Source organism: Sulfuricurvum sp. PD_MW2 (assembly GCF_002633015.1).
In the GTDB taxonomy this organism is placed as follows: domain Bacteria; phylum Campylobacterota; class Campylobacteria; order Campylobacterales; family Sulfurimonadaceae; genus Sulfuricurvum.
In genome coordinates this window covers 1-96,936 of record NZ_NSIU01000004.1, presented here as the reverse complement: position 1 = coordinate 96,936, position 96,936 = coordinate 1, and the positions used below count along the sequence as shown (strand labels likewise).

Annotated in this window: 110 protein-coding genes, 2 tRNA genes and 1 pseudogene; 76 read left to right on the top strand and 37 right to left on the bottom strand. The window is 42.4% G+C overall.

Translation table 11 applies throughout. The features are described from left to right. Window positions 1–149: 149 nt before the first annotated feature. A tRNA-Leu gene (locus CJD30_RS03740) sits at window positions 150–233 on the bottom strand. A gap of 149 nt (window positions 234–382) precedes the next feature. Here CJD30_RS03740 and flgL point away from each other — a divergent pair. The 6 genes from flgL to CJD30_RS03710 all read left to right on the top strand — a co-directional run bounded on the left by flgL (window position 383) and on the right by CJD30_RS03710 (window position 10,206). Continuing rightward, the gene (flgL, locus tag CJD30_RS03735) at window positions 383–2,515 is read left to right on the top strand and encodes a flagellar hook-associated protein FlgL (RefSeq protein WP_294916437.1); all 2,133 of its coding nucleotides are present in this window, start codon (window positions 383–385) and stop codon (window positions 2,513–2,515) included. 100 nt (window positions 2,516–2,615) lie between these two features. Further along, window positions 2,616–4,859: a DNA translocase FtsK gene (locus CJD30_RS03730; protein ID WP_294916441.1), complete on the top strand. Its 2,244-nt coding sequence runs from the start codon at window positions 2,616–2,618 to the stop codon at window positions 4,857–4,859. A 225-nt stretch (window positions 4,860–5,084) separates the two neighbouring features. Further along, window positions 5,085–7,694 (top strand): bifunctional aconitate hydratase 2/2-methylisocitrate dehydratase, encoded by a 2,610-nt coding sequence (gene acnB, locus CJD30_RS03725; RefSeq protein WP_294916435.1) that lies wholly within the window; start codon window positions 5,085–5,087, stop codon window positions 7,692–7,694. An 80-nt stretch (window positions 7,695–7,774) separates the two neighbouring features. Continuing rightward, window positions 7,775–9,127 carry an ATP-dependent RNA helicase DbpA gene (gene dbpA, locus CJD30_RS03720; RefSeq protein ID WP_294916433.1) on the top strand — a complete coding sequence of 451 codons (1,353 nt, stop codon included), beginning with the start codon at window positions 7,775–7,777 and terminating at the stop codon, window positions 9,125–9,127. Between the two features lie 43 nt (window positions 9,128–9,170). Beyond that, window positions 9,171–9,659 (top strand): PAS domain-containing protein, encoded by a 489-nt coding sequence (locus CJD30_RS03715; RefSeq protein ID WP_294916431.1) that lies wholly within the window; start codon window positions 9,171–9,173, stop codon window positions 9,657–9,659. Then, the gene (locus tag CJD30_RS03710) at window positions 9,634–10,206 is read left to right on the top strand and encodes a hypothetical protein (RefSeq protein ID WP_294916430.1); all 573 of its coding nucleotides are present in this window, start codon (window positions 9,634–9,636) and stop codon (window positions 10,204–10,206) included. Before CJD30_RS03715 ends, CJD30_RS03710 begins: the two co-directional genes overlap by 26 nt. Before the next feature lie 415 nt (window positions 10,207–10,621). Here the strand turns inward: CJD30_RS03710 and CJD30_RS03705 are convergent, their stop codons facing one another. The 3 genes from CJD30_RS03705 to CJD30_RS03695 form a co-directional block, all read right to left on the bottom strand. Further along, window positions 10,622–11,089 carry a hypothetical protein gene (locus CJD30_RS03705; RefSeq protein WP_294916428.1) on the bottom strand — a complete coding sequence of 156 codons (468 nt, stop codon included), beginning with the start codon at window positions 11,087–11,089 and terminating at the stop codon, window positions 10,622–10,624. Next, window positions 11,089–11,703 (bottom strand): S24 family peptidase, encoded by a 615-nt coding sequence (locus tag CJD30_RS03700; RefSeq protein WP_294916426.1) that lies wholly within the window; start codon window positions 11,701–11,703, stop codon window positions 11,089–11,091. The genes CJD30_RS03705 and CJD30_RS03700 overlap by 1 nt, the downstream gene beginning before the upstream one ends. Before the next feature lie 403 nt (window positions 11,704–12,106). After that, a complete protein-coding gene (locus CJD30_RS03695; protein ID WP_294916424.1) occupies window positions 12,107–12,763 on the bottom strand; it encodes a hypothetical protein in 657 nt (218 codons plus the stop codon). Window positions 12,764–12,924: 161 nt separating this feature from the next. Between CJD30_RS03695 and CJD30_RS03690 the strand changes: the two genes are divergently transcribed. The 14 genes from CJD30_RS03690 (at window position 12,925) to CJD30_RS03625 (ending at window position 21,153) form a co-directional block, all read left to right on the top strand. Next, a complete protein-coding gene (locus CJD30_RS03690) occupies window positions 12,925–13,296 on the top strand; it encodes a hypothetical protein (protein WP_294916422.1) in 372 nt (123 codons plus the stop codon). Between the two features lie 9 nt (window positions 13,297–13,305). Beyond that, window positions 13,306–15,474: a transposase family protein gene (locus CJD30_RS03685; RefSeq protein WP_294916420.1), complete on the top strand. Its 2,169-nt coding sequence runs from the start codon at window positions 13,306–13,308 to the stop codon at window positions 15,472–15,474. 69 nt (window positions 15,475–15,543) lie between these two features. Continuing rightward, window positions 15,544–16,257, top strand: a complete 714-nt coding sequence (locus CJD30_RS03680) for an AAA family ATPase (RefSeq protein ID WP_294916418.1) — start codon at window positions 15,544–15,546, stop codon at window positions 16,255–16,257. Further along, window positions 16,241–16,831 carry a hypothetical protein gene (locus tag CJD30_RS03675; RefSeq protein ID WP_294916416.1) on the top strand — a complete coding sequence of 197 codons (591 nt, stop codon included), beginning with the start codon at window positions 16,241–16,243 and terminating at the stop codon, window positions 16,829–16,831. Before CJD30_RS03680 ends, CJD30_RS03675 begins: the two co-directional genes overlap by 17 nt. Further along, window positions 16,779–17,102, top strand: a complete 324-nt coding sequence (locus CJD30_RS03670) for a hypothetical protein (protein WP_294916414.1) — start codon at window positions 16,779–16,781, stop codon at window positions 17,100–17,102. The genes CJD30_RS03675 and CJD30_RS03670 overlap by 53 nt, the downstream gene beginning before the upstream one ends. A gap of 112 nt (window positions 17,103–17,214) precedes the next feature. Then, window positions 17,215–17,400, top strand: coding sequence for a hypothetical protein (locus CJD30_RS03665; protein WP_294916412.1), 186 nt, complete (start codon window positions 17,215–17,217; stop codon window positions 17,398–17,400). Further along, window positions 17,363–17,617 carry a hypothetical protein gene (locus tag CJD30_RS03660; protein WP_294916411.1) on the top strand — a complete coding sequence of 85 codons (255 nt, stop codon included), beginning with the start codon at window positions 17,363–17,365 and terminating at the stop codon, window positions 17,615–17,617. Before CJD30_RS03665 ends, CJD30_RS03660 begins: the two co-directional genes overlap by 38 nt. Window positions 17,618–17,757: 140 nt before the next feature. Further along, the gene (locus CJD30_RS03655; RefSeq protein WP_294916409.1) at window positions 17,758–18,480 is read left to right on the top strand and encodes a DUF3164 family protein; all 723 of its coding nucleotides are present in this window, start codon (window positions 17,758–17,760) and stop codon (window positions 18,478–18,480) included. After that, window positions 18,477–18,716, top strand: coding sequence for a Mu transposase C-terminal domain-containing protein (locus CJD30_RS03650; protein ID WP_294916407.1), 240 nt, complete (start codon window positions 18,477–18,479; stop codon window positions 18,714–18,716). The genes CJD30_RS03655 and CJD30_RS03650 overlap by 4 nt, the downstream gene beginning before the upstream one ends. Further along, on the top strand, window positions 18,713–19,243 hold the full coding sequence (locus CJD30_RS03645) for a hypothetical protein (protein WP_294916405.1): 531 nt from the start codon (window positions 18,713–18,715) through the stop codon (window positions 19,241–19,243). Before CJD30_RS03650 ends, CJD30_RS03645 begins: the two co-directional genes overlap by 4 nt. Beyond that, on the top strand, window positions 19,243–19,437 hold the full coding sequence (locus tag CJD30_RS03640; RefSeq protein ID WP_294916402.1) for a hypothetical protein: 195 nt from the start codon (window positions 19,243–19,245) through the stop codon (window positions 19,435–19,437). The genes CJD30_RS03645 and CJD30_RS03640 overlap by 1 nt, the downstream gene beginning before the upstream one ends. An 82-nt stretch (window positions 19,438–19,519) precedes the next feature. Continuing rightward, complete coding sequence (locus CJD30_RS03635; protein WP_294916400.1) at window positions 19,520–20,422, top strand: hypothetical protein; 903 nt, start codon at window positions 19,520–19,522, stop codon at window positions 20,420–20,422. Window positions 20,423–20,563: 141 nt separating this feature from the next. Continuing rightward, on the top strand, window positions 20,564–20,968 hold the full coding sequence (locus tag CJD30_RS03630) for a phage protein GemA/Gp16 family protein (protein ID WP_294916398.1): 405 nt from the start codon (window positions 20,564–20,566) through the stop codon (window positions 20,966–20,968). Beyond that, entirely contained in the window at window positions 20,965–21,153 is a 189-nt protein-coding gene (locus CJD30_RS03625) for a hypothetical protein (RefSeq protein ID WP_294916396.1), read from the top strand. Before CJD30_RS03630 ends, CJD30_RS03625 begins: the two co-directional genes overlap by 4 nt. Here the strand turns inward: CJD30_RS03625 and CJD30_RS03620 are convergent. Next, on the bottom strand, window positions 21,150–21,632 hold the full coding sequence (locus CJD30_RS03620; RefSeq protein WP_294916394.1) for a phage virion morphogenesis protein: 483 nt from the start codon (window positions 21,630–21,632) through the stop codon (window positions 21,150–21,152). The genes CJD30_RS03625 and CJD30_RS03620 overlap by 4 nt on opposite strands. 51 nt (window positions 21,633–21,683) lie before the next feature. Between CJD30_RS03620 and CJD30_RS03615 the strand changes: the two genes are divergently transcribed. Next, a tRNA-OTHER gene (locus CJD30_RS03615) sits at window positions 21,684–21,748 on the top strand. Here CJD30_RS03615 and CJD30_RS03610 read toward each other — a convergent pair. From CJD30_RS03610 to CJD30_RS03595, 4 genes are all read right to left on the bottom strand, one after another. Next, window positions 21,749–23,038, bottom strand: a complete 1,290-nt coding sequence (locus CJD30_RS03610; protein ID WP_294916392.1) for a phage minor head protein — start codon at window positions 23,036–23,038, stop codon at window positions 21,749–21,751. Further along, complete coding sequence (locus CJD30_RS03605) at window positions 23,028–24,452, bottom strand: DUF935 family protein (protein ID WP_294916390.1); 1,425 nt, start codon at window positions 24,450–24,452, stop codon at window positions 23,028–23,030. The genes CJD30_RS03610 and CJD30_RS03605 overlap by 11 nt, the downstream gene beginning before the upstream one ends. After that, on the bottom strand, window positions 24,449–25,978 hold the full coding sequence (gene terL / locus CJD30_RS03600; RefSeq protein ID WP_294916388.1) for a phage terminase large subunit: 1,530 nt from the start codon (window positions 25,976–25,978) through the stop codon (window positions 24,449–24,451). The genes CJD30_RS03605 and terL overlap by 4 nt, the downstream gene beginning before the upstream one ends. A 98-nt stretch (window positions 25,979–26,076) precedes the next feature. Then, complete coding sequence (locus CJD30_RS03595) at window positions 26,077–26,568, bottom strand: DUF1804 family protein (protein ID WP_294916385.1); 492 nt, start codon at window positions 26,566–26,568, stop codon at window positions 26,077–26,079. 139 nt (window positions 26,569–26,707) lie between these two features. Between CJD30_RS03595 and CJD30_RS03590 the strand changes: the two genes are divergently transcribed. From CJD30_RS03590 to CJD30_RS03495, 20 genes are all read left to right on the top strand, one after another. Further along, window positions 26,708–27,460: a phage protease gene (locus tag CJD30_RS03590; protein WP_294916383.1), complete on the top strand. Its 753-nt coding sequence runs from the start codon at window positions 26,708–26,710 to the stop codon at window positions 27,458–27,460. A 2-nt stretch (window positions 27,461–27,462) separates the two neighbouring features. Further along, the gene (locus tag CJD30_RS03585) at window positions 27,463–28,344 is read left to right on the top strand and encodes a Mu-like prophage major head subunit gpT family protein (protein WP_294916381.1); all 882 of its coding nucleotides are present in this window, start codon (window positions 27,463–27,465) and stop codon (window positions 28,342–28,344) included. Between the two features lie 10 nt (window positions 28,345–28,354). Beyond that, complete coding sequence (locus tag CJD30_RS03580; protein ID WP_294916379.1) at window positions 28,355–28,570, top strand: hypothetical protein; 216 nt, start codon at window positions 28,355–28,357, stop codon at window positions 28,568–28,570. Window positions 28,571–28,573: 3 nt separating this feature from the next. Beyond that, window positions 28,574–28,891 carry a hypothetical protein gene (locus CJD30_RS03575; protein WP_294916377.1) on the top strand — a complete coding sequence of 106 codons (318 nt, stop codon included), beginning with the start codon at window positions 28,574–28,576 and terminating at the stop codon, window positions 28,889–28,891. Continuing rightward, a complete protein-coding gene (locus CJD30_RS03570) occupies window positions 28,882–29,232 on the top strand; it encodes a hypothetical protein (protein WP_294916375.1) in 351 nt (116 codons plus the stop codon). Before CJD30_RS03575 ends, CJD30_RS03570 begins: the two co-directional genes overlap by 10 nt. Then, complete coding sequence (locus CJD30_RS03565) at window positions 29,232–29,459, top strand: hypothetical protein (protein ID WP_294916373.1); 228 nt, start codon at window positions 29,232–29,234, stop codon at window positions 29,457–29,459. Before CJD30_RS03570 ends, CJD30_RS03565 begins: the two co-directional genes overlap by 1 nt. After that, window positions 29,449–29,634 (top strand): hypothetical protein, encoded by a 186-nt coding sequence (locus CJD30_RS03560; protein WP_294916371.1) that lies wholly within the window; start codon window positions 29,449–29,451, stop codon window positions 29,632–29,634. Before CJD30_RS03565 ends, CJD30_RS03560 begins: the two co-directional genes overlap by 11 nt. Then, entirely contained in the window at window positions 29,612–30,529 is a 918-nt protein-coding gene (locus CJD30_RS03555; RefSeq protein ID WP_294916369.1) for a hypothetical protein, read from the top strand. Before CJD30_RS03560 ends, CJD30_RS03555 begins: the two co-directional genes overlap by 23 nt. Window positions 30,530–30,542: 13 nt before the next feature. Then, a complete protein-coding gene (locus CJD30_RS03550; RefSeq protein WP_294916367.1) occupies window positions 30,543–30,998 on the top strand; it encodes a hypothetical protein in 456 nt (151 codons plus the stop codon). A gap of 53 nt (window positions 30,999–31,051) precedes the next feature. Then, window positions 31,052–31,300, top strand: a complete 249-nt coding sequence (locus CJD30_RS03545; protein ID WP_294916365.1) for a hypothetical protein — start codon at window positions 31,052–31,054, stop codon at window positions 31,298–31,300. A gap of 78 nt (window positions 31,301–31,378) precedes the next feature. Then, the gene (locus CJD30_RS03540; RefSeq protein ID WP_294916363.1) at window positions 31,379–35,134 is read left to right on the top strand and encodes a hypothetical protein; all 3,756 of its coding nucleotides are present in this window, start codon (window positions 31,379–31,381) and stop codon (window positions 35,132–35,134) included. After that, entirely contained in the window at window positions 35,135–36,049 is a 915-nt protein-coding gene (locus CJD30_RS03535) for a hypothetical protein (protein ID WP_294916361.1), read from the top strand. A 13-nt stretch (window positions 36,050–36,062) separates the two neighbouring features. After that, a complete protein-coding gene (locus tag CJD30_RS03530) occupies window positions 36,063–37,568 on the top strand; it encodes a hypothetical protein (RefSeq protein WP_294916359.1) in 1,506 nt (501 codons plus the stop codon). A 10-nt stretch (window positions 37,569–37,578) separates the two neighbouring features. Further along, entirely contained in the window at window positions 37,579–38,004 is a 426-nt protein-coding gene (locus tag CJD30_RS03525; RefSeq protein WP_294916357.1) for a hypothetical protein, read from the top strand. Beyond that, window positions 38,001–38,264 carry a hypothetical protein gene (locus CJD30_RS03520; RefSeq protein ID WP_294916355.1) on the top strand — a complete coding sequence of 88 codons (264 nt, stop codon included), beginning with the start codon at window positions 38,001–38,003 and terminating at the stop codon, window positions 38,262–38,264. Before CJD30_RS03525 ends, CJD30_RS03520 begins: the two co-directional genes overlap by 4 nt. Before the next feature lie 30 nt (window positions 38,265–38,294). After that, the gene (locus tag CJD30_RS03515) at window positions 38,295–38,726 is read left to right on the top strand and encodes a M15 family metallopeptidase (protein ID WP_294916354.1); all 432 of its coding nucleotides are present in this window, start codon (window positions 38,295–38,297) and stop codon (window positions 38,724–38,726) included. Continuing rightward, window positions 38,723–38,926, top strand: a complete 204-nt coding sequence (locus tag CJD30_RS03510; protein ID WP_294916352.1) for a hypothetical protein — start codon at window positions 38,723–38,725, stop codon at window positions 38,924–38,926. The genes CJD30_RS03515 and CJD30_RS03510 overlap by 4 nt, the downstream gene beginning before the upstream one ends. An 11-nt stretch (window positions 38,927–38,937) precedes the next feature. Beyond that, the gene (locus CJD30_RS03505) at window positions 38,938–39,288 is read left to right on the top strand and encodes a hypothetical protein (protein WP_294916351.1); all 351 of its coding nucleotides are present in this window, start codon (window positions 38,938–38,940) and stop codon (window positions 39,286–39,288) included. Further along, window positions 39,285–39,530, top strand: coding sequence for a hypothetical protein (locus CJD30_RS03500; protein ID WP_294916349.1), 246 nt, complete (start codon window positions 39,285–39,287; stop codon window positions 39,528–39,530). Before CJD30_RS03505 ends, CJD30_RS03500 begins: the two co-directional genes overlap by 4 nt. Before the next feature lie 107 nt (window positions 39,531–39,637). After that, complete coding sequence (locus CJD30_RS03495) at window positions 39,638–40,423, top strand: DNA adenine methylase (protein WP_294916347.1); 786 nt, start codon at window positions 39,638–39,640, stop codon at window positions 40,421–40,423. Between the two features lie 15 nt (window positions 40,424–40,438). Here the strand turns inward: CJD30_RS03495 and CJD30_RS03490 are convergent, their stop codons facing one another. Further along, window positions 40,439–40,639, bottom strand: a complete 201-nt coding sequence (locus CJD30_RS03490) for a hypothetical protein (protein WP_294916345.1) — start codon at window positions 40,637–40,639, stop codon at window positions 40,439–40,441. A 336-nt stretch (window positions 40,640–40,975) separates the two neighbouring features. Between CJD30_RS03490 and CJD30_RS03485 the strand changes: the two are divergent. Beyond that, window positions 40,976–41,395: pseudogene (locus CJD30_RS03485) on the top strand (methyl-accepting chemotaxis protein); the annotation flags it as partial. Window positions 41,396–41,443: 48 nt separating this feature from the next. Further along, window positions 41,444–41,785 (top strand): CZB domain-containing protein, encoded by a 342-nt coding sequence (locus CJD30_RS03480; RefSeq protein WP_294916439.1) that lies wholly within the window; start codon window positions 41,444–41,446, stop codon window positions 41,783–41,785. A gap of 14 nt (window positions 41,786–41,799) precedes the next feature. On the opposite strand, the gene CJD30_RS03475 is transcribed toward CJD30_RS03480, so the two are convergent. From CJD30_RS03475 to CJD30_RS03435, 9 genes are all read right to left on the bottom strand, one after another. Then, a complete protein-coding gene (locus tag CJD30_RS03475; protein WP_294916343.1) occupies window positions 41,800–43,041 on the bottom strand; it encodes a glucose-6-phosphate isomerase in 1,242 nt (413 codons plus the stop codon). Continuing rightward, on the bottom strand, window positions 43,041–44,036 hold the full coding sequence (gap, locus tag CJD30_RS03470; protein WP_294916342.1) for a type I glyceraldehyde-3-phosphate dehydrogenase: 996 nt from the start codon (window positions 44,034–44,036) through the stop codon (window positions 43,041–43,043). The genes CJD30_RS03475 and gap overlap by 1 nt, the downstream gene beginning before the upstream one ends. 106 nt (window positions 44,037–44,142) lie before the next feature. Continuing rightward, window positions 44,143–44,661, bottom strand: coding sequence for a glycine zipper 2TM domain-containing protein (locus CJD30_RS03465; RefSeq protein WP_294916340.1), 519 nt, complete (start codon window positions 44,659–44,661; stop codon window positions 44,143–44,145). Between the two features lie 62 nt (window positions 44,662–44,723). Beyond that, window positions 44,724–45,347 (bottom strand): ATP phosphoribosyltransferase, encoded by a 624-nt coding sequence (hisG, locus tag CJD30_RS03460; RefSeq protein ID WP_294916339.1) that lies wholly within the window; start codon window positions 45,345–45,347, stop codon window positions 44,724–44,726. Continuing rightward, window positions 45,341–45,958 carry a type III pantothenate kinase gene (locus CJD30_RS03455; protein ID WP_294916338.1) on the bottom strand — a complete coding sequence of 206 codons (618 nt, stop codon included), beginning with the start codon at window positions 45,956–45,958 and terminating at the stop codon, window positions 45,341–45,343. The genes hisG and CJD30_RS03455 overlap by 7 nt, the downstream gene beginning before the upstream one ends. A 7-nt stretch (window positions 45,959–45,965) precedes the next feature. Then, window positions 45,966–46,307 (bottom strand): cupin domain-containing protein, encoded by a 342-nt coding sequence (locus CJD30_RS03450; RefSeq protein WP_294916336.1) that lies wholly within the window; start codon window positions 46,305–46,307, stop codon window positions 45,966–45,968. 59 nt (window positions 46,308–46,366) lie between these two features. After that, window positions 46,367–47,191 carry a tyrosine-type recombinase/integrase gene (locus CJD30_RS03445; RefSeq protein ID WP_294916334.1) on the bottom strand — a complete coding sequence of 275 codons (825 nt, stop codon included), beginning with the start codon at window positions 47,189–47,191 and terminating at the stop codon, window positions 46,367–46,369. Next, window positions 47,191–48,189: a hypothetical protein gene (locus tag CJD30_RS03440; protein ID WP_294916332.1), complete on the bottom strand. Its 999-nt coding sequence runs from the start codon at window positions 48,187–48,189 to the stop codon at window positions 47,191–47,193. The genes CJD30_RS03445 and CJD30_RS03440 overlap by 1 nt, the downstream gene beginning before the upstream one ends. Next, the gene (locus CJD30_RS03435; RefSeq protein WP_294916330.1) at window positions 48,186–48,785 is read right to left on the bottom strand and encodes a hypothetical protein; all 600 of its coding nucleotides are present in this window, start codon (window positions 48,783–48,785) and stop codon (window positions 48,186–48,188) included. Before CJD30_RS03435 ends, CJD30_RS03440 begins: the two co-directional genes overlap by 4 nt. A 122-nt stretch (window positions 48,786–48,907) precedes the next feature. Here CJD30_RS03435 and gatC point away from each other — a divergent pair, with 122 nt between their 5' ends. From gatC to CJD30_RS03415, 4 genes are all read left to right on the top strand, one after another. Further along, window positions 48,908–49,198 carry an Asp-tRNA(Asn)/Glu-tRNA(Gln) amidotransferase subunit GatC gene (gatC, locus tag CJD30_RS03430; protein WP_294916329.1) on the top strand — a complete coding sequence of 97 codons (291 nt, stop codon included), beginning with the start codon at window positions 48,908–48,910 and terminating at the stop codon, window positions 49,196–49,198. Between the two features lie 3 nt (window positions 49,199–49,201). Further along, window positions 49,202–49,546 carry an arsenate reductase family protein gene (locus tag CJD30_RS03425; protein WP_294916327.1) on the top strand — a complete coding sequence of 115 codons (345 nt, stop codon included), beginning with the start codon at window positions 49,202–49,204 and terminating at the stop codon, window positions 49,544–49,546. Then, entirely contained in the window at window positions 49,543–50,613 is a 1,071-nt protein-coding gene (locus CJD30_RS03420) for a type IV pilus twitching motility protein PilT (RefSeq protein WP_294916325.1), read from the top strand. Before CJD30_RS03425 ends, CJD30_RS03420 begins: the two co-directional genes overlap by 4 nt. Before the next feature lie 105 nt (window positions 50,614–50,718). Then, the gene (locus CJD30_RS03415; RefSeq protein ID WP_294916323.1) at window positions 50,719–51,123 is read left to right on the top strand and encodes a Fur family transcriptional regulator; all 405 of its coding nucleotides are present in this window, start codon (window positions 50,719–50,721) and stop codon (window positions 51,121–51,123) included. 50 nt (window positions 51,124–51,173) lie between these two features. Here CJD30_RS03415 and CJD30_RS03410 read toward each other — a convergent pair whose 3' ends face one another. Continuing rightward, window positions 51,174–52,520 (bottom strand): class II 3-deoxy-7-phosphoheptulonate synthase, encoded by a 1,347-nt coding sequence (locus CJD30_RS03410; RefSeq protein WP_294916321.1) that lies wholly within the window; start codon window positions 52,518–52,520, stop codon window positions 51,174–51,176. Between the two features lie 198 nt (window positions 52,521–52,718). Here CJD30_RS03410 and CJD30_RS03405 point away from each other — a divergent pair, with 198 nt between their 5' ends. The 18 genes from CJD30_RS03405 (at window position 52,719) to CJD30_RS03320 (ending at window position 68,669) form a co-directional block, all read left to right on the top strand. Further along, window positions 52,719–53,639 (top strand): GGDEF domain-containing protein, encoded by a 921-nt coding sequence (locus CJD30_RS03405; protein ID WP_294916319.1) that lies wholly within the window; start codon window positions 52,719–52,721, stop codon window positions 53,637–53,639. Then, window positions 53,639–54,193 carry a CvpA family protein gene (locus CJD30_RS03400; RefSeq protein ID WP_294916317.1) on the top strand — a complete coding sequence of 185 codons (555 nt, stop codon included), beginning with the start codon at window positions 53,639–53,641 and terminating at the stop codon, window positions 54,191–54,193. The genes CJD30_RS03405 and CJD30_RS03400 overlap by 1 nt, the downstream gene beginning before the upstream one ends. A gap of 4 nt (window positions 54,194–54,197) precedes the next feature. Next, the gene (locus tag CJD30_RS03395) at window positions 54,198–54,677 is read left to right on the top strand and encodes a Fur family transcriptional regulator (protein WP_294916316.1); all 480 of its coding nucleotides are present in this window, start codon (window positions 54,198–54,200) and stop codon (window positions 54,675–54,677) included. A 21-nt stretch (window positions 54,678–54,698) separates the two neighbouring features. Then, entirely contained in the window at window positions 54,699–56,216 is a 1,518-nt protein-coding gene (gene lysS / locus CJD30_RS03390) for a lysine--tRNA ligase (protein WP_294916314.1), read from the top strand. Further along, a complete protein-coding gene (locus tag CJD30_RS03385) occupies window positions 56,213–57,460 on the top strand; it encodes a serine hydroxymethyltransferase (protein ID WP_294916312.1) in 1,248 nt (415 codons plus the stop codon). Before lysS ends, CJD30_RS03385 begins: the two co-directional genes overlap by 4 nt. Window positions 57,461–57,472: 12 nt before the next feature. Further along, window positions 57,473–58,015 (top strand): DUF1882 domain-containing protein, encoded by a 543-nt coding sequence (locus CJD30_RS03380; protein ID WP_294916310.1) that lies wholly within the window; start codon window positions 57,473–57,475, stop codon window positions 58,013–58,015. A 42-nt stretch (window positions 58,016–58,057) separates the two neighbouring features. Beyond that, window positions 58,058–59,005: an SPOR domain-containing protein gene (locus CJD30_RS03375; RefSeq protein ID WP_294916309.1), complete on the top strand. Its 948-nt coding sequence runs from the start codon at window positions 58,058–58,060 to the stop codon at window positions 59,003–59,005. A gap of 10 nt (window positions 59,006–59,015) precedes the next feature. Next, a complete protein-coding gene (locus CJD30_RS03370; RefSeq protein WP_294916307.1) occupies window positions 59,016–60,428 on the top strand; it encodes an anthranilate synthase component I family protein in 1,413 nt (470 codons plus the stop codon). Further along, window positions 60,425–61,216 (top strand): shikimate dehydrogenase, encoded by a 792-nt coding sequence (locus tag CJD30_RS03365; RefSeq protein ID WP_294916305.1) that lies wholly within the window; start codon window positions 60,425–60,427, stop codon window positions 61,214–61,216. Before CJD30_RS03370 ends, CJD30_RS03365 begins: the two co-directional genes overlap by 4 nt. Beyond that, complete coding sequence (locus tag CJD30_RS03360) at window positions 61,216–61,992, top strand: TOBE domain-containing protein (RefSeq protein ID WP_294916303.1); 777 nt, start codon at window positions 61,216–61,218, stop codon at window positions 61,990–61,992. The genes CJD30_RS03365 and CJD30_RS03360 overlap by 1 nt, the downstream gene beginning before the upstream one ends. A 156-nt stretch (window positions 61,993–62,148) precedes the next feature. Further along, complete coding sequence (gene modA / locus CJD30_RS03355) at window positions 62,149–62,904, top strand: molybdate ABC transporter substrate-binding protein (RefSeq protein ID WP_294916301.1); 756 nt, start codon at window positions 62,149–62,151, stop codon at window positions 62,902–62,904. A 70-nt stretch (window positions 62,905–62,974) separates the two neighbouring features. Continuing rightward, on the top strand, window positions 62,975–64,381 hold the full coding sequence (locus tag CJD30_RS03350; RefSeq protein ID WP_294916299.1) for an OprD family outer membrane porin: 1,407 nt from the start codon (window positions 62,975–62,977) through the stop codon (window positions 64,379–64,381). Between the two features lie 125 nt (window positions 64,382–64,506). Continuing rightward, the gene (locus CJD30_RS03345) at window positions 64,507–65,301 is read left to right on the top strand and encodes a class I SAM-dependent methyltransferase (RefSeq protein ID WP_294916298.1); all 795 of its coding nucleotides are present in this window, start codon (window positions 64,507–64,509) and stop codon (window positions 65,299–65,301) included. Beyond that, window positions 65,298–66,146: a ModD protein gene (gene modD / locus CJD30_RS03340; protein WP_294916296.1), complete on the top strand. Its 849-nt coding sequence runs from the start codon at window positions 65,298–65,300 to the stop codon at window positions 66,144–66,146. Before CJD30_RS03345 ends, modD begins: the two co-directional genes overlap by 4 nt. Beyond that, a complete protein-coding gene (locus CJD30_RS03335) occupies window positions 66,143–66,538 on the top strand; it encodes a hypothetical protein (RefSeq protein ID WP_294916295.1) in 396 nt (131 codons plus the stop codon). Before modD ends, CJD30_RS03335 begins: the two co-directional genes overlap by 4 nt. After that, window positions 66,528–67,202, top strand: coding sequence for a molybdate ABC transporter permease subunit (modB, locus tag CJD30_RS03330; protein ID WP_294916293.1), 675 nt, complete (start codon window positions 66,528–66,530; stop codon window positions 67,200–67,202). Before CJD30_RS03335 ends, modB begins: the two co-directional genes overlap by 11 nt. Next, window positions 67,199–68,077, top strand: coding sequence for an ABC transporter ATP-binding protein (locus CJD30_RS03325; RefSeq protein ID WP_294916291.1), 879 nt, complete (start codon window positions 67,199–67,201; stop codon window positions 68,075–68,077). The genes modB and CJD30_RS03325 overlap by 4 nt, the downstream gene beginning before the upstream one ends. Window positions 68,078–68,171: 94 nt before the next feature. Next, window positions 68,172–68,669, top strand: coding sequence for a peptidylprolyl isomerase (locus tag CJD30_RS03320; RefSeq protein ID WP_294916289.1), 498 nt, complete (start codon window positions 68,172–68,174; stop codon window positions 68,667–68,669). Window positions 68,670–68,676: 7 nt separating this feature from the next. Here CJD30_RS03320 and CJD30_RS03315 read toward each other — a convergent pair whose 3' ends face one another. From CJD30_RS03315 to gltB, 10 genes are read right to left on the bottom strand one after another with little or no spacing between them, the layout of a single operon-like run. Then, window positions 68,677–69,528: an alpha/beta hydrolase gene (locus CJD30_RS03315; protein WP_294916288.1), complete on the bottom strand. Its 852-nt coding sequence runs from the start codon at window positions 69,526–69,528 to the stop codon at window positions 68,677–68,679. A gap of 20 nt (window positions 69,529–69,548) precedes the next feature. Beyond that, window positions 69,549–70,538 carry a tRNA dihydrouridine synthase DusB gene (gene dusB / locus CJD30_RS03310; RefSeq protein ID WP_294916286.1) on the bottom strand — a complete coding sequence of 330 codons (990 nt, stop codon included), beginning with the start codon at window positions 70,536–70,538 and terminating at the stop codon, window positions 69,549–69,551. A gap of 45 nt (window positions 70,539–70,583) precedes the next feature. Beyond that, window positions 70,584–71,606, bottom strand: coding sequence for a hypothetical protein (locus CJD30_RS03305; protein ID WP_294916284.1), 1,023 nt, complete (start codon window positions 71,604–71,606; stop codon window positions 70,584–70,586). Window positions 71,607–71,618: 12 nt separating this feature from the next. Continuing rightward, window positions 71,619–71,972, bottom strand: coding sequence for an RNA polymerase-binding protein DksA (dksA, locus tag CJD30_RS03300; protein WP_294916282.1), 354 nt, complete (start codon window positions 71,970–71,972; stop codon window positions 71,619–71,621). Between the two features lie 9 nt (window positions 71,973–71,981). Then, window positions 71,982–72,440 carry a 23S rRNA (pseudouridine(1915)-N(3))-methyltransferase RlmH gene (locus tag CJD30_RS03295; RefSeq protein WP_294916280.1) on the bottom strand — a complete coding sequence of 153 codons (459 nt, stop codon included), beginning with the start codon at window positions 72,438–72,440 and terminating at the stop codon, window positions 71,982–71,984. Next, on the bottom strand, window positions 72,437–72,994 hold the full coding sequence (locus tag CJD30_RS03290; protein WP_294916278.1) for a thiamine phosphate synthase: 558 nt from the start codon (window positions 72,992–72,994) through the stop codon (window positions 72,437–72,439). Before CJD30_RS03290 ends, CJD30_RS03295 begins: the two co-directional genes overlap by 4 nt. A 3-nt stretch (window positions 72,995–72,997) precedes the next feature. Then, the gene (gene accD / locus CJD30_RS03285) at window positions 72,998–73,840 is read right to left on the bottom strand and encodes an acetyl-CoA carboxylase, carboxyltransferase subunit beta (protein ID WP_294916276.1); all 843 of its coding nucleotides are present in this window, start codon (window positions 73,838–73,840) and stop codon (window positions 72,998–73,000) included. After that, window positions 73,837–74,565, bottom strand: a complete 729-nt coding sequence (locus CJD30_RS03280) for an inositol monophosphatase family protein (RefSeq protein WP_294916274.1) — start codon at window positions 74,563–74,565, stop codon at window positions 73,837–73,839. The genes accD and CJD30_RS03280 overlap by 4 nt, the downstream gene beginning before the upstream one ends. Further along, window positions 74,565–75,947, bottom strand: a complete 1,383-nt coding sequence (locus tag CJD30_RS03275) for a glutamate synthase subunit beta (RefSeq protein ID WP_294916272.1) — start codon at window positions 75,945–75,947, stop codon at window positions 74,565–74,567. The genes CJD30_RS03280 and CJD30_RS03275 overlap by 1 nt, the downstream gene beginning before the upstream one ends. A gap of 4 nt (window positions 75,948–75,951) precedes the next feature. Then, window positions 75,952–80,385 carry a glutamate synthase large subunit gene (gene gltB, locus CJD30_RS03270; protein ID WP_294916270.1) on the bottom strand — a complete coding sequence of 1,478 codons (4,434 nt, stop codon included), beginning with the start codon at window positions 80,383–80,385 and terminating at the stop codon, window positions 75,952–75,954. A gap of 181 nt (window positions 80,386–80,566) precedes the next feature. Between gltB and recO the strand changes: the two genes are divergently transcribed. Next, window positions 80,567–81,184 carry a recombination protein RecO gene (gene recO / locus CJD30_RS03265; protein WP_294916268.1) on the top strand — a complete coding sequence of 206 codons (618 nt, stop codon included), beginning with the start codon at window positions 80,567–80,569 and terminating at the stop codon, window positions 81,182–81,184. Here the strand turns inward: recO and CJD30_RS03260 are convergent. Together CJD30_RS03260 and CJD30_RS03255 are read right to left on the bottom strand one after the other, a co-directional pair. Then, on the bottom strand, window positions 81,181–82,020 hold the full coding sequence (locus CJD30_RS03260) for a CheR family methyltransferase (protein ID WP_294916266.1): 840 nt from the start codon (window positions 82,018–82,020) through the stop codon (window positions 81,181–81,183). The genes recO and CJD30_RS03260 overlap by 4 nt on opposite strands. After that, the gene (locus tag CJD30_RS03255; protein ID WP_294916264.1) at window positions 82,013–82,633 is read right to left on the bottom strand and encodes a CheB methylesterase domain-containing protein; all 621 of its coding nucleotides are present in this window, start codon (window positions 82,631–82,633) and stop codon (window positions 82,013–82,015) included. Before CJD30_RS03255 ends, CJD30_RS03260 begins: the two co-directional genes overlap by 8 nt. Before the next feature lie 61 nt (window positions 82,634–82,694). Here CJD30_RS03255 and CJD30_RS03250 point away from each other — a divergent pair, with 61 nt between their 5' ends. Continuing rightward, window positions 82,695–82,949: a hypothetical protein gene (locus tag CJD30_RS03250; protein WP_294916262.1), complete on the top strand. Its 255-nt coding sequence runs from the start codon at window positions 82,695–82,697 to the stop codon at window positions 82,947–82,949. Here the strand turns inward: CJD30_RS03250 and CJD30_RS03245 are convergent. Together CJD30_RS03245 and CJD30_RS03240 are read right to left on the bottom strand one after the other, a co-directional pair. After that, window positions 82,946–83,350: an Rrf2 family transcriptional regulator gene (locus CJD30_RS03245; protein ID WP_294916260.1), complete on the bottom strand. Its 405-nt coding sequence runs from the start codon at window positions 83,348–83,350 to the stop codon at window positions 82,946–82,948. The two genes, CJD30_RS03250 and CJD30_RS03245, sit on opposite strands and share 4 nt — an antisense overlap. After that, window positions 83,350–83,793, bottom strand: coding sequence for a DUF4395 domain-containing protein (locus tag CJD30_RS03240; RefSeq protein ID WP_294916258.1), 444 nt, complete (start codon window positions 83,791–83,793; stop codon window positions 83,350–83,352). Before CJD30_RS03240 ends, CJD30_RS03245 begins: the two co-directional genes overlap by 1 nt. Before the next feature lie 224 nt (window positions 83,794–84,017). Here CJD30_RS03240 and CJD30_RS03235 point away from each other — a divergent pair, with 224 nt between their 5' ends. Then, entirely contained in the window at window positions 84,018–84,530 is a 513-nt protein-coding gene (locus CJD30_RS03235; RefSeq protein ID WP_294916256.1) for a rhodanese-like domain-containing protein, read from the top strand. A 92-nt stretch (window positions 84,531–84,622) separates the two neighbouring features. Next, a complete protein-coding gene (locus CJD30_RS03230; protein ID WP_294916254.1) occupies window positions 84,623–85,768 on the top strand; it encodes an ankyrin repeat domain-containing protein in 1,146 nt (381 codons plus the stop codon). Between the two features lie 11 nt (window positions 85,769–85,779). On the opposite strand, the gene CJD30_RS03225 is transcribed toward CJD30_RS03230, so the two are convergent. The 3 genes from CJD30_RS03225 to fliP are packed head-to-tail and all read right to left on the bottom strand — an operon-like array spanning window position 85,780 to window position 89,017. Then, the gene (locus CJD30_RS03225) at window positions 85,780–87,162 is read right to left on the bottom strand and encodes a hypothetical protein (protein ID WP_294916252.1); all 1,383 of its coding nucleotides are present in this window, start codon (window positions 87,160–87,162) and stop codon (window positions 85,780–85,782) included. Next, window positions 87,159–88,274, bottom strand: coding sequence for a tRNA (uridine(54)-C5)-methyltransferase TrmA (gene trmA / locus CJD30_RS03220; protein ID WP_294916251.1), 1,116 nt, complete (start codon window positions 88,272–88,274; stop codon window positions 87,159–87,161). The genes CJD30_RS03225 and trmA overlap by 4 nt, the downstream gene beginning before the upstream one ends. A gap of 8 nt (window positions 88,275–88,282) precedes the next feature. Beyond that, a complete protein-coding gene (gene fliP, locus CJD30_RS03215) occupies window positions 88,283–89,017 on the bottom strand; it encodes a flagellar type III secretion system pore protein FliP (protein WP_294916249.1) in 735 nt (244 codons plus the stop codon). 99 nt (window positions 89,018–89,116) lie between these two features. Here fliP and glmU point away from each other — a divergent pair, with 99 nt between their 5' ends. The 7 genes from glmU (at window position 89,117) to htpG (ending at window position 96,837) form a co-directional block, all read left to right on the top strand. Further along, window positions 89,117–90,421 (top strand): bifunctional UDP-N-acetylglucosamine diphosphorylase/glucosamine-1-phosphate N-acetyltransferase GlmU, encoded by a 1,305-nt coding sequence (gene glmU, locus CJD30_RS03210; protein WP_294916247.1) that lies wholly within the window; start codon window positions 89,117–89,119, stop codon window positions 90,419–90,421. Then, complete coding sequence (gene coaBC / locus CJD30_RS03205; protein ID WP_294916245.1) at window positions 90,421–91,689, top strand: bifunctional phosphopantothenoylcysteine decarboxylase/phosphopantothenate--cysteine ligase CoaBC; 1,269 nt, start codon at window positions 90,421–90,423, stop codon at window positions 91,687–91,689. Before glmU ends, coaBC begins: the two co-directional genes overlap by 1 nt. Continuing rightward, window positions 91,686–92,366 carry a di-trans,poly-cis-decaprenylcistransferase gene (locus CJD30_RS03200; RefSeq protein WP_294916243.1) on the top strand — a complete coding sequence of 227 codons (681 nt, stop codon included), beginning with the start codon at window positions 91,686–91,688 and terminating at the stop codon, window positions 92,364–92,366. The genes coaBC and CJD30_RS03200 overlap by 4 nt, the downstream gene beginning before the upstream one ends. Continuing rightward, window positions 92,366–93,115, top strand: coding sequence for an A24 family peptidase (locus tag CJD30_RS03195; RefSeq protein WP_294916241.1), 750 nt, complete (start codon window positions 92,366–92,368; stop codon window positions 93,113–93,115). The genes CJD30_RS03200 and CJD30_RS03195 overlap by 1 nt, the downstream gene beginning before the upstream one ends. Beyond that, window positions 93,108–94,130, top strand: a complete 1,023-nt coding sequence (locus CJD30_RS03190; protein ID WP_294916239.1) for an LptF/LptG family permease — start codon at window positions 93,108–93,110, stop codon at window positions 94,128–94,130. The genes CJD30_RS03195 and CJD30_RS03190 overlap by 8 nt, the downstream gene beginning before the upstream one ends. After that, window positions 94,127–94,855: a tRNA pseudouridine(38-40) synthase TruA gene (truA, locus tag CJD30_RS03185; RefSeq protein ID WP_294916237.1), complete on the top strand. Its 729-nt coding sequence runs from the start codon at window positions 94,127–94,129 to the stop codon at window positions 94,853–94,855. The genes CJD30_RS03190 and truA overlap by 4 nt, the downstream gene beginning before the upstream one ends. A gap of 101 nt (window positions 94,856–94,956) precedes the next feature. Further along, window positions 94,957–96,837: a molecular chaperone HtpG gene (htpG, locus tag CJD30_RS03180; protein WP_294916235.1), complete on the top strand. Its 1,881-nt coding sequence runs from the start codon at window positions 94,957–94,959 to the stop codon at window positions 96,835–96,837. Window positions 96,838–96,936: the final 99 nt, after the last annotated feature.

Sequence of the window (96,936 nt, the reverse complement as noted above, 5' to 3'; positions counted from 1 at the left end):
GTTTAAATAAGCGTGTAACTATGTTACAACATGGTGCAATTTTAAAAGGTATAACAAGCAATGGTGTAACATAGGTGTAACAAAAAGCTCGTTGCTTCTTTCAAAAAGCTTCAAAGTTCGTATTTTAGGGGATTTTTTGAATAAAAAAGTGGTACCAGTGGGCGGACTCGAACCGCCACGACTCGCGCCACCGGATTTTGAATCCGGCGTGTCTACCATTTCACCACACTGGCATGTCTTGTGAAGAGGTGGAATTATAGGAACCTTTTGCTTAAAAATACGTAAAACCATTTTTTCTAATCGATTTTTTTGTTTTGTCGATATAGTGTGTATGGAACTTTTATTGCTTAGCATGTTATAAGATCGTGCAAAAGGATTTGTCATGAGGATTACACCATCGTCTTATTACAACAACATTTATGGCGAAAACAATAAATTAAACAAACAACTATTCGATGTAAATAAACAAATTGCCTCGGGTTTAAAAATTCAATACGCACATGAAGACCCTACTGTATTCAGCGATACTTTGCGATTGGATGATGAAGTAACAACGCTCACACAAATCAAAAGTAGTGCTCAAAGCGCCTATAAATTTTCAACACAAACCGACACAACAATCGGCGAAATTATTAAAACGGTAGAATCAATGAAAGTTAAATTGATCAATGCCGCTAATGATGTCCATTCCGATGCGAGTATACAAGCAATTGCAAAAGAGCTTCGCGGTCTTGAAAATCATCTTATGACTTTAGCAAATACTTCTGTAGGGGGGCAATACCTTTTTTCAGGTACTGCTACTTCGGTAAAACCGGTGGCCGATGATGGCTCATATCAAGGAAACGATCAAAATTTAAAAGCGTTTATCGGTTCAGGTCTCAAACAAAAATACAATATCAGCGGATCACAGCTTTTTTATGGGAGTGAAAACACCATTAATAGAACCATATCGGCTAACGTAGCCCAAAAAAGCCTGACCGATTTGTATCCCGATATTATGAAAGACACTATTATGCCGCGTAGTGATGCTAAAGATACCTACATTACAACTACAAGCACTATTCGTGATCTTATGGGTGATACTGATACCGATTCAACAAACGATGCCGGACGTAATGCCTATTTTTATCTTCAAGGAACACGTACCGACGGAACATCGTTCAAATCCAAAATCACCATGGCGACAACCGATACGATGGATGATTTAATGCACAAAATTGCATTGGCATACGATCCGAATCAACTCAGTCCAACCGCCAATCAAGTCAATGTTACACTGAATGCTAACGGACAAATTGAAATAGCCGATAAGCTAGCAGGTTCAAGCAAACTGGATTTTCATATGGTCGGTGCAATCGATTTTGACGCAACAAATGCCGGTGATGCTGCCGATATATCTGATGCTGCGCTCTATGGAGCAACGCTTGGAGAGATCGATAACCTTCAGGGAGGATCGACCGATTATTTAACCGCCGCGATAACAACACCGGGATTGTATATCAAAGAATTTACAAAGAGCGGTTTCACAACACCGACCGGGACACCAAATACCATTGAGGGTATCAATTACGACCGTACCAATTTTGCACAAAATGGTGCAAAATTGAGCTCAAATATAGCTCAAATTCTCAAATCCGATAATGCGTTCGCCACAGCTTCCACGAAATTGATAGATGTTGCAAGCGGCGGAACATTGGTAGGTAAAACCTTGAATCTTCAAGGTAAAAATGTTGATGGTTTCCCGTATGATATTCAAATCAATTTGGCTGCAGCTTCCTCTGTAAGCGGTACGGTAAATGGTGTTGCCATTACTCCGTTCAATATTTATAATGCAGATACCTCCCGCACCGTGGCTTCAGCAGATACCATGACATACAAACAGCTCATGGATGTTGTCAATATGGCTGTAAGCGGCTCATTGCCAACAGCTAATAATGCAACTCAATACGATGCAGCCATCGCATCATCAAATGCCCTTGCTTCAACAAAGCTTGACAGTTCAGGAAAAATGGTTTTTGAAGATAAAGTAAATCCATCGACCCAAGCAACTCTCGCTTTTTATGATGCTACATCAAACGATTATACAACCACATCCGGTTCATCGCTTACTTTCAATGCTAACAGTGCATTAACAACTCGTGATCCAAAAACAGATTTTTTTGCTCAAATCGATCAAATGATACGCTCCGTTGAAGAGGGTAAAAAGCGATCTGATGGTTCAGATGCTACCGACCCTCGAAATTTTGGTATTCAAAACGGCATAAAAATGATGGATGATATATTGGATCATGTCTCCCGTGTCCAGACAGAAGCAGGTTCCTATTCACAGGTTTTACAATCTTCATCGGATCGATCTTCATTGTTGATAACCAACACAAAAAGTCTTCAATCCGATGTCATTGATACCGATATTGCTGAATCTCAATTAAAGCTTCAACAGCTAAGTTTGAATTATCAAGCCCTGTTATCCAACATTTCAAAAGTTTCAAAACTTTCTCTCGTTAATTATTTATAGCAAACTGCAATAAAATGGGTTTATATACCCTTTTTTGCTATAATTTAGCCATTTTACATACTTATTTCAAGGATCTCCTATAGTACGCGATATACTTTTCATTGCCGGCTTCGGCGTTTTATTTTATCTGGGGCTTGCAACAATAATCGGTGATCCATCCATCATCGGAGCGTACGGTGCATCATTCGCCCAAATGAATCTTCATCTTTTCGGTTATGTTGCCTATACCTATTTACTCCTTTTGATGGTCCCTCTTTTATACTGGTATAAATACGACGGTGAAATACAACGACGCTTGGAAATGAGTGTTGTTTTTGCTTTATTGTTTGTCGCACTTCTATTTTTTCAAGCACTTGTTGTGAGCGGGGAGTATAGAGGCTCATTGATAGGGAGTGTTGCCGATACACTAGCTGTTTATATCGGAGGATTCGGTCTATGGATATTGTGGCTTATGATGGCTACAGTCTCGATTGTTTTGGTTATGGAGCAAAGCTTATCAGAATTAGCCCAGCCGTTAAAAGAGTACATGGATAAACCTCTTACATCGATCAAGCCTTCCAAAACCATACCTATTAATGAAGAAAAATCGCCTACGATGGAAAGCATCCAGGAAACACCTTCATTCATAGACAATACTCTTGAAAATAACACTTTTGTACCTGAACCGATCATCCCATCGCATCCTATTGCAACACCTACACTCCAGATAATAGAATCTGAACCTCAAGTGTTCAATGAATCTATCGATGAACCTCTTATCGAACCCGTCCAGAATCAAGAACCTATCATCGCTGAGCCGAAAGAGTCTACCATTTTGAGCATGGCAAAAAAAGTAAAAGAATCAAAACAACACACCCTCGTTGTAGATGAATTAGAAGAGAATAAAATTCTTCTCGATCAAATCGATAAAGGGATTAGTGAAAAACCCAAAAATTTCAAACTTCCGCCTTTAGAATTTTTTCAAAATCCGCCTAAAAAACAGACTATGGTTGATGAAGCGGAACTCGATGATAAAATCCGAGATTTGATTGAGAAGCTCAAACATTTTAATATCGAGGGGGATGTTGTACGAACCTACGCCGGGCCTGTTGTCTCAACCTTTGAATTCAAACCGGCTGCCAACATCAAAGTATCTAAAATTTTGGGGCTTCAAGATGATTTGGCAATGGCACTTAAAGCACAAACTATCCGTATTCAGGCCCCTATTCCCGGCAAAGATGTCGTAGGTATCGAAATTCCAAACAAAGCGGTCGAAACAATTTATCTTCGTGAAATGTTAGAGAGTCAGCTTTTCCAAGAAGCGGCTTCTCCTCTTACCCTTATCTTGGGTAAAGACATTGTCGGAAAACCGTTTGTAACTGATCTCAAGAAATTACCGCATCTTCTCATCGCAGGAACAACCGGTAGTGGAAAAAGTGTCGGTATCAATTCGATGATTTTGAGTTTGCTCTACAAAAACTCCCCGGATCAACTTAAACTGCTGATGATCGATCCAAAAATGCTCGAATTTTCGATCTATAATGATATTCCCCACTTACTGACACCGGTTATCACAAAACCAAAAGAGGCTATATCTGCACTCAACAATATGGTATACGAAATGGAACGCCGTTATCAATTAATGAGTGAGACACGTACCAAAAACATTGAAAATTTCAATGAAAAAGCCAAAGCTGAAAAACGGGACCTCTTACCGTACATCGTCGTTATCATCGATGAACTTGCCGATTTGATGATGACGAGTGGCAAAGACGTTGAATATTCCATTGCCCGTTTGGCACAAATGGCTCGTGCTAGCGGTATCCACTTGATCGTTGCAACACAGCGCCCAAGCGTCGATGTTGTCACGGGACTGATCAAAGCAAACCTACCATCGCGCATTAGTTACAAAGTGGGACAAAAAATCGACAGTAAAATTATTCTTGACGGAATGGGAGCCGAATCATTGCTAGGACGGGGTGATATGCTTTTCACTCCTCCGGGAATGAGCGGTCTTGTACGGCTTCATGCACCGTGGAGTACCGAAGTAGAAATCGAAAAAGTGGTTGATTTCCTCAAAGGTCAACGTGAACCCGATTATGATCGCCGTTTCTTACGGGATAAAGAAGATAGTCCAAAATCTGATACCAGTTCATCTGGGGATGAAGAAACCGATGAACTCTACGAAGAGGCTAAAAATATCGTTCTAAGTGAACAAAAAACCTCTATCAGCTATCTCCAGCGAAGATTGCAAATCGGTTATAATCGTTCAGCACGACTTATCGAGCAACTGGAAAACAACGGTATTCTCTCAGCCCCTAATGCAAAAGGCAACCGTGACATCATTGTAAATGATCCTTTTTAATTCTCCATTCGTGGAGATTTTACTCAAAATTCAAAATATGTAACCTTTTTGCCATTTTTTTTTATAGCCTATCATATGCTATTTTTTACATTACCATAAATTGTTACAAATATTCTCATTTGATGAAATTATCTCACAAAAATATGTTTACTTTTGTAACATTTATAAAAATCAGCTTTTTTCTTCTGATATAATCATTCAAAATTAACATGCACAGGAGTCACTATGGCTTTTATGGACGAATACAAAGCACACGTTGAAGAACGAGCGGCACAAGGAATCCCCCCTTTGCCATTAACCAAAGAGCAAGTTACTGCTCTTGTTGATCTTATTAGTGCAGAAACATCAAAAAACTGTGGATTGGTTGATATGCTTTCTAATCGTGTCAACCCGGGTGTTGATGATGGTGCACACGTTAAAGCAGCATTTTTACACCAAGTGGTACAAGGTGAAGTAAAAGCTTTCTTGGCGGATAACAGTGATATCAATAGTGATGATCACAAAATTGCAGCTATCAAGATTCTAGGGAAAATGGTAGGCGGTTACAATGTAAAACCTCTTATCGATGCACTCTCTATTGAATCACTTGCTCCTGATGCTGCGCATCAACTTAAACACACTCTCTTAGTTTATGATGCATTCAATGATATTGTCGATCTTTCAAAAAGCAATAAATATGCAAAAGAGGTATTAGAATCATGGGCAAATGCAGAGTGGTTTACAGCAAAGAAACCTCTCGAAGAAAAATTTAGTGTTGTTGTTTTCAAATTCCCTGGCGAAACCAATACCGATGACCTTTCCCCTGCAAGTGCAGCATTCACGCGTTCAGATATTCCTCTTCACGCTACAACCATGCTTAGTGCAAAAATGCCGGAAGGTATTGCAAAAATTGCAGAACTTAAATCAAAAGGGCTTCCGATTGCCTATGTCGGTGACGTTGTTGGGACAGGTTCAAGCCGCAAATCAGCTGCAAACTCTGTTCAGTGGCACATGGGTGAAGACATTCCGGGAATCCCGAATAAACGTACCGGTGGTGTTGTTATCGGAAGTATTATTGCCCCTATTTTCTTTGCAACCTGTGAAGATTCCGGTGCACTACCGATCGAAGCTGATGTCGGTCAAATGGAAACAGGCGATGTCCTCGATATCGACACCAAAGCCGGAACCATTACAAAAAATGGCTCTGTTATCGCTACGTTCTCTCTTCGTCCAAATACTATCGAAGATGAAGTACGTGCAGGTGGACGTATCCCTCTTATCATCGGACGTGGATTAACGGCAAAAGCACGTGCAGCACTTGGTCTAGCACCTGCAACTATTTTCGCACAGCCGGTACAACCTGCTGATAGCGGTAAAGGGTATACTCTTGCACAAAAAATGGTAGGAAAAGCATGTGGTATGGATGGTGTTCGCCCTGGTATGTACTGTGAGCCGATCACAAGCACAGTCGGTAGCCAAGATACAACCGGACCAATGACACGTGATGAGATTAAAGAGCTTTCAGCACTTGGTTTCTCAGCTGATTTTGTTCTTCAATCATTCTGTCATACCGCAGCATATCCAAAACCATCGGATGTAAAATTGCACGCAACATTGCCTGCATTTATCAGCTCACGCAGCGGTGTTGCTCTACGTCCAGCTGATGGTGTTATCCACTCATGGCTTAACCGTATGGTCTTGCCGGATACTGTTGGAACCGGTGGTGACTCTCATACCCGTTTCCCAATCGGTGTAAGTTTCCCGGCAGGTTCAGGTTTGGTTGCATTCGCAGCGGTTACTGGTTCAATGCCTCTTGAAATGCCTGAATCGGTTCTTGTCCGTTTCAAAGGCGAAATGCAACCGGGTATCACCCTTCGTGACCTAGTCAATGCGATCCCGTATTATGCGATTAAACAAGGTCTATTGACAGTCGAGAAAAAAGGGAAAAAGAATATTTTCAATGGACGTGTTTTGGAGATTGAAGGGTTACCGAACATGAAAGTTGAACAGGCATTTGAACTCTCCGATGCGTCTGCAGAGCGTTCAGCAGCTGCATGTACTGTTCGTTTGAACAAAGAGCCGGTCATCGAATATCTCAAATCAAATGTGACGTTGCTTGAAGCAATGATCAAAGACGGATATGAAGACGCTCGTACTTTGCAACGCCGTGCCGATAAAATGAAAGAGTGGTTGGCTAACCCTACATTGATGGAGCCGGATGCTGATGCTGAATATGCAGCAATCATCGAAATCGATTTGGCAGAAGTGACTGAGCCGATCTTAGCATGTCCAAATGATCCGGACAATGTGAAACTTTTGAGCGAAGTAGCCGGAGAAACCATCCATGAAGTATTCTTAGGCAGCTGTATGACCAATATCGGTCACTACCGTGCTGCGGGTGAAGTAATGCGCGGTGAAAGCAAAATTGCTGTTGAAAAATTCTGGATCGTTCCGCCAACTCGTATGGATGAGCAACAACTCATTAACGAAGGTTACTACGATGTGTATAAATCGGTAGCCGCGACAACCGAAGTTCCGGGATGTTCACTCTGTATGGGTAACCAAGCAAGTTCACGTGAGGGTTCTACAGTTTTCTCAACCTCTACACGTAACTTTGACAACCGTCTTGGTAAAGGGACGCAAGTGTACCTCGGTTCTGCTGAACTCGCATCCGTGTGTGCAGCGCTTGGACGCATTCCTACGGTAGCAGAGTATATGAGCATCGTTCCACAAAAATTGGCTGGAAAAGCTGATAATGTTTATAAATATCTCAATTTTAATGAGATCGCATCTTACTCGCTTCAAGCACGTAACGTTGCAGAAGAAAAATACGGTGTAACAATCAAAGCGGTATAATCCTTTCCTTCTTAGTCCTCTTTTCAGAGGGCTAGTCTATCTGTGCTATAATCTCTTATCTTTACTACAAAAGCAGCACAATGTCTTCATTCGATACGTTACCGTTATGTTCCCAACTCAAAAAAGCCCTTTTCCGACTCAATTTCACCACAATGACACCTGTCCAGTCCGGCACCCTTCCCATTATTCTGGATAAAAAAGATTGCATCGCCCAAGCTTCTACAGGAAGCGGAAAAACATTGGCATTTGCCCTTGGAACATTGGAACAGCTCAATCCTCGCATGTTTGGAACACAGTCACTCATATTATGCCCTACTCGCGAACTTGCTGAACAAGTGGCCACAGTAATCCGTTCCATTGCATCTGAGATAGGAAATATAAAAGTATTGACGTTGTGCGGAGGTGTCCCGATGAAAGGACAGATTCACTCTCTAAAACACGGTGCACATATTATTGTCGGTACCCCAGGCCGTGTTCTAAAACTTCTTCAAATGGAAACGTTCGATCCCTCAACCATCAAACAAGTTGTACTGGATGAAGCTGATCAAATGATTGATATGGGATTTATTGAAGACATCAGTGCCATTTTAAATTTCATACCTGCTACCCGACAAACGCTTCTGTTTTCAGCAACTTTTCCGGATTCCGTTGACACCATCACCTCGGCATTTATGCGTGACCCTGTACTCGTTCGGACTGCAAATACAATCGATAAACCGAAAATCGAAGAAATAGCGTATCTGTGTAATGATAAACTCAGTGCTATTGCGCAAGTGTTACATCATCATAGTATTACGAATACGATCATTTTTTGCAATACGAAAGTTGATGCAAATGCACTCTGCGATGATCTTAACCGTGTTGGAATTCACACTCTGACACTACATGGCGATATGGAACAATTTGATCGCAATGAAGCCATTATTCAATTTCGCAATCTCAGTGCTCCAATTCTTGTAGCTACGGATATTGCAGGGCGTGGTATCGATATCGAAGGGCTCGATGCCATTATCAATTTTGACGTGCCGATTCAATCTGAGCGTTACATTCATCGTATCGGACGTACCGGACGTGCAGGCAAAGAAGGGTTGGCCATTACCCTCGTTACCCACTACCAAATGGAACGGTTTGATGAACTCAACCGAGCCATAACCCCTGTAGAACTACCGCATATCAAAAATCCTTCCCTGCTTCAGACACCGATGCGTACAATATGTATCGATGCAGGAAAAAAAGAAAAACTGCGGGCAGGAGATATTGTCGGAGCTTTGATTCATGAATGCGGATTAACCAAAGAGGAGATTGGAAAAATCGATCAGCTTGATCATCTCAGCTATGTTGCGATTTCTCGTAACACTGCCGAAAAGAATTTTGTTAAATTTGTGAATCGGCCTATTAAAGGGAAAATATTCAGGAAATGGCTGTTAGACTGATACAAAGAGTTTATGATTTTTTATTATAGCAATGGAGAATATGATGGCGAATCAAGAGCTAACATTTGGAGCGGAAGAGTTTATTGTTTCAAAAACTGATTTAAACAGTAAAATCACCTATGGTAACGCATTGTTTATCAAAATGTCGGGATACGATGAATTCGAGTTGCTTGGACAACCTCATAATATTCTACGGCATGAAGATATGCCCGCAGTTGTCTTTAAACTTTTGTGGAATCGTATCAAAGAAGGAAAAGAGATCTTTGCCTACGTGAAAAACAAGACAAAAGATGGAGATTATTATTGGGTATTTGCTCATGTCACGCCCTCTTTTGATGGAAACCGTAATATAACGAACTTCCATTCTGTACGCCGCAAACCTTCTGAAAAAGCGTTAAATATTATCAAGCCGCTTTATTCTACATTGCTGCAACATGAAAAACGAGGCGGTATCGCTGCTTCAGAAACAGCTCTCAATCAAATTTTAAAAGACAAAGGATTGTCCTATGACGAATTTATCCTCTCTATCTAAAGTCCAATATGCGAATATTATCTCTATCGTGTTATTCGTCATAGCTCTCATTATCGAGATTGTTGAGTATGGCTGGAGTTGGATCCGTATTTTGAATATTGCAAACTTTGCCCTTGCATGGTTTGTTTTTATCAATATTAGAGAAGCTCAAAAAACCATTCACGAAGTTGCAGCGGTTATCAAACAAGCTGAAGCGGGTCAATTGGAGAGTCGTATTACGAAAATCAATGACCATGGAGAACTAAACGATCTTTGTTGGAATACTAACAATATGCTCGATCAAACAGAAGTTTTCATTCGTGAAATTCGTGCTAGCGTAGAAGCTGCAAGTCGTGACGAATTCTATCGACGTATCAACATCCAAGGGTTACAAGGGGAATATAAAGAAGCAAGTGCCTTTGTCAATAAGGCAATTAATTCTATGCACTCCAATTATGAGCATATACAAAAATCAGTACTTAACAGTACCCTTGGAAAAATCGGTTCGGGTGTCGGCGGAGGTCTTGAAGTTATCCAAGATGTGAGGAATAGTATAAAAAGAGAGTGATTCAAAAAGAGCGAAAATCCCTAAAAATAGGCGTTTACAAGCCTAAATCACTTGTGTTTCATTTTTAAATCTTTTTTACAATTTTATAGATTTTGTTTTACAAATTTATAGATTCTATTTAGTGCTCTAAAAATACCATTCAAAACACCATAAACTGCACAAAACGCACAATCAAGTAAAATCATGGATTAACGACTATACGGGGATTTAAACGGATTTACGCGGTGTGGTAAAGTTGTGACTAATGGACACAACTAATGGACAGTTATGGACATAGGGTTATGGACATTTTTATCTATAGTAGTGTGTGGTAAAGTTGTGACTAAGCGACACAACAAAGCGACACTAAGCGACATATACTAAGCGACACTTTTATAACCATACTAAGCGACAAAGTATAATTTTAAAATCAAACTTATTTATTTATGAATTTTTCATGTTGTTTTTTTAAAATAACTTTTAGCTGTTTACTAAAAAGCATATAAAACTTTTGGGCTTTTTTTTCATACTCTTCAGATTCTTGAAATAATTTTTCTCTTTTATAAATCAGTGACATCGCATGATATATTCCATATAAATCATAATTAATTGATTTTTTAATATCATCTTTTGAAAGTCCTTTTCCATAATGGAAATGTCTTCGTTCAACATCTTCAATTAAAAAGTTAAGCTCTATAATCGCATCATTAAATTTACCAGCTTTTTGAAGAAACTTAGGTAGTCTAGTCCATTGGTCTATTGTATAAAAAACATTTGAAATGAGCATTCTTTCTTTTACACGATATAAAGTTAGTATTGCACTGTCAAGATCACCATTTTTTGAAAAAACAGTAGCTTGTTTATGTAATATATCCGTCTCTTTATCTTCTTGAAATCCGAACATTAGATAATCACACGTAAAACTTTTCCAACAATATGGAATACACTCTGATCATCTGGATCAATCACCCAGCTCTCATAATCTTTATTTACACTTTTAATATGAAGTTTCCCATGCGGATCAATCTGTAATAGTTTCACCATGAGTTCATTCCTCCAGTTGAGAATATAGAGACCGTCTCCACGCCACTCAGGATGCTCATCAAAAAGAACGAGTGAATCAGGATAAAGCATCGGTACCATACTATAACCATCCACACCTATAAGGCGTAATGTACCGTTTGGTTGCGTTTTGAGTAGTGACCTAGATATTGTCATGGTCTCAACTACGTCAAATTTATCAATAGACTCAAGGTGATTTCCGCTTCCTGCTGATGCTTTTAGCGCTACTCTATTAATTTTGAGTAAATTCGGATCAACATTAGCATTGTCGTTTGACCTTATTAGCTCAAATTTTGCAATCGCATTGTCTGAAGCACCTCTTGATCTCCATGTACTTGCTGTAGCCTCACTAAATCCCAATAATACGGCAACCTGTTCAATGCTTGATACATTGAAATACTCTTTCATCTCTTCTAAAATTTCTTTTTTATAGGCTAATTTTTCAGATTTTTCCACAAAACACCTTTATTTTGTTGTCATACGACTTGACAAGCATTGTCAAATGACTATATAATGCCCTAAGCCAAAAACATTCCATATTGTTTTTTTGGCTCTGTTCGCCTTTGGTGTCAATTATACACTATCGTTAATAAGTGGTTGATATTTAAGGCGTGATTATTGATGTATTGATTCGTATTCACGACCGTATGAATCCGGGGTAACCCGATGTTAATGAAATGGCTTTGCGCCAACCGTATCTTCAGGGGATGGAGGGGATGCGGAGAATACTTGAATGATCCCCCTTCGGGGAGATCATCAAAGTATTGGAGACAATATGATAGAACTTGATATAGATTGGTTCTGTTTTTTGGTGATTATGTCACTGTGGTTATTTGATGATGGGTGAAGTAGGTAAAGCCTACTTCTTTTGTTCTGAAGGTTTCGGTTTTGGAGCCTCTTGTGGTCTTTTAACAGAGTTTTCATGTAATTTTCCAACTTCCGGAGTTATCGGTGAAGGAATTGGTTTTTGAGTCTTTTCATCAGCCATCTGTATATCCTCATTTTGAATTGGGCGGAACCATACGCTTAAACACAAAAACAGGATAGAAAAAAGGGTAATCCATGTAGCAATATGCATTAGCTTTGCTCGTTGCACTATTACGTCCCTGTTATCCATAATAGAATTATGAGCTGCAGACAGCATATCTGCAAGTCCTTTAGATACTGTCCACTCATTATCATGCAGTTTAGAAGCATATTCTATGTCATCAATTACTCCATAGCTCTTTACACGTTTAATCAACATTGCAGCGAGTGTAATACAAATTGATACTATGGATAGAAGAAAAAAGCCTTTTGCAATAGTAGTTAATGGTATTGATCTAAAAATCTGCATCATCAAACCTATCATTACAATATTCATCCACAATAATGTCTTTATCGTAGATAGTTGCGTAGGCATCGATGAAGTAAGCAATATGTCTAACTCTTTACGTTTAGCTTCATAATGTAGTTTTAGATTAGCCTCATAATTCGTCACTTCGAGTGATTTTTCTTTCATTTTTTCCTCTTGCATTTGAATTGAAGCGCCTTTTAGTTTGGTTTCCGCAACAAATTATAACCCATAAGGGCGTTTCACTTCACATGTTTTATTTATATTCATACCAAAGTGTTTATGCGCAAGTACTTCGGTGTGGGTATATCCCACTTTTACCCCATCTTTTAAAAGGAAACATTATGGATGCAATCGAACAAATGCAAATGATCATGGCTACCCTAGCCGAAGCTAAAGCAAATGGCAAAGAGCTAACAATTGAGCAGGCACAGCGTAAGCTTCATCGCGAATACATCACCCGTCAGCTTTGGAATAAGCATGGACTTCGACCAAAAGGATTTCTCGTTATCAGCGGTTTTATCGGTGATGATGAAGATGGGTTTGTATCACCTGATCCGAAGATCGATACGATCTTTAACAGCTATCTCAATATGAGCAACAAACTCACCGGATCAACGGGTCGCCATCTTCGTAAAGCGATGGATGAACTCGGCATCGACTATCAGAACTCACCGACCTACCCGCTCGACAATCTCGAAGAGAATGCGGCGTAGGTGGACGCCATGTACTATATAGAAACTAAGGTTGCATCGGTGCTTTTTGGTGTGGAGTATAAAACCATCCGAAGAGCACTTGATCGTGGTACAAATAAGTATACCTATATTGCTATAAAAGGCACAGGTCGTGGCGGTAAGAAGCTCCTAATCGGAATCACCGAAGAGCAGCTGAACGAAGCGATAACGGGCGGGATCAGTATAGATGATGTTGATCTATATGACGATGCCGGTATTTTGCTTGAAAATGAAGCGAGAAATACTGTCATTTCTAATTCAAAACTCAAAAAAGATGCGGTGGACGTAGTGGTAATCGCTCCGGATATGAAGCCGTATCTCAATGCATCACCGGATCAGAAATCAAAAGCGATCCTAAAGATGGAGTTGGTAAGCGGATATGAGGCTCGTGATCGCAGGGTTAGCGCGAAAGAGTACTTATCGACACTAGAGAGTCGATTCGATGAGATCAAACCCAACGAAACGAAGCTTTTTCGATGGAAAAAGCTCGCCCAAGAAGCAAAACAATCGGGCGAAAGTCCATTGGTAGCACTGCTCGATACACGAGGTCGTGCAGAGGGATCGGTTGCCATGAGCGAGGAGATGCAAGATACCGCTCTTCGGATGTTCGTCCGACGCGATAACCCGCTCCGCGTCTCCGCCATCTATCAAAATATGCTCCATAAGTACGGCGATGCCATGTGCAGTTACGATGTGCTCAACAACTTCCTCAACCGATGGAAGGTCAAGAACCATTCATTCTATGCGTTCGCTCAAAACGCGGATAAGTGGAAAAACAGCTACATGGCAGCGTTCGGTTCTCTATCAGAGAAAGCGAAGTTTCCGAATCATTATTGGGAGCTAGACTCTACCCCTGCGGACATCATATGCGCGGACGGTAAACGGTATGCGATTATCGGTATGATCGATATTTACAGCCGACGGGTGACGTTTTGGGTGGATGAGCGATCAAGCAGCTACAGCATTGCTCGGCTGCTTCGCAAAGCGATCCTAAAGATGGGATTGCCTGAGAACGTCGTGATCGATAACGGTAAGGACTACCAATCGGAGCACTTCAAATCGATCTGTTACAACCTAGGTATCACCTCTATCCCAGTCGAACCGTTTAGCGGTGATCAAAAACCGCATATTGAGCGGATGTTCGGAACATTAACCCGCGAGCTTTTCGAAGAGTTGGAAGGATATATCGGTCACTCGGTGGCGGAGCGATCCGCCATCCAATCACGCCGAGGGTTTCAGCATAAGATCGAGTCTCAAGCTGCATGGAGAGAGGAAGCGAAAAAGGCAGAGAAAGAGGACTTTGTATCCAAACTGGCTATCAAAAAAGATAACGTCGGAGTGGACTTGAAGATCCCTATCTCTGCCGAGCAGCTCCAGAGTGTGATTGACGATTGGGTCGAGCATATCTATGAGCAGAAAAAGCACGGAAGCTTGGATAAAAAACCGATTGAGAAATTCAAAGAGCAGGCGATACCGGTCAAAGGTATTGCAGATCCGATGATGCTCGACATCTTGCTCGCTGAGAGCTTTGTTCGTAAAGTCGGTAAAAAAGGGATCAAGCTTGACGGTGCAGAGTATGTTCATAATGAACTGGCGAAGCATGTGGGAGATCATGTGCGGGTTATGACGACTCCGGATATGGGATACGTCACTGTTTACAAGATGAATCATGAGCCTATATGTGTCGCTGAAGATACGATGTACACCGGAAAATCGAGGGCAGAATTTGCCGACGGAAAACGGATGTCCAAACGGATAGCCAAAGAGTTTGCGCGGGTTATGGAGCAATGGGAGGCACTGAGCCGAAGAGTTGATCCAACGATCCGTGACCGTATCGAAGCTGCCGCCACCAAAATAGCTCCGTCGCTTCCGACAACGTTTGCGGTAGCAAAGAGTACCGAGGTGATCCGTGCGGTTCAAGACGGTATGAAAGCCTTTGCCGCTTCGGATGCTAAGGCATTGGAATCATCGAATATTATGAATATGGAGGGAGAGAAACTATTGCCGAGCGGACGACCGGCATTTAAGAGCAGACGCGAGCGTCTCGTATGGGATATAGAAAACGACCGATGGGATGAATCATCTCAAAGGCTGGCGGACAAATCACCGGAAGAGTACGAAATGGCACTCAAAGATATAGAAAGTAAGAAGATTGGATAGCGTAGCGGATAACCCGCTGCGTGTTCGAGTCTTTGCGGGATCAAGGACTATAACACACAAGGAGCTATTATGAGTGAATACGTGAAAAGTTTTGTCGAAACGGATAATTATAACCGATTATCCGAGGGAGTGCAACGACTAAAACGTTTGCCAAAGGATGCACCACGGATAGGCATCGCTTATGGAAAGTATGGGTTGGGTAAAACCAACGCACTGGATCGGATCGCCTCGAAAGAGAACGCGATACTGATGCGCTGCCGAAAAACATGGACTAAAAAAGCGTTTCTCATCGATTTGGGCGACATCATCGGAGACATTACGGGTAGAACCGCTCATGCTTTGTACCTCGAAGTGCTCAAATCACTTAACCGTCGCCCGCGTATCCTGATCATAGACGAGGTGGATCACCTGCTCGATGATCGGAACAATCCAATACTTGAACTGATACGCGACATCTACGATGAAACAGCTATCATCGTCTTATTTGTCGGTATGGAGCAGGCAAAAGGCAAATTTGCGAAGCAAGAGCACTATAACAGCCGTATATCGGACTTTATTCACTTTCAACCCGTAACCGAGGTCGATATTCGAAAGTTTTGCGACAGATACACTGTCAAAATAGCAGATGATTTGATCATGTACTTCCTCGAGTACTTCCCGAACCTACGACACATTAAAACACTAATGGAACGGATCGAAGAGTGGTGCGAAATCAACGATCACGATACGGTGGATCTTAAACAGTTTCATACAGCAGGACTAAAACATGGATTGGGAGAATAGATTCGAATCACGGGTAACGTCAAAGCAAAAAGTGTGGGATTATATACGGCGCAAAGGGGTATTTATCGTCGAAGATATGATGATGGTATTGGATGTGAAAAGGGACTTTCTCATGCCGATCTTTCGTGCTCTCGAACTCTCCGGATACATCGAACTAGAAACCGGATCGGATGAGTTTATAGATCGTAGGTATCGCCTGCTCAAAAATACCGGTCCGAAGTCTCCAATCATACTCAAAAAGCCATGCGATATTGTCAAGGACAAAAATACCAAAGAGGAGTTCATCCTCGATGGAAGTGATCCCATGCAAATCACTGATCGTCTCACCCTGCTCTACGCCATGCGGCACAAAACTATGTTCCGCGAACAAATCGCCGTTATCGCCAATATGCACCCCTACTCAGCTAAGACATTTCGCTATTTGAATGAGTTTGCTGAGGATGGGATCATGGAGCGATTGCCACGTTCATCAAAGATACGAGAAGAACGACGTACCTATGCCATCAATAAGGAGAAACGCGATGGACTCATTAGAACTCTTGAAGAAAGCCTGCAATCTGTACGGTCAGCGTAAAGTCGCCAAATCGATAGCCCGCAGCGCAACGACGATCAATCAAACGCTAAACGGTACCTATCCAAACCCCGAACCGATACTGGAGATGATCCGCTTGGCTTACGGTCATTTGGATTCGACCGATACACAGTGTCCTACGCTTGGAGCTATCCATCCACAAACGTGCGAACGGTACCGAGAGTGGGCGATGATGAATAAGGTGCATCCTGATCGGCTGTATCGGGAAGTAAAAGAACAATGTGCGACCTGCACGATGGGAGGAAGAGGATGAAACAAGTTTACATTTGGGAAAAGAAAAAGGTACATGCCTATGCATGGTTGATCGCTTTGATCATCATCGGTTTAGGCGGAACGGTGATTGATCTAACGATGGGAGTAACGGGATGAGTGAAAATAAAAAAGGGATCAAAGAGAAGCAGTGGGTCAGAGTAGGACTGTTTCGAGGGATCGTTACCCGCATTCGTGAATTCAAAGGTGATATTTGGGTAGATGTAGAAATTAGTGGAGTGGTAGAGCCTTATAAACTAGATGATGTCGAACCGGAGCAAGGCGATGAAAGCGGTGGATGAGTTTGCGTCTCACGATGAAATCATCGATAGGATCAAAGATATTGTAAGTCGGAATAACGGTGGGAGAATGGTATTTGATGCTGATATAGAAGGAATATTGAGACTGCCTAAGAATCATCTTGGATGCGTAAAAAAAAGGGTACAAAAAACACTTTATATCGACGTATTAAAACTATGTGCACGTACGGGGCTTGACCCTATGAAGTTGCTGTTTTAAAGAATGCATAGTCGATATCGAAATAGGAGGTGTAATTGAGCCGTATTTGATCAAAGACATAACCAAAGAGTGAAGAGTGTTTCTCAAGATCGCCGACGGGCGGTCTGATGGAGGACTCCAATAAAAATTAGGTGGTTCCGATGGGACTTAGGATAAAGAAAAAAGTGCGTGTCGCGGTAGCTACGCTGTACGGCTTTGTATATTGGGAGAAAATTATGCCGAAAACTAATGAAAGTGGGCACTGGGAAGATAAGCAAGGTAAGTGGGTACATCCCGATCTAATCGCAGTGGATAAAAAGCTCGAAGATGAGACAGTTGAGAAACTGGTCGATGAAGCTAAGAGTATGCAAGAGCAGCTGATCGATTTTAAAACCAAAGCATTTGAAACGTGTTATTCATTCGTCGAGCTGCTTCGTCAAAACTACGGAATGGATCGTACCGAGGGATCAAAACTCGGTTCAGTTACGCTGCGGAACTTCAACGGCACTAAAGAGGTGATTATCCAAGTCGCCAACGTGTTTGCATTCGATCAAAAGCTCGCACTGGCAAAAGAGAAGATCGATGAGTACCTGACTGAGAAAACAGAGCACTCCGATCCTGAGATTCAAACGCTGATCATGCGAGCCTTCGAAGTCAAGAACGGGAAGGTAGACGCGAAACAGATCATCGGTCTAAAATCATACGATATTACCCATCCAAAATGGGTTCAAGCTATGGCAATGATTGATGCAGCTACTGAGATTGCAGGGACGAAGAGTTATATCCGATTCCGTAAACGTCATGAAGGTGTATCCGGAGAGTTGAATACTATCGTGCTCGACATGGCTTCATTGCCGCTAAAAAAATCAGGAAGTGCAGCATGAGTGCAGTACCTTCCTACTCACCAATCATCCGTGAAGTGGTAAATGGTGGGGTAACGTTCAACAATCAGCGATATGAGCATGAAGAGTTACATGGGTATGAGGGCAGCGACGTTAAACTCGATTTGGAGATCGATGTCGATACCGAAAAAGAGTGCTTTCGTATTTATACGATGTTCGATGATGAAATCTGCGTGATAGAAATTGGTGATGTGGAGAGTATCGGAGAGCTTTCATGAAGGATACAAGCGGAAACTTTATGACAACGATCAGCGGTAAAAAGATCGTTTATGATGATCTACAGCCTGAAATGTTTGATATTACGGACATTGCTCATGCTCTGTCAAATATCTGTCGTTTCGGCGGGCATATCAATAAATTCTACAGTGTAGCGCAGCATAGCGTTATGGTGTCAAATATGGTACCGGAACACTTGGCTCTCGCTGCACTGCTGCATGATGCCAGTGAAGCGTATCTGAGCGACATCGTCCGACCTGCTAAACGTATGCTGCCACAGTACAAAGATTTGGAGTTGAAGCTTCAGAGTGTGATCGAACAACGGTTCGCTGTGACGTTCGATCATGAAGAGATCCACATCGCTGATAACAAGGCTCTGTATGCTGAAGCATTACATTTCTATGGTGACATAGATGATTGGGGACTGGATGGGTTTGAGCATGACGGTATCATCAAGCCTCTTTCTGCCGAACATGCAAGACTGATGTTTTTATGTCGGTTTAGTGAGTTGACGTTTGGTGGTGGGTGATGGTAAAGGTTGATGAAAATGAAATTTGGAGAAAAGCAACTGATTTAAAGAGACAGGCTGAACGACTTGAAGAATATTTCCATGATGTTAATTATGGCGATGCTGAACTTTCTAATGATGAAGCTGATGCAATATTGTATGACATTGAAAGCGAAGTTGAAGAGCTTCGAAAATTAATTGATCATATTGATTAAAACAATGACGTGGATTTAACAGCCTCCATTTTAATGGGGGCGATTGAGTCAACTTGCATTTTAAATTCAAAAGGTAAAAAAAATGAATCCATTTCGCGGTCAAGGACTGAAGTCCGAACATTTTAATCATGAAGTTAACTATATCATCGATAACTTCTTGGTCGAGCAAGCGATCACAATCTACTTTGCCCCACCTAAACAGGGGAAGAGTGTATTCAGTCTCGGATTGACGAAATACCTTTATAAAAATACTGACAAGATTATTCAGTATTTCGACTTTGACAATCCGCTCTCTGCTCTGAAAGAGCGTGGAGCTTCAAAGATCATAGAGGAGTTGCTGGAGCGTCTCGATTATGTTCACCCTGAAACGGCTGCTATGACTTCGCATGAGGTTTTAAAGCTTCTCGTTGAGGGTGCGGTAGGTGATGCTTATCGGGATTACATCTTCTTCTTCGACTCAATCACCGATTTTGTGAGGGATGTACAGAACGAAGCGATGGCTAAAAGCTTCATGAACGCCATGAAGCGATTACGCAATGCCGGAGCGACTGTTATCCTACTGCATCATACGAATAAGAACGAGAAAAACTATCAGGGAGCTGGAGTATTTAAGTCGGCTGCTGACAATGTGTACTTTATGCGTCAAGGTAGCGGTACTGTTGAAAAGGCTCTCTTCTTACTCGATGTCGAAGCGGGACGGTTCCATGTTGAGAACTCGGCATTCCATCTGAATAAAAGCACTTATGAGCTGAGTATCGTTGCGTATGATCAAGCGATGATCCGACCGGAAGAGCAATCATTTATCGACTCGATCAAAGAGGTACTGAAAAAGAATCCTGATGGTATCGGTCAGAGCCAACTCCTTGCCGATATCGGCAAAGCCAAAGACGATAAACTCGCCCGAATCAATTTATCGAAATATGCAGGTCGCTTTTGGGAAATCAAAGACGGCAAAGGCAAACTCAAACTCTACTTTATCCTCTAGTCTACCACACGTACCACATAACCATAACCACTATAAAAGCTCCTATTTTAGCCACTTTGTGAGTGGTATGCGTGTGGTAGTGGTTAAGTGGTCTATGTGGTACATCTCCTCAAAACGAAGTCATTTAAGAAGGACTCCATCATGACAACCAAGCAAAAAAACGCTCATGCAGCACTTATCAAACAAGTACATACCTCGATACGGTACCAACAATACTATCGCAATGAACGTGAGCAATATGTCGAGATGCTCATGGGAGCATTCGGTAAAGATTCATCAGTTGCACTGAGTGTATCGGAGCTGATCATCCTAGTTAATTATTTGAATATGAAATGCGAGTCGCTACCGACGTTTACCCCGAAGCAATCAACGCCTGCACAGGTGTGGAAGATCATGCAGATATGGGAAGCCAAAGCACGGGATAAAAGCGATACGGCACTGCTAAGTTTTTGCAAACGGATCATTAAAAAAGAGTATGAGTCACCGAATAAACTAGAGTTTAATGAAGCTCAAAAGGTGATTTTATCATTGGAGAAAATGAAATGATATGTCCTTACTGCGCCAATGAAAGAACACGAGTTATAGGTACGGTTAAAGGTACTGAAAATGAGCGGTTTCGCAAATGTAATAAGTGTAAAAAGACATTCCAAACTATCGAAGCGATCAAATTCGATGATTATTGGAAAGATTATGCAAAAGCAGTTCATGAGGATTCAAAGCAGGAAGATTAATCAATAATCTTCTTGATCTTGCTTGCTAAATATGCTTCAATCTCCCCTCCCATAAGCGGATCGATATTGCCATTATTATCAATAGGCATGAATCGACGCGCCACCATCTTCTTTGTCCCATTCTGCGGAAATACCCCATACCAAGCATTTGTTCCAACTGTAACCTCATCACTTGAAGCCTGTACTGTAAATTTTGACAGCAATCCGGTACGAATCAATATCTTGCGGCTTGAGATATGATCCATAAACGACTTTAACTCCTTACCGCTCTTCCCTTTCCTCTTCCCACTATATCCCGATGATGGGTCTTTTAACGGTGCCCACTTCTGACCATAGTACCCCTGCTCTTCAAAGTTTTGCTCAATACGATTTTTGATCTTGTTTCCGATCTCATGCATGATCGGTTCTGAATCTTGACCCAACGTCTTTAGCTCTGATAGTTTGGCTTGTATGGCTTCAATTCCGGTAACTTCAATCATAGAAATCTCCTTGTAAAACGTTTAACTTTTGATGTATAATTAAACATTGGGTAGGCGATAGGTTTAGCGGTAAAACAGATTAAGTTCGGTCGTCGGTTCGAGTCCGGCTCGCTTACTCAAAATATCTTCTTCTTTCCACGTAAAGCTAACTCCAAACTAGTATCATCCTCATAAAGCTGTCCACTGTAAAGTGTGTGATATATCCTGTTTTTATCCCCGATATCCAATCCAATAACCAACTTAGCACTATCAGACAATGAATAGACCAAGATCAGCTTTCCATCATAATATGCTGCATCCGGAGTATCTATTTTTTCAATCAGAGTCCGTATATCCTCGGTTTGAAAAGTGTTCTTAATATCCTCGGTATGTTTTTTCAGTTTGCTGACACTTTCCGCACCCTTTGATTTTAGGTTTCGAACGGTTCCGGTATCAGCAAGGATCAAATCGCTTTGCGGTTTCAGTTCAGCCAAAAATGAGGCTAACGGAGCAATGAAACTAAGATATCCAAGGCGCATCTCTTCATGCCGTTTAATCGATGTATCCAGTGCGCGATCAATAAAAGCACTCCACTCCTGAGCATTCGGGAGCAGCTTTCTCATATCATCACGATAACCGGCATTGACTGCATCCGCAAACGGGCATAGAACGGTTCTTACTTTGGCGTTCGGTTCTTTGCAGGTGATCGAAGAAACCTTTTGCCAATAAGCGTTCTCGGCACTGTATTTCGACATGGCTCCGACATCGTATGCCCAATCGGGATGTACTTGAAACCCATCGGGAAGAGGAGTACTCTGATCTATGATCTTCCATCCTCGTGAAGTAATATCTTCCATACTGTAAGCTTGGACTTTGCATCGGCAATGCCAATCATTAAGAGGGTATATCTTTTTCCATACCGGATCGTCACGATGGCGTATCATTCCATGCAGCAGCGCATGAGAATGGCGCACTTTTCCATCATCCCGCGTTACGTATCTCCAGTACACCGAATCGACAAGATCCATCATCTCACGATGACGACCTGCGGAATAAGCCACTTGCATATTGGTATCAAAGATCGTCCGTAAACGGCGTGATCCGACATAGATCTCTTTCGTCTCACCTGTACGCGGATCAGTAACGGTTGTATCTCCATACCATCCGTATTTGACAAGCGTCGGGGTAAGGTTTTGTTTCCAGTCTTTGAATGAAGTACCGTTTTGCATCGCATCCAATAGGCTCTTATGAATGTCGCTCAATAGATCAAGGCGAGTTACCTTAGCAACGGTGAACGCGGTATGATGCGATTCATGCATGATCTCATCATAGTTGAATGAAAGCGCATACCCTTTTTGGGATAGGTAATCGATTGCTTTCTTGGGAGGCAGAGAAAACGTATGATGCAGCAGGGTTTCATCCACCACTTGCAACCTCCGCAGCTCCGATTATAAGACCTTTGGCAATTAGCTCTCCAAGCTCTCCGGAGAGATCATCAAAACTCATATCAGGAAATGCTTCGATCAGCAAAGCAATCGCCTCTTCATAATCCGAAGCACTCTCTAAAATACCCTCCATCTGAGCCTTGATGTTACGCTCGATAGATTTTGTATCAACGGCAGCGGCTTGATCTTCGATACGAAACGGTGCTGGAGCGGTAGAGTTCTTCTCTTTCGTGTTTTGAGCTTTTGGGGCAGATGCATCCGATTTACGCGTAACTCCCTCGATAGAGAACATTTTTCCGATATGCTCAGGTGGTATGTCATACCCTGCATCGGATAAGTTCTTATACACCTCAGAGAGCAGCTTCTCATCTGTTTCGTCTCCGATATCGAATACAAAAGTAAAAGGCTTTGGAGTCGGTGTATTGAGTGCAAGTATCCGTTTGAGCAGATCATTGATCGGTTTTTGAAGTAACCGTGCATCAAGGCGCATGATGTCTTTACGACGTTCATCATGAACCTTTCCAAGTGCGAAGCTGCCCGTCTGATCTTTTCCTCCTGAAAGCGTAGCTCCAATGATGTAGTGGCTCATTACACTGTCGCAATAGCGAATAAAATCAAGGAACTCAGTTTTAGAGGCTTTACCTTCAAGCAGATCGACAACCGCGTTTTGCGGGAACAGTCCGATTGAGTTTGAACGCAGGCTCATGACCTGATTGAGAATGCTTTTGAGTTCATCGTCGCTGGAGGAATCAATCTTTACGATAACCGGAGGAACTCCAAGCGTATCGAAATACTGCATATTGGCGTTGATGGTAGCGTGTTTTAATAGCGCGGTAAAGATGATCTGCCCCATGATCCCATAATCGACCAGCTCTCCTCCGTCGCTTTTATGATAGTGCAGAATGAACTTATCACTGTTTGCACTCGGATCGGTCTTTACGATAGAACTCTCACGAAACGTCAGCAAGCGTGTTCGGCGTTCGTATTCGAAGTAGCGTTGATGAATAAGATGGAACTCATACGGAGCAAAGACTCCATCAACTGCACTGTAAACCATATCGATGCATGAGAAGCCATACGGTATCGCCGTTGAAAGATCCATCAATAACGCACTAAAATCAATAGAGCCAAGATATCCATCAAGTATCTCTTTAGTCTTTGGATCATCACACTTGATCAGGTATGGAATGGAAACGATCTGACCCCTGCGCTTTATCATTTCAGCGGATAGATGAAGATCCCGTTTTAAAAATGCGGTATAGACTGGGATCAGTTCAGTAATGTCTTCATTCGCTATTGCTGCCAATACGGTTTTTATGTTGATCTTTGGGAGAGCAGATTGTTGATCGATCTCCAAGAAAATCGGGGCTTGTTTTGCCTTATCATCTTTTTTCATTCGAAGCGTCCTTTCGGGGTTAATCTAAATGTTTTTTGTACACGTTCAACGGCTTTCATATCTAATCCGGCAGCACGTGACGCAATCCTAAACGCCATTTCGAGAGCATCCAAGCAGTCATCATGCGGAGGTTTTGGATATGTATTAAGCTCTTCGATGAGTAAATGACTTCGCTCATCGATAGGTATTGTTCCATCAGATACATAGGGAGACAATGAGTCAATACGCAGTTCTTTGGCGGCTCTGTTATTTATTTCTACGACAGGTAAAGGTATCCCCATTTCTGCTGATTTTGTTTTCATCGTATCTTTAAAAAACTCTTGGAATTGCTGAGTCTCTATGGCAATCTTGACGGGGACTCCATCCGCACGCAATGCGACAAACAATTCAATAATTAGCGGGATCATTTTCTCAGGTTTGATTTTATAACCCTGTACCCGTGCGTAATAACGTTTTTCCGCCTTTACATATCCGAGTGCTGCTAATCCGAAGTAGTCCCCTTTTGTTTTACCAAGGGCGGGATCAACTCCAATACTCCAAGAGTCAACATGAGGCCATTCTGAAAACGTTGTGTATTGCCCAAATGTTAATCCATCTATACTAGTTGGCTGATTTTGCATTTCAGAGAAAAAGCTTTCCCGATCCTCTAAAAAGTCTAAAAATACAGTTAGTAAATCAATATCAGGATCATCGATCACTGCATCGCCAACAATATCAAGTGATATATTTTCTTTCGTAAGTTCATCGAGTCGTGATGGCCACTGAATAACTAATGGGAAGTTGCGATGGAAACAATCTGCACGCTTTGAGATGCGGGCTAATAGTGAATCATGATGTAAGCGAGTACCAACAATTAGGAAAGTATGTGTTTTACTTTTCCGAGATGGAAGTTTTAGGATTGCTTTAACGAACCATCGGTATAGCTTATCTCGTTGGTTTTTACTCTCGACGTTTTCATCGTTCTCGATGTCATCGATAGCAATCCAATCGGGGCGACGTCCTAAAAAGTTGGAACCCCTGATCTTTTTACCTGCACCATAGGCTCTGATCTTAACTGCTTCATCGCCGATATAAAATACAATCTCATGATCCGTCCACGGAGTTCCGATGCGAATATCAAAGTCAGCGATCAACCGCGCATTATCTTCCAGCTCTGCCTTGAACGTTTCCATCGTCTCTACAACTACATCGTTGGTACTGGAGATGATAATCCCGTAGCGTTTGCGAAGCGTTACCATTACCCATAGGGTCATAAGACGTGTGGTTACGGTCGTCTTTGCCGCACCGCGATAGGCTTCAAGTTCAATCAGCCTCCATCTCTCTATAAGGTCGGGGAGATCATCATAGACAAAGTTACGAAATACACTGGTTTCTTCGGTTTGAAAATCAATGTGATGCGGAAAGTACGTCTGCACAAAATAACGGTAATCATTCGTGGCTCGATCAATCCTGTTTTTACGATCTGAATCAGCAAGTGCCGGAAGAGTTTTTAAATATGATTTTAATTTTTCTATCTCTTCATTCATAAACGCCACCTAATGTGTTTAACTCCCGTTTAACTCGCACGATAACACCCAAACCTATACCGACATAGCCTAAAGGGGTTAAAAACGCTTCTAGGGGCTTATTTCTTAACATGTTTGAAAGTCTCGGTAATTATTCGATCAGAGTGCTCGGAGAGAAAATTAACAACATCGGTATGTTTTAGCTCAAGAGCGATATTCGCAACAACGGTAATCGTCTGAGTAATTGCCGTAGAGACTTGGGTTTTACAATCGGTTTTAACAGGGGCTTTGAGACGGTAGTAGGTTTTAGCATAATCAGAGAGGATACCTAGTCGCTCTGCAGGGTTTTCAATCTCTTCGAGTTTTTTGAGATCTTTTTCGAAGCTGGAGATCAGAGTATTTAAAAACTCATTTTCTTTAATATCGATATTTTTAGCATCACGGCTTTTAGCGAGCTTGAGAGATTCCCAATCGATCCCCTCTTTTAAATCTTGGTTCTTGTGATAATAGATCGCCGCTTCAGTAACACCGTAGGTCGTTGCTATATCGGATACAGCCAAACCCTCTACAAACATACTTCGCGCAATCTCACGACTAATTTTAGGAGCCATCGCGTCCCTTTATTAAAGAATAAATCGCAGTGTACCCCCAAAGAAAATTTCGGTCACTCCACCTGTCTGTATATAGAGTGATTTTGCTCTAGGGGTTGCGCCATACTGCCGACTTCAATAATTCAACACTGGAGGAGCTGTGAAACTCGAAGGTAAACCATTAGAACTTAACTACAAGGCTGGAGATAAAGTAAAAGTATCTCCGGTAGGTCAAGTCGTTGGGTTGGATGGCAGATCGTACGTGATTGATGCAGCAGAGCTGATAGCGTCAATTATGGCTAACGGACTGCATATTCCACTCGATGAGAATCACAGCTTCGAGCGTGCGGCTGGATGGTTTGATTATACAAAGTTCGAAGAACGAGCCGACGGCATCTATGCTGAACTTGAACCGAATGAACTCGGTACTGAATGCCTAGATAAACGTTTTTATCGTTATTTGTCTCCAGTCTATGTGATGGGCGATAACCGCCGTGTAATCGGATTGGACAGTGTAGGTCTTGTCAATACGCCAAACCTGCTCAATACAGCATTAAATAAAAAAGATGAGGATGAAAGTATGGAAAAAGAGGAACTCCTAAAAGAGTTGAATACGACAAAAAACACCAATGTCGAATTGAATGCAAAAGTAGCTACTTTGAGCGAGCAGCTTAAAGAAGCTAACCAAAAACTAAAAGCCCAAACCATCGATGCGCGTATTGCAGCCGGTGAGCTTCTTCCAAATGCGAAAGAGTTCGCTATGACGTTGGAAGGTGCGGCATTGGATCAATTCTTGGAATTGAATAAAACCAGCACAAAACATTTGACAGGTCGCACCGGTGTTGAAGCTAACGCTCAAGAAGAAGACGAAGCTACTAAATCAGTTTATGCCCAACTTGGGATTAAGGAGTAACCATGATTATTAATCGTACCAATTTACAAGCCATCAATAAAGGTTTTTCAAAAATCTTTACTGATCAACTTACTACCGTATCCGGTGATCAAAGCAAAATCGCAACGGAAGTCATTGCCAGCACAAAAACGGTGGACTACGCATGGCTCGGAGATTTTCCGCGTATGCGTGAATGGGTAGGTGATCGTGTTCTCAAAGATTTGAGTGCATATACGTACCAAATCATCGGTAAAAAGTTTGAAGCAACTATCGAAGTGGATGCAGATGATATTACCTACGATAACCTCGGTATCGTTAAGCCTCGTATTCAAATGATGGCATCCGAAGCTGTAGAGCATTATGACGAGCTTACATTCGGTCTTCTTGAAAGTAATGGCGTATGTTATGACGGCAAAGCATTCTTTGCGGTTGATCATGATGTAGGTGGAGTTGCATTCAGTAATCTTAGTAATAAGAAACTGGCTAATGCGTCATTGCTTGCAGCACGTGCAGAGATGCGCGGTATCACTACCGATACCGGAAAACCGCTCCGTATTCGTCCTACGTTGCTGATCGTTCCACCTGAGCTGGAGCAAGTGGCAATCGACATCTTGACTAAAGATTTCCTTGCAAATGGAGAGTCTAATACTTCCAAAGGGTTGATGGAATATCTTGTAGCTGATTGGCTTACCGATCCGAATGCTTGGTATATCGTTGATAACAGCCGTCCGATCAAGCCGACGATCCTCCAAAAAAACAAAGAGATCAAGTTCGTCGCGATGGATAAAGAAGACGATGAAAACGTCTTTATGCGTGACAAGTTCCGTTACGGTGTAGATAGCCGTTGTAATGCCGGATACGGTTTATGGCAGCTCGCTCATAAATCTACCGGAACCGTAGCGTAAGGAGTAAATTATGGCAAGAAATAAAACTCCAAAACCTGAAGTACCGACAGTCGAAGAGGAACCGGTAACAGATACGACCCCTCCGGAAGAAAACCTTTCGACGGTTGAGACTGAAACATCCGATGAAGTACCGACAGTCGAAGAGGAACCGGTGATTGATTCGGAAGTAAAACCGATGACTAATCGTGAAGCAGCTCGACTACTTCGAGAAAAACATCAAGGCTGATAAATGAATGAGTTTGAATCGAAACTCGATGAACGGTTACGTCTCAATCTAACCAATCCGGCACAGATCACTCCTGAAGCGATCACACGTGCTGCCAATGAAGTGTTAGAGATTATTGAGGGTAAAAGCGTTGCTTTGTATGCGATGCTCGATATCGGAGTCTATCGTTTCAAGCTCGCAACCAAAATCCAACCGACCGAAACAGATAAGACGATCTTCGATACAGCTATGAAAGTAGTCCGATCTTCACCTTCATCTGATCCGTTGGTTACTACTAGCGCAACGGTTTTCATAGGACAAAGGGTAAGCGAATGGGAATAACATCTTCTCAAGCGCTCATCAAATCGGCATTGAATGGAATTGATTTGATTGAGATAGATCAAGCAGAGTTATCTGAATCAGGTGTATTCATCCTTTATGACGGTGGTATCCGCACCGCAATGGGTATTGTAGATCGAGAATTCGCCATTTTTTGCGCCGGATTTTCGATTTCAGGAGAATCGGGATTAAAACAAGTCGTTGAGGATATTGAACATTCCTTATATGAAATCAGTCGGATCAGAACGGATATAGAACATACGCAAACGCTACCGATTGCAGTAGCGGATAATGGTCTTCTTATCTATCGAATAAACGTAAAAATAATTGATATGGAGTCGTAATGGAAGCGATTAAAGATTGGCTACCACTTGTCCAATTTATGGTGGCAATTATCATCATTCCTCTTTGGAAAACGATCCGAAATCAGGAAACACAAATCGGTCAGCTCAAAGAGATTATTACCTCCCAACAAAAGCAGATCGATCTGCTTGAAGCCATCGTACTTGAATCGTCCGATGCAGAGATTGTTAAAAAGCATCTTATAAAAAGAGGAAATCATGGCGGTTAAAAAAGTTGATATTGAAATAGATGAAGCAACAACGCTCATCATCGATAAAAAAGAGTACAGCGGTACCGTAACAGTTGATCCTGTAATTGCAGACAAGCTCATCGAAACAGGAAAAGCTTCAGTATCTATTCCAAATGAGGAGGTAAAAAACGATGTCGGTACAGGAAACGAATAAAAATACACTATTGGCAAAGTCCGGATCAGTTCCAAGTGCTGTCAATGTTGTCCAATTGGATGGATTTGTCCTTTTGAGTCCAAAAGTATCTACAGGCGAAATCAATGCTGTAGGAACCGGTGCTTTAGGAAATAAAAAAGGGTATGTTGATCCGAACAATACAAAAGTGACATTTGATATTCCAACTGTTATCAAAGCTTCAGCTACGTTAGGTGCTGCTCCTGAGCTATGCGAACTCTATAAAATTGCCGGTCTGTATGAAACTATTACACCGGGATCAAAAGCGGTCTATAAACCTGGAGGAATTACATCTTCAGGGTCGGGGGTAGTCAAAGTATTCAGTGATGGATATTCACGTACCGTGAACGGTGCAGCTGCCAATATGAAAATTAGCGGTAAAGTCGGAGAACCATTAAAAGCAGTATTTTCCGTAAGCGGATATACAACTCCTCAAGCTGAAGCTGATCCGAATCCTACCGTCACATTGAATGCAGGAATTATTCCAATCATTTCAAAGATTTCGGCTATTACGATCAGCGGAACACCTATTAACTGTGATTCATTTGAACTTGATGTCGGTAATGATGTTCAAGATACCTATGCCACAGGCATGAGCGAATTTTACATCGCAAACTTTGATCCAACAATCAGCTTGGTGGCTATCAAAACAAAAGGAACTGATGAGCAATCATGGATTGATATGGGTAACGGTCAACTTAAAGCGATTCTGATAACAGTCGGAGATGCAGGAAATCAAGTACTCCTTGAAGTTCCACATGCTTTTGCCCTAGAGCTTGGTGAAGCAGATGAAAAAGGTCGTGTGAAATTGACTCGTAAATTTCGCGCTCAAAACGATGGAGTTGCTAATGCCAACTTCATAATTACGCATCAATAAGGAGAAGTGAACAATGGAAATTCTAACGAAATACCCCGTTTTAATCATGATCGACGGTGTAGGATTTAATCTCGTATTACATGAGCTTAATTCAACGCAGCAAAAAGAGATGGATGAGCTTGCTTCAGCTATCGAAGCAGTCAATGAAAATGCTCAGCGTGTAGCATCAATCATCAATGATATTGAAACAAATCAAGCACTCATCGAATGTGTCGGATTTATTGAAAAAGCGAAATTGCTTTGGGAGAATAAAGACCTCAAAAAAGAGCTCATCGATCTTCAAAAAAAGATCAAAGAAGCAAATCCGGAAAAAATGCTTTCCAGTTCACTGATGCGTCGGTTAGAGCTAACCCTAGACGGTGAGGATAAAGCGGCATTTATGAGTGAGATCCGATCTAAAAATATCGATCCAAAAAAGATTATTTCTGCAATCGGTGAGCAGATTGCGGAGTTACAGAAAAAAAAGTAGATCGCCTCATACGTTTTGCGGGCGAATGGGCAAAAGGCGAATCAAGCTTCCATATGCTCAGTGATGGATACAGAGAAGAGGACTTCGAACCTGATGCCATTGTATGGCTCGCAGCGGATGAGCAACCTATCGCCTATGGTTTTATATTGTCTCTTATGGGAAGTATGAACGGGGCGGAGGTCAATTACGATTTTACAAAAGATTTTTGTATCCAAGAGAATTTGGATGTCATTGATACATACGGATTGTTCCGAAAAATGGCGGCTGAGTTTAACGCAGGAATATCATCCAAAAAATCATAAAACCTATGATCAACGGCACTGCGTATGCAATAGCAGCAGTCCTGAGATAGCTCAATAAATATTTCATGGAGGTAGTGTATGTCAAATGAACTTAAAATCAAAATCAGCACTACCGCCGACGTAAAAGCAGTACAAGAAGCCATTAGCTCCATCGATGGCATTGAAAAGGTTTCAAAAACTGCTTCAAAAGAGATTGATAATACTTCCTCCAGTCTTGACCGTATGGCTTCATCGGTCAAAACACTCATTGCTTCATTCATTGGGTACAGTGCCATATCTTCGGTCGTTAAATCAGGTATAGAGCTCACCGGTCAATTTGAACAAATGAAGATCGGTATTGCTTCACTGATCTCCGTCAACTCTCAAAACATTACCTCTATGGGTAAACATATTGATGCATCTCAGAAATTTGCGATGGCACAAAAAGCCTCTGCAGAAGCTGTACAGCTTCTTAGAAAATCTAACTTGGAAACTCCAGCCACTCTTGAACAATTAACTGCAGGATTTCAAGCAGCTCTTGGACCTTCAATGAAACTTGGCTTTTCAGTTCAGGAAACTGTTAAATATAGTACATTGATGACTCAAGCTGCAGCGGCTATGAGAGTACCTATGGATCAGTTATCACAAGAAATGGCATCTGTACTAAGCGGCAATATTGATATGAACTCAGTAGTCGCCAAAAACATCGGACTTACCAATGAACAAATCAAAACGCATATCAAACAAGGTGACGTCTATGATTTCTTGATCGGTAAACTCAGCGATTTCGGTGCAGCCGGTAAAGAGATGGAAAACAGCTGGAGCGGTTTAACATCCAGTCTTGAAGATTCATGGAATCAATTCAAAATGAGTACAGTTCATGACTCTGGAATATTTGATCTTGCAAAATCAGGAACTATTGAATTAACTAAACTTTTACAAAATCAAAATGGAGAGCTAGATAATCTATCTCATTACACAAAAGAAGCTGTAATTATTTCAGGATCTTTCTATGGAGTTACTCTTCTAGGAACAGGAATTAAAGCTCTTAAAGAAATTGATATAGCAACAAAAATAGCTACAGTATCTCAAATAAGTTTCAATACTGCAGTAGCAGTGAATCCATGGGTAATAATAGGAGCTTCTATTGCAGCAGTTATTGGAGGACTTTATGAGTACAAAAGTTTAACAAATGAAATAGCTTCAAATAATGCAAAAACGGCAGGAAGTAAACTCTTTATGTCGGACTTAAATACTTTTTCTGGAAAAGATACTGCACAGCAACTCCATGATGTTTCACTAAGAAGTAAAGAAGTTTATGCCGAAGAAAAATCAATCATTGCAGAATTAAAAAAACGCTCGGGATTTGCTTATCAGTCTTCCAAAAATGATGATATTGTGGATAATCTAAGAAAGCGTAAAGATGCTCTTCATGCAGAGCAGTTACAACTTGTAAGCTACTATGAAAAACTCAAAAATATCAATGCACCTGTAGTGGATGAACTTATTACAAACCCGTACCAAAAAACCGATGCTGAGAAAAAGGCTGAAGAGGAAGCTGCTAAAAAAGCGGCGATTGCTGCAGAAAATCTAAAACAAGCTTATCTATCGATCAACAAAGACATTGCCGGATTTACAGGTAATGAGCATGACAAAGCTATTGCATCTATCAATGATCAAGCTGAAAAATACCGCAAAGCAAAAGTAGATGAAGTTAAGATCGCAGAGCTGACATCCTCTGCTATGACAGCACTCTATCAAAAAGAGCAGACAGAAAAAAATAAATTACTCATTGATCATTACAGTACTATCGGTGAAGAGGATACAGCTTATTATATAAAGCAAATGCTCCAAGTCGATGAAATGGTTAAACAGGGCATCCTTTCAACCGATGAGATCAATCAATATAAGATAGATCAAGATAGAAAATATTTTGAACAAAAAGCTCAGGTGCAGTTCCAAGCTGATGAGCAAGCCAAAGAAGCAATCAAAACCTACAATGCAGGATTGCTAACCGCTAATACTGAATATTACACGGCGATAGGCGATACATCATCTGCATACTATCTTCAAGAAGAAGCGAAGATGAAAAGGCTTGCCGAAACAGGATGGTATACCAACGCTCAAATGTTGGCTATCAAAGCTAAAGATAACGATACCTTCCAAAAAGAACAATGGAAGAGAGATAATCAATTTCTATCCGGTCTGTTTGACAACATGAACAAAGCGATGGATGAACAATTCTTTAACGCTATGAATGGTAAATTCGTTTCATTTGGGAACTGGTTAAAAGACTTTTGGTCGTCGATCACACAGTCTATGACCCGCAGTTTATCAAAATCGCTAGCAGATTCTATTCTCGGAACCGGAGAAAACAGTACCGGCGGAATTATCAATTTATTCAAGAGTTATGGCGGTCTTGGATCGGTATTCGGCGCGGCAGTTACTCCTGCAGCATTGATCGGTGCAACTAAAGATGATGCAGGTTTCACAACCACAAAAGGCGGTACCGTTTACGATGCGAATGGTCAAGTCACAAAACAAGGAAATGATTACGCTGATGTAATGAATGCAATTAGTATTGCATCATCCGCTAATACCATTTACGGAGCTTTGACCGGAGGAATATCATCATCGATTGCCGCTGGATTTGGTCAAGCGGGAGCATCACTAGCATCAGGTATGCAATATGTCGGTTTTTCATCCGATGCGGCTGCATCAGCAGCAATGGGAGTCGGTGACTTTGGGATGGGATTATCTTCCCCTTGGGCATCAGCCGGAGCTAGTGGAGCTGAAGGTGCTGGAGCTATGCTTGGCGGTGCCGCACTTGGAGCAGCAGGAGGTTATGTACTTGGATCAGTAGGGGATAAACTACTAGGGGCTGATACTAAAGCCGGAACCTATGGGGCAATTGGCGGTGCAGCAGGAGCTTTGATCGCCGGACCGGTAGGAGCCGTAATTGGAGCAGCACTCGGTTCACTTGTAGGTGGTATGTTCGGTAGTACAAAAGTAAAAGGATCCGGTTATTATTTTGGATCATCTACAGAGGATGGAAGTAACGCTCAGACCTATGTAGATTATAAAAAGAAGTCATGGTTTAGCTCAAGCAGCTGGACAACGTATTCGCCATTATCGGACGTAGAAAAATCAAAAATCAAAGGGTTGTTTGATACCTATGATTATCTTCTCGTACAGCTTGGTACCTCTAAAGAAATAACTCTTGCTGCAGGCAGATATGCAGGGGCTACCTTCCAAGATCAACTTGCAAAAAACTTCATTACAGCATTTACAGATGTTCAGCAATCGAGTTCTACGTTTTCAACGATTTATTCTTATTGGACTGATTATGCAAAATCTATCAATCAAACGATTTCGCAAGCATTCGCTACCTCTGTCGGAACTTATGTATCAAGTACAAGATCATTCAATGAGTGGAAGCTCGGTAGCGGAACCATAGAGCAGCTAAAATTTACGGCAGATTATCTCACTAAAGATTTGGCAGCGCTTGAGAATCAAATGGGGGTTAGCGGTATTACAGTAGAGAACTATCTCTCCAAATATGAAGAGGCTATGAAATCATCCTTTACTCCTGAGACGATTACTACATGGAAAAGTCTTGGCGAAGCAATAATGGCTGCAACTAATGCTAATACGAAATATACCGATAGCATTAAAGCTCTAACCACCTATACCAAACCATCTGACATGATGCTATCACGTGTCGGTGATGCAACATCTATTACAGGAAGAAATGACGGCACCGTATTAAAACCTATGCTTGACACTCTTCAACGAATATTCCGCGAGCTACAGAACCAAACGACGCAAGCTCAAATCGCAGCTGGGAGAGTATAGATGAAGGTAATGATACCCGGAGCAATTACACTACTATCCTCAAATATCCCCGTCACCTCATATCCTGAATGGGTAGTAGGAAATAACTACATGATCGGAGCTATCGTCTCATCATCGGGTGCATCAAAAGGCGAGTTTCAAGCATTGGTGGCAAACGTAGGTAAAAGTCCTGAAGATGCTATTAACGTCTATGACGCAACCAAAAATCCAACCGGTGTTTGGAAATTTCTCGGTACTCAGAATCGATGGAGAGCGTTTGATCAGTTCCTAAATACTCAGGCTGTAAATGCCGGAACTATTACGATGACAGTTGCTTGCTATGGTGCTCATGCTCTATATCTTGGAAACCTTGATGCAATAGATGTAGTGATCTCTGTCATGGATAATGATACGGCTGCAATCATAGAGGGACCGATAACTATCGGGGTGATCACCGAACCGACAACACATGAAGAGTATGGGTATGGAGACTGGATCGATGAGACACAGGGAAATATCACTTATGAGCGTACAACCCTTACCCGTAATATTTCATTCGTCATAACTATTAATGGATCAGGAACGGCAAAACTAGGAATATTCGCTGCAGGGATGATGCGAGACATCGGATCAACACAATGGGGTGTAGAACTTTCAAGTATTGACTATTCGACGGTCGTTACTGATACATCGACTGGGGCTACTTATCTATCAAAAGGTAACAGCGCAAAACTGCTCAATCCAACACTAGACAGTGATACTCCACAGATCACCGCGTACTATCGATCGCTCGATCGGATTCAAGGTCAACCGGTAGTATTTATCGGTGAAGCCTATGAAGCATTCAGCGTTTTTGGATATCTGCAGAAATTCAGACAGACCGCATCCAATCCAACAAAAACTACTATTAGCCTAGACATCGTCGGGTTAGTTTAAATAAGGAGAAACAATGCCAATAAATGTAAATTTTGATGCACCGCCAACACCGCCGAGCAGTACGGATAAAACAAACTTTCGACTAAGATATGATGCATTCTTAGCCTATATTCAATCGCTCGGTGCAAAGCTGATTACATTTGTGACACAGATCAATGATCTTGAATCCAATGTCAATGCTAAAGAAGAGAGTGCAGTAGCTGCTTCTAATATCGCTATTGCACTGATAAACTATAAGGGGTTGTTTATACAAGGAACATCATCCGCATTAGTCGGTGAGTCATGGACATATGCGGGGTTCTATTATAGATGTTCTATAAATACATCCAATAACCCTATATCAGAACCTGCAAGTTGGACACCTTTATCTGTCGGAGCACAAATACATTCAGCTATAGCTAAAACTTCATTGGATAATGCAGACGAGTTCGGTTTTTGGGATAGTCTTACATTGACATTTAAAAAAATAACTTATGCAGTATTGATGTATTCCCCATCATTTACTGGTTCTCCTTCAATGAATGGGGCAGTGTTATCACCTTTCACCGGATTTAAAAATTACATTATAGATGGTCATTTTGATTTTTGGTATGAGGCAACAAGTATAACTGCAACTTTTAATGGTATTGGAACACCCTACGCTTCTACGATGTGGAAGTATGGACGGGCAAATACTACATTTACAGGAGTTGCAACTATTTCAAGCATTGTAGGCGGTGGTCTTAAAGTACAGCCAACCGTAGCCGACACATCCTTAACCAGTGGGGATATGGCGACTATCCTTCAATCATTAGAGGGGAACAATATCGCAAACCTTGCCGGTAAAACTGTAACTCTAAGCTTTACCGTAAACACAAACAAATTGGGAGATTACGGGATAGGGTTTTATGACGGTACGGGTCTAGCTTATTTAACACCTAAAAAATATACTGTTTCAGCAACCGGAAAAACACGTTATAGCGTCAGTTTTACTATGCCATCAACAATTACAAAAGACACATCGGGAAGATTCGATATACATTTCACATTAGCCGCTGATGCATCAAGAGCAGGGTCATTATTCCCAACGGGGGCAACAATTGTTAATCTATTTGATTCCACTTCAAACTATTTTGAAATCTATGAAGTACAACTCGAAGAGGGATCAGTAGCAACTACATTTCAGAATGTCCCTACTGGTATTGAAGAAATGAGGGTTATGCGATATTTTGAAAAATCTTATGACAATAATACCTATTTTAGTGGCGCAAGGATAACTGCTACTACTACTTTTCAAGGTGCAATCATTGAATTTAAAGTTGCAAAAAGAGGTGTTCCAATAATTACTTTATATTCTTTCGCAGGTACAGCGGGAACAATAGACTTTCAAGGAACAGGGTCATTAATAACCAACTTAACTGCTGCGGCAGATAGGATTACTACACATAAATGTGGTATTTACTCAGCATCCACAGCTGGTATGACTGTTGGGCAGGCGGGTTATTGTATTGGCGGATTTAAAGCAGATGCACGTTTATAAGGAGTAAACAATGGAAATTGAATCAGTTAAAAAACAAAGGGATGGATACCTAATAAATGGATCAACACACATCCCTGATGGCTATACAGGATGGATGAGTGATCTTTTGGATGAATGGCTTAAAAACAACACTCCAGAACAGGAGTTCACCGCTGAAGAGTTACAAAAACAAGCTGAGCAAGAAGCAGAAAACACACGCAATGAAGAAATGCTCATAGGTTTTGTGTATGGAACTAACTCTGACGGAACTGATCGTCGTATCTCAGTCACCAAAGATGATGGTGACGGTATGGTTCAGGTCAAAGCATCGTTTGAGCTTGGGTTAACTTCGACCGTGATCCATTTCGCTAATGGTTCAAAACTACCTATGACTGCCGAAGAATTCCCTAAATTCGCATTACAGTTCGTCACCGAGCGTGGGAAGTTTTTCTCATGAATCGTACACCTCAAGAGTTAGAAGCACTCTACACTAAATTCAAAAACGATGTCGAAAAAAGGAGCCGATGGTATCGCTTTCTTTTGGTACTTGATCAGATGGGCAACGTTATATTTTGGAACGGATCACAAGATGAGACGATCAGCTCTTATATCGCTAGACGGCAAGAAGCAGGAACTGCAACACGGTTCGATAACTTCGTATGCTGCATCCTAAAAAAGCTCGAGCAAAATCACTGTAAAAAATCGGAGGGTGAATGATAAATCAATCTAAAAATAAAGGAGAACACAATGATTACCTCACGCAAACTTGAAGATTTGCACCCAACGGTTCGAGAAAAAGCACTTAAGATGGAGAAGCGATGTGAAGCTGAATTGGGCATTGATCTTGTCTTTACGGCAACCTACCGAGATGATGAATCTCAAGATGCACTATATGCAATTGGAAGAACTGTCAAAGGTGCAAAAGTCACCAATGCTAAAGCCGGTTATTCATACCATAACTTCCGTCTTGCTTTTGACGTTGTAGCGGTTCGACATGGAAAACCAGTATGGAATACCTCAGGAGAGGATGGAAAGCTTTGGCAGGATATCGGTCGCATTGGTAAAGAATGCGGACTTGAATGGGGAGGAGACTTTAAAACGTTGAAAGATCTTCCTCACTTTCAAGACTCCAAAGGGCTTACTTTGGCTCAACTCAGAAACGGAGAGATGGTAGCATGAAAAAAATCGTAAAAACTCGAACTTTTTGGATTGCTATTGTAATGGGAATACTTGGTGGAATGGAGTCTCAAACACAGGCTATTCAAGATTATCTATCAGTACATGCAGCACCGTCATTCGGATTGCTCTATGCGATTATATTTCCAACGGTAATGATCGCCATGCGCTTACTGACTACAACATCTGTTCAAGATAAATAAAGGGATAAAAAGTGGTTAATTTAAAGATATTTATTGCAACTGCATTAGGCTTTTCAATGCTCTTAATTGGGGTTAGTTTTTACACTTTGAGTGTCTCCGGAGAGCGCAACGTTCTTCAGCAAACAGTTGAAACCAAAGAGTCTGAAATCAAACGAGAAAAAGACAGTGTTGCTTTCATGAAAGCATGGATGGAGCGAGATAAACTCGATGCTCTAAAGAAAGAAGCAGAGTTTAATCGAACAATGGCAGCAAAGCCGGTATTTAAAACAAAGATCGAGTACGTCCCGACCGGTGATAATTGTACCGATCTGAATGCTATCGCTGAAGAGGCACGTAAAAATGCTGAAGGAAGTAAATTATGAAAATACTATATTTGATGGTCTTGACTGCAGTCATGATCTTCTCAGGATGTGCCGGAAAAGAAGTTGCTCCATATGAGCCGATTACGATCACAAAAAAATGCGATACTAAAAAGCCTAAATGCGAAGATCCTACTCCTGAGACTGGAGATATTGCTCAGTGGATGAAAGCACGGCTGGAGAACTATCCGAAGTTAGAAAGTTGTCTTTATGATTTTGAAGCAGCACTGGAGAAGTGTTTGTAAGAAGCTCCCGCCTCACCCCTAACCACAAAAGGAGATGCAGCGGTACCGGAATTATCTCCGGTATCTTAATTCGACCGTGAAAATATGACACGGTGTCAGGAAATTATATGCAGCATCCAAAAATCACACTAAAAGCCCCATTCGCATGGATCGGCGGTAAATCAAAACTCGCAGACGATATCGTCTCCCTATTCCCAAATCATCGTCTCTATGTTGAAGTGTTCGGCGGTGCGCTCAACGTTCTATACCGCAAGCCCTGTACTACAAAACACTCCGAAGTGGTCAATGATATCAATGGTGAACTGATCAACCTTCATCGCGCTATCCGAACCAATCCACAGTCCCTATCAATGTACTTGAGTACTCTACTGATCAGCCGTGAACTATTCGCTGATATTCTCTCCGGACGTATGAAGCCACGGAACAATATTGAGCGAGCTGCTTTCTACTTCTACCTACTTTCTCAGAGCTTTGGAGCTAAGGGGACTACGTTTGCCATGAACGCTAAGAGTGGACGTCGACCGAAAGATATCTACAAAGACTTTGGACAATGGTCTAAGAGACTGAAGTTTGTCACTATTGAGAATATGAGCTTTGATAAGCTGATCCGGACGTATGATGCAGATGATGCGTTCTTTTATTGTGATCCTCCGTATGTATCGACAGAGAAGTACTACCAACACACTGGAGGATTTGGAGAAGCAGAGCATCGTCAACTATCAGAGCTTCTTCACGGTATCAAAGGCAAGTTTCTATTGAGCTATAACGACTGTGAACTAGTGAGAGAGCTATATGCGGACATGAAGATCACGTCCACTAAAGAGATCAACTATACACTTCGAGGATCGGGTAGTAAAAAGGCGGTTAGAGAGGTTTTTATTTCGAATTATTAGGAGGCTATATGCCTCTTATACAAATGCTTCAGGATACGTTTCTTCTAAATATTTAACAATCTCTTGATGTCCATAACTTTTTGCTACATTCTTTCCTTGTTCAAGCATATATAAAAATTGTTCATCTTCACTATGATTACATATCCAGTCTTTGACCCATTCTGATTTACCAAATGCACATGCACATGTTAATGCTTTCATTGCTTCTTCATGCACTTAAATTCCTTTTTTGAGCAATAGAATATTGAATATCATATAACACTTTTCATGTATTTTTTTGTATTTATATTGTTATTTGAATTTAAAATGCAAGTTATTGAAGCTGTGCGAGGAATATTATAGTTATTTAGATTTGTATTTGAAATGATAGTATTTTTATTGCATGGAGGTTAAAAAAGGTACGTTACTATCATTTTAAATTCAAATTACTATCATTTTAAAATCGGTTGTACACAAGAAGATCTTCAAAGAAGTATTATCCGCCTTGATTCGATTACAAAAATCAGCCAAGCAACTTCTAAAAACTCATCTGAGACCGTTAATGAACTTGAATTGATCATTTCAAAACTCAACCGACTTATTGAACTGGTTCAAATTTCGGCCCAAGCGATTAATTCACTCAACGAAAAAACAAGTGAGATTACTTCTGTTGTCAATTTGATTAAAGATATTGCGGATCAAACCAATCTCCTCGCTCTCAATGCAGCGATCGAAGCTGCGCGTGCGGGTGAACACGGTCGAGGTTTTGCCGTTGTTGCGGATGAAGTTCGTAAGCTTGCAGAACGTACTCAAAAAGCGACAGGAGAGATCGGTATCGCAGTACAAACCTTGCAGCAAGAGACAACCGAAATCCATACCAATTCCGAAGATATGAATGATATCGCAAGTGAATCAAGTCAATCCATCGAGTCATTTAGAGAGACCTTGTACACTTTCAACCAAGATGCACAAAGCACGGCGATTCAAGCCACAGCAATTGAAAACACGACGTTCATCACGTTGGCAAAAATCGATCATATTATGTTCAAATCTAACGCGTACAAAAGTATCGTGAATGGAAAAGCCGATACGGTATTCGGAACACATCATGAATGTCGCCTCGGAAAATGGTACGATAGCGGATTAGGCAAAGAGCGTTTCTCTCATCTTACCAGCTTTAAGAACATTTCTACCCCTCACTCAATTGTTCACAATAAAGTGCATGAAAATATTAAATATATTGAAAATGGGGATCAATCGATTCAGCATCAATCAGAGATCATAACGAACTTTACGGAGATGGAAGAAGCAAGCCTCAAACTCTTTAATCTCATGGATAATCTAATCATCGAATCAGAACAAGAACTGGGGAAAAACGTCTAATTTCAAAAGGGAGTTTATCCCTTCTGAAAATACCCTTGTAAGATTTGTTTTCCAACCTCGACACCCGGCTGGTCATACGTATTAATCTCCAACAGTGCACCGCTAAGAGAAGTCAATAACTCATAATATAAAATCAATTCGCCTACGGATGCTTCATCAATCTGTTTCCACGCAATCTCATCGACACATACACCGCTTTGTAAGACACTTTGGATTGTGGCACGACATTGTGCATTGATCAAGTCATTGAAGCTTTTTCCGTTTACGAAATCACTCTTCTCTAAATGCGATAAAGAAAGTTCAGGAATCATCAAATGCTCTTCTGAACTTTCAATATGCATGAAGGTTACCGTCTTATTCAATGGCCCTTCCATAATCAATTGCAAAAAGGAGTGTTGATCCACCGATCCGATTAGTGAAATAGGAGTTAATCCTACTCGCGAGCCGACACGGTTTCTTTTACCCAAAGATTCACCCCAGATTTGAACAACCCATTTGCCGAACTCTTCAAAGGTATCCGAATAGGCAAAAAGGACGTTCATAGGATATTGTTCACTGTGCGTAACATAAAAAGCCGCTTTTTGAAGCATATGCTCTTCTTCACGATTCCAGAAACGTTCCAAAAATGCTTGAGCCCCTTTTAGGATCATAAAGGTATCAAAACCGGCTAATGTCAAAGGGACCATTCCCACAGCACTCAAAACAGAGAAACGTCCACCGACGTTGCTTGGGATAACAAAGCGGCGAAGATGATTTTCATCAGCAAACTGTGCCAAAGGAGAAGCGTCGTCACTGACAACATAAATCTGTTCAGAATCTTGCAACGGCAATTCAAAGCTAACGATCAACCGTTTAAAAATTGACAGCGTCTCTACCGTTCCGCCTGACTTTGAAATCACAACAAACAGCGTGCGAAACTTATCAATTTGTTTCATCTCATGCATAATAGTGATAGGGTCTGAATTCTCAAGATAAATAAGTTTTTTTGCGTTTGGAGTACTCGGACGAAGAAGGCGTTCAATCGCTTTTATCCCCAAAGACGATCCACCGATACCAATGATTGCAATCGTATTAAAACGGCGGTCAATATCTCGATAAAGGTTTTGGAGTTCTTCTACAAGCGCAATAGAGGAGAGAGGGAGATGATAATAACCTACATCTCCCGATGAGGCTTCGTAACGAACCGCTTCGTACCCTTTTTCAAGGGTAAACGGATCAAGCGTTTTCGTTTCAAAATGGTTCGTATATCGAAGCATTAACGCGTTCCGATAAGAACCGTCATATCAACAAGGCGACTGCTGTATCCCCATTCATTATCGTACCATGCCAATACTTTTACAGTATTGCCATCAACCACACTGGTCATATCCGGTACATAGGTCGAGCTGTATGTAGAACCGATAAAGTCACTTGATACACGTTTGTCGTTATCAACTTCGATCAATCCTTTAAATGCACCTTCTGCAGCACTATTAAACGCAGCATGTACATCTTCTTTTGTAACCTCTTTTTTCAAATTGACGGTTAAATCCACTACCGATACATCCGGAGTCGGTACACGCATCGCATATCCGTTTAGTTTGCCAAGGAGATTCGGCATAACTTTCCCTATTGCTTTAGCCGCACCGGTTGACGTCGGAATCATATTCATTGCTGCCGCACGTGCACGACGAGGATCTTTAGAGTGTTTTACATCCAGAATGTTTTGATCGTTAGTATACGAGTGAATCGTTGTCATAAGACCGTTTTCAATACCGAATGCATCATCAAGCACTTTACAAATCGGCCCAAGACAGTTTGTTGTACAGCTTGCATTTGAGATAATAGCTTCACCTTTGTATCCATCTGAATTAACACCAAATACATACGTTGGAGAATCATCTTTCGCAGGGGCAGACATGATGACTTTTTTAACACCGTTTTTAAGGTGTTTTGCACAGCTCTCTTGATCCAAAAACTTACCGGTACATTCAATAACCACTTCTGCTCCGGCACTTCCAAAATCAACATTATCGATATTACGGTCACTGAACATACGAATGTTCTTGCCCCCGATTTGGATCGTTTGATCATCGATAACTTTTGCATCAATACCGCGATGTACACTGTCGAATTTGAGCAAATATTCCAACATCTCAGGTTTTGATGTGGTGTTTAACGCTACAAGTTCGATGTCATTGCGCTCTGCAATGATTTTTGCAACGATAATTCCAATTCTGCCTGTTCCGTTAATTGCCACTTTGAGTGCCATAAAGACTCCTGTCCTGCTAAAAGATTAATAATATGATCTATTTTAACAAATTATCGTTGAAATGAGAGTAAGAAAGTGGAAGATTTCTCCTGAAAACAGGAGAAAATTAATAGCTATAGGTGACAGTTACAGGAATTTGTTTAAGAGGTTGATCACTCTCGACAGTGATCTCTTTGCCTTTTAGTTTTGCATAATTTGTATAACCGTTTAACACTTCACGTGTTTTTAATGTCGTGATATTCTCACATTTGCGAACGGTTTGATACGATGTGGTTTCCGGAGTATTGTATTTGCTCCCTACATTTTGCCCTGCCAACGTACCTAAAACAGCTCCTCCGACGGTTGCAACGGTTTTACCCGTCCCTCCACCGACGTTATGACCGAGCACTCCGCCTAATGCTCCTCCAACGACAGCACCAACAACATCGTTATTCGTTCCACCCGAACTCACTTTTTCTTGTACGTCGTAACATCTTTGACTCGGAATTTGTTCTTGAAGTGTTGAATAGCTCGGAACTGATTTGGTAACTGAGATATATTCTGTAGTCGAAAAACTATCAGCCATAAGTCCTGATGTGGCAAGCAATAGTGCCCATGCAAAACGTGATGAATAATGAGATGACATTGTCTCTCCTTTAAATGTTATTGATCGTATTTTAGCTCTCTTTTGTGAATCAATCGTGAATTTTAGTGGTTGTTGCCGTATAAAAGGGCGTTTATTTTCTCATAGACATCTAAAATTTCACTTTTTTTCTCAAAAAAGCTGTTTTTATTCGCGATAAGATGGGTAGTGGATTCCATAATCGTCTCAACCACTTCCAAACCGTTTTGTTTCATTGTGCTACCTGTCTCAACAACGTCAACAATCATATCCGCCAATCCAACCAATGGGGCAAGTTCAATCGATCCATACAATTTGATGATATCGGCAGCCACCGCACGTTCGGCAAAATAGCGCTTGGTAATATTGACCATTTTGGTTGCTACCTTGATCTCACTTTTTGTAAAATCGGGTTTTTCACCTGCACGCATACCGATGGCGACCCGACATTTCCCTTTTTGTAGGTCGAGGAGTCGTATGACATCCAACCCTTGCTCTTCAAGAGTATCAAGACCAACAACCCCGATATCGGCTGCTTGATGATAAACATACGTTGCAACATCTTGATTACGTACGAGTAAAAATTTAAAATTTTCGGTTTGAAGGATCAATTTACGATCATCAAATTTAAAACTGCTTCCGAAAATCGTCTCAAATATTTCCAACGTATCTTCGGCAATCCGCCCTTTTGGGAGTGCAACACTTAGCATTTAGACCCTTTTTCTATCAACTTATTCATCCCTGTGAAAATCAAATCTTCATCCACAATCGCCTCGCTAAAAAAACGTGACAAGAGCTGCCCGTCTCCACCGGTAATATAGAGCGGTTTCCCCAACCGCTCTATTTTCTCTATTAAAGGAGCCAAAAAACCGATTGTAAGGGCATCAGGTGTATTTTTTGCCATTTTAGCCAAATCAACCTCAAAGTTAAATGACATACTCAATGCACTTGAAAGACGACCATACGCTTCGTGTGCAGAGTAGAGACCTAAAGCAATAAATCCCCCATCATAGATACCATTTCGCATTACATCAACAGTTATTGCACTTCCCGCATCGACAACTACACCGTCTTCAATGGCTTCACATACCATGACTCGATCTACTCCCATGCTAGGGTAATATTTGTCCCAATCGATAAGTTTTCGAAGATCATACCAATTTGCAAGTCCATGAATTCGTTCATTCATCGAGAGGTTGACACTGACATAGTAAACATCTTCCACAAAAGTCGCGGGATCAAAATCCTCTACACGACATTTGGAACGCTTACCCTCACTGAACAGATCAACCGAAGTATTGCCGATATCACATAAAATCATACTGCTATTATAACTTAAGTACCCCATTTACCCGTGCGATATTGTCATTTTTATGCAAACTAAGACGTACAATAGCGTCTTCCAGTGCATGTAGATCATGAATAACATTCGGTTCGAGTGCAATTACATCCCCGGCTCCGAATATAATTCGCTCATCTCCCACTCCGAAATCAATTTCGCCCGATACGATCATGACCGTGATCGGAAACGATGTTTTATGGGCTTTCATCGACTGCCCTTCACGAAACACAATTCGTATCTCTTTTGTGTATTCATTTGTAATCAACGGAGTGATAACCGGCTGAGTGTCACCGAAAATAATATCGGCATTAAACGATGCATACATCATATGTAACCCTTTTTTAAACGGATAATAGCTTCAAGATGAAAATAGTTTCTTGACGGATATCAAGAGTGTGACATAGGATGGTATTTCAATACCGTATCTTGGAGATTTTGTTTTTGAACATGTGTATAAATCTGCGTCGTCAAAAGGGATGCATGCCCTAAAAGTTCTTGAACTACACGCAAATCAGCCCCTCCTAAAATAAGTGCCGTAGCGTAAGAATGGCGAAGTGCATGCGGAGAAACACCGACATATTTCTGAGTAATCTTAAACGCTGAAACACGACTGAGCCTCTCTCCCTTATAATTGAGCCATAAAGTTGGACGGTTGTGATAAGGAGAGTGTTCTTGGTACATTCTAAGTGCTTTAAGTGATTCGGCCGCTAATGGAACATACCGTTCCTTTTCACCCTTTCCATGACGTACACGCAGCCATTCACCCTCAATATCCCCCTCTTCTACTGCCAAACACTCACTGATACGTAATCCGGAAGCATAAAGAAAAAGGATGAGTGCATAATCGCGCATACCGATCCAATCACTCCGGTCAATTAAGTTTAGCGAGGATTGGATCGTCTCAAACGGAAGATATTTCGGAAGATTTTTTGGAATTTTCGAAAGTGAAAATTTCGATGAGGATGACTCAAAACGGTATCGATGACAAAAATCCAAAAAGGAGTTAAAGGCAGAGAGTTTTCGATTTAATGTCCGCTTATTGGTAATCGATCCGAGCATTTCAAACATTTGACTCGAATCAATTTCAGTAAGATTCTTTTTGGAAGATTCTTCCAATGCACTCAGATCATGCCGATAGGCTTCGATCGTTCGTGGGCTCAATGCTTTGATTACAATAATGTACTCTAAAAAAGCATCCAGCTCTTTCGACATTATTTGATATTGATGTAGCGGTCGTCGAAATAAAAACGGCCGTCTCCTAAAAAGATTTTATTTTTCGCGTCCATATCGATGTCATAAACATCATACGCTAAAAGATTTTTTGTCAATGCAATCATATATCCCTCTTGTTCAAGAGCGTAAACACGATCATTTTGGACACTCAATCCTACAAAATGGGCAAACGGAAATTTCTTTTTCGCTTTAAACTGAAGCGTCGGACTCAGTGCAATGACTTCACCTTGTTTGGTCGTTAACCAAATTCCTTCTGTAGTATACGCAATATTACGAATTTCATATTTTTCACGTGCCTCTTTTTGAGAAAGGGCTAAAACACCGTTTCCGGTTGAAGCAACAAGATTATTATCGATAACATTCATGTATGTAACATTATTAAAATACTCATCCGAATTGACAACCACCGAACGCAAAAGCTGCTTTGTTTCAGAATTGACGATCACAATTTTCCCATCCAGCGTTAAAAACAATACCAGTTCTTTGAGAAAATAGGGATTCGCGATACGTGCATCAACGGCAATTGGAATATTCGCACTCTCTTTGAAAAGGAGTTTTTTGCTCTCAAGCGAATAGAGGGCCATTTCATTGTTTGCAAATAAAACCGCTACTACATCCTCTTGAATAGACGCAGCCGCTATGTCTCGTTTGAAATCAAACGTCACTTTGGCATCGGTACCGTCTTCAGGGAAAAGAACCATATTTCCTTCCGGACTTTCGGTAATAATCCATGTATTATCGGCATTGATCAAGCGATAATTTTTCGGAAGCTTAATATTTTTCTCTCCGTTGGCAGTCAATAAATGTCCATTTTCAAGCAATGCAGCCGACTGACCGGTTTGTGCGATAGATGAACTTATACGTCCGGCTGTTCGCCATTCACCTTTGACATTATCGGGTTTATACACCTCTTTATGAGAACAGCCGGTAAATAAGAGGATAGTAGCTATTGATAATGAGCTGAGGGCTAATTTCATTCTTTCACCCCATAGTGCTGAAGTGACGAAGCAACTTGATACAGAGGCGAATCCTCAGGGATGAGTGCTAATTTTTCATTCGCTGTTTTTACATCGCCCTTTTCAATCGACTTAACCGCAAGTTCTATGAGTGCGAGATCTTTATACAGAGCCCCTTGTTTCTTCGTATAGCCCTCCAGAGCTTGGGCATCCCCTTTGATAGCAGCTGATTCATAGGTTGCAATATCGCCGACACCGAAAGTGGTTGAGTTTTTTAACCCTTCAAGAATCGTAACATCATTTTGCGAAATTCCTCGAGAAAGTTTCCATACGTCATAAAGGGCCGGATTATCGTTTTTTAGCGTCTGCTCTGCTTGAGCATCTGCAGGATTAGCCAAAAGGAGATTAAAAGCTTTATTCGAACTTTGCAATTTAGCATCCGTATACGCTTGATAACCGATAGCACCTCCGACGGCCAATAAGGATGCAACAACGACTGCGATTAAAGGTTTTTGATATTTTTTTACAAATCGTTCCGTACGGATAGCACTTTCAAAAAACTTCTCTTCTGAACTCAACTCTTCTCTTACGGCTTCCATATTCTCTTTTAGACTCAAAACGACTCCTATCTTGTACTGCTCATTAATGGGACAATCATATCTCACCCTACGTTAAAGTTAAGTAAACCTTTTTTTAGGGTACAATTATTTTTATAAATTTATCACAACTTAGGTTAACCATGCAAATTGACGAAACTCTTCTCCAACGATTGGAAAAACTATCTTTTCTTCAAATTCCCGATGAACACAGAGAGGAGATGATTGCTCAGCTCAGCGAGATTGTCGCTTTTGTCGATAACCTCTCCGAACTCTCTACCGAAGGGGTAGATGCTACGTTTGCAATGTCTGATACGGCGACTCGTTTGCGAGAAGATGCAGGGAGCGTCGATCGCACCATTAATGACGATATCCTTTCACATGCACCTCATTCACAAGATCACTTTTTCATCGTTCCGAAGATTATCGAGTAAATTATGATACATATCTACGGGATTAAAACGTGCGGAAGCGTCCAAAAAGCGTTACGTTTCTTGGATTCTCATTCTCTTGCTTATACGTTCCATGATTTTAAAAAAACTCCTGTCGATTATGAAAAAATCAAATTTTGGGCCTCACAAGTACCGATGTCGACTCTTTTGAATACAAAAGGGACAACCTATAAAGCACTGGGACTTAAAGCGCTAGAACTCAATGATGAGAGTAAAATACAATGGATGAGCAATCATAATCTCTTGATCAAACGCCCCGTTATTGAGTACAATGATCGTATGATCGTCGGTTTTGATCCATCTTACTACGAAGGGATATTTATTTCATGAATGCAGGTTTAGATATTTACAAACTTCTCAAAAGCGTTGTCGCGTACAAAGCGTCCGATCTACATCTCGTTAGTCGTTCAGAACCTCAGATCCGTATCGACGGTCGGCTTGTTGCCCTTAACCTCCCTGTACTTGATGGACACGCTATCGAAGAGATGGCGTACTCCCTCCTCAGCGAAAAACAAAAAAAATCGTTTGAAGAGAATAACGAACTGGATTTTTCAATCGTCATACCTGATGTGGGCCGCTTTCGTGCGAACTACTACAAAACGATGGACGATATCGCATGTGCATTCCGTATTATTCCGGTCACTATCCCATCACTCGATGATTTGAACGCGAAGCGCATCTTCAAAGAGATTATCAAACGGGAAAAAGGTCTTATCCTTGTCACCGGACCTACCGGAAGCGGTAAATCGACTACGCTGGCTGCGATGCTCAATGAGATCAACATTACTGAAGCACGCCATATCATCACCGTCGAAGACCCGGTTGAGTTCGTTCATACCAACAAAAAATCGCTATTTTCGCATCGGAATGTCGGAACCGATACGAAAAGCTTTTCTGCCGCTTTGAAATACGCATTGCGTGAAGACCCTGATGTTATCCTCATCGGGGAGATGCGGGACAAAGAGACCATCTCTGCAGCATTAACGGCGGCGGAAACAGGACACTTGGTATTCGGAACTCTCCATACCAACTCAGCGCCTCAAACCATCAATCGTATTATCGACGTATTTGCGGGGGATGAACAACCGCAAGTACGTGCGCAGCTTTCAACATCACTGATTGCGGTTATTTCCCAAGCACTTTTACCGAAAATCGGAGGTGGCCGTATTGCCGCACAAGAGGTTATGATTACCAATCCGGCGATTGCAAACCTCATTCGTGAAGATAAAGTTCATCAACTATATTCCCAAATGCAGCTTAACCAGCAGGGGACAAGTATGACGACCCAAACCCAAGAAATTGTAGACTTCTTACGTAAAAAATTGATCAATAAAGAGACTGCATTGCAATATTCGAATAAGCCGGATGAATTGATTCGTGTTATAGAGTCCCTCTAGTTCCCTCTTTCCCCGAGGGGGAATTCTTAAAAAAAATTTCAAATCTCTTCACGAATCCCCTCCTTTAGAAAATATACCTCTATTTATAGTTTATAATTACACATTATGAAACATGAACATCTATTAAAATCTCATCATCTCAAAGCAACACCGCAAAGAGTTGCAATTATGCAATTGATGCATCATGCCGGGCATATCAATATTGATGAACTTTATCAGGCGATTCGAGAAAAATTCAGCTCTATATCCCTCGCAACCTTATATAAAAACGTTCATACTATGTTGGATGTAAGTTTGATACGGGAAGTAAAAATTCCAGGGCAAAAAACAAAATACGAAATTCAAAAAGAATCACATGTACATATGCTTTGCAAATCATGCGGAGAACTCAAAGATTTACCTTATAATCCCAATGAGATTCTTCAGCATTCTATGAAAGTGAGTCATTATAAAGCGGATGATGTGTCGATTGTTATTTCGGGAATTTGCCCTAATTGTCAAAAACAATAAGTAAAAGATTCCGCGGAGCCGAAAAAAAACTCCGAGGATAGAAGCTTCGCTTAACGATGCGCTTCTTTGAGGGTATCAGCGATCAAAAATGCCAATTCAAGCGATTGATCGGCATTAAGACGCGGATCACAGTGAGTATGGTAACGGCTTTTTAAATTTTCAGATGTGATTTCAAACGATCCACCCAAACACTCAGTTACATTTTTCCCTGTCATTTCAAGATGTACACCACCTGCGTACGTCCCTTCCGATTTATGTACTTGGAAAAATTGTTTCATCTCTTTTAAAACTTGCTCTACCGGACGGGTTTTATAGCCATTACTGGTAATGGTATTTCCGTGCATCGGATCACAGCTCCACACCACTTTTTTCCCTTCTCTCTCCACTGCACGAATCAAAGCAGGCATGCCATCAGCAACTTTATCTGCACCCATACGTACAATAACGTTCAAGCGTCCAGCTTCATTATTCGGGTTAAGAATATCACACAGACGCACTAAATCTTCAGGGTCCATAGACGGCCCTGCTTTGACTCCGATCGGGTTATTAATTCCGCGCATGAATTCAACATGAGCACCATCAAGCTGACGAGTACGATCTCCGATCCATAACATGTGCGACGATACATCATACCACTCACCCGTCAACGAGTCTTGTCGGGTAAATGCCTCTTCGTAGTTGAGCAATAACGCTTCATGAGACGTAAAGAAATCGGTCTCTCTAAGGGTTTGAAATTTATCGGATGTAATCCCACATGCTGCCATGAAACGGAGAGAATCATCAATCTGGCGAGAGAGCTCATCGTATTTTTTTGTCATTTCATTTTGACCGACAAATCCAAGATTCCATGCATGAACTTGATGCAAGTCCGCCAAGCCTCCGGTAGCAAAAGCACGTAAAAGATTTAATGTTGCTGCCGATTGGTTATAAGCTTGAACCATACGGTACGGATCTGGAATACGTGCAGCTTCATTGAATTCGACACCGTTGATGATATCACCGCGATAGCTTGCCAACGTAACGCCATCAATCGTTTCCGTATCAGCCGAACGCGGTTTTGCAAACTGCCCTCCTAGACGCCCTACTTTAACAACCGGTACGCCTCCGGCAAATGTCATTACCACTGCCATTTGCATCATGACTTTAAATGTATCTCGGATATTGTGCGCGTGAAATTCAGAAAAACTCTCTGCACAATCTCCCCCCTGAAGTAAAAAAGCTTTTCCTTCACAGACGTCAGCCAAATTCTTTTTGAGCGTGCGGGCTTCACCGGCGAATACGAGTGGCGGATAATTGCGCAGCTGTGCTTCGATTTGCTCTAAAACTGCCGTATCGGGATACGTAGGCTGTTGTTTAATCGGTTTTTCTCTCCAGCTTGATCGGCTCCATGTGCTCATATCGTCTCCTGTGTGCTCTTGCACCTAATTAGTAGACGAATTTTATCCATTTATCCTAAAATGGGACTGATTGAGCAAAGCAAAAGTTAGATTTATGTTTGAAAAAGTATAATGGCATTAATTTTAACATCTCTCATTTGCCCGTTTTTTCGTAGCTAAAAAGAGCTTTTGAGTATTTATCTAGTAAAAAGGTCACAGGTGGAATACAGTCAAACAAATCCTTTTTTATTCCATTTTTGTAAACAACTCTCTGTTCAACTGGCATCAATCAGCAAGCAACAAAAAACGATTGGACCAAGCGAATTTGCTGAACTCGTTGCTACTGCTACCAATGAAGTTCTAGAATCCTACGCTTCTGGTGCCATCGATCTGCAATCGTATCGTGACACCATTGCTGATGAATACAAAGAACTGGCCATAAAGAGTATCGACTCATATTCCGTGACCAACCAAAAAATTGAAAAAATATCTGAAGAACAGTCCGAGTTGCTCGAAAACAACGATGCTTTGATCAATTTTGACAAAATTACTGAAAAATTCAACGACATCCAAGTGCATCTCAGCGATGAAGTAACCCGTGCCAATGAAGTGATTCATACATTGATGGAACAAGTCAAAAACCTTGAAGTAAAAACATCTCTGGACCCTCTAACCAAAACGTTTAACCGATATGCACTTCACGAACATCTCAAAAGTATCTTGGAAAAAAATATTTTCGATTTTGAAATTTTTGTGTTGATGGTCGATGCAGACAATTTTAAAATGATCAATGATCAGTTCGGTCACATCGCGGGAGACAAAGTACTGATTTTCTTAGCGAAACTCTTCAAAAAAGCGCTTCGTGATGGGGATCGAGTATATCGATTCGGTGGTGAAGAGTTTATTATCATTCTCAATCGTACGGATATAGAAGGGGCAAAGCTGGTGGCTGAAAGGCTGTTAACACTTTGTCGAAATAACAAGCCTCTTTTTCAAAATCAGCAGATTACCGTTACGCTAAGTATTGGTATGACAAAACTGCAGCCAAATGACACAATCGACACGGTTATCGAACGTTCAGATGCAGCATTGTATAAAGCAAAAAACAACGGCAAAGATCGTTTAGAGACGGAGTTTTAATGGATTTAAGTTATTTTGACCTTGCGGTTGGATCCGTCGTATTGCTTTTAGGGCTCAAAGGGCTTTTAAACGGCTTTTCTAAAGAGGTTTTCGGATTAATCGGTATTGTAGGCGGTGTTTTTGTCGCTTCTCATTTAGGCGGGATTATCGGTAATTTCCTCAGTGATTTCATTTTTCATTTTGAAAGTACCACCGCTATCAATCTTGTCGGATTTATTTTCGCATTGGGAATATTTTGGCTCCTTATGGTTGCATTAGGATCGGGGTTCAAAAAGCTCAGCACATTGAGCGGATTAGGGCCATTGGATCGCGGATTGGGTTTTGTGATGGGGAGCAGCAAATTTTTCTTCATCATTTCAATCATCGTTTATGCACTTTTTAGCGTCAGTGCTATCCGAGAAAATTTTGAACAAAAACTCTCTAATAGCTATTTGTATAAACCGATGTTCGCAACCGGGAATTTTATTTTGCATATTGAAACCAACAGCACTGCATCGCTTTTAAACGATTTCAATACAAGCGACAACAACACCACTTTGAACAAGGATAATTAACTCGATGAATGCGTATACAGAATTCACAGAACGTACGGTCGATTATGCAAAATTGTTGAATGATTTCAAGCAATTACTAAAAGCGAACGGTCTTAAATTCACGATTCAGCGTGAAGTAATTTTGGAAATGCTTTATAACTCGGATGAACATCTTACTCCCGAGGGGTTGCACCATCTGATTCAGCAAAAGCATCCTGAACTGAATACCGGAATCGCTACCGTTTATCGGACACTTTCACTCCTTGAAGATTCCGATATGGTGACATCGCTTTCCTTCGGAGCACAGGGGAAAAAATATGAGTTGGGAGCAAAAGACCATCACGACCATATTATTTGTACCTCATGCGGAACCATCACCGAGTTTGTAGATGAGGAGATTGAGCATCGCCAAAAAGAGATTACCGAACGTTTGGGATTTGTGATGCAAGAGCATTCCATGCAGATTTACGGGGTTTGTAAAACCTGTCAAGAAACAAAAAAATAACTATCGATAAAAGGAATACCATTGGCATTTGAAAACCAGTACGTACAACAGCGGATCGAAAAAGCGGGTGCATTAAGAGCACTCGGGATCGATCCGTATGCAAACCATTCTGAACGTAACACGACCATTGATAAATTTCATAACGTAAACTCCGACCTTTTTCAAAAAGAGGAAAAACGGGATGAAAATCGCCATTACACGGTTGCGGGACGTATCAAACTCTACCGTTTAATGGGAAAAGCAAGTTTCATCAAAATCGAAGATGAGAGCGGAATGCTCCAAATTTATGTTGCACGCGACAATTTAAGCGAAAATTTTTACAACGATGTTTTCAAAAAACTGATCGAAGTAGGAGATATCATCGAAGTTAGCGGCTACCCGTTCGTCACTCAACACGGGGAACTCTCTTTGCATGCCGATAATGTGAAAATTTTGACCAAAGCAATCTCTCCACTCCCTGAAAAATTTCATGGTATTCAAGACAAAGAGATGCGTTATCGTCAGCGCTATCTGGATTTGATCATGAATTCCGAAGTACGAAAAACTTTCCATATCCGTTCCAAAGTGATCAGTCTTACACGTCGATTTTTTGAAGACAAAGGGTTTCTCGAAGTTGAAACACCGATGATGCATCCTATCGCCGGCGGTGCAAACGCGAAACCATTCGTCACCCACCATAATGCGTTGGGAATTGATCGTTATTTGCGTATTGCTCCGGAGCTTTATCTCAAACGCCTCATCGTCGGCGGATTTGAAGCCGTCTTTGAAATTAACCGTAATTTCCGTAACGAGGGGATGGACGCTACCCATAATCCTGAGTTTACTTCTATCGAATTTTACTGGGCGTATAAAACCTATAAAGACCTGATTGCGATCACAAAAGAGTATTTTGAGTACCTTTTTGATCATCTTGACCTTCCAAAACGTCTCCCTTATGGTGATTTGGAAGTCGATTTTGATAAATTCACTGAAATCGAACTCGTTAAAAGCCTCAGTGTCATCGGTGGAGTTCCCGAAGAGATTGTCAATGACAAAGAGGCCATCTTGGCATTTTTAAAATCTAAAAATCTTGAAGCGAATGCATCGATGAATCTAGGTCAGCTTCAAGGAGAACTCTTTGATGAGTTCGTTGAAGCCAAACTGATCAATCCGACTTTCATTACCCACTATCCGGTCGAAATTTCTCCGCTTGCACGCCGTAATGACGAGCGTCCTGAGTTGACCGATCGCTTTGAACTCTTTATCGCAGGACGTGAAATTGCCAATGCGTTTAGCGAGCTCAACGACCCAGTCGATCAGTTAGAGCGTTTCGAAGGACAAATGGCCGCAAAAGATTCGGGCGATGATGAAGCTCATGAAATGGACGAAGATTTTGTCACGGCACTCAGCTACGGTATGGCACCCACAGCAGGTCAAGGAATCGGAATCGATCGCCTTGTCATGATGCTGACCAATCAACACTCAATCCGGGATGTATTGCTTTTCCCGGCAATGAAACCTTTACACCACAATCAAAACCACAATGGAGAAGAAGAATGAGTTTCCTCAAAGAATTCGATAACGAAATTTATACCCTATGTGAGCAAGAGCTCGAACGTCAAACCGATCATTTAGAAATGATTGCATCCGAAAACTTCACCCTACCTGCCGTTATGGAAGCCATGGGTTCCGTATTTACCAACAAATACGCAGAAGGGTATCCGGCAAAACGCTACTATGGCGGATGTGAATATGCTGATGGCGTAGAGCAACTAGCAATCGATCGTGCATGTGAGCTCTTTGGATGTAAGTTTGCTAATGTTCAACCGCATTCAGGTTCATCAGCAAACGGTGCTGTTTATGCAGCATTGCTACAAGCCGGAGACAAACTTTTAGGGATGGATCTCAGCCACGGCGGACATTTGACGCACGGTTCAAAAGTAAGTTTTTCGGGTAAAAACTATCATAGTTTTTCCTATGGTGTAGAGCTTGATGGGCGTATCAACTATGAGCGTGTTATGGATATCGCAAAGATCGTTCAACCAAAAATCATTGTTTGCGGTGCTTCAGCGTACGCTCGTGAAATCGATTTCAAAAAATTCCGTGAAATCGCCGATGCCGTCGGAGCGATCCTTTTTGCCGATATCGCACACATCGCCGGACTTGTTTGTGCAGGTGAGCACCCTAGCCCGTTCCCATATGCCGATGTTGTTACGACAACAACCCATAAAACCCTTGCAGGACCACGCGGCGGTATGATCATGACCAATGATGAAGAGATCGCAAAAAAAATCAATTCTGCGATTTTCCCTGCATTACAAGGCGGACCTTTGGTTCATGTCATCGCAGCAAAAGCGGTGGGGTTCAAATACAATCTCTCTGCTGAGTGGAAAGTGTACGCGGCACAAGTCAAAGCAAATGCAGCGGTACTTGCTAAAGTATTAATGGCTCGGGGATACGACATCGTCAGCGGTGGAACGGACAATCACCTTGTTCTCGTCTCATTTTTGAATAAACCGTTCAGCGGAAAAGATGCCGATGCTGCTCTTGGACGTGCCGGAATCACCGTCAATAAAAATACCGTACCGGGAGAAACCCGTTCACCGTTCGTTACTTCAGGTGTACGTATCGGAAGCCCTGCGTTGACATCACGCGGTATGAAAGAAAAAGAGTTCGAATTTATTGCCAACAAAATTGCCGATGTTTTGGATGATATTGAAAATGAATCAAAACAAGCAGCGATAAAAGAAGAGCTAAAAGCGCTTGCTAAAAATTTCGTTATTTATAAACAATCGACATATTAAAAGGTATTGCCCATGACATCGATGGATATGAAGCTGATAAAAATGATTTCAGACCATTACTGGCTGAAGCATGATACTGTTGTTGACAAAATCGATTTCAAAGGGCGTACTTTTTTTAACAAATACGAGCGGATCGATAAAACAATGACACAAGCGATTATCGATCAGCATCTTAAAAAACAAATCACAATAGCTCACTCTTTGATCAATAAGTTTGATAAAGTTGAAAATATCGTCATCGACTATAACGGTACCGATCCTCAGCGCTTTTACCATAAGGCACAATTATTGCTTAGAGAAGAGGGATTTATCAATTTTACCGCTTTCGAAACGAAGACACCTGGGCATCTGCATGTATATATCCATAAAGGACATACAACTTTACAAGAAGCCAACCAACTGGGTAAAATGATTTCGATGAAATTGGCTGCAAAACAACCAAAACAGTGGAGAATGTTTCCGACACTCGATTTGCCGATGGAGTACAACATTCTCAACCTTCCCTACGAAGTATACGCAAAAGAGCGTGGAGCTTCGTGGTCGAAGCATATGTAACACTCGAAAAGACTATCACTACGCATAAGGAACGGTACTTTTATGGAAGAAAAAAACGAACTTAACGACATCATCCTCAGCAAAGGCGGATCAAACTCCAATAGCAAGAAATTGCTTTTGGCGATTGCTGCTTTGACACTGATACTAATCATTGTTTTGGTGATTATGAATTCACTCAAGACACAATCTGAGGTACAACCACCGGTTGCTGCTGTTCCTCCTACACCGACTTCTCCGAAAGAAATTGTCGATGATCCTCTCTTTGAGCCTGTAAAAGTGATCCAAGAAGGTGAAGGTAATGCTACTACAGCCGCCGAAGTTCCTGCAGCACCTTCAGCACAACAAGATTTAGGAAAAATTGCTCAAAAAATTAAACAAGAATCAATGCAAAATACTCCGGCACAAGAACATGTTGTTCAAAGTGCTCCGGTTGTACCTGCACCGCAAAGCGTTCCAGCACCACAGCCAAAAGCTGTTTCGGTTCCTGCATCTGCTCCTACACCTGCCACTGCACCAACGAAAATGACTGCAAAACCGGCTGTTGTTAGTGCTCCGAAAACAGAAAAAACGGTCGTCAATACACCGACTATTAAAACAACAAAGCCGACTGAGGCAAAAAAAGAAGTAGAACCTAAAAAAGTGGCTGCAAAACCTGCAACCGAAACATCTGCCCCTAAAGCAGCAGAAAAAGCGACTGTCGATTCAGCAGCCAAACCTGCTTCTGCGGATGCATCAGCGCCTAAAACAGCCGCAAAATCAGAAGATTCAGGGGTATGGTATATCCAAGTCGGTTCATTTAGCAAAGAGCCGAATAAAGCATTGTTTGATCGCCTCAATGCCAGTGGTCTCAAATACACTACCGTCCCAGCAGGAGCAACAACCAAAGTAATGGTCGGACCGTTCCAAGGCAAAAAAGCGGCACAAGATGTACTCGGTAATGTCAAACGCAATATCGAGTCGGGTGCTTATCCTACTCCGGCGCAAAAATAAAAGGGGTAATGTGATCTCTTCACGCCATTTTTCTCTTGACCAATTTGCCCCTATAGCCGTATACGAAAAGGCAAAAAGCCTTTTCCCTAATGAAGTCAGCTTCTTATTCGAAAGTGCTGGAAACAGCGACGGTAATTACACTATTATCGTTATCGGTGCGCGCGAGAGACTGATTTACAATCAAAAGCAAACCACCTATATCAATTCAACAGCTCAAAGCAAAACGCTCGATATCTCCCCTTTTGAATTTTTAAAAAAATACTATGCGGCACTTGATCACAAAGCCTATCGTGAACGTGCTCGCGAACTAAAAGTGGGCTATATCGACGGTTTTATCGGCTATATCGGATACGATATGGTACAGGTTTTTGAGCATGTTCTTGAAGAATCGATGAGTCATCTCGTCGATCAAACCAATATCCCCGATATGGATTTGATCCTACCGAAACTCACTTTGGTCGTCTCCCATAAGACCGCAACGATTACCATGCTTACGACTCAAGACGCAATGAGTGAGCGTTTTGAAGAGATCGAAACTACGCTCAAATCTCCATATACCTACACTCCTCTCAAACCGATACACAATGACCAAGGCGGAGAGTTCATTTTTACCAAAGAGAAATTTTTCTCGATGGTCGATCAATCTAAAAACATGATCCTTAGCGGTGATGTTTTCCAAATACTCATGACCAACCGCTATATCCGACATGCACAGGTTGATCCGTTTAGTTTTTACCGTATTTTGAGACTTAAAAACCCCTCTCCCTATATGTATTTGATGGAGTATGAGGATTTCAGTATTGTCGGCAGTTCTCCTGAAGTTATGGTTCGCCTTACGGATGGGGATATCCTCCTTCGTCCGATTGCAGGTACTCGAAAACGCGGCGGAACACGACAACGCGATTTGGAACTCGAAGAGGAACTTCTCTCCGATCCAAAAGAGCTTTCAGAACATCTCATGCTGATTGATCTAGGACGTAACGATGTCGGACGTGTTGCGAAAACAGGAACCGTAAAAGTTGAAGAGATGATGCACGTTGAGCGCTACTCACATGTTATGCATATTGTTTCCGATGTCCATGCTCAAATCGCTGATGACAAAGATATGTTTGATCTTCTCGCCGCTACATTTACTGCAGGTACCATGACAGGTGCACCGAAAATTCGTGCGATGGAGCTGATCGCAGAATTTGAGGGGGTAAAGCGGGGATTTTACAGCGGAACGATCGGTTATTTTGGATTTGACGGAAACATGGACAGCGCTATAACCATTCGTACCGCTCTTATCAAACCCGATAGCGTTGTTTTACAAGCCGGAGCCGGTGTCGTTGCAGACTCGGTTCACGAACTCGAATACCTCGAAGTGACCAATAAACTCGGTGCTTTGATGAGCACATTGGATGATCTGGTACCTTCAAAATGAAACACTTCACTATCTTCGGTGATCCGGTCAGCCATTCGCGCTCACCGTTGATGCACAATTATGTCTTCAAAGCACTTGACATCTCCGCATGTTACAGTCGTACCCGACTACAGGATGGATCACAACTTCGAGATGTTTTTTTTGCCAAAGCCCTTTCCGGAGCAAATGTCACCGTCCCGCACAAAGAAGCTGCTTATGCACAATGCGATGAAGTTCGCGGTATTGCCAAAGCGATCAAAGCGGTCAATACCCTCGTGTTGGAAAAAGGGAAACTGATCGGATACAACACCGATGCAGATGGTTTTATGTCAGCAATTCAATCTTTCGGAGAAATTAAAAATGCTCTGATTTTAGGAGCAGGAGGAACAGCCAGAGCCCTTGCTATCGCTTTGCGTAACGGTGAAATTTCGCCTACGATCCTAAACCGATCACGAGGACGGTTGGAATACTTTTTATCTGAGGGGCTTGAGTGTTTTGACTGGGACGATTTTACGGCAAGACCGTATGATCTGATCATCAATACCACCTCTGCAGGGCTTAGCGACAATGAACTTCCTCTTCCACGTCCTCTTTTAATGGAACTATTAGCCCAAGCAAAAGGGGCGATCGATGTCATTTATGGAAAAGAAACACCTTATTTACGTGAAGTAAAAGTGAGCGGACTCCCGTATAAAGACGGTTCAGATATGCTTTTGGAGCAAGGAGTTCTCGCCAATCATCTCTTTATGGATGGAGAAGTTCCCATCGATAACATCCGATCTGCAATGAAGCAGAGTTTCTCTCTCTAATGCAAATTGACGGACGTTTTTGGCTTAGTAAAGAAGGTCAAAGCTTTTTAGGTGCCGGTCGTATTGAGCTGCTGGAGCGTATCGACAAAACAGGATCGATCAATGCCGCAGCCAAAGAGATGAAAATGAGCTACAAAGCTGCATGGGAACGTATCAACGGTATGAATGCACTTGCTGATCAGCCTCTCATCGAACGTTTGACTGGAGGAAAAGGGGGTGGAGGAACGAAGCTTACCCCCTACGCGCATGAGCTTATTGCGACGTTTCACCGCTTTTCAGAACTGCATCGCCAGTTTATCGACCGATTCGCCGAAGCGGGAGATGATCCTGAGCGACTCGCCCGAATCCTGAGCCGTACTTTTCTCACCACCAGTGCACGCAATCAGCTCCCCGCTACCCTACTCTCGATCGAAGAGCGAGGATTGAACGGTATCCTCACCCTTTCACTGACCGGCAGTCATACGATCCAGTCGATCATTACGATGAAATCGATCCGTAACATGGGTCTTACAATTGGATGTGATCTCTATGCCATCATCAAATCCAGCGATGTCACAATCGTTTCGGCTCCCTCTAAAAAAGAGGAGACAATCAATTGTCTCAAAGGGACGATCAGCCGAATCGAATCTCAAGAAGAAACCGATGAAATCACCTTTGCACTTGATCTTTTTACCGATATTATCGCGCTGATGAATCCAAAAGAAACGAAAAAACTCTCCGAGGGGATGAATGCTTATGCCCTCATCTCTCCCAAACACATTATTATCGGCTTATAACACATTTTTATTTTCACTACAAACTTTAAGACTTTTTCTCTATAATTTCGTTATATCTTACAAAACATAACGAAAATGTCGTATTTTTCGCGAACTATTTTTGCATTTATTGGTTTGTATCAATCGTTATATCAAAATAGATACTAAGGAGATTAGATGAAATTACTCAAAATTGTTCTTGCTTCGTTAGCATGTGCTTCGGCACTTGCCGCTCAAACGATTACGGTTGCCGCTGCGGCTAATATGAAATATGCGGTGAACGACATCGCAAAAGAGTTTACCAAAGAGAGCGGAATTGATGTCAAAATCATCACCGGTGCTTCCGGTAAACTGACGCAACAAATCATGAGCGGTGCACCGTATGACGCATTTCTCTCCGCAGATGTCGAATTCCCTGCAAAACTTGCCCAAGGAGGGTTCACAACCACTCCATCACAAGTGTACGCATACGGCAAGTTGGTGATCTGGAGCGATACGGGTATCGATCTTTCCAAAGGAATCACTATTGTGGCTGATCCCTCCGTCAAAAAAATCGCCGTCGCCAATCCAAAAACCGCACCTTACGGAACGGAAGCGATGAATACGATGAAATACTATAAAGTTGCCGATGATGCAGCATCTAAAATCGTCACTGCCGAATCGATCTCTCAGGTCGGAAGCTACGTCACGTCCAAAGCAGTCGATATCGGATTCATGGCCAAATCGATCGTCCTAAGCCCAGAGATGAAAAACGTCGGTAAGTGGGTCGAAGTCGATCCAAAATCGTACAACACGATCGATCAGGCGATGGTAGGTCTCAAAAACGGCTCGCCTGAAAATCAAATCGCCGCCAAAAAATTCCTACGCTTTATGTCATCACCCAAAGCACTCGAAATTTTAAAATCAAGTGGATACGGCTTGCCGAAGAGATAACGGCTCTGCTTCGGCAGAGTCTGACATAGCCAAAATTAGCGTTATATCAAAATATAAATAAGGATAAAAAATGACGAAATTCAGTGTTACAGCCGCATTACTTTTAGGAACAGCACTGCTGGCTACCGCTGCAGATGATTTGGCAAGTGCCTTTAAAGACGGAAAACTAGAGGGACGTTTACGAGCTCAATACTTCGACACGGATTGGGATGTGAACAATGGAACAACCGGGAAAGGTGCCCCTGATGCTCACGGTCTGGCAGTTGGAGGGAGTTTGATTTACAAAACTGCTCCATTGTATGGTTTTAGTGCAACTGCAGGTCTGTATACGACACAAAATCCAGCAGGCATTACCGATGCAGCAGACGGAGCAGGTGCAACCACCAGTAAGGATCTTTTTTCTCGAGATATTACTCGTCCAAGCGGAGCACCGGTTTCAGCAACGTACGCCCAAGGGTATGCCGTTTTGGCTCAAGCATATCTCCAATACGATATTGCAAATACCAAGGCAAAAGCAGGACGCATGCTGATGAGTAATCCCTATATCAATCCAAATGACACAAAAATGATCCCGATCGCTATCGAGGGTATCGAAGCCATTTCAAATGATCTGCCAAATACAACCATTCAAATCGATTACGCAGATCGAATCAAAGAACGCGGCATGAGTTATTTTGGAAATATGGCAGATACAGGAGATACGCCGGATAAGATCGCTGCGTATTACGGTACCCACTACGCTACGGTAAAAGGAACTCACGGAGAAGCACCCGGTGTTATTATCGGGGGAATCAAAAATAAATCGATTGATAATCTAGAGTTACAGCTATGGGGTATGCGTTGGAATGATATTGTTGATCAAACGACACTAGAAGCCAACTATGCTTTTGAAGCAGGTGATGCGATTATAGGTTTCGGAGGACGCTATATTAAACAATATGATAAAGGGGCTGGTGCGATCATTTTGCCAAGAACAAACAATTATGATAGTGATCAGAGTGTTGATACTGCATTGTTTGCATTGCGTACTTCCATAAACTATCGAGCAGCCAAATTGACTTTAGCTACCTCATATACTTCAAGCAATGGAGATTTGATCGCACCATGGCGTGGTTTTCCGACAGAAGGATATACCCGATCGATGACTCAAACCGATTGGAATGCTAATACGCGAGCTTATAAAGCACAACTCGATTATGATTGGAACCGTATGATTGATGGCATGAGTACAACCCTAAGCTATGCCTACTATGACCGTGATCCTAGCAAAAAACCGTACCAAAGTATGACCGATCGTGCTTTTCAAAACGGCGATACCCATCAAGAAAACTTGGATATTTTGTACAAACTTTCGGGAAATTGGAAAGGGACAGAACTCAAAATACGTCTTATGAATCAAGATAACGATACAACAGCACTGTATATCAAAGAGACCTCTAATCGTGAAATGCGTCTAGAAGCAAATTACTTTTTTTAAACGCACCCGATAATGGTATTAATTTGTCTAGAATAAAAGTGTATAAACGCGTAAAGGGTTCTATTATTCTTGCAATCTCATACGTTAGATCAAATATGATACAATCTATGCTATAAAGGGAATTCATGTTTCACGAACCAATCGATTTTGCAGCGATGTATCGCGCACACAAAGCCTCTACGGATTTCAAAAGTAAAACCTGTAGCGACTGGGATGAAAAATCATCCGATATGGCAGCATCCGTCATCAATAGCCCCTACGTCAACGACTTCATCTCTCGTATGAATCTTTCCGGAGACGAAGTTGTTCTCGACATCGGCTGTGGTCCTGGAACCTTGGCAATACCTCTGGCAAAACGGGTCAAAGAGGTGATCGCCATCGACTTTTCGGCCCAAATGCTCGAAGAGCTCAAAGCCTACACCACAAGAGAGGGTGTTACTAATATTAAAACATATCATATTGGATGGGAAGACGACTGGAGCCATTTGCCGCAAATCGATATTGTCGTAGCATCGCGCTCTATTGAAGTTCCTGATATCGAAACCGCCCTCATGAAAATGTCAACCTTTGCACGAAAAGCGTGTTATCTCACCTACAAAGTCGGAGGGAGTTTCGTCGATATGAATATCCTCGATTACATCGGTAAAAAGGTCAAAACCAAACCCGACTACTGGTATATTCCTATTATCCTCTATACTCAAGGCTACCTTCCGCGTATCGACTATATCGAAACAGGTCGAGGAAGTGTTCGAAGCACTACTGAAGAAGATTTTGTCGAATCCCTGATTTGGAGTGTCCATGAACTCACAGAAGATCAAAAAGCAAAAGCACGCCAATACTACCGTGATGTCATCGTCGCACAAAATCGTCCTCCGCGCTCAGTCAACTGGGCATTTATCAGTTGGGAAACAACGCTATGATCACTCTCAATGATTTTGAACTTGAATCGCTGCTTTGTGAAGATGTCCCCTATGGTGATCTCACAACCGCATCTCTGGGGATTAGTGATCAACGTGCCAGTATCACTTTCTCTACCCGTGAGCGACCTCTTGTCGTCTCCTGTACTGAGGAAGCAGTACGATTGTGCGGTTTGTATGGTTTGGAAATTGAGGGATTTGTGAAATCGGGAACGCTGGTTCCTCCGCAAAGTATCTTTCTCGAAGCTCACGGTGAAGCATCCCATATCCACCGGATTTGGAAATCGGTTCAAAACCTCCTCGATTATACAAGCGGTATCACTACCTATACCCGCGAAGCGGTACTCTTGGCTCGTAGTATCAATCCTGATATAGTGGTGGCCACTACCCGTAAGAGTATTCCGTTTACGAAAAAAATCGCCATCAAAGCGGTCGAATCGGGCGGCGGAGTCGCACATCGTTTAGGCCTTTCCGAATCGATTCTGATCTTTGACTACCACCGTATTTTCTTCCCTTCCGATGAAGCGTTTGCAGAAGCATTCAACCACGCTAAAAAAGCAAACCCCGAAAAAAAGATTGTCATTGAAGTTAGTGATATCGCCGAAGCACTTAAATTTGCCCGTTTGGGTGCCGATATTCTCCAGCTTGAAAAATTCCCTCTTACTAAACTCGCTGATGCTGTCCAAATCTTGCGCGCTGATTACCCACATATGACATTGATCGCTACGGGAGGCATCAGTACCAAAAATATCGCCGAATATGCCGGCACAGGAGTCGATATGATCGTCACCTCATCACCTTACAATGCACAACCTGCTGATATCAAAGTGAGAATTAACCCTTTATGAATACTCTAAACGCCACCATCACCGCCATTAAAGCCTCCGATCATCTCAGTATCCTTAGCGTTGATATCGGAGAAAACCGTTTTCATCTCCTTCTTGCCGAAGCTTCCCATGAACCGATAGGGACATCTGTCACATTGGCATTTAAAGAGACTGAAATAACCCTCTCTAAACATCCGCTTATTACTACGGCAAATTGTGCAAAAGGGATCGTACAAAAGATCTCGTATGGAACTATCCTCTCTCAGGTCACCTTCACCTATCATGAAATGACGTTGAATGCATTGGTGCCAACATTAACATTCGAGACACTCTCTATGGATGTAGGTGATACTATCTACTGGATTGTTCAACCCTCAGAAATTTCACTGCTTAGGGAGACGCATGGAATCTGAATTTTTAAGTACTATGGTACTAACCTTTAAACTCGCTGCTATTACAACAGCTATTTTATTGGTGATCGCTATCCCACTTGCCTCATTTTTGGTCTTCTCGAAAATACGCTTCAAAAGCATCCTAGAGACCATTGTAAGTATGCCTCTTGTTTTGCCTCCATCTGTTCTGGGATTTTACTTGTTGTTGGCGTTTAGTCCCGTTTCAAGCATCGGTAGTTTTTTGGTCGATCACGGTATCCGATTGGCATTTAGTTTTGAGGGGCTGGTGATCAGTTCCGTCCTCTTTAGCCTCCCGTTCATGGTTCATCCGATTCAATCCGCTCTAGCTCAAGTACCTCTCTCGATTTTCGAGGCTTCTTATACACTCGGAAAATCAAAACTCCAAACCATGCTTCGGGTTATCCTCCCCTCTATCCGTCATGGTCTTATATCAGGAATCGTCCTTGCCTTCGCTCACACGGTTGGAGAGTTCGGTGTCATATTGATGATCGGAGGCAATATCCCAGATGAAACTCGTGTCGCTTCCATCGCAATCTATGACGAAGTGGAATCTCTCAACTATGCAATGGCACATCAATACGCCCTTACACTCTTTGTAGTCACGTTTGCAATACTGCTTCTCGTCTATACTCTCAACAAAAAATCACTCGGGGGAATTCGATGATAGCACTTGATATTACAAAAAACCTCCATACCGCTGAGGGGACTTTAAAAGCCCATTATGAACTCACAATGAACCATGGTGAGTTTATTACGTTATTTGGACCATCCGGCGCCGGGAAAACGACGCTGCTGCGTATGCTGGCCGGTCTTGAAAAACCTGATAGCGGCAGAATCGAAGTAGATGGAGAGGTATGGTTTGATAGTTCACGCCGTATCAATCTCCCTCCACAAAAACGAAGCATCGGATTCGTCTTTCAAGACTATGCCCTATTCCCTACGATGAGCGTACGGGAAAACCTACTGTTTGCCGCCGAAAATGATGAGCAACGCTCCAATGTCGATGAACTGATCAATCTCGTAGAACTCTCAAGTCTCTCAGATAGACGTCCAGAGACCCTCTCTGGAGGACAAAAACAGCGAGTTGCATTGGCACGCGCCCTTGTTCGCCATCCAAAAATTCTCCTACTCGATGAACCGCTCTCGGCTCTTGATCCATCAATGCGTCAAAAGCTCCAAGACGAGCTATCTCTGATTCACACCCGTTTAGGCGTAACCACTTTGCTTGTCAGTCATGATATAGCCGAAACCGTCAAATTATCCGATCGACTCGCGTCAGTCGTCTCAGGCCGGATTGAGCGTATAGCTGAGCCGATGGAGTTTTTCTCCCCTCAAACACTCAGCGGAAAACTCCAACTGATCGGTGAGGTACTCAAAATCCAAGAAGATACTCCTGTCTTTATCGTTACACTTCTTGTCGGTTCATCGATTGTGCGAACCGTCCTCAGTGCGGATGAGGCATCTACACTTACGGTCGGATCTCATGCCATCATTTCAACCAAAGCGTTTAATCCTATCGTAATTCCAATACGGCACTGATGCACTAATAGCACGAAACCAAATTTAATATTTACCTAATTCTATTTTAGATATAACATACAATAATATCGATTTTATAAAAGAAGGATTGTTTATGACCATCACTAAAAACTGTATTGTCACTCTGGATTACAGCGTTACAACCTCTGATGGACAAATGATTGATGAGGGGAAAGAACCTCTTATTTATGTTCATGGAGGTTATGAAAATATTTTTGCCCCTGTGGAAAAAGCGATGGAAGGAAAATCAGTAGGTGATTTATTTAAAGTGCCGGTCTCAGCAGCTGAAGGGTTCGGGGAATACGATGAAGAGTTGCTCATGATTGAAACATTAGATAATCTTCCTGAAGATTTGCGCGTCGGAATGCAACTAGAGGGGTACATGCCCGGTGGTGATGAAGAGGATACAATCATCTACACCGTCACCGAGATCAAAGACGATAAAGCCGTACTAGACGGCAATCACCCTCTTGCCGGCATCGATATGGTTTTTGAAGGAACAGTTAGTGAAATCCATGCAGCGTCTCAAGAAGAAATCGATGCAATGCTTCATCATAATCATTCAGATGAGTGCGGGTGTGGTGATCACTAAAATTGAATTAAATATCAATCCCCAATGAGCGGATAAACTGCTCGACTCGCTGGGTATAGACGTTTGATTTACCAAGATCATCGTTGATTTCTCCATGAGTAAGGGGCTGTTCGCTCATTTCAACACGTATCCCTAAGCTTGATCCTTTTGTTACAAAAGGTTTTGAGTTCTCACACGGTTTATCTTCACGGAGAGTGGAACAAACCAACAACATAGGTGAAGCCGATCGTTCAAGCTGATAGTACGGTGAGTTTTCAATCCATCCATTTTTATCGTTGCCAAATACATCGTCGTAAAAATCGTAATGTTTTTTCTCCATGGTTTGTACCAAATCCATCGTTGCCGTATCAAGGGATACCGTTCCTAACCACTTTTGGAGACCAAAAGCACTGTATTTTTTTGGATTAGCTGAAACCAAAGAGACCAAATGCGCCCCTGCCGAATGTCCCATCAAAACTATTTTTTGAGAATCACCGCCCCACTCGCGCGCATTCCTTTGTACATACGCAACCCCTTGTGCAACATCTTCGGATTGCTGTTGCGGTGCTGCTTTCGGATAGAGGCGATAGTTCAGTGAAACAAAAATGACCCCCTTGGAAACCCATCGGTTCATTTTGTTGTAAACCACGTTCTGTGATTTTTTATCCCCCATTTTCCAGGCTCCACCATGAACCATCACAATGATCGGAGCGTTTTGAGGATTTGTAGGGAGATACACATCGAGGCGTTGTTTTTTATCCTCACCGTACGAGATATCGGTGAGTTGATTGGGCTGTGTAGAACGATTTTGCAGAATATCGCGGAGAATTCCCGCTTCAAGAGAAAAAGCAGCTAAAAGGAGACCGATCAGAAAACGCATCTACAATCCATTATAGGAGATTAACACTCACATTTCATATCAGAAGCTTTAAATCCTTCGGAGATTTGACGGTGGGTTAGAAAAAACTCATCCACAACAGCACGAAAATGTTCCGGATCTTCAATACGGTTAACTTGATCGCGCAATGCCGAAGCACCCTCATATCCTTTGGAATACGTATGGACATGCTTTCGGAATGTGACCACACCTCGCGCTCCGTAAAAGTTCACCATACCGTCCAAATGTTCCATAATAATAGCATGCTTGATGAGAGGATCGACGGTAGCACTGCCAGTTTTTAGCTGATGAAAAATCCACGGTGCCCCTACCGCTCCGCGGCCGATCATAATACCATCGCATTTTGTGTGTTCAAGTACCCATTGTGCTTTTTCAAAAGAGTCGATATCACCGTTAGCGATCACCGGAATACCGATGGATGCTTTGATTTCTCCAATCGCATCATAATCAACCGGAGCTTTGAATTTACCCGCGCGAGTACGTCCGTGAACGGCTAAAAAATCAGCCCCACACGATTCAACAAGCTTAGCAATCTCAATGTGATTTTTCGACTCAAACCCTAAACGAATCTTGACGCTGAGGGTTGATTTGTTCGATGTTTTTTTAATCGTCTCGATAATACGGGCCATACGTGGCAAATCGTTTAAGAGTGCACTCCCTGATCCATGACACACAATTTTAGGCACCGGGCATCCACAGTTTAGATCAATAATATCGATATCCTCTACCGTATTAAGTACCTCTACTGCACGTCGGACAATCTCATCATCGGCACCTGCAATTTGGACAGAATAGGGATCTTCGTTTGGGCTGCGTTCTAGCATTTTGATCGTTTTAGCCGATCCATACGCAAGTGCATTGGAACTAATCATTTCACTGACCGTCAAATCGGCACCAAATTTTTTGACAACATTACGAAACGGCAAATCGGTATATCCGGCTAATGGTGCAAGAGCATAGAGGGGAGTGGAAAAGTCAAGTTTGGAAGTCATAAAAATACCTTGGAAGGAGAAAGGCAGAGATTCTGCCTTTTTTACTTAGCAACTGCGACGTAGAAAGATCGCAATATCGTAGTGTTTATTCGCTTTTTTCAAATCGCGGTACGCTTTGAAGATCAAATAATCGTTATGAGCCGTATTATTCAAAATCTCGTTTGCCGTATCAATCATTTGTAAATCATAAAGGGTGTAAAAATACCCTTCCATAGCGTCATCGTTTTGTTCACTGAGCATCTCGAAAAGTCTGATACGTTGTTCCGGAAGCATGTTTTTCGCCATCGCTTCGGAGAGATCGATCCAATCGTTACTCTCGAGTTTGATAGAAGCTAAAAGTGCCACTAATTCTTCGTTAGCGATTTCGATACCATTTTCACTCGCATTGATCCGTTGGAGGAAATCGACCAAAGATGCTTTGGTAAAGAGATGTTTGAACTTCATGATCGAACCGACCGATGCAGTTTTCACATAGCTTTCATACGCTTTCGCACAAACAATCTCCCCATAACTATCCGGTCGCGAAAGGATACTATCAGCATCGATTTCACCACGTTCGAAACGGTTGAGATTATTTTGGATAGCGATCGACGTCGTAGATGGTAAATGGAATTTTTTGATATCAACTTTTTTGTTCTCTTTGACATCACGCATCAATTGAAGCGCTTCATCGATTTTTTCGTTTCCAATCGAACGGAGAGTATCAAACGGCATCAACAAAGAGTGATCGATCAATTTTCCCATCAATTTGTACGGTTCGCTTTTATAAACGTAATTACGCTCACCTACTCCGAGTAATGCATCACGAAGTGCATCCATCATTTTTTCATGATCTTTGTTTAAACGGCGAAGTTTGAAATTTCCAACCAAAGCATAAACACCCATATGAAGCAAACTCGCAAGATACATGATTATAAGAGGAACCACTACCCAAAAAGCAACCGGCAAGTTTGGAAAATGGAGGCCTAGCAAATCAAATGAAATCGCTTCATTATCAATTGAATAAACCGCAGCAGCGACTAATATCATTAAAATTAACGATGCGATGGTATACCGTTTTAGCTGCATTATTGAATCCTTTTAGTGTTTGTTTTTTTCGACGATCGGACGGCACACAATACAATACTTAGCGTGCGGTTTCACTTTTAGGCGCTGAAATCCGATATCATCTTCACACATTTCGCAGATGCCGTATTGCTTGTTCTTGATCTTTCCAAGAGCTACTTCAATCTCCTCAAGTTCATGCATTTGCTGTGAACCGATTGCATTTTCGACCATATTGTCATTGCTGGCAGAGGCAAAATCGCCCTCATCGTTTAATTCCATCTCACGTAATTGATTCATTTCACTTTCAACGCCGGTAAGATTTTTGATAATCTGAACTTTACGCGTCAGCAATATTTCTTCAAAATACTGCAACTCATGGTCTCTCATCAATGCTCCTCATTTGTGATACGGATGGTTTGCTGCCAATGAATAGGCACGGTATATCTGCTCCAAAAGCACCGCTTTAGCGATTTTGTGACTCATCGTCATCTCGGAGAGACTGATAGCCGCATCGCATTGATCTACGAAACTTTTTTCAAAGCCGTAGGCCCCGCCTATAAAAAATTGCACCGAAATTTTATCACTTATAAGCTTACTAAATGCAAAACTATCCATTTTTTTCCCATCAGGATGGAGTGCAATCGAGTAATTTTTTCCCAACATGGGCGATAATAATTTCGAATACGCGGCTTGAGACGCTTCGGCACTGATTGTGTGCGCTTTAACTACCTCTTTAGGGAACAATTCAACGTCATCCACTTTGGCAAAACGGGAGATCATTTTCATCTGCTCTTGGTAAAGAGGATCATACAGTGAACGCTCTTTTTTGGCTATTGTAATAATGGAGATATTCACAACAGTCCTGATCCTATGACATGATACGTAACATACTCGAAACGATCATCCAGTTTTACCCCGCCGATAGCCGCAACAGGGTGTTTGGAATGTGATGCAATGGCATCCAGTTGATCACCGAGTACTTTTGCATCCGATTTGGTTGCAGTAGCTCGGTATGCTCCTAATCCTATATAGTTAATATCCAAAGTATTGGCAATTTCGATCTCTTCTAAATTGTGTGTGGAAAGTCCGATGAGTTTGTCTTCACCGATCGCCATTTTTAGAATTTTGACTGCACGCAAAGGATCTGTATCAATCGCGTATAAATCTTCTTGACCGATATGGATACCGTCACAAAAAGATGAGAGCTCATAATGATCATTAATGATCAAAAACCCTTCCCATATACGGCGCAAAGTGATCAAATCAGCTTTGATAGTAGCAACATCAGCATGTTTATTACGATATTGGAGTACTTCAGCACCTAACGATTTGGCACGCTCCGCAAAGAAAAGGAGATCAACCCCTTTCTCTTTGAGCATATCCGCATCACAAAGAGCGTAAATCTCCATCGGTTATGGGAGGAGGAGTTTGAGCATATCGCTCAATGTTTCTTTGAGTTCACTGCGCTCTACGATCATATCAATAGAACCTTTTTCAAGCAAGAATTCAGCCCGTTGGAATCCTTCAGGCAAATCAGAACCGATCGTTTGCTTGATAACACGTTGACCGGCGAATCCTACCAAGGCTCCCGGCTCTGCAATAATGATATCGCCTAATGTTGCAAATGAGGCACTGACCCCACCCATTGTCGGGTCGGTAAGCAATGAGATGTACGGGAGCTTTGCATCGGAAAGTTTTGCCAAAGCTGCAGAGGTTTTTGACATCTGCATGAGTGAAAACGTACTCTCTTGCATACGTGCACCGCCACTCGCACTTACGATGATCAACCCTTGGCGTTTCTCCAAAGCACGGTTGACCGCTCGGACGATTTTTTCCCCTTCTACCGATCCGAGAGATCCGCCCATAAAATTAAAATCAAATACGACCAATTGTGCCGGAACGGAGTTAATCGTACATTCACCGCTTACAACCGAAGAGTAGGTGCCGTTTTTCGCATACCCCTCTTCAACACGTGCCGCATAACTTTTTTTATCGACGAAGTTAATCGGGTCAACCGGACGGAGATTAGCATCGAACTCAACAAAACTCCCCTCATCCGCGATCAGAGCAAGACGCTCTTTTACACCGATACGGAGGTGGAATCCGCATTTCGGACATACATGGTTTTGTTTTTCAATCTCTTTGTAATACATCAGTGACTGGCACGAAGGGCATTTTACCCAGTGAGACGGAGCCTCGCTTTTTGTGGGTTGTTTTTTCTTTTCGGAGTCCCCGAACAGGTTAAATAGACTCAAAAATACTCCTTTTCTACAATCAAACGTATCTGCTCAAAAAGCTCTTTATCCGCACTGATGAGGATATATCGTTCATCGCTATATACATAAAGATGCCGACTCAAATAGAGTCCGGCTTGGATATCGTATGGTCGCATTGTACCCAAAAATAGCACATATTTCACATAAGGGGCATACGCCAATGAAAGAGCAAGGGCTCCCGGGGATCTGAATTTTAGTTTTCTTGCCATCAGCATTTGAACCAATTCAGGGTGTTCGGGTGCTTTTTCAAACAAACCGATTTTCGGTAAAGATAGCGTATGTACGGGTTGTTTCTCTTGTGAATTGTGCAACGAACACATGTAGTATTCATCCGTTGTTCGAATGAATAAATCACCATTAGATAGGTTGCATACCACCGCTTCAGTCGTATCACCGTTCACAACACGTGCGATAGAAATCCCATAATAAGGAAACCCGGACATAAAGTTATCACTTCCGTCAATCGGATCAAGAAAAATGGTGATAGAAGATTCAGGACTCATCCAACCGCTCTCTTCAGAAAAGAGTGATCCATACGATGATAAGTGGAAGAACAAAATGGATTCGGCTTTGAGGTCTACACCGTTACTGATGTCACCGCCAAATCCTTGATCATGAAGAGTGTAAAGGTTAGAGTGCCCCTCACGAATAAGTGCATCTATCTCTTGACACGCAAGAATAGAGGCATCAATAAACGGGTTCATTATCCCAGCAATGATTTTACGATTGAGCGTGCCGCTTCACGACCGTCATACGCCGCTGTGACAACCAAATCGGCACCACGGTAACAATCTCCTCCGGCATAGATTCCGGCAGTCGTTGTTTCGTGCTTATCATTGATGATAACTCCGCCCCAATTGTTGACCGAAATACCGTTTTCAGCCAAGAATGCAGGTACACACGGATCAAAACCAAGAGCCATGATAATAACGTCTGCATTGACGTTAAAATCACCACCTTTAACCTCTTCCATTTTTTGTCGACCCGATTCATCTTTCGCACCGAGAACAGTTTTTGCCATGTGGATACCGACCGCTTTACCGCTGTCATTTAAGATAATCTCTTTTGGTGAAGCGTTAAAGGTAAAATCAACCCCTTCTTCGATCGCGTTTTTATACTCTTTTACCGATCCCGGCATATTGTGAGCATCACGGCGATACAAACAAGTCACGTTTTTTGCTCCTTCGCGTTTTGCGGTACGGACACAGTCCATAGCAGTATCACCACCACCCACAACTACGACATCGAGATCTTTGAAATCAAATTTTTTATCGTACGCCAATCCAAAATTTTTGCGTTGAACGGCCGTTAGATAATCGATCGCGGCATAGACATTCGAAGCATTTTCTCCGGCAATATTAGCCGTTTTGCTTTTGGTTGAACCGATACCGATGAAGACTGCATCATGCTTGTCAGCGATCGCATCGAACTCGATATCTTTGCCCACTTCGCAGTTAAGAACGAGTTCCAAGCCTGCTTCCAACAAAAGATTAACACGGCGTTCTACAATTTTTTTGTCCAATTTAAAGTTCGGAATACCATACGTAAGCAATCCGCCCGCTTTGTCGGCACGCTCATACATCGTTACGGCGATCCCCGAACGGAGCAAATACGTTGCAGCAGAGAGTCCTGCAGGACCCGAACCGATAATCGCAACTTTTTTATCCGTAGTAATTCCCGGGAAATACGGTTTTAGTCCTTGCTTGAATCCCTCTTCATTAATAAACGTCTCAATCGCACCGATCGTAATGGCACCGTGACCGTCATTGAGGGTACAGTCTCCCTCACATAGACGATCTTGGGGACACACGCGACCCATAACTTCAGGGAACGGTGAAGGCTCATTGGAAAGATTGAATGCGAATTTCAAATCTTTTTCCGCAACCGCCTTTAGCCACTGAGGAATATAATTGTGAAGCGGACATTTATTCAAACAAAACGGATCACCGCATTGAATACAACGATCGCTTTGAGACGAGGCATCGCTTGAGCCCATCGGCTCATAAATCTCACTAAAATCTTTTAAACGTTGCAATACAAGGCGTTTTGTAGGATCAATTCGCTCAATCGTTAAAAATTCTCTCATATTTTTAGTCCCCTTTATCCGGATTGAGTGGCAATTTGGTTAGGTTTTTCGGGCGAACAAGCCAGAAATTTCGGATTTCTACACGGAAATTTTTGAGTAATTCTTGTGCCATTTCACTTTCCGTCTCGGCAACGTACTCTTTTAATAATCGTTTGAGGTAATGGCGTGCTTCGTCTCCATCATCCGTATCGATGCGTAACGCATCGATCAATTCACGGTTGACATTTTCAACAAAGCTGTGGTCTTGATCGTATACAAATGCAAAACCGCCCGTCATACCTGCACCGAAGTTGATCCCTGTTTTACCGAGGATCACAACGACACCGCCGGTCATGTATTCACACGCATTATCTCCGGTCCCCTCGACGACAGCCATAGCCCCTGAGTTACGAACAGCAAAACGTTCACCAACCGATCCGGCGATAAAGAGTTTACCGCCCGTTGCGCCGTAAAGACAGGTATTCCCTCCTGCACTAAACGCTTCACCCTGATTTTGAGAACGAATGACGATTTTACCGCCATGCATCCCTTTTCCGATATAGTCGTTCGCAACACCTTCTAAACGGATAGAGACACCATTGATCAAGAATGCACCAAGGGCTTGTCCTGCAATCCCTTTGAGATTGATTTTGATCGTGTTGTCTTTTAGCCCTGCATCTCCGTAATAATGTGCGATCTCACCGCTGATACGGGCACCGAAACTACGATTGAGATTACAGATATCGCGAACAATTTTTACTGGACGATCCGGTGTTTTGATCGCATCCATCGCTTCTGCAAGCACCTCTTGTTCGAACTCATTCAAATCAAACGGTTGATTCGAAGCGGCTTGAACGGTATTGACACCCTCTTCACGGTGCAATACGGAGCTAAAATCGAATTTTTGTGCAAATTCATTATCCACAACTTTAAGCAGATCACTTCGTCCGATCATCTCTTCCATTGTTTTGTACCCGAGCTGCGCCATGATTTTACGAACATCTTCAGCCAAGTACGTGAAATAGTTGATCAACTGCTCGACCGTTCCGGTGAAATATTCACTTCGGAGTTTCTCATTTTGCGTAGCAATACCGACCGAACATTTATTGACGTGACAAATACGGAGCATTTTACATCCGATAAGGGTCAATGCACCTGTTCCGAATGCGTAACTTTCCGCACCGAGCAATGCCGCTTTCACGATATCCGTTCCGGTTTTCAATCCGCCGTCTGTTTGAACGTGTACCAAACCGCGTAGGTTGTTGACTTTAAGTGCATTGTGCGCTTCAGAAAGCCCAAGTTCCCATGGATTCCCAGCGAATTTGATCGATGTGAGCGGAGCCGCACCGGTTCCGCCGTCTCCGCCGGAGATGATGATTTTATCGGCGTATGCTTTGGCAACACCCGCTGCGATGGTTCCGACACCGGCAGAAGAAACCAATTTTACTGCAACAGTAGCATTCGGATTCACTTGTTTCATATCAAAAATCAGCTGCGCCAAATCTTCGATCGAATAAATATCATGGTGCGGCGGAGGTGAAATCAATGTCACACCCGGCATTGTGTAGCGAAGACGAGCGATCAATCCGCTTACTTTATGCCCCGGAAGCTGTCCGCCCTCACCCGGTTTTGCCCCTTGTGCTACTTTGATCTGAATCTCTTCAGCAGAACGCAAATACGCCGGAGTTACTCCGAAACGTCCTGATGCGACTTGTTTGATTTTTGAGTTTTTGAGTGTTCCGAAACGAGCCGAATCTTCACCACCCTCACCCGAGTTGCTTTGTGCACCGATCGTATTCATTGCAACCGCAAGACACTCATGTGCTTCCGGAGAGATTGATCCAAGAGACATAGCTGCCGATGCGAAACGTTTGAAAATAGCCTCTTTCGGTTCAACTTCGTTGATATCGATCGGTGAACGATCCGATTTAAACTCAAAGAAATCTCGAATGAATTTTTGACCACGGCCGTTTACCAATGCACTCAATTTATCGAAATCTTCACGTTTTCCGGTTTTTGAAACTCGGTGAATCGCATGAATCACATCCGGATTAAAATCGTGGTGTTCTTGTCCGTTGTAAAATTTGTAAAAACCACCGATTTTGAGTGGGAAAATTTTATTGAATCCGCCAACTTGAAATGCCTCTTTGTGGTTACGATCGAGTCGTGCATCAATATCTTCATAATTAAGGCCAGGAATCATCGCATGCGATTCTCCAAAACACTCATGAACGATTTCACGACTCAAACCGATAACATCAAACAATCCTGAGTTGCGATACGATGCGATCGTCGCAATACCCATTTTAGACATAATTTTGAGTAATCCCGCATTCAACGCATGGTGTACCGATTTGAATGCTTCCGAACAACTGATTTCATTGACGCTGCTCTCAGCACGTGCCGCTACGGTAGCGAAAAGAAGTGTCGGATATACCGCACTCGCACCGTACGCGATCAAGATTGCCGCACCGTGTGAATCGATCACCTCAGAAGTACACGCAACGATCGATGCCAAATGACGCACTTTCGCATCCAATAATGCACGGCTGATACGTCCAACTGCCATTGCCATAGGAATCGCTTTGTGTTCTTTGTCAAATCCGCTGTCGTTCAAAATGACGATGCGAACACCCTCTTCACGAACCGCTTTTACAACCTCTTCTACCAATGCTTCAAGCGCAGATTTCAATGAACCTTTGTAGGCGGTTGAAAACTCTTGATTGCTATAGAACGATTGATAACGCGGAGATTTTTTGTCCCCAAACGATTTGAGCACTTCGAGTTTTTCACGGACGATAATCGGTGAGATTGCTTTTAAGCGATTCGCATGTGAAGGGATCTCATTGAGAATGTTATGCGTTTCACCGAAACCGGTGTTCAAACTCATGACCACTTTTTCACGAATCGGGTCAATCGGAGGATTGGTCACTTGCGCAAAGCGTTGTTTGAAGTAATCCGAAAAGTGGCGTTGAACACTACTAAATGCAGCTAGAGGAGTATCATCACCCATCGATCCAACCGCTTCTTTTCCATCACGCATCATCGGTTCAATCACTTGTTCAACAACCTCTTGAGTGATATTGAAATAGCGTTGGCGCTCAACCAAATTCGAAGCATCATAATCAAAACGGCCAGTATATTGATCTTCAACATGTTCTTGAAGATAGATCATATGATCATTGAGCCATTTCATGTACGGATTAGACGATTTTAGATAATGATTGATATCTTCGTCTTTGAGTACTTTACCAAATTTCAAATCCAACCCAATCATTTGACCCGATTGCAAACGTCCGCGTTCTTTGATTTGATCTTCCGAAATATCGATTACCCCATACTCACTCGCGATTAAGAGGGTATCATCATTCGTGATGATGTATTTTGAGGGACGAAGACCGTTACGGTCAAGCACACACCCGATATAACGTCCATCGGTGAGTGAAAACGCTGCAGGACCGTCCCATGCTTCAAAAACCGTTGAATGATACTCATAAAATGCTCTGAGCTGCGGATCCATATGCGGAGCATTCTGCCATGGTGCAGGGATAACGGCGCGCGCTGCTTTGAAGAAATCGATTCCGTTAATGATCAAAAATTCAAAAAAGTTATCGGCACTGGCACTGTCTGAACCGCCCGGTTGAAGGATCGGTAAAAGGCGTGCGATCTCTTCATCGGTGAAGACTTCACTTTTGATCGATTCGGATTTAACGGCAACGTTAAAACGGTTTGCTTCAACCGAGTTGATCTCACCGTTATGGGCAACCGCACGGAACGGTTGGGCCAAACGCCATTTCGGAAGGGTATTGGTAGAAAAACGTTGGTGGAAAAGGGCAAATGAGATTTTAAACGTTTCGTCTTGTAAATCGGTATAGAACTCTTTGATATGCGTAGGCATAATGAGCCCTTTGTACGACACGACACGTGCTGACATAGAAGCGATATAGAAATCTTGATCCGCTACCAATGCATGTTCGATCTCTTTTCGGCTAAGATAGAGCAATGCATCAAAACGCTGTGTTGCCATCAACGAATTTGGGGTAATGAAAATATGATAGATTTCCGGCAATGTGGCAAGTGCTTGTTCACCTAATGCATTCGTATCGACAGGAACTTTACGGTTCAAAACAACTTTTAAATCGTTGTCGTTACAAATCTTTTCAAAACGCTCAAGTTGTTTGCTCTCACGCGTAAAAACAACGGCAACCGCATACATCTCAGGCAATTCGATACCTGCATTTTGTGCAACTGAGCGCATAAACTCATGCGGCAAAGAGAGAAGCAAACCGCTTCCGTCTCCGGTTTTCCCATCAGCAGCGACAGCACCGCGGTGCATCATACGCTCTAACGCGGTAATAGCATTTTCCAAGTTCTCATGCGAAGGACGGTTTTTGATATTGGCAATCAAACCGAATCCGCAGTTATCTTTAAATGATCGTAATAGGTCTTGGTATTCCACTCTAATCGTCACCTTTCACCAGAAAATTTCGGCAAATTTCTATTTTTTAATCTCTTTTTAAACATAAGTAGTCTAAAGGAAGATGAAATTTTCTTATTTTACTGTTTGTCAGGTTAAAAAAGGTTAAAATAACGATGAATAATAAGTAAATTAATTTAAAACGTGTAAAGTAGAATCAAATATGCAGGGCTTCATCATCAAACTAACCCGTGTTCGTGAAGAAGATATGATTGTCACTATCATAGCTGAGGAAAGCTTACAGACCCTTTATCGATTTTATGGCGCACGGCACAGTCCTATCAATATGGGTTTCAAAATCGACTTTGAAACCGAAACATCACTCAAGTCATCTATCCCAAGAATGAAGGATGTCATCCATCTCGGGTTTAATTGGATGGGTCAATTCGAACGGCTTCGGCTCTGGCAGCAGTTCATCACCCTCTTCCACCCTCATCTCAAAGATTCCGAATCCATCGGCAATTTTTATTTTTCCCTTTTAAACGATGCTTCCATCCGCTGGAAAGACCAAAATCCAAAACGGGTTGCCATCGAATCGTATGTAAAACTTTTAGACTATGAGGGGCGACTCCATCGAGAACTTCACTGCTTTTTCTGCGATCTTCCGATTGAAGAAGATATCTCCCTTATCCGCGCATTTCTGCCGGCGCATCAAAACTGCTCTCATACCCTCTCGATCAATCCTAAAGGACTCGAATGGCTCTATAAGCATTCATCAACACTTTTTTTAGACGATAAAGAGGTTGAACGGTTATGGTATATTCTTAACGAAGGGCTTTAGTGAGGGGTATAAAATTTCACCCCTTCTTCATAATGCTCGACTAAAACAGAGGGCGTTTTGACAAAATCGGCATGCCCGAAAAAAAGAAGAGATTGGCGATCTTTTGCCAGACGGCTTAACCGCTCAACCGCTCTTAAAACCGTCGGTTCATCAAAATAGATGAGCATATTGCGGGAAAAAATCGCATCAAACGAACCCAATGCAAAAAGTGCATCATCGAAGATATTGAGTGTATGAAAGCTCACCAGATTTTTTATCTCATCCGAAATTTTAAACATTTCCCCCTCTTTTGCAAAATATTTGACCTGCAAATGAGGTGATGTTTTATGAAGTGAGCGTGCGCTGTATAAACCCTTATTCGCCAACGCTACAACATCACTGTTGATATCCAAAGAGACCACTTCAATCCGATCGGGAGAAACGTCCCGATCCAACAATGCCATCACAATGGAATACGGTTCTTCCCCTGTTGATCCGGGAGCGCACAAAATACGAACCGCTTTTTGCGAAAGAACGATTTTCTCAACAAGATAAAAAATCTGACGCGATTCTCGGAAAAAATAGGTTTCATTGACGGTAAGCATATTGATCAAAGCTTCTAAAATCTTTTGGTTGTTAACCATTGCATGAGAGAGTTCTTCAAAAGAGTACAGAGAGTGGTTTCGGCAAAAATTGATCAATTTCGATGCAGTAATCGACTCTTTTTGGTTAAAATGGATACCGGTAATGGCAGTAAAGCGCTCCAGAACCATACGCGGGTTTTGGAAGTTTTCTACTTTTTTTTCGATCACTCTCTCAACAACAGATTTTTTTTTAGGTTTGAACCAACTAAACATCAGAACCACCGTATCTTTTGATCAAATCGACAATTTCATCGATCGAGGCAACGGTACCGCTGGGAACCAGCTCTTTTGCTCGACGCGGCATACCATACACGATTGAGCTTTCCTCACTCTCAAAAAGACAGTCTCCCCCCGATTTACAAAGGGCCAACGAACCGATTGCTCCATCGTCTCCTATTCCGGTTAAAATAACCCCAAGCCGTTTTAGCGAAGAGGGGAGCTCAGCAGCAGATGCAAACAGTACGTCGATTTGAGGGTTATACGAGTACCCGCTTTCTCCAACCGGCTCTATCCAAATCTCTTTGTTTTTGACAACCATACGTGTTGTGAGGGAACAAACATAAATTGTCCCCTTTTTAAGCATTACGCTATCTTCTACGGCCGATATCGGCAAAGAGACCATTGATTGAAGCTGGTGAATAAAACTCGGTATGAACGAGGCACTCATATGCTGAGCAATAATGATCGTCCCCTCAAACCGGTTATCCAAAGCTGAAAGTATCGAATAAATACGGCCGGGACCTCCGGTTGATGCCCCGATAAGAATCAATGATGCGATATTCATGCCGTATTTTAGCCTAAATAAAGATGCAATCCAATCAATCATCACAAGAGATTTTAGGTACGTTTTTTGCTTTGGAAAAACAAATTTAATAAAACGAGTTGATATGCGTATTAATAAAGCGAGTGAAGCAGTTTTGGCAAAATATGCCGCTCCCGAAAAAAAGCTTGAGATCGAGTCTCTGTATAAAACTCAGGTAGGCAACAAAAAAGGCTCGTCACTGAAAGATTTTTATGAAGAGGTGCAATCAAAAGGTCATCATCAGATCGAACAGATTTACAACGGCAAAAATGCAACTGAAATCGAACTCATGATGATGAAAAAACGTAAATTGATTGAAAGAAATCAACAAAAGCACTAAATCTCGTAATAGTGCGGTTGATACGCTTGATCGAGTTCGGAAAGTTTCATTCCGAACAATCCCCGCATTTTTTCTTCAATATCGCCCCAAAAATATTCCAAGATCAAACTTGAACCCAAGTTCCCCTCTATTTTATAAAACGGTCCTTCCAGAGCTTCTATAATCTCTATAACTTCAATTTCATGGCTGGGACGCGAGAGTTTGTACCCTCCTGAAGCTCCCCGTATACTGCTTACCAAATTATTTCGGCGTAAGATCGATAAAAGCTGTTCCAGATAACCATGAGATATCTGTGTCATCGCAGAAATTTCTCTCACCTGCATGGCCCGCGCATAGGGAGCATGAGACAAAACATGCATTGCAGCAAGACCATAAATTGCTTTAGATGAGAGTGCGGCCATTACTCAAATCCTTTCGGATAAATTTTTTTGGCGATATAATAAATTTTACACGCGACACAAAATCCGAAAAAAAGCTCCAGTGCGGCACAAAAAAGGAATATTCCTGCAACCAATGCTACCAAAGTATCCGCATGAAACCATGATGCTACCAAAAGAATAATGGTAAAAGCGACTCCAAAGAATGCTGCAAGACGTTTTGCTCCGGCATCTTCCATTTTGATCGGCAATGAAAACTTTTTCTGTATCAGCAACGAGAGTCTATTGATCGGACTGAATTGTTTGTATCCATACAAACGCAAGATAAAATCAATAATCAATGCGATCAATATAATCGTATTATGAAGCGCTAAAAATGCCATTAAAGCGAGTATCACAAATAACGTATTGATTCGTGTTACAGTCGCATCGATCTGACGAAAAATTAAAGGACATTGTTGTGCCATAATTTACTCCTATATTTTTCGTCATTGTATTGCAGAAGATTTTAATTGTCAAGTAACCATATCAATTTACTATGGATTATTATTCCATCTTTATCCCTTATCGATGAGATATAGAACAATTTCAAATAATATAACTCCCTATCTTAATCAACTTTTTTTCATCTGCGTATAATCTTTTTGAGCTACAATCACATCAATAATTATTATAGAGGACTTCCAACGTTATGAAAAAAATCTTGCTTTCTCTTTTGATGTGTCTTACACTCAATGCCGATGATATCTATGAAGGAGATCTGAGTGCTCAAGAAGCTCACGAAATGCAAAAAAAAGGTACAGCGATCATTGTCGATGTTCGGACAACGCTTGAATACATTTATACGGGACACGGGGAGGGATTTATCAATATTCCTGCGTACGAGTGGACCTATATCCCAAAATCGATCGAAGAGCGGGTAAAAAGTTCGGAATTTGAACTCAAAACCGATAAAGCCAAAGATCATAAAGATATTCAAAAACTCTATGATGCCAAAGAAGTATTCAATAAAAATTTTATTGCAGATGTTATGAGCGCCATGAAAATACGTCGTGTTGATTCTGTCATCCTGGTTTGTCGAAGCGGACCTCGATCAAAAGCGGCGGCAAATCTTTTGGCAAAAGAAGGGATTAAAGCCTACAATCTTGATAATGGTTTTATGTTCGGATGGAAAGAGGCCAAATTACCGTATGACGGTTTTTAACAAATAAATTGACCTATTGTTTTCCGATTTTGGATTAAATGTACTATAATTTTCAGGTACACTTTAATCCATACCGTTACAAGGCTTAATCTATGGCTCTACGGAATCTATACACCTTCATCACCCTTTTCTCCTCTATCGTATTTATCAATGGTTGTGCTCCGGCATATTCTCCTCCTGCACAAACGTATCAAATGCCCCCATTGCATACCGCAGCAGTCCAAAATGATATTCCTACAATCGAGCGCCTTTTAAAAGAAGGGGTTGATATCAATCAAAAAGGTCTTGTTCAAAACAACGTTCTGCACTCTACGGTTATGCATGCTAAGCCTGAAACGGTCAAATATCTGCTTGATCACGGGGCGAATCCAAATGCACAAAATCAATCCAACACAACGCCATTGGCTTACGCTGTGTGGGGAGAGAGTGAAGATAATGCACGTTTGCTGCTTGCAACAGGGGCTAATATCAATGCTGTAGATGTAGCAGGATGGACACCGATACATTATTGGGCGATGTATAACAAAAAATCGATCCGTGTCGCAAAATTTCTCCTTGAATACGGTGCGGATGCCAATCGTAAAGACGGAAGCGGTCGAACACCTTTGATGCTCGCTCAACAGTTCAATAATCCGAACGCCAGCGAATTTGGCAACTATTTAGCGACGTTTACTCCGCCTAAGATTACTCCGCGACTTGAAACACAACCACTTAAACCGGCCGTTGCAACCGCTGCAGCGCCCAAAAATAATGACCTTCAAGTACTTATCCAAAAAAAAGATTTCACAGCGCTCAAAGAGTTCCTCAATCAACATCCCGAGCAGTTCGAAACCATTAGCGAACCTACTATTAAACTCTTAATGACGGGAGATCATAATCTGCGCGTTTATGATATTAAAACCTACATTACAAAAAAAATGAATGAGACGTTGATTATCGCAAAAGTGAACAGTTCAGGGGCAGTATTTAAAAACTTTTCTATGGAAGAGATAGAACAACTACAAAAATTGGGGTTCAGTGACAATATCATCGCAAGTATGATTTCTGTAACATCTGAAATCAAAAAATCAAAATTAGCATCTGCCGCACCAAAACCGGTATCTGCACCGCAGGTCTATCAACAAACTCCGATACAGCAGCAACCGCTTCCATCTCAACCCAGTTTAGGGGAAACGGTCGGTAATGAGCTCATGAAAGAGGGAGCCAGACAACTCATCCATCAATTCTTGCCGTTTTGAGGAGGCCTAAGTTAGCGACGAATAACGTCGCTCTCTTTGACCCACAAATCCTGATCCGCTCTTTGCCAAACCCGATTAACAAAATATCCGGTAATTTTCACCCATCCATTAGCCGTTGTTCCCGAGGTAAAAGATCGGCGTGCTTCCCACGTATCGACGGCCCGACCATTGGGTGCATTGTAGACAGAGGCATCGGTCGCCATACGATAGGCGGAAGGTCCTGATTTTTTTGGAGGCTCAGAAGCGATAGCAACAGCGGGAGCTTTTGAAGGTGCTACACTCTTTTGGGCTTTTTCCACAACAGCTGGAGCACTCAATTTTGTCTCTTTCGGCGGGGTCAGTTTTTGAGGTTGTGCTAATTTTTGGCTTAAAGCTTTGTTGAGCTGTTCTGTCGGAGAGCTCTGTTTTGCCACCGCTTTTTCTTGAACACCCGGACGATCTTTATAGACCACTTTTTCAACAACCCTTTCCTGAATAACCGGTCGATCTTTATAGACGATTTTTTCAACCATTTTCTCTTGCGGTACCGGACGATCTTTGTAAACGATTTTTTCGACAATTTTCTCTTTGACAACGGTTTTAACGCCAGGAGTATTTTTGAGATTGGCAATCGTCGTTTGCGCTGCGGAGAGTTCGCGTTGCAATGCCGCTATTTTTTCTGTCGGTTCAACCAATTTGGTAACAATTTTCTCCTGTACGGCAGGCGTTTTGGCATTGTTTTGCAATTGTAAAATGGCTGCATTCGCTTTAGCCAACTCGTTTTGGAGGGCTTTGATCTTATTGCTTTGGTCCGTATTGACATTCGCTACAGGGACAGGAGTTGATGGAGTATTTTGAAGGGGTTTGGAACGAAGTTTTTCGACCTCTGCTTTTGCCGATGCCAAAGAAGCGCGCAGTGCTACGACCTCTTTATCGGTTTTCCCCATCGACCTCTCTAGCTGCTCTGCGTCCATTTTTGCTTTGACCAACGCATTTTTGAGACTTTCTCGCTCAATTTTTCCTACTTTGATCGCATTAGCCTCTTTGCCGAGTTTTTCGTTCAATGCCGACGCATCACGCAGCTGTTGATCTTTGAGGGTCAAAGAGCGTTCCAAGCTTTGAACCACGCCCCTCTTTTGAGAGAGTTCACGTTCGATGTCGGTATTTAGTTTTTTTAACGATTGAAGTTCACTGCCGGTTTGTTTAATCTGATTTTCGAGTGCGGCGATTCGCGTCTGGTACCCTTTTATTTTTGCGGCACTCTCTGAAGCGCTCATACTATTATTTTGCGCTTGTCGGCACTCTTCGTATTTTTGCCGTAAATTGGCAACTTCGTTAATCACATTTTGAGGATTAGCATCCGCGCCGTAGAGATATATCGCACTGAATGCGCTGAGCAAAACCGCTTTTTTCACCGAGATCCTTTTTTGGTTAGCTTCACACCCATTTCTAAGTGATGGGTATAAGGGAATTGATCAAATGCCGCCATGGCATCGATCGTATGGGTTTTACTCAGTATTTCCAAATCCCGCAGCAGCGTTTCGGGATTACAGGAGATATAGAGCAAGTGATCAAACCGCGAGGCAAACACACATGGCTCTTCTCCCAATCCCGCACGCGGAGGATCGACAAAGAGGGTTTTAAGACGGTAGTCGCTCACTTTTAGACCCTCAAGACGACGAAACTCGCGCACACCGTCAAGTGCTTGAGTAAATTCCTCTGCCGAGAGGCGGACAAACTCGATATTCTCAACATTGTTGAGCGCCATATTTTGTTTCGCCGCATGGATAGAGGCTTTGGAGATTTCCGTCGCCAATACGGCATCGAATTTCGATGCAAACGGGATCGTAAAATTCCCTGCTCCGCAATAGAGTTCGAGCAAATCTCCGCCGATATTATCAAGTTGCGCGAGAGACCACTCGATCATCTGTTCATTCACTCTCGGATTGGGCTGGGTAAAGCTGTTTTCAATGTGGATGTAGCGATACTCTCTGCCTTGAATACGGAGCGTTTCTGTCACATAGTCCTGAGAGAGAATGAGTTTTTGCTTTCGGCTCCGTCCGATCACATATACGCCGAGCCGTTTTTCGAGTTCGCGGGCTTTCGTCTGCCACTCCTCATCCAGCGGTTTGTGATAGAGCATACTGAGCGTCATTTCCCCATTGCCTGAGGCTAAAAAATCGACACCAAAGAGTTTATGAGCAATCCCAAGATCACTGATTTCAATGAGAAGTTTCTCCATCACCGATGCGATGAGCGGTGAGACTATCGAGCAACGCTCAATCTTCAATGCCCCCTGCCGATCGAGGCGGCTCATCGCATAGAAAATACCTCCATCGTCATGATAGATTTTAAATTCTGCACGGGAGCGATACCGCTCACTCGGTGACGTACACACAGCAATCTCGCCCGCATAGAGGGGAGAAAACATCTCTTTGACAACAGAAACTTTATGGCTTAGTTGTCCTTCATAACCGCTCTCGTAATGACGGCAACTGCCGCATACTCCAAAATATTCACACTGCATTTAACACCCTACTTGACACTGGCAATCAGATTGCCGATCAGCAGATTCCAGCCGTCAACCATGACAAAGACAAGTATCTTGAACGGCATCGAGATCATAACAGGAGGAAGCATCATCATCCCCATCGACATCAAAATCGAGGCAACAACCATATCGATGACCAAAAATGGCAAGAAAAGCAAAAATCCGATCTCAAACGCTGTTTTGAGCTCACTGATCATAAATGCTGGGATTACGATCGTAAGTGGAACCTCTTTGATCGATTGAGGATTTTGCATGTGGCGAATCCTTAAAAAGAGGGCCAAATCTTTTTCACGGGTGTTTCGGACCATAAAACTTTTGAACGGTTCGGTTGTTTTTTCAAACGCTTCGTCGTACGTAATGCGCTCTTCACTGTAAGGTTTTATCCCTTCATCATACGCTTTGGTAGCGACAGGTTCCATAACAAATACGGTCAAAATCAGCGCCAACATCACAAGCAGCTGCGTCGGAGGAACTTGCTGTGTCCCCAATGCCTGACGCAAAAATCCAAACACGATAACAAAACGGGTAAACGTAGTCATCACCAATACGAGACTCGGTGCTAAGAAGAGAATGGTAAGAACAAGCAATACATTAAGAGAGCTGACAACCTCTGCCGGAGATTCGGGGGCAGTGAGATTAAAATTCATTGCCGGTACTTGCGGATCAGCACCCCATAGCGCAAATGGGATAAAAAGCAATAAGAAGATAAAACGACCCAAATCGACACTCCCGAAATTAAAGAAGTGATAATACCATAGACTAAGGGTGGTTCTCGTTAAAATCTGATAAAATATCGCGAATAACTACTAGGAGCCATCATGTCCAACTCACTCTCTATCGTCATTTTAGCCGCCGGCAAAGGGTCTCGGATGAAATCGCCGAAAGCTAAAGTACTGCATGAGATTTGCGGACGTGAGATGCTCTACTACTCGATCAAAGCTGCACGCGAGATCACCGATGATGTCATTGTCGTTGTAGCCCACCAAAAAGATGCCGTTATCGCTGCTATGGAAAAACATTTTGACAATCTTACGTTTGTCACCCAAGATGCCGAGAATTTCCCCGGAACGGGAGGAGCGATGATGGGAGTTTATCCTAAATACGATGATGTCCTCGTCCTTAACGGCGATATGCCGCTCATTCAGCGCTCGTCTATTGAAAAATTCCTCGCCAATCCTGCCGACATCGTCATGTCCGTTATCCCTCTCGATAACCCATCGGGCTATGGACGTGTCGTTATCGAAAATGACCGCGTACAACGGATCGTTGAAGAGAAAGATGCAAGTGAGAGCGAAAAAGCGATTAACACGGTAAATGCCGGTGTCTATGCATTCAAACACCACGTATTGCAGACCTATATTCCGAAATTGTCGAATGCCAATGCACAAGGTGAATACTACCTGACCGATGTGATTGAAATGGCACGCAATGACGCTCTTTCCATTTCACCGCTCTATGTCGAAGAGGTCGAGTTCAAGGGAGTCAATTCCAAAAACGATCTCACCAATGCCGAAATGATTATGATGGATCGCCTACGCCGATCCTGGATGGATGCAGGAATGATCATGCAGTTGCCTGAGACCATCTATCTCGAAGAGGGGGTAAAATTTGAAGGAGAATGTATCGTTGAAAACGGCGTCCGTTTGTGCGGTAACACCCTCATCTCCCATTCGCATATCAAAGCACACAGTGTTATCGAAGATAGTACCGTTAAAAATTCCGATGTCGGACCGCTGGCGCATCTAAGACCGCTCAGTGTTCTCGAAGATACCCATGTCGGAAATTTTGTCGAAGTGAAAAAATCACACCTTACAGGAGTGAAGGCGGGACATTTGAGCTATCTGGGTGACGCGACCATCGCGGAGGGAACAAATATCGGTGCGGGTACCATTACTTGTAACTACGACGGTGTAAAAAAATACCAAACCATCATCGGTAAAAACGTTTTCGTCGGAAGCGATACTCAACTCGTCGCTCCGGTTGAAATTGCTGACAATGTGATGATTGCTGCGGGGACGACGGTAACAGCCGGGAAATATGAGAGTGACATCCTCATCCTCAGCCGAACCCCTATCCGTAAAGTAGCGGGATTTTTCACCAAATTTTTCGGCAAAGGGAAATAATGACCGTCCCTTCGAATCTTTTAGAGGGGAAAAAAATCCTCCTCGGCGTAACTGGGTCGATTGCTGCGTACAAATCACTTGAACTGCTCCGTCTTTTTATCAAAGCGGGAGCCGAAGTACGGGTAGTTATGACCCCTGCCGCCAAAAAATTTGTCCAGCCGCTTAGCTTTGAAGCGCTCAGTCGCAACCGTGTGCTGGACGATACCAATGAATCGTGGGCAGATGATTTCAACCATATCAAAATTGCGCAATGGGCCGATTTGTTCGTTATCGCTCCCGTCACTGCCAACACGATCGCCAAACTTGCCAATGGTATTGCCGATACGATGCTGACCCAATGTGCACTCGCGTACAGCGGTGTAAAAATCATTGCCCCCTCCGCTAATACCAACATGATCCAAAATCCAATCATTCAAGCCGCACAAAAAATGCTCGCCATCGCCAACTACGAGATCGTCGCAACCCAAACCAAAGAGTTGGCTTGCCAGGTCACAGGTGATGGTGCAATGGCAGAACCTCAGGAGATTTTCTGGGAAAGCGCCCGACAGCTTCTTAAAAACGATTTTTGGCAGGATCGCCGTGTCATTGTCACCGGAGGCGGAACCGTCGAAAAACTCGACGATGTCCGTACCATCTCCAATCGATCCAGCGGTAAAATGGCTTCTGCCCTTGCTACTGCTCTCTTTTTGCGAGGCGCAGATGTCAATCTTATCGCTACACGATTTGAATCCAATCTTCCCTCCTCTATTCATACGATTGACGTAGAAAGTTCAGCGGAAATGAACGACTACCTCACCGATTCGATCCGTATTGCCAAAAAAGGGAAACTCTCAAAACCTTCTCTCATCCATGATGCACCGATAGCGTTGATCCAAAAAGAGCCGTTTTTGTTTATGGCGGCTGCCGTGAGCGATTACATTCCGACCCATCCTCAAGATGGAAAACTCAAAAAAGAACTTCTTGGTGAATCGTGGACGATCACCATGAAACAAAACAGCGATCTGATTGCTTCTTGTAATAAAGAGGGGATAAAAACGGTAGCGTTTAAAGCCGAAACCGATTCGAGCGTTGCGACCGATAATGCAAAAAAATTGCTGATCAATAAAGGGGTCAACGCAGTGTGTCTCAATATTATTGATAATTCCAATCCATTCGGCAGTGAGACAAACCGTATCGATTTTATCACCGCCGATACAACCGTTGTATTGGCAAAATCGGATAAGTTGACCATCTCATTGAAACTTTTAGACGAAGCAGCATCTTTATGAGCAATAAACCTCACCACATTGCGATTGTTATGGACGGCAACGGCCGCTGGGCAGAGGCTCAGGGAAAAAATCGCACTTTCGGACATGAAAAAGGGGCGGAAACGGTACGTGCTATCACAACCTACTGTGCCGGACACAAAGAGATTGAGCGGTTGACCCTGTATGCTTTCAGTACCGAGAATTGGAAACGCCCAAAAATCGAAGTTGAATTTCTGATGAAACTGCTTGAGCGGTATCTTAAAAATGAAAAAACAACCTACTTAAATGGAAATATCCGTTTTGAACCGATCGGAGATCTATCGATTTTTTCCAAATCGCTTCGTAAAGTGATTGATGACGTTCAAAATGCAACGCAATCGTGTAATGGATTGACCCAATGCCTCGCCCTCAACTATGGGGGACGCGATGAGATCGTCCGAGCTGCGAACGCTTTGCATGAACGCGCACAAACCATCACCGTCGACTCATTGCAAGCAATACTCGATTGTCCCCATGACGTCGATTTGCTCATCCGCACGGGAGGGGATCAACGCCTTTCGAACTTTTTGCTCTGGCAGGCAGCCTATGCAGAGCTTTTCTTTACCAAAACACTTTGGCCCGAATTTAATGCCGATGAACTCGAATCGATTATCAAAAAATTTAAAACCGTTGAAAGACGCTTCGGAGGATTGAACTAATGGAATTGCTATTTGTATTTATCTTTGGAGCACTGATCGGTTCTTTTTTAAACGTCGTCATTATACGTATTCCGCGCGATGAGAGTATCGCATTCCCTGCATCCCATTGTATGCACTGCAATACACCGCTCAAAGTATGGCATAACGTACCGGTTATATCGTGGCTCATGCTTCGCGGCAAATGTGCCTTTTGCGGTGAAAAAATTTCATTGCAATACCCGATGATAGAGCTTTTCAGTGCCCTCATCTTTCTTTTCAGTGCAATGAAGTTCGGATTCACACTCCAGGCATTCGGTATTGCCCTCACGTTTGATCTTCTCCTTGCCCTCTCTGCGATCGATTACCGATACAAAATGGTGCCGGATAGTCTCAATCTGGGTGCTCTGAGCGTTGCCGTCTTCAGCGTCACCTCTTTTGCCCAGTTGGGATACAACATCACCAATGCGCTACTTTTTGCAGGCGGATTTTCACTGCTGCGTTTTTACGTCTCCTACATTATCAAAAAAGAGGCAATGGGTGAAGCCGATATCATGATTGCTGCGACAATGGGAGCATTGCTCGGGATCAAACTCGGCCTTGTTGCGATCTTTTTTGGTGCGGTATTGGCACTTCCGGCATTGGTCTTGACCCGTGATGAGAGTGATGAGTCCAAAGAACTCCCTTTTATCCCGTTTCTGGCGATGGGGTGTTGGATTGTTTTGATGTTTGATAGTTACGTAAACAACTATTTGGTGGGGATATATGGATAAATTACGCCATTACATATTATCCCATCTGTCGATTCTGTTTTTTTCGATCTTTCTCCCCCTTTTTGCGATTGCATCGGTCATTTTTCTGATCAAACTCGCTACCTATACAGCGGTCATACAGCTCACCCTTTTAGAGATGGTGAAGCTCTATTTGTTTGTTATCCCTGAACTGCTATTCTATACCCTTCCCATCGCTTTTGTCGTTGCGGGTGCTTTAACATTGTATCGTCTCTCCAATGACAACGAGATGGTCGTTGTCTTCTCTTTGGGGATCTCTCCGTCTTTTGTGGCACGGGTTTTAGGTGTTCCGGCTCTTTTGCTGACGATTCTATTGTTGGTCGATTTTATCGTCGTTACCCCCTACATCAAAATCATCTCTGCCAATTTTCTTGACAAAAAAAAGTCAGAAGCCAAATTCAACCTCACCGCATCCGAGTTCGGTCACCATTTTGGAGACTGGATGCTCTTTGTAAACAAAAGCGACCAAAATGCCCATGTATTTTCGGATGTCGTCCTCTTTAACAAAGCGATGAAAGATGAAATTCTGATCAAATCGGATCAGGCTGAACTGATTAACGAAGGTGGAATTTTAAAACTCAAACTCGACAACGGCGAGAGTTACAGCTACAACAACGAGCTTCTAAAAACGATGATTTTCAAAACAGCCTATATCAATGACAAAATGTCCACCGACCCGATGATTTATCGCAGCATCATCGATTATTGGAGCAATAACGAGCTGCGGGAACGGAAAAATCAACGGCTCATCACCAATACCCTCCTCAGCCTTTTTCCCCTTATCTCGATCTTTTTGGTCATTGCGTTAGGGGTGGTTCATGCCCGTCATCAAAAACGGTGGATTTATCTGTGGCTCTTCCTCTCGGTCGTAGCTTTTTATGCAGCATCAATCGTTACTCAGCGATGGTTCGCATTCCATACGATTTGGGTTGTTGCCCTCCTGTGGAGCATCATGGGATACATTTTTTATAGACGTTTGGTAGGAAACCGTTTTTGAGTCGTATCAAAATCACTCTGAGTTACAACGGCTCGGCCTTTATGGGTTCCCAACAACAACCCAATACCGATAATACCGTGATGGGGCATCTTATCACCGTCCTCCATCGCCTCAAAATCACCGCGACCCCAAAAGCTTCCGGTCGTACCGATCGAGGGGTTCATGCCACCCATCAGATCATCCATGTGGATGTTCCCGAGTTTTGGACTGACGTGCAACGGCTCAAAGAGATGCTCAACGTTCAACTCCCTTCTGCGATGCGGATACAGCGGATCGAATTTGTGGATAACGATTTTCATGCCAGATACAGTGCCAAACGCCGTGTGTATCGCTATATTATCAAAGAAGATGAGATCAATCCGTTTGAGGACAACTTCGTCACGTTTGTCCCCCATCTCAACCGTGAAGCGATTGCCGATGCGATCGGATGTTTTGTCGGTACTCATAATTTTGAACTCTTCAAAAAAAGCGGAAACGATTTGGAACACCATACCCGTATCATCTACCGTGCCTATACCTACTCACACAAAGGCTACTTTATCCTCGTATTCGAAGGAAACGGCTTTTTGCGTTCTCAAATCCGCCTGATGGTCGGGTTCTTACTTCGTATTTCTGCGGGAAAAGCAACCAAAGAGCAACTGATTGAGCAGATCAACTGTGTCAAACGGCACTCGACCGATATTGCTTCACACAACGGACTTTACCTCACGCATATCAAGTATTAGTCAAATAGGCTCAACTTATTTGATAATTCTTGCATTATTTAAACGTTTTTGTTACAATCCTCACTTCAAAACTTAATACCAATACACTAAAGGATAGTCACATGGCAAAACATCAGTTCCAGACTGAAGTCTCACAAATCTTGCACCTTATGATCCACTCTTTGTACTCTAACAAAGAGATTTTCGTCCGCGAGCTCGTTTCAAACAGCTCTGACGCACTTGATAAACTCAATATGCTTGTCCTCACCGACGAGAAATACAAAGGGATCAATTTCGCTCCGCGTATCGATATCACCATCGATAAAGAGGCAAAAACTCTCACTATCAGTGATACCGGTATCGGGATGAACGAAACCGATCTTGTCGAAAACCTCGGAACCATCGCAAAATCAGGAACAAAAGCGTTCTTGGAGCAACTCAGCGGCGATCAGAAAAAAGATTCCAAACTTATCGGTCAATTCGGAGTAGGATTCTATGCATCGTTCATGGTTGCCGATAAAGTCGAAGTGATCAGCCGCAAAGCGGGTGAAGAGAATGCCTACAAATGGTCATCAATGGCAGGAAGCGAGTATGAGATCGAAGCCGCAGAGCGCGATAGCCACGGTACCTCGATCATCATGCACCTCAAAGACGATGAGAGTGAGTTCTTGGAAACCTACCGCATCGAAAACATCATCAAAAAATACTCCAACCATATCCCTTTCCCGATCTTCATGGACAAAGAGGAGTGGGTAGCACCGGCCGAGGGCGAAGAAAAAGGTCATAACGAAACTGTTAACAAACAGATCAACAAAGCCAACGCCCTCTGGACAATCAGCAAAAACGAAATCAGCGAAGAGGAGTACAAAGATTTCTATTCGAGCATCGCGCATGACTCCTCAGAGCCGCTTGTCTGGATGCATAACAAAGCGGAAGGTTCGCTCGAGTACACCACCCTCTTCTATGTACCATCCAAAGCACCGATGGACTTGTACCGCGTCGATTATCAAAGCGGTATCAAACTCTACATCAACCGCGTATTCATCACCGACGATGAAAAAGAGTTGATGCCAACCTATCTACGTTTCTTGCGCGGAGTGATCGATTCTGCCGACCTTCCGCTCAATGTGAGCCGTGAGATCTTGCAAAGCAACAAAGTGATGGCGAAAATCAAAAACGCTTCAGTCAAAAAAGTGTTAGGTGAACTCGCTAAATTGGCAGAGAACGATGCTGAGAAATACGACGCATTCTACAAAGAGTTCGGTAACGTCCTCAAAGAAGGGCTTTACAGCGACATGGGCAACCGTGAACGTATCCTAGAGCTTCTCAAACTCAACACCCTCAACGCTAGTGAGCCGGTGATGTTCAGCGAGTTTGTCAAAGGTGTGGACGAAGAGAAAAAAGAGATCTACTACATCACGGCGAAGATGTCTCTCTCTATGCTCAAAAACTCCCCTGCCCTAGAGCGCTTCAAAGCCAAAGGGATCGATGTATTGGTGCTCAACGAAGAGATCGATACGATCGTATTCCCGATGGTAACCGAGTACAACGAGTATAAATTCGTGAATGTAACGGATGCGAAACTCGAAGAGTCTGAAGAGGAGAAAAAAGAGCACGAACAAAAAGCCAAAGAGATGGATTCATTTGTCGGACAACTCCAAAATGCTTTGGGTGAAAATGTCTCGAAAGTCGAAACAACCTTTGATCTCACCGAGTCTGCCGTGTGTCTGAAAATCGACAAAGAAGACCAAGGGTACATGATGGCGCAGATGATGAAACAGTTCGGACAAATGGGCGGGGATTTCCCAGCTCCCAAACCGATCCTCCAAATCAACCCGAACCATGAGTTGATCAAAAAGCTCAGTGATAGCGCAGATATGAACCTCATCGACGATGCGGCGCATGTTCTCCTCGATCAAGCGAAACTCTATGAAGGTGAAACGCTTGCCGATACCGCAGGATTTATTGCACGTTTAAATCGCATTATGGCGAAAGCGCTGTAAATTCTTCTTTTCCCACGAAAGTGGGAATCCAATTATAGTTTTGTTCCTCAATTCAACTCTACTTTTAAACTTTTACTACTATAATATCAAGTATATATC

What these genes read in the sequence shown, in the direction of transcription:
- flgL (WP_294916437.1), top strand. Translation starts at nt 383, where the DNA reads ATGAGGATTACACCATCGTCTTATTACAACAACATTTATGGCGAAAAC.
- acnB (WP_294916435.1), top strand. Translation starts at nt 5,085, where the DNA reads ATGGCTTTTATGGACGAATACAAAGCACACGTTGAAGAACGAGCGGCA.
- dbpA (WP_294916433.1), top strand. Translation starts at nt 7,775, where the DNA reads ATGTCTTCATTCGATACGTTACCGTTATGTTCCCAACTCAAAAAAGCC.
- CJD30_RS03715 (WP_294916431.1), top strand. Translation starts at nt 9,171, where the DNA reads ATGGCGAATCAAGAGCTAACATTTGGAGCGGAAGAGTTTATTGTTTCA.
- CJD30_RS03710 (WP_294916430.1), top strand. Translation starts at nt 9,634, where the DNA reads ATGACGAATTTATCCTCTCTATCTAAAGTCCAATATGCGAATATTATC.
- CJD30_RS03705 (WP_294916428.1), bottom strand. Translation starts at nt 11,089, where the DNA reads ATGTTCGGATTTCAAGAAGATAAAGAGACGGATATATTACATAAACAA.
- CJD30_RS03695 (WP_294916424.1), bottom strand. Translation starts at nt 12,763, where the DNA reads ATGCAAGAGGAAAAAATGAAAGAAAAATCACTCGAAGTGACGAATTAT.
- CJD30_RS03690 (WP_294916422.1), top strand. Translation starts at nt 12,925, where the DNA reads ATGGATGCAATCGAACAAATGCAAATGATCATGGCTACCCTAGCCGAA.
- CJD30_RS03685 (WP_294916420.1), top strand. Translation starts at nt 13,306, where the DNA reads ATGTACTATATAGAAACTAAGGTTGCATCGGTGCTTTTTGGTGTGGAG.
- CJD30_RS03680 (WP_294916418.1), top strand. Translation starts at nt 15,544, where the DNA reads ATGAGTGAATACGTGAAAAGTTTTGTCGAAACGGATAATTATAACCGA.
- CJD30_RS03675 (WP_294916416.1), top strand. Translation starts at nt 16,241, where the DNA reads ATGGATTGGGAGAATAGATTCGAATCACGGGTAACGTCAAAGCAAAAA.
- CJD30_RS03670 (WP_294916414.1), top strand. Translation starts at nt 16,779, where the DNA reads ATGGACTCATTAGAACTCTTGAAGAAAGCCTGCAATCTGTACGGTCAG.
- CJD30_RS03665 (WP_294916412.1), top strand. Translation starts at nt 17,215, where the DNA reads ATGAGTGAAAATAAAAAAGGGATCAAAGAGAAGCAGTGGGTCAGAGTA.
- CJD30_RS03660 (WP_294916411.1), top strand. Translation starts at nt 17,363, where the DNA reads ATGTCGAACCGGAGCAAGGCGATGAAAGCGGTGGATGAGTTTGCGTCT.
- CJD30_RS03655 (WP_294916409.1), top strand. Translation starts at nt 17,758, where the DNA reads ATGGGACTTAGGATAAAGAAAAAAGTGCGTGTCGCGGTAGCTACGCTG.
- CJD30_RS03650 (WP_294916407.1), top strand. Translation starts at nt 18,477, where the DNA reads ATGAGTGCAGTACCTTCCTACTCACCAATCATCCGTGAAGTGGTAAAT.
- CJD30_RS03645 (WP_294916405.1), top strand. Translation starts at nt 18,713, where the DNA reads ATGAAGGATACAAGCGGAAACTTTATGACAACGATCAGCGGTAAAAAG.
- CJD30_RS03640 (WP_294916402.1), top strand. Translation starts at nt 19,243, where the DNA reads ATGGTAAAGGTTGATGAAAATGAAATTTGGAGAAAAGCAACTGATTTA.
- CJD30_RS03635 (WP_294916400.1), top strand. Translation starts at nt 19,520, where the DNA reads ATGAATCCATTTCGCGGTCAAGGACTGAAGTCCGAACATTTTAATCAT.
- CJD30_RS03630 (WP_294916398.1), top strand. Translation starts at nt 20,564, where the DNA reads ATGACAACCAAGCAAAAAAACGCTCATGCAGCACTTATCAAACAAGTA.
- CJD30_RS03625 (WP_294916396.1), top strand. Translation starts at nt 20,965, where the DNA reads ATGATATGTCCTTACTGCGCCAATGAAAGAACACGAGTTATAGGTACG.
- CJD30_RS03620 (WP_294916394.1), bottom strand. Translation starts at nt 21,632, where the DNA reads ATGATTGAAGTTACCGGAATTGAAGCCATACAAGCCAAACTATCAGAG.
- CJD30_RS03605 (WP_294916390.1), bottom strand. Translation starts at nt 24,452, where the DNA reads ATGAAAAAAGATGATAAGGCAAAACAAGCCCCGATTTTCTTGGAGATC.
- terL (WP_294916388.1), bottom strand. Translation starts at nt 25,978, where the DNA reads ATGAATGAAGAGATAGAAAAATTAAAATCATATTTAAAAACTCTTCCG.
- CJD30_RS03595 (WP_294916385.1), bottom strand. Translation starts at nt 26,568, where the DNA reads ATGGCTCCTAAAATTAGTCGTGAGATTGCGCGAAGTATGTTTGTAGAG.
- CJD30_RS03585 (WP_294916381.1), top strand. Translation starts at nt 27,463, where the DNA reads ATGATTATTAATCGTACCAATTTACAAGCCATCAATAAAGGTTTTTCA.
- CJD30_RS03580 (WP_294916379.1), top strand. Translation starts at nt 28,355, where the DNA reads ATGGCAAGAAATAAAACTCCAAAACCTGAAGTACCGACAGTCGAAGAG.
- CJD30_RS03575 (WP_294916377.1), top strand. Translation starts at nt 28,574, where the DNA reads ATGAATGAGTTTGAATCGAAACTCGATGAACGGTTACGTCTCAATCTA.
- CJD30_RS03570 (WP_294916375.1), top strand. Translation starts at nt 28,882, where the DNA reads ATGGGAATAACATCTTCTCAAGCGCTCATCAAATCGGCATTGAATGGA.
- CJD30_RS03565 (WP_294916373.1), top strand. Translation starts at nt 29,232, where the DNA reads ATGGAAGCGATTAAAGATTGGCTACCACTTGTCCAATTTATGGTGGCA.
- CJD30_RS03560 (WP_294916371.1), top strand. Translation starts at nt 29,449, where the DNA reads ATGGCGGTTAAAAAAGTTGATATTGAAATAGATGAAGCAACAACGCTC.
- CJD30_RS03555 (WP_294916369.1), top strand. Translation starts at nt 29,612, where the DNA reads ATGTCGGTACAGGAAACGAATAAAAATACACTATTGGCAAAGTCCGGA.
- CJD30_RS03550 (WP_294916367.1), top strand. Translation starts at nt 30,543, where the DNA reads ATGGAAATTCTAACGAAATACCCCGTTTTAATCATGATCGACGGTGTA.
- CJD30_RS03545 (WP_294916365.1), top strand. Translation starts at nt 31,052, where the DNA reads ATGCTCAGTGATGGATACAGAGAAGAGGACTTCGAACCTGATGCCATT.
- CJD30_RS03540 (WP_294916363.1), top strand. Translation starts at nt 31,379, where the DNA reads ATGTCAAATGAACTTAAAATCAAAATCAGCACTACCGCCGACGTAAAA.
- CJD30_RS03535 (WP_294916361.1), top strand. Translation starts at nt 35,135, where the DNA reads ATGAAGGTAATGATACCCGGAGCAATTACACTACTATCCTCAAATATC.
- CJD30_RS03530 (WP_294916359.1), top strand. Translation starts at nt 36,063, where the DNA reads ATGCCAATAAATGTAAATTTTGATGCACCGCCAACACCGCCGAGCAGT.
- CJD30_RS03525 (WP_294916357.1), top strand. Translation starts at nt 37,579, where the DNA reads ATGGAAATTGAATCAGTTAAAAAACAAAGGGATGGATACCTAATAAAT.
- CJD30_RS03520 (WP_294916355.1), top strand. Translation starts at nt 38,001, where the DNA reads ATGAATCGTACACCTCAAGAGTTAGAAGCACTCTACACTAAATTCAAA.
- CJD30_RS03515 (WP_294916354.1), top strand. Translation starts at nt 38,295, where the DNA reads ATGATTACCTCACGCAAACTTGAAGATTTGCACCCAACGGTTCGAGAA.
- CJD30_RS03510 (WP_294916352.1), top strand. Translation starts at nt 38,723, where the DNA reads ATGAAAAAAATCGTAAAAACTCGAACTTTTTGGATTGCTATTGTAATG.
- CJD30_RS03500 (WP_294916349.1), top strand. Translation starts at nt 39,285, where the DNA reads ATGAAAATACTATATTTGATGGTCTTGACTGCAGTCATGATCTTCTCA.
- CJD30_RS03495 (WP_294916347.1), top strand. Translation starts at nt 39,638, where the DNA reads ATGCAGCATCCAAAAATCACACTAAAAGCCCCATTCGCATGGATCGGC.
- CJD30_RS03480 (WP_294916439.1), top strand. Translation starts at nt 41,444, where the DNA reads ATGTTCAAATCTAACGCGTACAAAAGTATCGTGAATGGAAAAGCCGAT.
- CJD30_RS03475 (WP_294916343.1), bottom strand. Translation starts at nt 43,041, where the DNA reads ATGCTTCGATATACGAACCATTTTGAAACGAAAACGCTTGATCCGTTT.
- gap (WP_294916342.1), bottom strand. Translation starts at nt 44,036, where the DNA reads ATGGCACTCAAAGTGGCAATTAACGGAACAGGCAGAATTGGAATTATC.
- CJD30_RS03465 (WP_294916340.1), bottom strand. Translation starts at nt 44,661, where the DNA reads ATGTCATCTCATTATTCATCACGTTTTGCATGGGCACTATTGCTTGCC.
- hisG (WP_294916339.1), bottom strand. Translation starts at nt 45,347, where the DNA reads ATGCTAAGTGTTGCACTCCCAAAAGGGCGGATTGCCGAAGATACGTTG.
- CJD30_RS03455 (WP_294916338.1), bottom strand. Translation starts at nt 45,958, where the DNA reads ATGATTTTATGTGATATCGGCAATACTTCGGTTGATCTGTTCAGTGAG.
- CJD30_RS03450 (WP_294916336.1), bottom strand. Translation starts at nt 46,307, where the DNA reads ATGATGTATGCATCGTTTAATGCCGATATTATTTTCGGTGACACTCAG.
- CJD30_RS03445 (WP_294916334.1), bottom strand. Translation starts at nt 47,191, where the DNA reads ATGTCGAAAGAGCTGGATGCTTTTTTAGAGTACATTATTGTAATCAAA.
- CJD30_RS03440 (WP_294916332.1), bottom strand. Translation starts at nt 48,189, where the DNA reads ATGAAATTAGCCCTCAGCTCATTATCAATAGCTACTATCCTCTTATTT.
- gatC (WP_294916329.1), top strand. Translation starts at nt 48,908, where the DNA reads ATGCAAATTGACGAAACTCTTCTCCAACGATTGGAAAAACTATCTTTT.
- CJD30_RS03425 (WP_294916327.1), top strand. Translation starts at nt 49,202, where the DNA reads ATGATACATATCTACGGGATTAAAACGTGCGGAAGCGTCCAAAAAGCG.
- CJD30_RS03420 (WP_294916325.1), top strand. Translation starts at nt 49,543, where the DNA reads ATGAATGCAGGTTTAGATATTTACAAACTTCTCAAAAGCGTTGTCGCG.
- CJD30_RS03415 (WP_294916323.1), top strand. Translation starts at nt 50,719, where the DNA reads ATGAAACATGAACATCTATTAAAATCTCATCATCTCAAAGCAACACCG.
- CJD30_RS03410 (WP_294916321.1), bottom strand. Translation starts at nt 52,520, where the DNA reads ATGAGCACATGGAGCCGATCAAGCTGGAGAGAAAAACCGATTAAACAA.
- CJD30_RS03400 (WP_294916317.1), top strand. Translation starts at nt 53,639, where the DNA reads ATGGATTTAAGTTATTTTGACCTTGCGGTTGGATCCGTCGTATTGCTT.
- CJD30_RS03395 (WP_294916316.1), top strand. Translation starts at nt 54,198, where the DNA reads ATGAATGCGTATACAGAATTCACAGAACGTACGGTCGATTATGCAAAA.
- CJD30_RS03385 (WP_294916312.1), top strand. Translation starts at nt 56,213, where the DNA reads ATGAGTTTCCTCAAAGAATTCGATAACGAAATTTATACCCTATGTGAG.
- CJD30_RS03380 (WP_294916310.1), top strand. Translation starts at nt 57,473, where the DNA reads ATGACATCGATGGATATGAAGCTGATAAAAATGATTTCAGACCATTAC.
- CJD30_RS03375 (WP_294916309.1), top strand. Translation starts at nt 58,058, where the DNA reads ATGGAAGAAAAAAACGAACTTAACGACATCATCCTCAGCAAAGGCGGA.
- CJD30_RS03365 (WP_294916305.1), top strand. Translation starts at nt 60,425, where the DNA reads ATGAAACACTTCACTATCTTCGGTGATCCGGTCAGCCATTCGCGCTCA.
- CJD30_RS03360 (WP_294916303.1), top strand. Translation starts at nt 61,216, where the DNA reads ATGCAAATTGACGGACGTTTTTGGCTTAGTAAAGAAGGTCAAAGCTTT.
- modA (WP_294916301.1), top strand. Translation starts at nt 62,149, where the DNA reads ATGAAATTACTCAAAATTGTTCTTGCTTCGTTAGCATGTGCTTCGGCA.
- CJD30_RS03350 (WP_294916299.1), top strand. Translation starts at nt 62,975, where the DNA reads ATGACGAAATTCAGTGTTACAGCCGCATTACTTTTAGGAACAGCACTG.
- CJD30_RS03345 (WP_294916298.1), top strand. Translation starts at nt 64,507, where the DNA reads ATGTTTCACGAACCAATCGATTTTGCAGCGATGTATCGCGCACACAAA.
- modD (WP_294916296.1), top strand. Translation starts at nt 65,298, where the DNA reads ATGATCACTCTCAATGATTTTGAACTTGAATCGCTGCTTTGTGAAGAT.
- CJD30_RS03335 (WP_294916295.1), top strand. Translation starts at nt 66,143, where the DNA reads ATGAATACTCTAAACGCCACCATCACCGCCATTAAAGCCTCCGATCAT.
- modB (WP_294916293.1), top strand. Translation starts at nt 66,528, where the DNA reads ATGGAATCTGAATTTTTAAGTACTATGGTACTAACCTTTAAACTCGCT.
- CJD30_RS03325 (WP_294916291.1), top strand. Translation starts at nt 67,199, where the DNA reads ATGATAGCACTTGATATTACAAAAAACCTCCATACCGCTGAGGGGACT.
- CJD30_RS03320 (WP_294916289.1), top strand. Translation starts at nt 68,172, where the DNA reads ATGACCATCACTAAAAACTGTATTGTCACTCTGGATTACAGCGTTACA.
- CJD30_RS03315 (WP_294916288.1), bottom strand. Translation starts at nt 69,528, where the DNA reads ATGCGTTTTCTGATCGGTCTCCTTTTAGCTGCTTTTTCTCTTGAAGCG.
- dusB (WP_294916286.1), bottom strand. Translation starts at nt 70,538, where the DNA reads ATGACTTCCAAACTTGACTTTTCCACTCCCCTCTATGCTCTTGCACCA.
- CJD30_RS03305 (WP_294916284.1), bottom strand. Translation starts at nt 71,606, where the DNA reads ATGCAGCTAAAACGGTATACCATCGCATCGTTAATTTTAATGATATTA.
- dksA (WP_294916282.1), bottom strand. Translation starts at nt 71,972, where the DNA reads ATGAGAGACCATGAGTTGCAGTATTTTGAAGAAATATTGCTGACGCGT.
- CJD30_RS03290 (WP_294916278.1), bottom strand. Translation starts at nt 72,994, where the DNA reads ATGGAGATTTACGCTCTTTGTGATGCGGATATGCTCAAAGAGAAAGGG.
- CJD30_RS03280 (WP_294916274.1), bottom strand. Translation starts at nt 74,565, where the DNA reads ATGAACCCGTTTATTGATGCCTCTATTCTTGCGTGTCAAGAGATAGAT.
- CJD30_RS03275 (WP_294916272.1), bottom strand. Translation starts at nt 75,947, where the DNA reads ATGAGAGAATTTTTAACGATTGAGCGAATTGATCCTACAAAACGCCTT.
- recO (WP_294916268.1), top strand. Translation starts at nt 80,567, where the DNA reads ATGCAGGGCTTCATCATCAAACTAACCCGTGTTCGTGAAGAAGATATG.
- CJD30_RS03260 (WP_294916266.1), bottom strand. Translation starts at nt 82,020, where the DNA reads ATGTTTAGTTGGTTCAAACCTAAAAAAAAATCTGTTGTTGAGAGAGTG.
- CJD30_RS03255 (WP_294916264.1), bottom strand. Translation starts at nt 82,633, where the DNA reads ATGATTGATTGGATTGCATCTTTATTTAGGCTAAAATACGGCATGAAT.
- CJD30_RS03250 (WP_294916262.1), top strand. Translation starts at nt 82,695, where the DNA reads ATGCGTATTAATAAAGCGAGTGAAGCAGTTTTGGCAAAATATGCCGCT.
- CJD30_RS03245 (WP_294916260.1), bottom strand. Translation starts at nt 83,350, where the DNA reads ATGGCCGCACTCTCATCTAAAGCAATTTATGGTCTTGCTGCAATGCAT.
- CJD30_RS03240 (WP_294916258.1), bottom strand. Translation starts at nt 83,793, where the DNA reads ATGGCACAACAATGTCCTTTAATTTTTCGTCAGATCGATGCGACTGTA.
- CJD30_RS03235 (WP_294916256.1), top strand. Translation starts at nt 84,018, where the DNA reads ATGAAAAAAATCTTGCTTTCTCTTTTGATGTGTCTTACACTCAATGCC.
- CJD30_RS03230 (WP_294916254.1), top strand. Translation starts at nt 84,623, where the DNA reads ATGGCTCTACGGAATCTATACACCTTCATCACCCTTTTCTCCTCTATC.
- trmA (WP_294916251.1), bottom strand. Translation starts at nt 88,274, where the DNA reads ATGCAGTGTGAATATTTTGGAGTATGCGGCAGTTGCCGTCATTACGAG.
- glmU (WP_294916247.1), top strand. Translation starts at nt 89,117, where the DNA reads ATGTCCAACTCACTCTCTATCGTCATTTTAGCCGCCGGCAAAGGGTCT.
- coaBC (WP_294916245.1), top strand. Translation starts at nt 90,421, where the DNA reads ATGACCGTCCCTTCGAATCTTTTAGAGGGGAAAAAAATCCTCCTCGGC.
- CJD30_RS03200 (WP_294916243.1), top strand. Translation starts at nt 91,686, where the DNA reads ATGAGCAATAAACCTCACCACATTGCGATTGTTATGGACGGCAACGGC.
- CJD30_RS03195 (WP_294916241.1), top strand. Translation starts at nt 92,366, where the DNA reads ATGGAATTGCTATTTGTATTTATCTTTGGAGCACTGATCGGTTCTTTT.
- CJD30_RS03190 (WP_294916239.1), top strand. Translation starts at nt 93,108, where the DNA reads ATGGATAAATTACGCCATTACATATTATCCCATCTGTCGATTCTGTTT.
- htpG (WP_294916235.1), top strand. Translation starts at nt 94,957, where the DNA reads ATGGCAAAACATCAGTTCCAGACTGAAGTCTCACAAATCTTGCACCTT.